110 protein-coding genes, 1 tRNA gene, 1 other RNA gene and 3 pseudogenes (2 of these 115 cut by a window edge) are annotated in these 115,343 nt (G+C 45.0%); 75 read left to right on the top strand and 40 right to left on the bottom strand.

The genetic code is table 11. The features are described from left to right. The 9 genes from ABIE27_RS12540 to ABIE27_RS12500 all read left to right on the top strand — a co-directional run. Positions 1–1,274, top strand: the 3' end of a protein-coding gene (locus ABIE27_RS12540) for an immunoglobulin-like domain-containing protein (RefSeq protein WP_429350625.1). 6,988 nt of this gene lie to the left of the window's left edge; the window shows 1,274 of its 8,262 coding nt (coding positions 6,989–8,262); its start codon lies off the left edge, out of view; its stop codon occupies positions 1,272–1,274. Between the two features lie 162 nt (positions 1,275–1,436). Beyond that, positions 1,437–3,848: an excinuclease ABC subunit UvrA gene (locus ABIE27_RS12535; protein ID WP_429350624.1), complete on the top strand. Its 2,412-nt coding sequence runs from the start codon at positions 1,437–1,439 to the stop codon at positions 3,846–3,848. Positions 3,849–3,861: 13 nt separating this feature from the next. Beyond that, positions 3,862–4,893, top strand: a complete 1,032-nt coding sequence (locus ABIE27_RS12530) for a serine hydrolase domain-containing protein (RefSeq protein WP_429350623.1) — start codon at positions 3,862–3,864, stop codon at positions 4,891–4,893. Positions 4,894–4,933: 40 nt separating this feature from the next. After that, positions 4,934–5,602 (top strand): Type 1 glutamine amidotransferase-like domain-containing protein, encoded by a 669-nt coding sequence (locus ABIE27_RS12525; protein ID WP_429350622.1) that lies wholly within the window; start codon positions 4,934–4,936, stop codon positions 5,600–5,602. Positions 5,603–5,993: 391 nt separating this feature from the next. Further along, positions 5,994–6,677: a response regulator transcription factor gene (locus tag ABIE27_RS12520; RefSeq protein ID WP_123064223.1), complete on the top strand. Its 684-nt coding sequence runs from the start codon at positions 5,994–5,996 to the stop codon at positions 6,675–6,677. A gap of 10 nt (positions 6,678–6,687) precedes the next feature. Beyond that, on the top strand, positions 6,688–7,725 hold the full coding sequence (locus tag ABIE27_RS12515) for a sensor histidine kinase (RefSeq protein WP_429350621.1): 1,038 nt from the start codon (positions 6,688–6,690) through the stop codon (positions 7,723–7,725). A 192-nt stretch (positions 7,726–7,917) separates the two neighbouring features. Further along, complete coding sequence (locus tag ABIE27_RS12510) at positions 7,918–8,697, top strand: ABC transporter ATP-binding protein (RefSeq protein ID WP_123064225.1); 780 nt, start codon at positions 7,918–7,920, stop codon at positions 8,695–8,697. Then, positions 8,694–10,619 carry an FtsX-like permease family protein gene (locus ABIE27_RS12505; protein WP_429350620.1) on the top strand — a complete coding sequence of 642 codons (1,926 nt, stop codon included), beginning with the start codon at positions 8,694–8,696 and terminating at the stop codon, positions 10,617–10,619. Before ABIE27_RS12510 ends, ABIE27_RS12505 begins: the two co-directional genes overlap by 4 nt. A 15-nt stretch (positions 10,620–10,634) precedes the next feature. After that, a complete protein-coding gene (locus ABIE27_RS12500) occupies positions 10,635–10,958 on the top strand; it encodes a YxeA family protein (protein ID WP_429350619.1) in 324 nt (107 codons plus the stop codon). Positions 10,959–11,022: 64 nt separating this feature from the next. Here ABIE27_RS12500 and ABIE27_RS12495 read toward each other — a convergent pair whose 3' ends face one another. After that, positions 11,023–11,961 carry an FAD:protein FMN transferase gene (locus ABIE27_RS12495; protein ID WP_429350618.1) on the bottom strand — a complete coding sequence of 313 codons (939 nt, stop codon included), beginning with the start codon at positions 11,959–11,961 and terminating at the stop codon, positions 11,023–11,025. Positions 11,962–11,973: 12 nt separating this feature from the next. After that, positions 11,974–12,903 carry a LysR family transcriptional regulator gene (locus ABIE27_RS12490; protein WP_123064229.1) on the bottom strand — a complete coding sequence of 310 codons (930 nt, stop codon included), beginning with the start codon at positions 12,901–12,903 and terminating at the stop codon, positions 11,974–11,976. Positions 12,904–13,084: 181 nt separating this feature from the next. Here ABIE27_RS12490 and ABIE27_RS12485 point away from each other — a divergent pair, with 181 nt between their 5' ends. The 5 genes from ABIE27_RS12485 (at position 13,085) to ABIE27_RS12465 (ending at position 19,381) form a co-directional block, all read left to right on the top strand. Further along, on the top strand, positions 13,085–13,699 hold the full coding sequence (locus tag ABIE27_RS12485; protein WP_429350617.1) for an NADPH-dependent FMN reductase: 615 nt from the start codon (positions 13,085–13,087) through the stop codon (positions 13,697–13,699). A gap of 13 nt (positions 13,700–13,712) precedes the next feature. Then, on the top strand, positions 13,713–16,136 hold the full coding sequence (locus ABIE27_RS12480; protein ID WP_429350616.1) for a flavocytochrome c: 2,424 nt from the start codon (positions 13,713–13,715) through the stop codon (positions 16,134–16,136). Between the two features lie 321 nt (positions 16,137–16,457). Then, positions 16,458–17,267, top strand: a complete 810-nt coding sequence (locus tag ABIE27_RS12475; RefSeq protein WP_429350615.1) for a lysophospholipase — start codon at positions 16,458–16,460, stop codon at positions 17,265–17,267. 48 nt (positions 17,268–17,315) lie between these two features. After that, positions 17,316–17,837, top strand: a complete 522-nt coding sequence (locus ABIE27_RS12470) for a MarR family winged helix-turn-helix transcriptional regulator (protein ID WP_123064233.1) — start codon at positions 17,316–17,318, stop codon at positions 17,835–17,837. A gap of 188 nt (positions 17,838–18,025) precedes the next feature. Then, positions 18,026–19,381, top strand: coding sequence for an FAD-binding oxidoreductase (locus ABIE27_RS12465; protein WP_123064234.1), 1,356 nt, complete (start codon positions 18,026–18,028; stop codon positions 19,379–19,381). A 109-nt stretch (positions 19,382–19,490) separates the two neighbouring features. Here the strand turns inward: ABIE27_RS12465 and ABIE27_RS12460 are convergent, their stop codons facing one another. The 4 genes from ABIE27_RS12460 to ABIE27_RS12445 form a co-directional block, all read right to left on the bottom strand. Further along, positions 19,491–20,891, bottom strand: coding sequence for a prolyl oligopeptidase family serine peptidase (locus ABIE27_RS12460; RefSeq protein WP_429350614.1), 1,401 nt, complete (start codon positions 20,889–20,891; stop codon positions 19,491–19,493). Positions 20,892–21,050: 159 nt separating this feature from the next. Next, on the bottom strand, positions 21,051–21,347 hold the full coding sequence (locus ABIE27_RS12455) for a putative quinol monooxygenase (RefSeq protein ID WP_123064236.1): 297 nt from the start codon (positions 21,345–21,347) through the stop codon (positions 21,051–21,053). Positions 21,348–21,461: 114 nt separating this feature from the next. After that, complete coding sequence (locus tag ABIE27_RS12450; protein ID WP_123064237.1) at positions 21,462–22,112, bottom strand: nitroreductase family protein; 651 nt, start codon at positions 22,110–22,112, stop codon at positions 21,462–21,464. Positions 22,113–22,136: 24 nt separating this feature from the next. Next, the gene (locus tag ABIE27_RS12445; RefSeq protein ID WP_123064238.1) at positions 22,137–22,556 is read right to left on the bottom strand and encodes a MarR family winged helix-turn-helix transcriptional regulator; all 420 of its coding nucleotides are present in this window, start codon (positions 22,554–22,556) and stop codon (positions 22,137–22,139) included. A gap of 427 nt (positions 22,557–22,983) precedes the next feature. On the opposite strand from ABIE27_RS12445, the gene ABIE27_RS12440 reads away from it, so the two are divergent. From ABIE27_RS12440 to ABIE27_RS12410, 7 genes and pseudogenes are all read left to right on the top strand, one after another. Beyond that, complete coding sequence (locus ABIE27_RS12440; RefSeq protein WP_429350613.1) at positions 22,984–24,585, top strand: helix-turn-helix domain-containing protein; 1,602 nt, start codon at positions 22,984–22,986, stop codon at positions 24,583–24,585. Positions 24,586–24,693: 108 nt separating this feature from the next. Further along, positions 24,694–25,677 carry an ABC transporter substrate-binding protein gene (locus tag ABIE27_RS12435; RefSeq protein WP_429350612.1) on the top strand — a complete coding sequence of 328 codons (984 nt, stop codon included), beginning with the start codon at positions 24,694–24,696 and terminating at the stop codon, positions 25,675–25,677. Further along, positions 25,678–26,520 (top strand): hypothetical protein, encoded by an 843-nt coding sequence (locus tag ABIE27_RS12430; protein WP_429350611.1) that lies wholly within the window; start codon positions 25,678–25,680, stop codon positions 26,518–26,520. 310 nt (positions 26,521–26,830) lie between these two features. Next, positions 26,831–27,150 (top strand): annotated as a pseudogene (locus tag ABIE27_RS12425) (hypothetical protein); the annotation flags it as partial. Positions 27,151–27,408: 258 nt separating this feature from the next. Next, a complete protein-coding gene (locus ABIE27_RS12420; RefSeq protein WP_240036840.1) occupies positions 27,409–27,624 on the top strand; it encodes a hypothetical protein in 216 nt (71 codons plus the stop codon). A gap of 372 nt (positions 27,625–27,996) precedes the next feature. Continuing rightward, complete coding sequence (locus tag ABIE27_RS12415) at positions 27,997–29,424, top strand: NAD(P)-binding domain-containing protein (protein ID WP_429350610.1); 1,428 nt, start codon at positions 27,997–27,999, stop codon at positions 29,422–29,424. Positions 29,425–29,583: 159 nt separating this feature from the next. Beyond that, positions 29,584–30,057 (top strand): hypothetical protein, encoded by a 474-nt coding sequence (locus ABIE27_RS12410; protein ID WP_429350609.1) that lies wholly within the window; start codon positions 29,584–29,586, stop codon positions 30,055–30,057. A 185-nt stretch (positions 30,058–30,242) separates the two neighbouring features. On the opposite strand, the gene ABIE27_RS12405 is transcribed toward ABIE27_RS12410, so the two are convergent. After that, positions 30,243–30,506: a G1 family glutamic endopeptidase gene (locus ABIE27_RS12405; protein ID WP_429350648.1), complete on the bottom strand. Its 264-nt coding sequence runs from the start codon at positions 30,504–30,506 to the stop codon at positions 30,243–30,245. Positions 30,507–30,713: 207 nt separating this feature from the next. On the opposite strand from ABIE27_RS12405, the gene ABIE27_RS12400 reads away from it, so the two are divergent. From ABIE27_RS12400 to ABIE27_RS12390, 3 genes are all read left to right on the top strand, one after another. Then, the gene (locus ABIE27_RS12400; RefSeq protein ID WP_111273017.1) at positions 30,714–31,460 is read left to right on the top strand and encodes a DeoR/GlpR family DNA-binding transcription regulator; all 747 of its coding nucleotides are present in this window, start codon (positions 30,714–30,716) and stop codon (positions 31,458–31,460) included. Positions 31,461–31,462: 2 nt separating this feature from the next. Then, the gene (pfkB, locus tag ABIE27_RS12395; RefSeq protein ID WP_429350608.1) at positions 31,463–32,374 is read left to right on the top strand and encodes a 1-phosphofructokinase; all 912 of its coding nucleotides are present in this window, start codon (positions 31,463–31,465) and stop codon (positions 32,372–32,374) included. A 76-nt stretch (positions 32,375–32,450) separates the two neighbouring features. Beyond that, positions 32,451–34,421, top strand: coding sequence for a PTS fructose transporter subunit IIABC (locus ABIE27_RS12390; RefSeq protein ID WP_123064245.1), 1,971 nt, complete (start codon positions 32,451–32,453; stop codon positions 34,419–34,421). Positions 34,422–34,662: 241 nt separating this feature from the next. On the opposite strand, the pseudogene ABIE27_RS12385 reads toward ABIE27_RS12390, so the two are convergent. From ABIE27_RS12385 to ABIE27_RS12375, 3 genes and pseudogenes are all read right to left on the bottom strand, one after another. Continuing rightward, positions 34,663–35,052 (bottom strand): annotated as a pseudogene (locus ABIE27_RS12385) (alcohol dehydrogenase catalytic domain-containing protein); the annotation flags it as partial. 80 nt (positions 35,053–35,132) lie between these two features. Beyond that, positions 35,133–36,296 carry an oxalate decarboxylase family bicupin gene (locus ABIE27_RS12380; RefSeq protein ID WP_123064246.1) on the bottom strand — a complete coding sequence of 388 codons (1,164 nt, stop codon included), beginning with the start codon at positions 36,294–36,296 and terminating at the stop codon, positions 35,133–35,135. 125 nt (positions 36,297–36,421) lie between these two features. Continuing rightward, positions 36,422–37,264 carry an SDR family NAD(P)-dependent oxidoreductase gene (locus tag ABIE27_RS12375; RefSeq protein WP_429350607.1) on the bottom strand — a complete coding sequence of 281 codons (843 nt, stop codon included), beginning with the start codon at positions 37,262–37,264 and terminating at the stop codon, positions 36,422–36,424. 204 nt (positions 37,265–37,468) lie between these two features. Here ABIE27_RS12375 and ABIE27_RS12370 point away from each other — a divergent pair, with 204 nt between their 5' ends. The 4 genes from ABIE27_RS12370 to ABIE27_RS12355 all read left to right on the top strand — a co-directional run bounded on the left by ABIE27_RS12370 (position 37,469) and on the right by ABIE27_RS12355 (position 41,460). Continuing rightward, entirely contained in the window at positions 37,469–37,903 is a 435-nt protein-coding gene (locus ABIE27_RS12370) for a MerR family transcriptional regulator (RefSeq protein WP_240036812.1), read from the top strand. A gap of 62 nt (positions 37,904–37,965) precedes the next feature. Then, positions 37,966–38,874 carry a LysR family transcriptional regulator gene (locus tag ABIE27_RS12365; protein WP_429350606.1) on the top strand — a complete coding sequence of 303 codons (909 nt, stop codon included), beginning with the start codon at positions 37,966–37,968 and terminating at the stop codon, positions 38,872–38,874. 64 nt (positions 38,875–38,938) lie between these two features. Next, positions 38,939–39,673 (top strand): spermidine synthase, encoded by a 735-nt coding sequence (locus ABIE27_RS12360; RefSeq protein WP_429350605.1) that lies wholly within the window; start codon positions 38,939–38,941, stop codon positions 39,671–39,673. A gap of 164 nt (positions 39,674–39,837) precedes the next feature. Further along, positions 39,838–41,460, top strand: coding sequence for a sensor domain-containing diguanylate cyclase (locus ABIE27_RS12355; RefSeq protein WP_123064251.1), 1,623 nt, complete (start codon positions 39,838–39,840; stop codon positions 41,458–41,460). Between the two features lie 66 nt (positions 41,461–41,526). Here the strand turns inward: ABIE27_RS12355 and ABIE27_RS12350 are convergent, their stop codons facing one another. Beyond that, positions 41,527–42,519, bottom strand: coding sequence for a Gfo/Idh/MocA family protein (locus ABIE27_RS12350; protein WP_123064252.1), 993 nt, complete (start codon positions 42,517–42,519; stop codon positions 41,527–41,529). A gap of 222 nt (positions 42,520–42,741) precedes the next feature. Between ABIE27_RS12350 and ABIE27_RS12345 the strand changes: the two genes are divergently transcribed. Then, positions 42,742–42,826: transfer RNA gene (locus tag ABIE27_RS12345), tRNA-Leu, on the top strand. 145 nt (positions 42,827–42,971) lie between these two features. Here ABIE27_RS12345 and ABIE27_RS12340 read toward each other — a convergent pair. Both ABIE27_RS12340 and ABIE27_RS12335 read right to left on the bottom strand, forming a co-directional pair. Beyond that, positions 42,972–43,163, bottom strand: a complete 192-nt coding sequence (locus ABIE27_RS12340) for a hypothetical protein (RefSeq protein ID WP_123064253.1) — start codon at positions 43,161–43,163, stop codon at positions 42,972–42,974. 231 nt (positions 43,164–43,394) lie between these two features. Further along, a complete protein-coding gene (locus ABIE27_RS12335; protein ID WP_090920440.1) occupies positions 43,395–43,991 on the bottom strand; it encodes a helix-turn-helix domain-containing protein in 597 nt (198 codons plus the stop codon). Positions 43,992–44,439: 448 nt separating this feature from the next. On the opposite strand from ABIE27_RS12335, the pseudogene ABIE27_RS12330 reads away from it, so the two are divergent. The 9 genes and pseudogenes from ABIE27_RS12330 to ABIE27_RS12290 all read left to right on the top strand — a co-directional run. Beyond that, positions 44,440–44,856 (top strand): annotated as a pseudogene (locus ABIE27_RS12330) (phage holin family protein); the annotation flags it as partial. A gap of 298 nt (positions 44,857–45,154) precedes the next feature. Next, positions 45,155–45,442, top strand: a complete 288-nt coding sequence (locus ABIE27_RS12325; protein ID WP_123064255.1) for a Dabb family protein — start codon at positions 45,155–45,157, stop codon at positions 45,440–45,442. A gap of 174 nt (positions 45,443–45,616) precedes the next feature. Then, positions 45,617–46,072: a DUF86 domain-containing protein gene (locus ABIE27_RS12320; RefSeq protein ID WP_123064256.1), complete on the top strand. Its 456-nt coding sequence runs from the start codon at positions 45,617–45,619 to the stop codon at positions 46,070–46,072. A gap of 17 nt (positions 46,073–46,089) precedes the next feature. Continuing rightward, a complete protein-coding gene (locus tag ABIE27_RS12315) occupies positions 46,090–46,992 on the top strand; it encodes a DUF4261 domain-containing protein (RefSeq protein WP_123064257.1) in 903 nt (300 codons plus the stop codon). Positions 46,993–47,176: 184 nt separating this feature from the next. Continuing rightward, complete coding sequence (locus ABIE27_RS12310; RefSeq protein WP_123064258.1) at positions 47,177–47,635, top strand: YtxH domain-containing protein; 459 nt, start codon at positions 47,177–47,179, stop codon at positions 47,633–47,635. A 223-nt stretch (positions 47,636–47,858) separates the two neighbouring features. After that, positions 47,859–48,668, top strand: a complete 810-nt coding sequence (gene racE / locus ABIE27_RS12305) for a glutamate racemase (protein ID WP_123064509.1) — start codon at positions 47,859–47,861, stop codon at positions 48,666–48,668. 287 nt (positions 48,669–48,955) lie between these two features. Next, entirely contained in the window at positions 48,956–50,197 is a 1,242-nt protein-coding gene (locus ABIE27_RS12300; protein ID WP_429350604.1) for a M14 family metallopeptidase, read from the top strand. A gap of 281 nt (positions 50,198–50,478) precedes the next feature. After that, positions 50,479–50,781 carry a heme biosynthesis protein HemY gene (locus tag ABIE27_RS12295; protein WP_090920458.1) on the top strand — a complete coding sequence of 101 codons (303 nt, stop codon included), beginning with the start codon at positions 50,479–50,481 and terminating at the stop codon, positions 50,779–50,781. A gap of 21 nt (positions 50,782–50,802) precedes the next feature. Continuing rightward, positions 50,803–51,024 carry a DUF1450 domain-containing protein gene (locus tag ABIE27_RS12290; protein ID WP_123064259.1) on the top strand — a complete coding sequence of 74 codons (222 nt, stop codon included), beginning with the start codon at positions 50,803–50,805 and terminating at the stop codon, positions 51,022–51,024. Positions 51,025–51,129: 105 nt separating this feature from the next. Here ABIE27_RS12290 and ABIE27_RS12285 read toward each other — a convergent pair whose 3' ends face one another. After that, on the bottom strand, positions 51,130–51,576 hold the full coding sequence (locus ABIE27_RS12285; protein WP_123064260.1) for a hypothetical protein: 447 nt from the start codon (positions 51,574–51,576) through the stop codon (positions 51,130–51,132). Between the two features lie 159 nt (positions 51,577–51,735). Between ABIE27_RS12285 and ABIE27_RS12280 the strand changes: the two genes are divergently transcribed. Together ABIE27_RS12280 and ABIE27_RS12275 are read left to right on the top strand one after the other, a co-directional pair. Further along, the gene (locus tag ABIE27_RS12280; RefSeq protein WP_123064261.1) at positions 51,736–52,017 is read left to right on the top strand and encodes a hypothetical protein; all 282 of its coding nucleotides are present in this window, start codon (positions 51,736–51,738) and stop codon (positions 52,015–52,017) included. Positions 52,018–52,151: 134 nt separating this feature from the next. Continuing rightward, the gene (locus ABIE27_RS12275; RefSeq protein ID WP_123064262.1) at positions 52,152–52,982 is read left to right on the top strand and encodes an aldo/keto reductase; all 831 of its coding nucleotides are present in this window, start codon (positions 52,152–52,154) and stop codon (positions 52,980–52,982) included. A 407-nt stretch (positions 52,983–53,389) separates the two neighbouring features. Here ABIE27_RS12275 and ABIE27_RS12270 read toward each other — a convergent pair whose 3' ends face one another. The 4 genes from ABIE27_RS12270 to ABIE27_RS12255 all read right to left on the bottom strand — a co-directional run bounded on the left by ABIE27_RS12270 (position 53,390) and on the right by ABIE27_RS12255 (position 58,176). Next, entirely contained in the window at positions 53,390–54,124 is a 735-nt protein-coding gene (locus tag ABIE27_RS12270; protein WP_123064263.1) for a DsbA family oxidoreductase, read from the bottom strand. An 88-nt stretch (positions 54,125–54,212) separates the two neighbouring features. After that, positions 54,213–54,638 (bottom strand): cytidine deaminase, encoded by a 426-nt coding sequence (locus tag ABIE27_RS12265; protein WP_123064264.1) that lies wholly within the window; start codon positions 54,636–54,638, stop codon positions 54,213–54,215. Between the two features lie 60 nt (positions 54,639–54,698). Next, on the bottom strand, positions 54,699–56,732 hold the full coding sequence (locus ABIE27_RS12260; protein ID WP_429350603.1) for an LTA synthase family protein: 2,034 nt from the start codon (positions 56,730–56,732) through the stop codon (positions 54,699–54,701). Positions 56,733–57,024: 292 nt separating this feature from the next. Beyond that, complete coding sequence (locus ABIE27_RS12255; RefSeq protein ID WP_123064266.1) at positions 57,025–58,176, bottom strand: THUMP domain-containing class I SAM-dependent RNA methyltransferase; 1,152 nt, start codon at positions 58,174–58,176, stop codon at positions 57,025–57,027. Between the two features lie 298 nt (positions 58,177–58,474). Here ABIE27_RS12255 and ABIE27_RS12250 point away from each other — a divergent pair, with 298 nt between their 5' ends. Beyond that, complete coding sequence (locus tag ABIE27_RS12250) at positions 58,475–59,107, top strand: O-methyltransferase (RefSeq protein ID WP_123064511.1); 633 nt, start codon at positions 58,475–58,477, stop codon at positions 59,105–59,107. Between the two features lie 106 nt (positions 59,108–59,213). Here ABIE27_RS12250 and ABIE27_RS12245 read toward each other — a convergent pair whose 3' ends face one another. Beyond that, positions 59,214–59,435 (bottom strand): hypothetical protein, encoded by a 222-nt coding sequence (locus tag ABIE27_RS12245; RefSeq protein WP_151458069.1) that lies wholly within the window; start codon positions 59,433–59,435, stop codon positions 59,214–59,216. Positions 59,436–59,567: 132 nt separating this feature from the next. Continuing rightward, a complete protein-coding gene (locus ABIE27_RS12240; protein WP_429350602.1) occupies positions 59,568–60,779 on the bottom strand; it encodes an asparaginase in 1,212 nt (403 codons plus the stop codon). A 418-nt stretch (positions 60,780–61,197) separates the two neighbouring features. On the opposite strand from ABIE27_RS12240, the gene ABIE27_RS12235 reads away from it, so the two are divergent. Then, on the top strand, positions 61,198–62,400 hold the full coding sequence (locus ABIE27_RS12235; protein WP_429350601.1) for a cytochrome P450: 1,203 nt from the start codon (positions 61,198–61,200) through the stop codon (positions 62,398–62,400). A 119-nt stretch (positions 62,401–62,519) separates the two neighbouring features. On the opposite strand, the gene ABIE27_RS12230 is transcribed toward ABIE27_RS12235, so the two are convergent. Beyond that, a complete protein-coding gene (locus ABIE27_RS12230) occupies positions 62,520–63,740 on the bottom strand; it encodes an MFS transporter (RefSeq protein WP_123064269.1) in 1,221 nt (406 codons plus the stop codon). Positions 63,741–63,943: 203 nt separating this feature from the next. Between ABIE27_RS12230 and hemE the strand changes: the two genes are divergently transcribed. The 6 genes from hemE (at position 63,944) to ABIE27_RS12200 (ending at position 70,409) form a co-directional block, all read left to right on the top strand. Beyond that, positions 63,944–65,008 carry a uroporphyrinogen decarboxylase gene (hemE, locus tag ABIE27_RS12225; protein WP_123064270.1) on the top strand — a complete coding sequence of 355 codons (1,065 nt, stop codon included), beginning with the start codon at positions 63,944–63,946 and terminating at the stop codon, positions 65,006–65,008. After that, positions 65,001–65,951, top strand: coding sequence for a ferrochelatase (gene hemH, locus ABIE27_RS12220; protein ID WP_429350600.1), 951 nt, complete (start codon positions 65,001–65,003; stop codon positions 65,949–65,951). The genes hemE and hemH overlap by 8 nt, the downstream gene beginning before the upstream one ends. Beyond that, complete coding sequence (hemY, locus tag ABIE27_RS12215) at positions 65,951–67,378, top strand: protoporphyrinogen oxidase (RefSeq protein WP_123064272.1); 1,428 nt, start codon at positions 65,951–65,953, stop codon at positions 67,376–67,378. Before hemH ends, hemY begins: the two co-directional genes overlap by 1 nt. A 138-nt stretch (positions 67,379–67,516) precedes the next feature. Beyond that, positions 67,517–68,923 carry a CapA family protein gene (locus ABIE27_RS12210; protein ID WP_429350599.1) on the top strand — a complete coding sequence of 469 codons (1,407 nt, stop codon included), beginning with the start codon at positions 67,517–67,519 and terminating at the stop codon, positions 68,921–68,923. 27 nt (positions 68,924–68,950) lie between these two features. Then, entirely contained in the window at positions 68,951–69,703 is a 753-nt protein-coding gene (locus tag ABIE27_RS12205; protein WP_429350598.1) for a glycerophosphodiester phosphodiesterase, read from the top strand. 73 nt (positions 69,704–69,776) lie between these two features. Then, positions 69,777–70,409, top strand: a complete 633-nt coding sequence (locus ABIE27_RS12200) for a fumarylacetoacetate hydrolase family protein (RefSeq protein ID WP_429350597.1) — start codon at positions 69,777–69,779, stop codon at positions 70,407–70,409. 148 nt (positions 70,410–70,557) lie between these two features. Here ABIE27_RS12200 and ABIE27_RS12195 read toward each other — a convergent pair whose 3' ends face one another. Continuing rightward, positions 70,558–70,962, bottom strand: a complete 405-nt coding sequence (locus ABIE27_RS12195) for a hypothetical protein (RefSeq protein ID WP_123064276.1) — start codon at positions 70,960–70,962, stop codon at positions 70,558–70,560. Positions 70,963–71,200: 238 nt separating this feature from the next. Between ABIE27_RS12195 and ABIE27_RS12190 the strand changes: the two genes are divergently transcribed. The 4 genes from ABIE27_RS12190 to ABIE27_RS12175 all read left to right on the top strand — a co-directional run bounded on the left by ABIE27_RS12190 (position 71,201) and on the right by ABIE27_RS12175 (position 75,734). Beyond that, positions 71,201–72,010 (top strand): DUF92 domain-containing protein, encoded by an 810-nt coding sequence (locus ABIE27_RS12190; RefSeq protein WP_123064277.1) that lies wholly within the window; start codon positions 71,201–71,203, stop codon positions 72,008–72,010. A 14-nt stretch (positions 72,011–72,024) separates the two neighbouring features. Continuing rightward, a complete protein-coding gene (locus tag ABIE27_RS12185; protein WP_123064278.1) occupies positions 72,025–72,603 on the top strand; it encodes a TetR/AcrR family transcriptional regulator in 579 nt (192 codons plus the stop codon). A 69-nt stretch (positions 72,604–72,672) separates the two neighbouring features. Then, a complete protein-coding gene (locus ABIE27_RS12180; protein WP_123064279.1) occupies positions 72,673–74,610 on the top strand; it encodes an ABC-F family ATP-binding cassette domain-containing protein in 1,938 nt (645 codons plus the stop codon). Positions 74,611–74,789: 179 nt separating this feature from the next. Continuing rightward, entirely contained in the window at positions 74,790–75,734 is a 945-nt protein-coding gene (locus ABIE27_RS12175) for a hypothetical protein (RefSeq protein ID WP_123064280.1), read from the top strand. A 196-nt stretch (positions 75,735–75,930) separates the two neighbouring features. Here the strand turns inward: ABIE27_RS12175 and ABIE27_RS12170 are convergent, their stop codons facing one another. The 5 genes from ABIE27_RS12170 to ABIE27_RS12150 form a co-directional block, all read right to left on the bottom strand. Continuing rightward, positions 75,931–76,971 (bottom strand): M42 family metallopeptidase, encoded by a 1,041-nt coding sequence (locus ABIE27_RS12170; RefSeq protein WP_123064281.1) that lies wholly within the window; start codon positions 76,969–76,971, stop codon positions 75,931–75,933. Between the two features lie 103 nt (positions 76,972–77,074). Beyond that, positions 77,075–77,461 carry a LapA family protein gene (locus ABIE27_RS12165; protein WP_123064282.1) on the bottom strand — a complete coding sequence of 129 codons (387 nt, stop codon included), beginning with the start codon at positions 77,459–77,461 and terminating at the stop codon, positions 77,075–77,077. 134 nt (positions 77,462–77,595) lie between these two features. After that, positions 77,596–79,386, bottom strand: coding sequence for an oligoendopeptidase F (gene pepF, locus ABIE27_RS12160; protein WP_123064283.1), 1,791 nt, complete (start codon positions 79,384–79,386; stop codon positions 77,596–77,598). 257 nt (positions 79,387–79,643) lie between these two features. Then, positions 79,644–79,829, bottom strand: coding sequence for a hypothetical protein (locus ABIE27_RS12155; RefSeq protein WP_123064284.1), 186 nt, complete (start codon positions 79,827–79,829; stop codon positions 79,644–79,646). 3 nt (positions 79,830–79,832) lie between these two features. Then, the gene (locus tag ABIE27_RS12150; protein WP_090924721.1) at positions 79,833–80,066 is read right to left on the bottom strand and encodes a hypothetical protein; all 234 of its coding nucleotides are present in this window, start codon (positions 80,064–80,066) and stop codon (positions 79,833–79,835) included. Between the two features lie 163 nt (positions 80,067–80,229). Between ABIE27_RS12150 and ABIE27_RS12145 the strand changes: the two genes are divergently transcribed. Continuing rightward, the gene (locus ABIE27_RS12145; protein ID WP_056700251.1) at positions 80,230–80,427 is read left to right on the top strand and encodes a cold shock domain-containing protein; all 198 of its coding nucleotides are present in this window, start codon (positions 80,230–80,232) and stop codon (positions 80,425–80,427) included. Between the two features lie 110 nt (positions 80,428–80,537). On the opposite strand, the gene ABIE27_RS12140 is transcribed toward ABIE27_RS12145, so the two are convergent. Beyond that, the gene (locus ABIE27_RS12140; RefSeq protein WP_123064285.1) at positions 80,538–81,710 is read right to left on the bottom strand and encodes an MFS transporter; all 1,173 of its coding nucleotides are present in this window, start codon (positions 81,708–81,710) and stop codon (positions 80,538–80,540) included. A gap of 99 nt (positions 81,711–81,809) precedes the next feature. Beyond that, complete coding sequence (locus tag ABIE27_RS12135; protein WP_123064286.1) at positions 81,810–83,150, bottom strand: multi antimicrobial extrusion protein MatE; 1,341 nt, start codon at positions 83,148–83,150, stop codon at positions 81,810–81,812. Between the two features lie 180 nt (positions 83,151–83,330). Between ABIE27_RS12135 and ABIE27_RS12130 the strand changes: the two genes are divergently transcribed. Then, positions 83,331–84,410, top strand: a complete 1,080-nt coding sequence (locus ABIE27_RS12130) for a tetraprenyl-beta-curcumene synthase family protein (protein WP_123064287.1) — start codon at positions 83,331–83,333, stop codon at positions 84,408–84,410. Between the two features lie 53 nt (positions 84,411–84,463). Continuing rightward, positions 84,464–85,435 (top strand): 6-phosphofructokinase, encoded by a 972-nt coding sequence (gene pfkA / locus ABIE27_RS12125; RefSeq protein WP_123064288.1) that lies wholly within the window; start codon positions 84,464–84,466, stop codon positions 85,433–85,435. A 114-nt stretch (positions 85,436–85,549) separates the two neighbouring features. Here pfkA and ABIE27_RS12120 read toward each other — a convergent pair whose 3' ends face one another. The 4 genes from ABIE27_RS12120 to ABIE27_RS12105 all read right to left on the bottom strand — a co-directional run bounded on the left by ABIE27_RS12120 (position 85,550) and on the right by ABIE27_RS12105 (position 89,709). Further along, entirely contained in the window at positions 85,550–86,899 is a 1,350-nt protein-coding gene (locus tag ABIE27_RS12120; RefSeq protein WP_123064512.1) for an MATE family efflux transporter, read from the bottom strand. 270 nt (positions 86,900–87,169) lie between these two features. Next, complete coding sequence (locus ABIE27_RS12115) at positions 87,170–88,363, bottom strand: putative glycoside hydrolase (protein WP_123064289.1); 1,194 nt, start codon at positions 88,361–88,363, stop codon at positions 87,170–87,172. Positions 88,364–88,525: 162 nt separating this feature from the next. Next, complete coding sequence (locus ABIE27_RS12110) at positions 88,526–88,714, bottom strand: hypothetical protein (protein WP_174812284.1); 189 nt, start codon at positions 88,712–88,714, stop codon at positions 88,526–88,528. Between the two features lie 173 nt (positions 88,715–88,887). Further along, positions 88,888–89,709, bottom strand: a complete 822-nt coding sequence (locus tag ABIE27_RS12105; RefSeq protein WP_123064290.1) for a YitT family protein — start codon at positions 89,707–89,709, stop codon at positions 88,888–88,890. A gap of 304 nt (positions 89,710–90,013) precedes the next feature. Between ABIE27_RS12105 and ABIE27_RS12100 the strand changes: the two genes are divergently transcribed. From ABIE27_RS12100 to ABIE27_RS12085, 4 genes are all read left to right on the top strand, one after another. Then, positions 90,014–91,597 (top strand): DEAD/DEAH box helicase, encoded by a 1,584-nt coding sequence (locus ABIE27_RS12100; RefSeq protein ID WP_123064291.1) that lies wholly within the window; start codon positions 90,014–90,016, stop codon positions 91,595–91,597. A gap of 202 nt (positions 91,598–91,799) precedes the next feature. Next, on the top strand, positions 91,800–92,618 hold the full coding sequence (locus tag ABIE27_RS12095; protein WP_123064292.1) for a YesL family protein: 819 nt from the start codon (positions 91,800–91,802) through the stop codon (positions 92,616–92,618). Between the two features lie 51 nt (positions 92,619–92,669). After that, positions 92,670–92,860: non-coding RNA, 6S RNA (gene ssrS / locus ABIE27_RS12090), on the top strand. A 215-nt stretch (positions 92,861–93,075) separates the two neighbouring features. Continuing rightward, positions 93,076–93,468, top strand: a complete 393-nt coding sequence (locus ABIE27_RS12085; protein WP_123064293.1) for a DUF1499 domain-containing protein — start codon at positions 93,076–93,078, stop codon at positions 93,466–93,468. A 75-nt stretch (positions 93,469–93,543) separates the two neighbouring features. Here the strand turns inward: ABIE27_RS12085 and tpx are convergent, their stop codons facing one another. Continuing rightward, positions 93,544–94,062 (bottom strand): thiol peroxidase, encoded by a 519-nt coding sequence (gene tpx, locus ABIE27_RS12080; RefSeq protein WP_090924731.1) that lies wholly within the window; start codon positions 94,060–94,062, stop codon positions 93,544–93,546. Positions 94,063–94,210: 148 nt separating this feature from the next. On the opposite strand from tpx, the gene ABIE27_RS12075 reads away from it, so the two are divergent. Both ABIE27_RS12075 and ABIE27_RS12070 read left to right on the top strand, forming a co-directional pair. Next, positions 94,211–94,837, top strand: coding sequence for a rhomboid family intramembrane serine protease (locus tag ABIE27_RS12075; protein ID WP_123064294.1), 627 nt, complete (start codon positions 94,211–94,213; stop codon positions 94,835–94,837). 72 nt (positions 94,838–94,909) lie between these two features. Then, positions 94,910–95,824, top strand: a complete 915-nt coding sequence (locus tag ABIE27_RS12070) for a LysR family transcriptional regulator (RefSeq protein ID WP_123064295.1) — start codon at positions 94,910–94,912, stop codon at positions 95,822–95,824. Between the two features lie 52 nt (positions 95,825–95,876). Here ABIE27_RS12070 and ABIE27_RS12065 read toward each other — a convergent pair whose 3' ends face one another. Together ABIE27_RS12065 and ABIE27_RS12060 are read right to left on the bottom strand one after the other, a co-directional pair. Continuing rightward, positions 95,877–96,557 carry a zinc metallopeptidase gene (locus tag ABIE27_RS12065; protein ID WP_123064296.1) on the bottom strand — a complete coding sequence of 227 codons (681 nt, stop codon included), beginning with the start codon at positions 96,555–96,557 and terminating at the stop codon, positions 95,877–95,879. A gap of 26 nt (positions 96,558–96,583) precedes the next feature. After that, a complete protein-coding gene (locus tag ABIE27_RS12060) occupies positions 96,584–97,012 on the bottom strand; it encodes a MerR family transcriptional regulator (RefSeq protein ID WP_123064513.1) in 429 nt (142 codons plus the stop codon). 353 nt (positions 97,013–97,365) lie between these two features. Here ABIE27_RS12060 and ABIE27_RS12055 point away from each other — a divergent pair, with 353 nt between their 5' ends. The 3 genes from ABIE27_RS12055 to ABIE27_RS12045 are packed head-to-tail and all read left to right on the top strand — an operon-like array spanning position 97,366 to position 100,626. Further along, the gene (locus tag ABIE27_RS12055) at positions 97,366–98,766 is read left to right on the top strand and encodes an ammonium transporter (protein ID WP_123064297.1); all 1,401 of its coding nucleotides are present in this window, start codon (positions 97,366–97,368) and stop codon (positions 98,764–98,766) included. A 40-nt stretch (positions 98,767–98,806) separates the two neighbouring features. Further along, positions 98,807–99,892 carry a DUF294 nucleotidyltransferase-like domain-containing protein gene (locus tag ABIE27_RS12050; RefSeq protein WP_429350596.1) on the top strand — a complete coding sequence of 362 codons (1,086 nt, stop codon included), beginning with the start codon at positions 98,807–98,809 and terminating at the stop codon, positions 99,890–99,892. Next, on the top strand, positions 99,889–100,626 hold the full coding sequence (locus ABIE27_RS12045; RefSeq protein ID WP_123064299.1) for an exonuclease domain-containing protein: 738 nt from the start codon (positions 99,889–99,891) through the stop codon (positions 100,624–100,626). Before ABIE27_RS12050 ends, ABIE27_RS12045 begins: the two co-directional genes overlap by 4 nt. Here ABIE27_RS12045 and ABIE27_RS12040 read toward each other — a convergent pair. Then, complete coding sequence (locus ABIE27_RS12040) at positions 100,612–101,118, bottom strand: Mov34/MPN/PAD-1 family protein (RefSeq protein WP_123064300.1); 507 nt, start codon at positions 101,116–101,118, stop codon at positions 100,612–100,614. The two genes, ABIE27_RS12045 and ABIE27_RS12040, sit on opposite strands and share 15 nt — an antisense overlap. Before the next feature lie 167 nt (positions 101,119–101,285). Here ABIE27_RS12040 and ABIE27_RS12035 point away from each other — a divergent pair, with 167 nt between their 5' ends. Continuing rightward, entirely contained in the window at positions 101,286–101,837 is a 552-nt protein-coding gene (locus ABIE27_RS12035) for a TlpA disulfide reductase family protein (protein WP_123064301.1), read from the top strand. Between the two features lie 286 nt (positions 101,838–102,123). Here ABIE27_RS12035 and cimA read toward each other — a convergent pair whose 3' ends face one another. Next, positions 102,124–103,743 carry a citramalate synthase gene (gene cimA / locus ABIE27_RS12030; RefSeq protein WP_123064302.1) on the bottom strand — a complete coding sequence of 540 codons (1,620 nt, stop codon included), beginning with the start codon at positions 103,741–103,743 and terminating at the stop codon, positions 102,124–102,126. 322 nt (positions 103,744–104,065) lie between these two features. On the opposite strand from cimA, the gene ABIE27_RS12025 reads away from it, so the two are divergent. The 3 genes from ABIE27_RS12025 to ABIE27_RS12015 all read left to right on the top strand — a co-directional run bounded on the left by ABIE27_RS12025 (position 104,066) and on the right by ABIE27_RS12015 (position 107,357). Then, positions 104,066–105,379: a DNA polymerase IV gene (locus ABIE27_RS12025; protein WP_240036816.1), complete on the top strand. Its 1,314-nt coding sequence runs from the start codon at positions 104,066–104,068 to the stop codon at positions 105,377–105,379. Between the two features lie 120 nt (positions 105,380–105,499). Then, complete coding sequence (locus ABIE27_RS12020; protein ID WP_123064303.1) at positions 105,500–105,742, top strand: ferredoxin; 243 nt, start codon at positions 105,500–105,502, stop codon at positions 105,740–105,742. Between the two features lie 175 nt (positions 105,743–105,917). Beyond that, positions 105,918–107,357 carry a L,D-transpeptidase gene (locus tag ABIE27_RS12015; protein ID WP_123064304.1) on the top strand — a complete coding sequence of 480 codons (1,440 nt, stop codon included), beginning with the start codon at positions 105,918–105,920 and terminating at the stop codon, positions 107,355–107,357. Positions 107,358–107,443: 86 nt separating this feature from the next. Here ABIE27_RS12015 and ABIE27_RS12010 read toward each other — a convergent pair whose 3' ends face one another. Beyond that, complete coding sequence (locus ABIE27_RS12010; protein WP_192895092.1) at positions 107,444–107,581, bottom strand: hypothetical protein; 138 nt, start codon at positions 107,579–107,581, stop codon at positions 107,444–107,446. A gap of 252 nt (positions 107,582–107,833) precedes the next feature. On the opposite strand from ABIE27_RS12010, the gene ABIE27_RS12005 reads away from it, so the two are divergent. From ABIE27_RS12005 to ABIE27_RS11995, 3 genes are all read left to right on the top strand, one after another. Next, complete coding sequence (locus tag ABIE27_RS12005) at positions 107,834–108,931, top strand: quinone-dependent dihydroorotate dehydrogenase (protein ID WP_429350647.1); 1,098 nt, start codon at positions 107,834–107,836, stop codon at positions 108,929–108,931. A gap of 134 nt (positions 108,932–109,065) precedes the next feature. Further along, a complete protein-coding gene (locus ABIE27_RS12000; RefSeq protein ID WP_090924744.1) occupies positions 109,066–109,881 on the top strand; it encodes a GTP pyrophosphokinase in 816 nt (271 codons plus the stop codon). After that, a complete protein-coding gene (locus ABIE27_RS11995; RefSeq protein WP_123064306.1) occupies positions 109,868–110,389 on the top strand; it encodes a DUF309 domain-containing protein in 522 nt (173 codons plus the stop codon). The genes ABIE27_RS12000 and ABIE27_RS11995 overlap by 14 nt, the downstream gene beginning before the upstream one ends. Before the next feature lie 136 nt (positions 110,390–110,525). On the opposite strand, the gene ABIE27_RS11990 is transcribed toward ABIE27_RS11995, so the two are convergent. Continuing rightward, positions 110,526–111,074, bottom strand: coding sequence for a thioredoxin family protein (locus ABIE27_RS11990; RefSeq protein ID WP_123064307.1), 549 nt, complete (start codon positions 111,072–111,074; stop codon positions 110,526–110,528). A gap of 219 nt (positions 111,075–111,293) precedes the next feature. Here ABIE27_RS11990 and ABIE27_RS11985 point away from each other — a divergent pair, with 219 nt between their 5' ends. The 4 genes from ABIE27_RS11985 to ABIE27_RS11970 all read left to right on the top strand — a co-directional run. After that, positions 111,294–112,988, top strand: a complete 1,695-nt coding sequence (locus ABIE27_RS11985; protein WP_123064308.1) for an RsmB/NOP family class I SAM-dependent RNA methyltransferase — start codon at positions 111,294–111,296, stop codon at positions 112,986–112,988. After that, positions 112,985–113,746 carry a pseudouridine synthase gene (locus ABIE27_RS11980; RefSeq protein ID WP_123064309.1) on the top strand — a complete coding sequence of 254 codons (762 nt, stop codon included), beginning with the start codon at positions 112,985–112,987 and terminating at the stop codon, positions 113,744–113,746. Before ABIE27_RS11985 ends, ABIE27_RS11980 begins: the two co-directional genes overlap by 4 nt. A gap of 22 nt (positions 113,747–113,768) precedes the next feature. Beyond that, on the top strand, positions 113,769–114,572 hold the full coding sequence (locus ABIE27_RS11975) for a Cof-type HAD-IIB family hydrolase (RefSeq protein ID WP_429350595.1): 804 nt from the start codon (positions 113,769–113,771) through the stop codon (positions 114,570–114,572). Between the two features lie 130 nt (positions 114,573–114,702). Then, on the top strand, positions 114,703–115,343 hold the 5' portion of the coding sequence (locus ABIE27_RS11970; protein ID WP_429350594.1) for a hypothetical protein. The gene runs 442 nt beyond the window's last position; only the first 641 of its 1,083 coding nucleotides appear in the window; it begins with the start codon at positions 114,703–114,705; its stop codon lies beyond the right edge, outside the window.

Genomic DNA, 115,343 nt, shown 5'->3' with positions numbered 1-115,343 from the left:
TTGTGGTGTCAGGAACACCACAAGCACCAAGCAGTGGTAATGGAGATGGTGGCAATGCCAGTGGCAGTAACATCCCTGCACCTACAGCACCACCAGCTTCTACAGGTGGAAGTGAGCCAGTGGTAATGGACAACGGTCAAATAAACATTAAGCCAGTTGTTAATGAGAACGGTGTTTCTAAAGTGAAGTTAAGTCCAGATACGGTGAAGCGTGCGCTTGATCAAACGACAGGCGGTAAGCTGCAGGTGCGAGTTGAAGGTGATCAAAGCTTGAACGAGCTAACCGTTGAGCTAGCCGTAGATCCGCGCTTAACTAGTGCAACTTCTAAAGTAGGTAGCATCGAGATCAACATGGGTTCTGCAGTCGTAACGTTGGCTACCGAAAGGCTTGGATCAGGAATAAGCACAGGGAAAACGTTAGGATTGTCGGTTATGAGAATGGCAGCGAATCAACTGCCAGCTGGCACACAAGCTAGGTTAGATGGTAAGGTCGTATACGATATCAAGCTAACGATGGATGGTACGAAGCTAACGGAGTTTGATGGTAGAGATGATCTTGTGATTGCATTGCCATATACGCTGAAGGCTTCCGAGAATCCAAACAACATCATCGTATACGATGTGAAGGACAACGGAGAGCGAAGAGTTGTGATGAATGGTAAATACAATGCAGGGACAGGTCAAGTAGAGTTCAAACCAACGGATCTAAGTAAGTATACGGTAGCGTATGTTGCAACGAGCTTTCAGGATGTGACCCAAGGCTGGGCGAAAGATGCGATCTCGGCATTGGGAGCAAGAGGCATTGTAAAGGGTGTAGGTGACGGCGAGTTTAATCCGAAAGCTCAGGTGACAAGAGCAGAATTTATCACGATGCTGATGAATGTGTTGGAGTTATCGGATGAGAGCGCGGCGGCAAGTTTTAGTGATGTGGAACAAGGAGATTGGTACCATGGAAATATCGCAACCGCGCAGAAGCTGGGAATTGTGAACGGGAAACCAGATGGAAGTTTCGGAGTTCATGAGAATATTACGCGAGAAGATATGGCCGTTATGGTATACAAGGCGATCCGATTGAAGCAACTAAAATTACCAGATCGCGAAGCTAGAGCTTTCAAGGATAAAGCAAACATCGCAAACTATGCGAAGCAAGCTGTAGAGGCAATGCGGGGAGCAAGCATCATAAACGGTGTAGGTAACGATGAGTTTGCACCGAAGAAAACGGCTAACCGTGACGAAGCAGTAGTGATGATCTATAATTTATGGAATTTAATGTAGGCTTGTTAAATATAGGTCAGTTGCTATGAATTGAATTTGATTAAAGGCTCCATGCTAAACAACCCGCTAAACACAAGGATTTTAGAGTGTTTGGCGGGTTGTATTATTCATCAAAAGAGCAGTACAATGAATGAAAAATACTCTATACTAGGGTGGATTAAAATGAAATATATAGAGGTTAGGAATGCTCGAAAACATAATTTGAAAAATATAAACGTAACCATTCCAAAGGGGCAACTCACTGTAGTGACAGGAGTCAGTGGATCAGGGAAATCAACACTTGCTTTTGATATCCTTTATGAGGAAGGACGTAATCGTTACCTTCAATCGATCGGCTTTTTTGGACAAACCAATCAAGAAGACCATTTTGACGAGATTACGGGTCTGTCACCAACGATTTCAGTTGAGCAAAGAATTATTCGGCAATCGAACCCCCGTAGTGTAGTAGGAACACGTACATATATCAGTCAATTATTGGGACAACTTTTCTCACTTGAAGGGCAAATGACATGCTCAAGATGTAATACTACACTTGATTGCAATTTGTATTGTGAGAAGTGTGGGATTCAGGAAAGCAGACTCACTCCTCCCTATTTTTCTTTTAATACAGGACTCGGGATGTGTTTAGATTGTCGAGGTCGAGGATATAGCCTCGAATTAATAAAGGATAAGATTATACCAAATAAAAATAGAAATGTACTAGAAATATGCGAAGGATTAGGTTTTTTCGGGAAGTCACTAGTGTCTCAACTTAGTAACTTTGCAAATATCACTAAAATTGACCTTACACAACCTTTTTGTCGTCTTTCTGATGAAGCACAACAATTCATGTATTATGGAATGCATGATGTATTTGAAGGTCTATTGCCATGTATACAAAGAAGAATGAGTTCTACAGATCGAGCACGAAGCGTTGGAGAAACTCAATTTTGTTCAAGGGTAACTTGTGCAACTTGTATGGGTTTTCGAATTGGAGAAGAAGCTCGCAGCGTGACTATAAATGATAAGCATGTCGGTCATTTAGGGAATATGAGTATCCGTGAGCTTAAAGCTTTTTTTGGCGATACTATACAATCAGTACAGATTCCTGCGAACGGTAAAGTGATTATAAACCTAATTGTTAGACGACTTGATCTTCTTATTGAATTGGGCTTGTCTCATCTATCGATTAATAGAAGTTTACCATCATTAAGCGGAGGGGAGATTCAGCGGCTTTTTCTCATGTATCACATCGAATCTGCCTTTGATTCGTTAACCTATATTTTCGATGAGCCAACTTCTGGTCTTCATGAAATCGAGAAGGAATTGATTATTCATAAATTAAGGGGAATACAACAAGCAGGTAACACCGTTATTGTAGTAGAACATGACCCTATGGTAATCAAGGCTGCGGATTATGTGTTGGAACTTGGACCACATGCTGGTGAAAAAGGAGGGGAGGTTGTTTTCCAAGGCTCCGTCGAAGATATGTTACAAGCAACACAATCGATTACAGGGAAATATCTATCAAAGCAATATGATTTGCCAAGAAAAGAAGTGAACCACTATCGGAGAGTTACTGATATTACTCCAAAACTTACGCTTAAGAATGTAAATGTTCATAATCTTAAAAATCTTACGGTTAGTATCCCTTTAGGTTTGTTAATAGGTGTTACGGGAGTATCTGGAAGTGGAAAGAGTTCCTTGATATCAGATACAATGGTTCCCCTTTTAAAACAGCGATTTAAAAAGTCGACTGATATTAATGAGGATGAGAACGACTCTGAAATTCGCGATGAATTAATAAGCTGTGAATTAGAGGGATATCAGGAGTTGAAAGGCTGTATTGCCGTATCCCAGTCCCCAATTGGAAGGCATAAAACATCTATACCTGCAAGTTATATTGGAATATGGGATAAAATACGTCTGGTATTTTCTTCGCAGCCTCTGGCTGAGGAGAGAGGGTACAGTCCCGGACACTTTTCATTTAATTCTCCTGATGGACAATGTGAAAGATGTAAGGGTGAGGGAATCATACAATTAATAGGCGGGGTTACTCGCGAATGTTCGGGATGCAACGGTAAAAGATACAAAACTGAAATACTAGAAGTGAAATATGAAGATAACAATATATTCGATATTCTTAATTCTTCAATCGCGGATGCTACAAAAATATTTAAAAATGATCGGTCGATTGTGCATATGTTGCATACTCTTGAGCATGTAGGAATGGGCTATTTGAAGTTAGGACAGCCAACTCCTTCTCTAAGTGGTGGTGAAGCTCAGAGAGTAAAACTGGCGAAAGAACTAGGTCATATTCGGAAATCAAACATGCTCTATGTTCTTGATGAACCAACTACTGGCCTGGGTTCTTCTGATATTTCTAAATTAATGTTATTAGTAGAAGATTTAACCCAAAAAGGGAACACGGTCATCGTTATAGAACATGATCCAGAGTTTCTGTCATTCTGTGATTGGATTATCGAACTTGGACCTGGTGGTGGAGATAAGGGGGGATGTGTAATTGCTCAAGGCTCGCCCCAAGATATAGTGAATAATAAGGAATCAGTAATCTCGAAATATCTAAAATTATGAATCGGGAGAGATCATGAAAGATTCTGAAGAAAACAAATCAATCAAATCAATACAACGTAGCTACTGGCCAACCGATGATTGGCAGACTTCCGCGCCAGGTGCGAAAGAAATGAATGAAGATATCCTTGCAAAAGCTAACAATTACATTATCCGGAACTTTAGTAATGTGAACAGTGTGCTTGTAATTAGAGATGGTTTTATTGTTTATGAACAGTACTTTAATGGATTTAATGAGAAAAACTTAATGGATATGAGGTCTGTGACCAAAAGCTTCACTTCTACATTAGTTGGAATTGCAATTCATGAAAATTATCTATCTGGAGTTGATGAGAAGTTAGGGGATATATTCACCGAATACATTTCTAATCGAACTTCTTTAGTGGGACAAACGTCTATTGAACAATTGTTGACAATGTGTTCAGGTTTTTATTGGCAAACCGATCGTTGGTTAGTTGAAAGAATGTCAGATCGGTTGATTCGCAGTAATGACTGGGTTGATTTTATCCTAAGACTACCCGTTAATCCTGCCTTAAAAGGGAGCTTTCAGTATAAAAGTCCGGATTCACATTTATTATCTGCCATAGTAGCCCAAGTAACGAATCAAGAAGTTGAACAGTTTGCTGACAAACATCTTTTCTCTCCTCTCGGTATTCGAAAGAGAACTTGGCTCACTGACCCTAAGGGTATTCCATATGGAGCTTGTGATTTAAAGTTATTATCACGGGATATGGCGAAGCTCGGGTACTTATATCTGAATAACGGAGTTTGGGACAATAAACAGATCATTTCTTCTTCTTGGGTTGAAGATTCAACCAGTGAAAAAAGTGCTGGGTCGGAGTCAATTGGAACGTACGGCTATCATTGGTGGATAAGCGAAGAAAGAGGTCACAAGGTGTTTTTTGCAGCAGGTGCGGGAGGGCAATACATTTTTGGTATTCCTGAATTGGATGTAGTCGTTGTTATTACGGCAAAGGTTGCTGCACGAAATTGGAAGAATCCAAGATCAATCATTCGTGACTTCATTATTCCATCCGTGACAAGATAGTCGTCTGAAACTTCAATTATACATATGGAGGTAATACAGTTTGAGTACTCACTATTATTTCAGTTGGTTTAATGATGTTTTTCCAGAGAAACTGGTTGAACGATTGCAAGAGGATATCACAGATAGAAAATCGCTTGTGATGATTAGCGCTGAGCCGTCTGATTATGAAGGAGAGCAAGTGAACTTTGATGATTTAACGGAATGGACATGGTTAACTCAGGCTAATCTTAGTTTTGATGAACATCACTTTATTGATTATCGTATGCAGAAAGAAGAGGCTCAGCAGCTCATTCAGAACGCTTCTGTCATCTTTCTATGTGGTGGAGATCCTGTTCAGCAGCACAAGTTTTTGGCGGAATATGAACTATCCGATATGATTAAGAACAGTAACGCCGTTATCATCGGTGCAAGTGCCGGTGCATTAAATATGGCTGCAAAATGGATATCTTCGGCTGATGCTAACCCTAAGGATGAAACAACTACGTTTTATGAGGGTCTGAGCTTTGATCATTTTGCTTATGAATCTCATGCTAGACGCGACTACAGCACGTTTGTTAAAGGATACCTGTTTCCACTATCTGAAGAGATGAATGTTTATGCGGCAGAGCAGGAGAGTGCTATTCGTGTAAAGAAAGGCAAAATAGATATCTTAGGCCCAGTATATTTTATTTCCGAATCTAAGATTCAGAAATTAATTGAAACACTCTGATATACATACTGTCATTTATTAATGCAGAAATAAACATTTCTTTATAGACTGCCTTCAATGGCGGTTTTTTTGAACTCTATAGGTTTTGAATGCTTTATATGTTGAACTATTCATTTACACTTTAACGGAGAGGACAGAAAAAACCTGAAAAAGCGAAGCGGTCGCCTTTATCACCGGATTTTCCCTTTGGAAAAGGGAATCAAAAAATCTGGGGATAACAGCGATAGGAAGGTTATTCTGTCATCGGAGTGGCTTGTGTAAAATCCTTAATTCAGTTTAGATACGAGTTGTATCCTCAGGAAGCGTCAATGAAGGACGCCTAGTTCTTCTCGGTGTTTTTTTGCTCGTTTTTACTTTAGAATGGATATGTATATAGATAAGGAGTGTTACGATGAATATGAACATCTTTATTATTGAGGACGATGCTCTTCTTCTTGGAGCACTTCGAGAAGGATTGAGTCAGTGGTCATATGAAGTTAGCAGTCCAACGGATTTCGGACGTGTAATGGATGACTTTGTTGAACAGCGGCCCCATCTGGTGATTATTGATATACAGCTTCCGAAGTTTGACGGATTTCATTGGTGCAGAGAGATCCGTGCCGTGTCGAAAGTGCCGATTATTTTTCTTTCCTCCAGAGATCATCCGATGGATATGGTGATGGCGATGAATTTGGGGGCAGACGATTATGTTCCGAAACCATTTCACATGGATGTACTGATTGCCAAGGTGCAAGCTATTCTTCGTCGAACCTACACGTATGAGGAGGCTTCCTCCGATGTGATGGAATGGAATCAAGCGATACTTGATTTGAAAAGTGGTGAAATTCATAAAGATGGTAAGACGATTGACTTGACCAAAAATGAATTTTTTATCCTATCGGCTTTAGTGAAATCCAATAACAAAATCATCTCACGCCATGAACTGATGCAGATGCTCTGGGATGATGATCAGTTTATTAATGACAATACCTTGACAGCAAACATCACAAGATTACGTCAAAAGCTGTCCTACCTTAACTTGGCTGATGGAATTGTAACGAAAAAAGGTTTGGGGTATATGGCCGTTACTCTTTAGGAGGTTCCCATTGTTCATTGCTTATCTCAAGTATAAAAAAAGCTGGATCGCCTTAATTGGCTTATTGCTTCTGCTGACCAATGTCTTAATACAACTGGATGCTGGCATCCCTGTGGAGGCACAGTCTCTCATCTATTTGAATTCATTATTTCTCATTATCTTTTTGGCTTTCTTGGTTTGGAGATATAAAAAGGAAACATCTTATTATAAATCATTGCTCACCGTTTCTAATCGCATCGAGGAAGACTGGTTTGAAGACATCCCCAAACCTAAAAGTTCTTTTCCTGACGCTATGGTATATGCTTTATTGGAAAATATTCATCAACATGATCAAATCAAGCGCCGCGAGAATCGATCCGCCCAACGCATGGAACATACGGATCTTGCCTCATGGGTACATGAAATGAAAACACCCCTTACGGCGATGAAAATCACGATGGATGCCCATCGTTCGAATGAGCTGGCTGGCCGGTTAAATGCGTCTTGGCTCAGGATGCACTTATTAGTGGATCAACAGCTTTATATTTCACGATTAGCCAATTTGGACGCTGACTTACTACCAGAGAAGCTGGGAGTACAAGAACTGTTACGAGCAGAAATTCGTGAGTTATCGATATGGTGTATGGAAAAAAATATATCCATTGAGCTGACGGGAGACACTGCCTCTACCGTGTATACCGATAAAAAGTGGTGTAGATTTGTGATCAGACAAATCTTAACGAATGCAATCAAGTACAGTCCAACCAACGGAAATCTAATTATTCATACAGGTCTCCATGATAATGCATCTGTAATTGTTACCATCCAAGATAAAGGACCTGGCATGCAGGTACATGATCTACCTCGCATATTTGATAAAGGTTTTACAGGTGAAAATGGGAGAATACAGAACTCGGCTACTGGAATGGGCCTTTACCTAGCGAAAGACATAAGCAAGAAGTTACATTTGCAACTTGAAGTTGCTTCAGCTGTGGGGGAAGGAACATCGTTCTCGATGATATTCAAGAGTGACAACCCGTTTGAACAGCTTAGACGAACCTTACTATAAGTGAGGCAATCATAGAGCAGTCAGGATGTTTTCTACAGCCTGGCTGTTTTTTTAATTGGGCACAAGTATTCCAGTGAATCGGCAAGGTGACGAAAATATCACATTTGAGACTGTTTTATCATCTAAAGCTTACGACCCAGACGCCGAAAAGAACTACACTGTATATAGAACAACTCGATTGGAGTGCATGGGATGACACAACAAAAGATACCGAAAACCGTTTTGAATGCAGAAGGTGTGCGTAAATCATATGGTTCAAAAGGAAATGTACAACAGGTATTACAAGGCATTGACCTTCGTGTGACTGAGGGAGAGTTTGTCGGCATTATGGGACCTTCCGGTTCGGGTAAGACCACACTTCTCAATACATTAGCGACGATTGACCGGGCTACCGATGGCAAGATCTTTATACAAGAGCATGAGATTTCTAAAATGAAGGATAACCAACTTTCCGATATCCGTCGTCAACATCTAGGTTTTATCTTTCAGGATTACAATCTGCTCGATACGTTAACGGTCAAAGAGAATATCTTACTTCCTGTATCGTTAACAAAAATAAGTAAAACCCAAGCTGAACATGAGTTTATTGAGATTGCAGCCATTTTAGGCATTGAAGAGTTAGCGGATAAGTATCCTACTGAAATTTCAGGCGGCCAAAAGCAACGTACCTCCGCGGCACGAGCGTTAATTCACTCTCCATCACTTGTTTTTGCAGATGAGCCTACGGGTGCTCTGGACTCGAAAGCCGCTTCCAATTTACTCGAAAATTTACATGGGATCAACCAGTCACGGCACGTTACCATTATCATGGTTACTCATGACCCGCTGGCTTCCAGCTATTGTAGCCGAGTAGTTTTTCTGAAGGATGGTAAGATTTTTGCTGAATTGTATCGGGGAGAGAAAACGAGAGAATCTTTCTTCAAAGACATTCTGGATATGCAGGCCGTGCTTGGAGGGGGCGGTCCTCAATGAACATACGAAAACTCGTCATGCGTAGCATGCGGAAAAATATCAAAATGTATTATCTTTATTTTTTCGCGATGATCTTCAGCATCAGTTTGTATTTTATCTTATCTACTCTGCAAAATGATCAAACCGTAATGGAGACGGTTCAATCCAGCATGAATTTCTCAACAGCTTTTCAAATTGCAGGCATCCTGCTTATTCTTATAACGATTGTGTTTACGATGTATGCGACAAATATCTTTATCAGAAGGCGTAGTCAAGAGATTGGATTATACCAGTTGATTGGTTTGTCCAGGGCTTGGGTCGCACGGGTATTGATCTTGGAACATAGTATTCTTGGTCTAGGCGCTTTACTGATCGGAACGGTGGTTGGAACTTTGCTCTCGCGACTGTTCCTCTTACTGTTAATGAGCATCTTAGGGCTTGATGCCAAGATCGGTTTAACCTTTTCCGGTCAAGCATTACTTCAAACGATTGCTGTGTTTACTTGCTTGCTTGTGATCACTTCTTTCCAAATTGTATGGACGATCTACCGCAGTACGTTGTTGCAATTGTTTCAGGCCAATCATAGGCATGATCCATTGGTTAAACGTCCCAGCATCGTGTCAGGTATTTTAGGGCTGGCAGGGGTGTGTCTGATCGGGCTTGGTTATTATGTATCTACCTTTATTGGATACGATGCAGATGCTCTGATTTTTCTGATGTTAGTCGTGCTCGTCAGCACCATACTTGGAACTTACTTGACCTTTCATACAACGGTTAGCTGGATATTATTTGTTTATCGAAAAAGACAAAATGGAAACCTTGGCTTGGTTAACAGCCTTTCGATAGCACCATTAATGCACAGAATGAAAGGTCACGCCAACTCGCTAACGTTAATCACGATATTATCTGCGATGACAATCACGATGATTTCGCTCTCATATTCATTATATTATTCCATTGAAAAGGATGTCAGATTGGCGATGCCATTTGATTTTGCAGTGGATATGCCAGAAGATGCCGCTGTGATATCCAGTAAGTTAGAAACGGCACAGATTGCATTCGATCAACACCAGGTCGATGCCATTCAATTTAATGGCTCATGGGTGGATTATGAACAGCAGTCCAAACCAAGTCATAGCAACAGACCCTTTTTGCTTTTCTCCGCAGAGCAGATGGTGCAGGTTGGATTAAAGGTGGAACTTCCCTTGAAAAATGAAGCCATTTATCATAATTCGCGAGCAGTAATCGAGGGAATGGAAGTTCCGCCTCTAGAAGAGGTGCAGTATGCATCCAACGATGAAGTTAATCTATTAACCGTCTCCAAGAACAAGCTTCAGAATGTCATGAATTACGTTTTCCGTGGAGATCAATTACTGGTTTCTGAAGAAACGTTCAAGCGAATGAGGGACAGCATTCAGGAGGATGAGAACAAAAAATCGGTGACGTTTGAGGTTTTTAACATATTGGATAAGGAAAGATCAGCTGATGCTTCTAGCATCTTTAACGAGAATGTTGACAAAGATCGTTATCTCACCGACTTTTATTCCGCTTATGAGGGATCACGTCAAAACTTTGGAATGCTCATTTTCATTGCCGGATTTTTAGGTTTGGTCTTTATCCTTTCCACCGGAAGTATTTTGTACTTTAAACAGATGACCGAGGCCGAACAAGAGAGATCTCATTATCGGACACTGCGACAGCTCGGATTCCAGGTAGGGGATATGATGAAAGGCATCATCCGTAAACAAATCTTTATATTTTTAATCCCGCTGGGAATGGGGTTAACTCATGCTGCTTTTGCCTTGAAGGTAAGTACAATTCTCATCGCGGCGAGCATGCTGACTCCAATCCTCATCAGTATGGCAGCTTATATCATCATTTATTTAGTGTTTATGGTTGTAACCATCCGGTACTACAAAAGGATCGTCACTAATGCACTATAGAAAGGAAAACAACAAATGAACAAAAGGATTCTAAGTTCTTGTCTTGTTGGTATGGTTATGATCGCTGGCCTCTATATCTTTATGCGTGAACCATTGGATCGTTTTAACCCATTGATTAAAGAGGAATATGTATATGTTCAGGTTCAAGCTGAACCTGAAGATGATGATGGGAGATATAAGTATAGAGAGCAGGGTGTCACCGAAACTGGAGAGACCAAAAAAGTAGTATACAGCACCAGTACCCGACTCGATCAAGGTACATTCGTGAAAGTGCTCACCAAAGGTACCTATTCAGCAGACTACAAATTGATAAAAGAAGATGAAATGCCAACGAAATAAACGTTAGAAAAGATGATCATGATGCGCAGGACATCAAAAGAATAACATGAACGATCTCTTAACGTTAGCTTGATATCGGATGGATTCTTCCATTCAGATTGTCAGTGTACGCCATGTCTCCATCTGTCGTGATCACGGCGGCTTCGATATGTTTCATTTGATTCACTTTATGAATAACGGAGGCGGCATCTAACCCGAATAATTCTGTCGTATAGATGTCACAGTCCAGCGATCTATCCGCAATAATGGTCAAAGAAGCGACATTATTTTCGATGGGATAGCCTGTTTTGCTACTAAAGATATGATGGTACTGCTGTCCTTTCTTTTCTAAAACGCGCTCGTATATGCCCGAGGTAACGATGGATTGCTCTCTGATTCTGACGAGTGCTGCTGCATGACCTCGGGGTAAAAAGGGATTTTGTATCCCCACATTCCAGTGACTTGAGCCAGAAGGGGAATCGCCATGAACAAGCACATTTCCGCCCATATCGACCATAGCTGAGGTTACTCCGTTTTTCTTGAAAAAGGCCATCACCTGATCGGAAAAATAACCTTTAGCGATGGCTCCAAGGTCGACTTCCATGCCTTTTTTTAATAAATGCACGGTGTGCTGCTCATCATCGAGCTGTATATGTTCAGGGTTTAAGAGCGCCAGCACCTTCTTAATCTCTATATCCTCTGGCACATGTGCCTCGCGGAAACCGATTCTCCACAATTTGATTAATGGTCCAATCGCAATATTTAAAAAAGAATCTTCCTTCAGGCTGTGTTCTTTGCCTATCTTGATGAGATCATACAGTTCCCTGTCGACTTGGAGCGGACGGGAGGCGGCTTCTTGCTTCAACATCGCAAGCTGTGAGTGATCACTATTGGCGCTAAAGACTTTCTCGTAATAGAACAGCATGTTCTCCGCTTCCTGAGCAAGCTCTTCTGCATTCTCCCCCTCGATATATAGAGAGATTTTTGTTCCCATGAGAGGGATCATTTTCGTAAAAGATTTCATGCAAACCTCCTCCTACACTGCGCATTGTTGTCCATGATTGAGAAAAGTATGGATAAGGTCATGATCCACACTAGTCAGCTTTCTTTCGCTATGATGTGCTATAAAATAGTCCAGACTCATCTTATCAATCGGGATAGGGTAGATGTTGTATTCGGAAGGAGACTCGTCAATCCGGACACTCTCGGGAATGATCGTCAGGCCCATATTCTGTTTGGCAAGCTTCAACACCGTATGAATTTCGTTGCTTTCCATCACGATGCTCGGTTGTATTTTGTGCACACTAAGTAATTGATCGATTTGTTTACGGACGGCAGAGCCTTTGGACGTTAAAACGAGCTGTTGGCTCAGAATGGTAGGGATATCAAACGTTCCCTCCGGGATGACGGCAACATTCTTCTGATATAGTTCACAGCCGCGGGGAATAACCGCCCGGTAACTGTGTTTGCCCCAACTAAACGCATTTAGATTTGGAGAAATACTGCTCGAATTTTGCCCAATCCAGAAGTCCAATTCAACATTTTGAATCCGTTTTTCATTTTTTTCAGGCAGATCCTCTATCAGACTAATCTTATAAGTAGGATGAAGCTTTAAAAATGCAGGTAAGAAAAGGGGTGTCAAATAGGAACCCAGGCTGGGCAGAATTCCGATTCGTAACACTTTATTGCCGATATCCGATGCATAGGAGATTTCTTTCATGAGCTTGGCGTAGCTATGTTCAAGCGATGTTAAATACTGATAATAGATTTTTCCCTGTTCGGTTAATCGATACGGAAGCTTGTTGCGAGTGATCAGCTCACAATCCAACTGACTTTCGACTTTTTTGATTACCTTGGTCAGATAGGGCTGAGAAATATAAAGGGATTGGGCCGCTTTGCTAAAATTGCTGTATTTTAAAAGGCTGTCGATGTAACACAAAATATCCTGCGATTCTAATTTAGACATGTCATTCACCCTTTGTGAAAAAAATAACAAACTTTGAATTTGAGGTGATTATAACAAATTGGTTATCAAACTGCAATGAATAACTATTAGATCATTCGAGCCTTCGTATGTTAGAGTTATGCCGAAAGATCGAGTCTGACATTGACGAACATTATTTTCGAATGACAGAGAGGGGATTACGATGAATTATTTAGCTATTGTCGGCACGAATTCAGATGAATCAACGAACCGCACGCTGCTTCAATTTATGCAAAAACATTTTGCAGATGAGGCTCAGATTGACTTGTTTGAAATTAAGGATCTGCCTGCTTTTATTGAAAAGGATGAAATAGAAGATGCTGAAGTTGACATTCCAGAGAAAGTGCAGGACTTACTGGAGAAGATTTCTAACGCAAAGGGCATTATTATTGCTACTCCGGAGTATGATCATGCGATCCCTGCTGTGCTCAAAAGTGCGCTGGAATGGATCAGTTATACCACTCAAACGTTGAAAGACAAGCCGGTTCTGATTGTGGGTGCATCACATGGCTCACTTGGTTCTTCCAGAGCGCAAGCACATCTTAGACAAATTCTGGATTCTCCTGAGCTTGGAGCGAGATTAATGCCTAGCAGTGAGTTTCTTTTGGGAAAATCGCAGAGTGCATTTGATCACAGTGGCAGTCTGATCAGTGCAGAGAAAGTAGCAGAGCTTGAAGAGATTTTCAGGGAGTTTGTTTTGTTTACGGAGATCACCGCGGAACTGCTGTCCAAACGGAAGTTGAAGCAAAAAACGAAAAAATTTTCCTGGCAAGAGTAGGAGGCTGACTACAATGAAAATCATAGCAATCGTGGGCACCAATGCAAAGAAATCGTATAATCGCAAGCTGCTTCAGTTCATGCAAAAACATTTCGAGTCCAGAGCAGCCATTGAAGTTCTCGATATTACCGATGTTCCGATGTTTAATCAATCCGATAACCAAACGAACAGTGCCATTATACAATCGTTTAATGAAAAAATTATCGCAAGTGATGGCGTTATCATTGCAACTCCAGAATATAATCATTCCATCCCTTCATCCCTTAAAAGTCTGCTCGAATGGCTCAGCTTTGAAATCCATCCGCTGGCAGGGAAGCCCGTTATGATTATTGGTGCGTCACAGGGAACGCAAGGTTCCTCTCGCGCACAGCTTCATCTTCGTCAAATTCTAGATGCACCGGGTGTTGAAGCGAACGTGATGCCAGGATACGAATTTTTGCTGGGCAGTGCACATAAAGCGTTTGATGAAGCAGGCAACCTGAACAATGAAGGCACGATTGATTTCCTGGAGGTTTGTTTCTTGCGGTTCCTCCGTTTTGCGAAAATATCCAATCAGCTCAACGAGGAAGAAGAGTTCACCTATAAACCAGGTGTGTATGAAGTCAATGCCATCGGTCACAGTGGGAATCTTCCAATGAAGGTATCCTTTAGTGAGAATCGGATTGAAAGCATCGACATCGATTCGAAAGGAGAAACCGAAGGCATCGCCGATGTTGTTTTTGTAAGAATCCCGAATAAAATTATCGAAGGACAGACACTCAATGTGGATGCGCTCTCCGGTGCTTCTGAAACGAGTAACGCGGTCATTAACGGTGTTGCCAAAGCGGTTAAGCTTGCCGGCGTGAATCCGGATATCCTGAAAAGACGTGCAAAACCTGCCAGCAGCCAGATGAAGGATGATGAGGAATATACTTGTGACGTGGTCGTTGTAGGGGGAGGCGGCGCGGGTTTAAGTGCTGCTGCAACAGCTTTACAACATGGAGCCAGTGCGATTGTGCTTGAGAAATATCCAGCTGTGGGGGGCAATACGATTCGTTCAGGTGGCCCTGTGAATGCCGCAGATCCGGTATGGCAACAGCAGTTTAACGAAAATCCAGGAGAAAGACAGACCATTGAAAATTTATTAAGTACGGATGAGAGCCTGATCCATCCCGAATATATAGATGATTTCCAAGCTCTAAAAGAAGAGTTTAGAGCATATCAGGAAAAGTTCGGTACACAAAAGGCTTATTTATTCGACTCTCCGTTGCTTCACAGAATGCAAACCTATTTCGGGGGCAAACGAACGGACTTGAATGGCAATACGATCTACGGACAATATGATCTGGTCAAAGTACTTACGGACCGTGCCTTGGAAAGTGTGCAGTGGCTTGAAGATATCGGGGTCGAATATGATAAGAGCATCGTATTTGCTCCAGTGGGTGCCCTGTGGCGACGTGGTCATAAACCTGTCAAAAGTTATGGCTCAGCCTTTATCATCGCACTTAGCAAGTATGTAGAAGAAAATGGCGGACAAATTATTACAGATACTCCGGTTAAACAGTTAATCATCGAAGATGGAAAAATAGCAGGTGTTATTGCAACTGGAGTTAACGGACAGAAAATCACCGTTCATGCGAAAGCCGTTGTGCTTGCTAGTGGTGGGTTTGGTGCGAATACGCAGATGCTCAAGGAATATAACACGTACTGGAGCCACATCGATGATGATATCAAAACGACGAATTCCTATGCGATGACAGGGGATGGGATATCACTTGGCAAAAGCGCAGGAGCGGCATTAACAGGAATGGGTTTCACACAAATGATGCCTGTAGCCGATCCAGAGACTGGTGAACTGTTCAGTGGACTGCAAGTACCACCTGAGAACTTTGTCATTGTTAACAAAAAAGGTGAGCGTTTTGTTAATGAATTTTCTGGACGGGATGTCTTGACTAAAGCGGCCATTGAACAGGGAAGTTTATTTTATCTAATCGCTGACGATGAGATCAAGAAAACCGCAGCGAATACCAGCCAAGAAAAGATAGATCGGCAGGTTGAAGCGGGTACTCTTTTTAAAGCCGATACGATTGAAGAACTGGCAGTGAAAGTGGGTATGGACCCTCAGGTTCTCAGAACAACGATTGATAAGTATAACTCCTATGTGGATGCAGGGTTTGATCCCGAGTTCCACAAGGATACGTTTAGCTTAAAAGTGGAAAAAGCCCCATTTTACGCTACGCCTAGAAAACCTGCCGTACACCATACGATGGGCGGGATCAAGATTGATACTCAAACCCGTGTATTGGATGAGAACGGTCAGCCGATTGCTCATCTGTACGCCGCCGGGGAAGTAGCAGGAGGGATACATGCAGGTAATCGTTTGGGCGGTAATGCCTTGACCGATATCTTCACATTTGGACGGATTGCCGGTAAAACGGCTGTTGAAGAAATAGAATGATGTTGAGAAACGGCAAAAAGAATTAAAGTCCTCATGCATATTGGATACAAATTTCATAATTTGAATAACCCGCTATACATGAGGATTTCAGCGTGTATATCGGGTCTTTTTACGTTGAGAATAACTTCGTTACGACGGGAACATATAGCGTTGCAAGACAATATAAAATTGACGCGTGTAAAAGGGGAACTTCCACAAATTCAAAATGTAAGCGCTATAAAAATTTGTAGACACGTGCTGGGAAAGAGTGATATATTGTTTCTGTAAGAAACAATATTATTTATAACGAACATAAAAATAAGAAAAAGGATGGGATACACGATGAACAGCATCGAAACAACACTAAAATCCTTTGACGGAACACAGCTTTATTTCAGCAAAAATTCAGTTGAGGATGCGAAGGCAGCCGTAGTCATTGTACATGGATTGGCGGAGCATGCCAGCCGATATGATTATTTGACTGAGAAACTGAACGAGCGTGGATTCAACGTATATCGTTTCGACCATCGGGGTCATGCGAGATCGGAAGGACAGCGCACATTTTACAGTGATTTTCATCATTTGATCGATGATGTCAACGCTGTAGTAGAGGTGGCCTTGCAAGAAAGTGGAGATACCCCACTGTATATCATTGGACATAGTATGGGTGGCTTTGCTTCATCATCATTTGCAACGAAATATCCGGGAAAAGTAAAAGGCATCGTTTTGTCGGGAGCGCTTACTCGTTATAATACCAAGGTGGCTGGGGACCTGCCGATGGATCTGCCTGCAGGCACCTATTTCCCGAATGAACTTGGCAGCGGCGTATGCAGCGTTCCTGAAGTTGTATCCGCTTACGCGAGTGATCCACTGGTAGAAAAGCAGATTTCCGTAGATTTGTTTAACAGTCTGGGATATGGAGTAGAATGGCTGAAAGAACATGCAAAGCAATTCGTTGATCCGGTGCTTGTGTTACACGGAGCGAATGATGGACTGGTTAGCGAAAAGGATTCCCGAGACTTTTACGGAGATATCGCTTCGACAGATAAAACACTGAAAATCTATGCACATCTCATGCATGAAATTTTTAACGAAACGGCGCGGGATGAAGTGATTGAAGAAGCGATCTCATGGATTGAAAAACGAATCTGATTTCAGTAGAGTAATAGAGAGAGAATTCGAAGACGAAAGGGATTACGCATGAAATTAGATTGGATGGGTGACCATCGGGAGCTTGTCGAGAAGATCATCAAGTACGGCAATGCTTACTCGAACACCTACAAGCTGCAACGAAGTTACGGAACAGATATGACGTTCTCTGCAGCCCAGATTCAGACGCTTGAATATATTCTGGAAGCAGAGGATCAGGAAGAGAAGATGTCCGAGATGGCCGCACGTTTGGGCGTTAGCCGTAGCACCTTTTCCAAAAATGTGAAAAATCTGACCGAAAAAGGACTGCTTGAAAAATATCATCTGAGTGGTAACCGCAAAGATATTTATGTCAAACCGTCTGCCAAAGGGCGGGAGGTATATACGAAGTACACCGCATTTGTTCGTGAGCTTTGTTTTGATGACATATTTAAGCTCGCAGATCAGATTACGGAAGCCGACAAAAAAAGCTTTATTCGTATCATGGATCTGTTCGCTGATGTACTCGTCTGGTACGGTGAAAAAGAACAAGAACCGCGCAAACTCATTAAAATCGAGCCATATAGCGACTAATTCACCATTACCTGAACGACAATTATGAAATGAAAGTAATCCCCTTACAGCGCTCTATCCGCTTTAAGGGGATTTTTTACTTACAGGACAGTCCGTAGCCCATTCCCTCCGCGTGTGTCGGTCATACAGTATAAAATGCCTAATGCAGCAATGCTGTATAACGATGCTAAACGCAGGGAGTGGGATGTGTGAAAACAAATATTAAAACAAAACTGACCGGACGTGTCATATTCAAAGGTGACCCAGGGTATGAAGCGGCACGTAAAAACTGGGACCCGCATACCGACAGGTACCCTAAAGTCTTCGTTTTTGCTCAAAAAACGAAAGATGTCTCCAACGCCATCAAATGGGCTCGCCAAAATAATGTACCCATCCGGCCGCGGAGTGGAAGACATGCGCTTGAGGTTAATCTGTCACAGGTGAATGGCGGGATTGTCATTGATGTTAGTGATCTGAACACCATCAAGCTGAACAAAAAGACAGGAACCGTGGTTGTGGGAGCAGGCAACCGTGTTGGGCGAATTGCACATACACTTGCACGTCAGGGGTTTATCGCTCCATTCGGGGATAGCCCAACCGTTGGTATAGGTGGTATTACACTTGGGGGAGGGATTGGGCCTCTTCAACGAACGATTGGTCTGATCAGTGATAATCTGCTGGAATTTGAGATGGTGGATGCAAACGGGAAAATCATTCGTGCGAACAAAAAATGCAATGCAGATCTGTTCTGGGCATCGCAAGGTGGCGGCGGAGGAAACTTCGGGGTCTACACCCGTTACAAATTCAAAGTACGCCGGGCGCCAGCCAGAGCGACAGTATATCGAATTACCTGGCCCTGGGCTCAGTTCGAGAAAGTGCTCAAAGTGTGGCAAAAGTGGGCGCCTTCCGTTGATACCAGGCTGGGGAGTGAACTGTCCATCGGGCCCAAAAAGGGTGGCAATGTCAGTATGGAAGGTTTGTTTCTGGGTTCTAAATCCGAGGCACTGCGTTTGTTAAAGCCAATGACCAGCACGGGCACACCTTCCCAGACGATCATACGTTCAGTGCCTTACACAGAGGCTGTTACTTTTCTTCTACCTCCAGATCCTGTACTTACTCAGAGATACAGTAATCAATTTTCCTCTGGATTTGGACGAAAGCCGTTTCCTGATCGGGCCATCAAATCGATGCGAGCGTTTCTGGAAAATGTGGAAGGAGAGTTCGCCGGATTCTTTTTCCTCAACTGGGGCGGAGCTGTCAGTCGTAAATCACCTACCTCCACAGCATTCTACTGGCGTAAAGCCAAGTTCTATGTGGAATGGAACAGTTCCTGGACGAAACCGTCTCAGGCGGCTAAAAATATTGCCATTGTGCGTAACACACGCCAAAAATTACAGCCTTACATCGTCGGTTCCTACATTAATGTACCGGATCAAGGCATCAAACGTTCAGGTCCGGTGTATTACGGGGCGAACTATGCGAGATTACGCAGAGTCAAAGCCAAGTACGATCCCCAAAATGTGTTCAACAACCCGCAAAGCATTCCTCCGGCACGTGGCCTGTAGTTATATAAAAGGAAGCGAGATCAATCAGAATGGTGTTATTGAAAAAATGAATATAATGGAAAAGGAGCCGCATGTTGCGGCTCCAGCGAAGTGCACATGCTCTGGCCTGTTACTTTTTCTGGTTAGCCAGCCACTCCATAAGCGTTACGGTTTTACCTTTGATTTTCACAGGTTTACCATTGAAGTCTTTGGCAATGTCATTGTTTAAAACAGGAATCCAGGACCAGTGCCCGTTGTACTCATATGGCGTGTTATCGCCGTTTCCTTTGGTGTATACTCCACTCATATCCAGCACCTTATCAAAATAGGAGTAATGAGCATTTTTGGCGCCCGCAGCAACCAGGCGCTTGTAGGTAGCTGTTGATGTTTTGGACGTATCCACCGTCTGATCCGCTCCTGCAGCCGTGAACCAGATCGGAATATTTTTCAGTTTAACGATATCCTGTTTGGTCAACAAACGATCCTCGTAAGCTTCTGCGGAAGGATAAGCAGCTGCGAAGTAATCCGGGTTCGCAAGCAGCATATTCAGAGTCATAAATCCGCCATTGGAGCAACCGCCAATGTAGATTCGGTCTGTATCAATATCCGTTGCATGCTGTTTCACGTATTGCTTGATCAACGCGGTTAGCGGTTTCGTATACATACTCTTTCCGTCTTTGGTATATTGCCCGGTTCCATCATTCATCCAGAAGGTTGGAGTCTGGGGCACCAATACAGCGGCATCACCAAAATACTTCTGGATAGATTCATCGGCTAAAGCTGTCACTTTATTACCCAGCAGGGCAATTCTCGGATCAGTACCTCCTTCACCGGCACCATGAAGCCAAATGATCAACGGTTTTTTCTTGCTGGTTTCCGGCATATAGGAAGCGTACGTTAGATTAATCTGACCGAACTTGGAGTCGTTGTAACTGAATTTGCCGGATGTATCAAACACATCAACACCTTGTTCGATCATGGTATGCGGGGTGTCTGGTCTTGTGGTCATATGCTCAATGGCATTGCCCATGTTATCTTGAAGGGATTTTTGCTGAACAATCGTATATTGAAGGTCAACATACTTATTGGTAAATGACTGTAGATCAAACATAAACGGGCTTGTTGTCATTAGATCGGGATGGACTTTCATCTCTATCGTAATATATTGTCCTGTGGACAGGGAAGTTTTGTTGCCATCTTTGTCCGAAAGGTAAACTTTCTCAATCGTTCGGCTACTGCTGTCGGAGCCATCATACTTTTGCTGTGTTTGAAAATTTATCATTGGATAACTGCGTTCTGCAAAAACCTTGAATGTGTCTTTGGTCAGTGTATTTCCTTGAACGGTTATGCCTGTATCCAGAATGATCTTGTAAACACCAGGACCCCAGTCATAACCTTTGGTTACGAGGGAATAAGAGAGAGGAGAGCGTGAGTCGACAGAATTGTTTGCGCTTACATTTGTAGATACGAGAAGAGTGGAAGTTAAAGCCAGAACCAGGAAACCTGAAAGCAGTCCTTTTTTCATCTTCATCAGCATATACCTCCGAATATATTATGTATGTCGCTTTTCTTATTGTACCATTTCAGGAGGAGCATAGGAAATATTGCACCATTTCCAGCTGTTTAACACGCAAAAGAACCGCTTGAAAATCACCTCTAGGTGAGATCCAAACGGTTCTTTTTATGTGTATTAGTGTTTAACTGCTTCGCCGGCAAACACTTCTACGTTCATTGGTGCAGCCATGAATGCCGCAGCTTGTTGAACAAACGCTTGGAAGTGAGCACTAGCGTTGTGGGCAGCGGTTGCTGGCTCATCTTTCCACAGCTCGATCATCGTGTAGCTTTGCTCACGTTCTGTGCTTTTCACTAGATCGTAGCTGATGTTGCCTTCTTCTTGACGTGTCGCAGCGATCAGTTCTTTGGCAGCAGCCAGGAAAGCTTCTTCTTGAGCGGCTTGTACTTGCAAATGTGCGTGAATGATAATCATAGTTGTGACCTCCAGAAAGTAGTTTGTATATATGAGTAAAAAATCAAGTGCTCCACTAATCCTTATTATTGAAGTCGTTTGAGCAACTTAAAAGCAAATGTTGTTTGAGCCTAATTATGCCCAAGTTGTGATTGTATCTACAGGCAGACGGTAAGATGGGTGACCTTCTTTGGCAGATTTACCGATCGAGATCAGCATAACCGGTTGATAACGGTCTTTATCCATGCCGAATGTTTCAGCGATTTGTGCTTTTTCGTATCCGCCAATTGGGTTTGTATCATAACCGTGAGCACGTGCAGCCAGCATCAATTGCATGGAAGCCAGACCAGCATCGATCAGGTTAACGTCACGCAGATCGGAAGCAGGCATATGGTCGTAGTAAGGTTTAACCACTTTCACTTGTTGTTCAGCGATTTCTTTAGGCATATATCCATGCTCTACCGCTTTACCGAAGATCTCTTCCAAGTACTCTCCATTCTTCATATCGATAAACACACCGATTACAGCGGCAGAAGTCAGCACTTGATTTTGGTTGAATTTAGCAAGTGGTGCGAGCTTTTCTTTGCCTTCAGGTGTATCAACAACAAGGAAGCGCCAAGGCTGCATGTTTACGGAAGATGGAGCACGGGAAGCTTCTGCTAAAATTTCAGTCATTTCTTCACGGCTGATTTTTACTTCTGGATCATACAATTTGACGGAACGACGACCGTACGTAATTTCGTTAAAATCATTTGTTTTTTGGAATTTGCTTTGTGTTGTAGACATGGGAATCTCTCCTCTATATATGGTTTAAAAATTGTTTTGCATACGTTCCAAGAAATCGGCCAGTGCCTGAATCTCATCTTCACTGAAACCATCCAGAATCTGATGAATATAATTGGTTTTCTCTGCTTTATATCCTTCAATCTGTTTGCGCCCATGATCCGTTAGACGAACAAAAGTTACCCGATTATCCTCAGGATTTTTGCGTCTTGTAACCATCTGATCCGCTTCAAGTTGTTTCAGGTGGCGTGTAATTGCTGCACTGTCGATGTTAATGATCTTCTGGAGCATGGATTGGTTGATCTCATCTACCTGATCCAGCTCGTGCAGAATTTCAAAGCGAGAGGAACTGATCCCGGTACAGCGTTCAAACTTGGGACTGATTTTGTTCCCCAGCACATTCAGCAGATTAATGATCTGCTCTTCTTTGGAAACCATACGTGTCATGACTAGACCTCCCGGGTGAATCCAATCAACAACGGCGTATGTTAACAAATAATTAAAGTTGCCAGTATACAATGCCATTGCTTCATGATTCTGTAGCTCTCTCAATCGTTGATGGATCAATAGTTGATACGTCAATCATTGATGGCTCAATTAATATAACATGTCATAGATAAGAATGCAACAGGTTGAAAAAAAGAAAAAATGGATTTTTTTAAACTATCTTATCGTAGATATTCATAAAAAGGAGAGGTTAATAATATAGGTTGTCCCTAAAAGAATAATTTAACTCGGCATGAGTTTTATTGAGAATTATTATCATTCAAACTATAATGAAAATAAAAAAGTGTCGGCTTTTGCTAGTGAAACGGAAAAAACAAATTATTAATCTGGTGAGAAGCAGGACTTATCATAAGGAAAGGGAGTTATCATGGAAAGTAATGACTGGATTAAACGACTGGAGCAACTATATCTTTCGTCTGTTCACATCTGCCAATATGCTGGCATTCCAGGACAAGCCGAGCACAGGGTATGGAGAAGATTTGCCGTATGCAGAGTAATGGATGGCAGAGGGACTTTGACAATCGATAATGTAATGCATACGGTGTCCCGCGACGATTGGTTTATGCTTAGCCCAGGTATGCACGTGGAATTACAGACGGATATAGAAGCCCCGGTCCGATATCAGCTCATCTTATTTTCCGGTGTTGGACTTGTTCGAACGCATAATGTATGGCGAACCGAGGCCTTTGATTTTCCCATTACGGGGAAGCTCAAACTTTCTTCCATTAGGCGAGATATTCAAGAAAAGATGGATCGATTATTTTATAAAAATTTCACTGGAGCAGAATCGGAAAACATAGGCAAGAAATATCTTGTGCACCAGCTACTAATACAGTTGATGACTTATGTGCAACCCTTTAGTCAACCTCAGGCAGGAATGGATCTGGCCATAGATTATATGACACATCACTATACGAAGGAAATTCGAATACATGACATGGCCCGCCTGGCAGGACTTAGTGTGAATCATTTTATAAGATCATTCAAACGTCAATTTGGGATGACACCGATCGATTATATCCTGAAACTACGGATGAATAGGGCTAAACAGCTATTGTTTTCTACAGACAAAATCAAGATGATCGCGGAGCAGGTCGGATACAAGGACGAGCACTATTTCAGCCGGGTGTTTAAGAAAAATGAAGGTGTTGCTCCAGCTTTTTATATGAAAAATAAAGTTAGCCGTATTGCAACATTGTACTATGGGTTGGATGATGTTGTTCTAACACTCGGATTGAAACCTGTGTCTGCTTTATCTTATGTTCAGAGAGTAGCTCATCCTACCCTAATGCCTGCACATCAAGCCAATTCTTTTCAAGGACTTATTCTGGACAGTTCCGGTCAGAACTATGATAAGTTGAAGAGATTGCAGCCAGATTTAATCATTACGAGTGACCGTATGAAACCGAATGAATCCCTGCATCACATTGCTCCTACAGCTATCCTTAAACACACGAATCAAGTTGGCGAAAGTCTGCTGTATATGGCGGATATTATGGGACGTAAAGAACATGCTATTCGCTGGATTGAACAGCATGCGGATTTAAGCCATGTTCTTCAAAAGCGTATTCACTCCGAATGGGGAAGGCAGTCCGCTATGTTTATCCGCGTTTCCTCCCAATTTTATCGAATGTATGGATTGCATAATCAGACGGGTTCCTTGCTGTATGACGATATGGGATTACATATGCCAGAGGATTACCCAAGCGAACAGTGGGCTGTGGAGATGAACATCAATGATGTGCAGTTATACAACGCGGATCATCTATTTATTATGGTGGATCCGACAGAAGAAGCCCGTATTCAATTGCAACGTTTGCTGAAGTCTGATGAGTGGATGACATGCAAGGCTGTACTGGAAGGCCGTGTTTATGATGCAGGGGATATTTTCTTCCAAACGCTGGGTCCAACCGGACGTATAAGGGCTATGAAGTATGTAGCCAAGAAGCTTGGTGTTGCCTTAGGGTGATATTTTACACGTAAAGAGAGTGGAATAATCCATGGAAAGCTTGTTTGCTTTTCCCTACCATAATGATAATGATTATTATTATTAAGTAGAGAAGGGGAATTATAACGAATGCTAAGACAGAGAACAGCCTATATGATCTTGTTGTCCTTGCTCATGCTCGTTCTAGCAGCATGTGGCAAGACAACAACGGAAGGAACAGATGCAACATCTTCAAAACAGAATACGACGGCGGAAGAGAAGGGCACACAAACAGTCAACCACCTGAAGGGTACTTCGGTTGTACCCCAAAAAATAGAGCGCATGGTTGTGTTATCTGCCGCCTATATTGATCACATGCTTAGCATTGGAGAGAAACCTGCGGGTGTTAATGTAGAAGTACGTTACGGTGGAGATTACTTGCCCTATCTGGCAGATCAGCTTCAGGGTGTTCCAACGGTAGGTTCGGCAGATAGTCCCAACCTTGAAGCCATTGTTCAGATTGATCCCGATGTGATTGTAATTGAAAGTCGAACAGCTGAAAATTCATATGATCAGTTGGAGAAAATTGCTCCTACGATTGTATTGGGTGACGATTGGATGGACTACAAAGACGATACAACGTATTGGACTCAGGATTTGCTGACTATTGCTGGAATGTACAATAAGGTTGATCTGGCTAAAGAAAAGATTGCGGAAGTAGAGCAACAAGCCGATCAGCTTAAAGGTAAAATCGAACAATTGGATACGAAAAAATTGGCATATCTGAGAGTGAGGGAGAAGAACCTGCAAATTTATGCGGCCAAAGGTCACCCTACGAATACACTTTTGTATCATGATCTTGGGTTTGAACCTTCTGCTGTGACACCTGCTGACCAACGTGAGGATTTATCTATGGAGAAGATAGCAGATATCGATGCCAATTATGTTGTGCTTGAAGCTGACCCCAATGCCCAGGATTATTTAAGCAAGATGAAAGAAAGCGCACTTTGGAAAAACGTCCCGGCTGTTGGAGCTGATCAGGTCTATCAAACCGACTCCTTCTGGCTATTTAAAGGGTGGGGAGTTATAGGACGAAGCGAAATATTAAATGAAATTAAAGATATGATTCAATAGATGGTACTTTATTCAGGGAATGATCGTTCAGAGATGGTAGCTGTTTTGGAAACGTCTTTTGTGACGAGTATCCGTGGGGCCGATGAATCTTCCACCTATGCTTTTGCTGTCGGTGACTTGCTGCATGATGAGAAGAGAGACTTGATATTACAACAACAAGCCATACAACAGGGACTGGATCAAGACGGCACAGGAAGTGTGGCGGTAGGTACCCTTTTTGCCAAGCGATATTCGGTATGGGTTATGGCTGTAATCTCAGCTTGCAGTCTATATGATACTCTTCTGAATATCGAGGATGATGTTGTCCGATTTGAATTGAATGGCACGGGCGGCATGCGCTATGAGACTCGGTTGGAAAGAAGTCTAGATAATGGTTCAGGACTGGGGATTGGGGCAAATGTAGCTCCAACTAGTGAGGTTTTGGCTCAGCGCAGGACAGAAATTAGTATGCTACGGGATAGTTTACAGCTGCACTTGGGACGTATATTCCAATCAGTTGCAGCGGCAACGGGAGCTAACCTGAGGGTTATGAATGCACTGGTTGCTCATAATGTGCAACAATTGCTTACGCGACTGATCGAAGATCAAGCGATATGGAAGACGGATAAGCGACTTCAGCTTATTAAGGATGATGTACAAGTATGGCTAGAGGAATCAACGAATAATTCATTTTTCACTCGGTTTCAACGCTTTGAACATCCGGAGTGGCAGGGGCCGCCGCTTCTGATCCGCAGGTATTGCTGTCTGGCGTATCAAGTGGGTAGCGGCAGTTCTGCCCACGGCTATTGTAACACCTGTCCAAAACTAGATTCAGAATCGCGACAGCGGATGCTTTTGAGGTAGTAGTCATTTCATACGAATACTAAAATCAGTTACAGTCGGTGTATTTCCCGAAGGTAGCTGTTTTTTGCTATGAGCTTAAGACTCGACGAATCCCTGTGAATTAGGCGGCTCACATAGCTAGTCTTAGACATAAAGTAAATGAATACAACATCGGTAGAAGGACTCTTCTGTAAGGAAGGAGGATTGTCTTGTGAGTAGCATACCTAAAAAGAAGAGAAAATTAAAATTATCTTTAACTGGAAAAACACGGCGAAAAGTTAAAAAGAAGTCAAAAACAAGGTTGATTTTAGTTAAAAAAAATAAATCTCATATAAAGAATAAACATAAAGCTAAAAGAAAAAGGAGATGTGATCCTCTTTATTTACGGGGACCAAGAGGGTATCCAGGGATAAAGGGGGCAACAGGTGGAACCGGAGCTACTGGAGTGGCTGGAGTAACGAGTGTGAGGGGAACAACTGGAGTCAAGGGAGAAATTGGGGCAACAGGTGCGACCGGAGTTATTGGAGATGCCGGAGCCACAGGTGTGACGGGATCGACTGGAGCTACCGGTGCGACGGGCACAGTAGGAGCCCCACCGGAGCAACGGGACCCACCGGAGCCACCGGAGCGACTGGTCCTAATTTTGCAACCGAAGGCTTTTCGGCTTTTCTCGCCAATCTGACTACGTCTACAAGTACACAATTAACAAACTGGTCGACAGCCAGTCCGTTCTACACTAGTCCTAACTTTAATGCAACAACAGGCAATTATACGATTCCAGCGACAGGAAGGTATTCAATTGAAGCCACAATTAACTATGCAACAACCGCGGCCATTGCTCTTTCTCTGGGTGCAGGAGTAAATCCGGCTTTTCTGGTTCAGAGAACATCGCCAACCGTAACAACATTAGTGAGTGGATTGTTGCCCGTTCTGAATGTAGCTGTTACGTTGCTTACCCTTAGAGCTGTGCTCGGTAGCAGTTCTGTTACATTAGCGGTGGAAGTGGCTTTAAATGCAGGCGACGTCATTGGGCTGTTCTATGCTGCGAATGGCCTTACCATTTCACTCAACTTAGGTAGTGGTTCGACGAATGGGATTTTCTGGTCTGTTCATCAGATGACTTAGGCACGCCTATATAAAAGGTCATGTAAGAGGGAACAAAATAATTTGGCAGAATTACAACAAAGGGGAGTCACAGAAAAACAGACTTGGAGCAGATCTGAGTCTGTTTTTTGGATGCTCTCCAGTTATCTTCATTGAATCAAGGGCATCTCAGCTCTACTTTTCAACATAGTGATCTTCTTTAGTATCAAGAAACAAGTATACCCATCATTTTTAGGTCGAATGACAATTACGTTTCAGTTAGCTTCCGCTGCCGGATTTCAACTCATATAATAACGCTAATTACATTCGGGTATTGCAATGCAACCTTGGGATAAGTATGTATGAATGCAACGGAGCCTGTTCTAGATAGATTTATGAAAGGGTTGATGAAGTATGGGCCTCGAAGCTTTGAATGAACGTGTGAAGCATGATTTAGCGTCATTATGTTTTGGAGGTACCAGTTGGGTTCGTACAAGAGAGCATGCAGAAGGGCATGTCTATGATGTTGTTATTGTAGGCGGTGGACAGAGTGGTCTTGGGGCCGCATTTGGACTTTTGCGTGAACGAATCTCGAATATTCTGGTCATCGACGAAAATGTGGCTGGACAAGAAGGACCATGGGAAACTTATGCACGTATGGTAACCTTACGGACACCAAAACACCTAATTTCTATCGATTTAGGGATTCCATCGCTGACGTTTCGTGCATGGTGGGAGGCTCAGGCAGGTGTTGAAGGATGGGAGAAGATCGATAAAATTCCTCGCGGAGACTGGATGAATTATTTGCGTTGGTATCGTGAAATCCTGGGTCTCCCAGTGCAGAACGAAGTTAAGTTGAATCTCATTGAGCCTGGACGGGAGGGAATCCATCGGCTACATGTAATCGAAAAAGGAAGTCGTGAAAAGCACATTTTGGCTCGGAAAGTTGTGCTTGCGACCGGTATTCAAGGAGGCGGCGAGTGGCATGTACCCTCACTAATCTCAGATCATCTGCCGCGAGAGTTGTATGCCCATACTTCAGAAGGGATTGACTTTGAGCGGTTAAATGGAAAAAAGGTGGCAGTACTCGGCGGTGGGGCCTCGGCTTTTGATAATGCAAATCACGTGCTGGCCTCAGGTGTGGCTGAAGCTCATGTTTTTGTCAGACGTGCACAATTACCACGTGTCAATCCCATTCGCCAAATGGAACAATCCGGCATGATCGAGCGGTTTCACGCTTTGCCTATTGCGGATAAGTATCAGGTGATATCTCACTTTTTCAAATATAATCAGCCACCTACCAATGATACGTTCAACCGCGCTGCATCTTGGCCTGGATTCGAGCTGCATCTGGACTCGCCTTGGTTAAGCGTGCAAGCTACGGATCAAGGGGCAAAGGTTGAAACTCCCCATGGAAGTTATACATTTGATTTTCTTATTATAAGTACAGGTCTGCTCAGCGATCCCGCTCTTCGTCCTGAACTGCAACTCGTGGATCAGCATATTGCTCGCTGGCAAGATTGTTATGAAGCCCCGTTGGAAGTTCGGAATGCCCTACTTGATGCACACCCTTTTTTAACGCCCGGATTTGCAATGACCAGTAAAAGTGAACAGGGAAAAGCGCTACTGCATGGCTTGTTTATATTCAATTATTCGGCACTGGCCAGTTGTGGGTTGTCTGCTTCAGCGATATCGGGCACCAGAAGCGCTATTCCCAAACTGGTTTCAGGTATAGCCGATCAATTGTTCCTCGATGACCGGGAGGAGACACTTCGTGAGTTTTATGATTACAATGAAGCGGAGTTTACGGAGACATGGGCGAAACGCCCGGTTCTTGGCTGATGCAACCCTATGATCGTTTTCGTGCAGCAGGTGAAGCTGCACGTTTTTTTTGTTTTTTTACAATGTGACTTACACTCGGTGTTGATTTGTTGTAAAATGTCGTTTGGATCATGTTAAAGGCAGGGATAAGAAATGGAACAAAAGAAACAAATAAAACAAATGAATTATGAGCAATTCAGGGCTCATGTGAAAAAGGCATCACGTATACGCAATGTACCTCTAATCAAAATTGTAGCTTTTCAAGAGAAATTTATGAAAATTGAGGAAGTGCAGTTCTATGATGTAGAGCAAAATTTTATGAGTGTACAAGCTTGTAATACGTTGTGGATGAACCTTGAGAACAAATCATTCCGTAATATGGTGTCCCAACCATTACAGGTTTATCGGCAGATGCCTAATCTTGGGCGGCTTTCTTTCGAGAATCTGATCCGAGAATTATATGACACCGCTGTACCGATCCTGATTGATTATGATCCTGATGAATATTATACGCTGGAACAGTTAATGGAGATATTGGCAACGGATGAGGAGAAGCTGATCGAGCAACTGGAGATGGGAAGATTCAAGGATGCTTTTATTAATGAAGAAGGTAAATGGTTGAAACCAAAGCCGGAAGTGGGAACCACGGAGTGAATGTAGAAATACACCCGTATTATACAAAAACGTCAAAATCCTGCAGCACTGCCACCAGAAGCGGCGGTTGTTGCAGGATTTTTAACGACAAGTCTTACTGAGCACGACGAACTACAAATCCATCTCTGCAACCATTGGGAGATCCGGGTATCGATAAGACACGCTTGCCCTGAATCAGAATTCCTTTATCTCTGGCACAGAAGGCGGGTGATCTTAGTAATGCTACCGCGCATACAGTCACCGGGGCAAGCCGGATGGGGGATGATCGTTTCGGTTTCCGGCAGAATCCCCCACCAGGCATAATAGACGGGTTTGCCTTTTAGCCAATTATGGCTTGTTCCTGTCTGAATCAGATTTTTGTTTGCAAAACCGTCGATACCAATCCATGCAGATGAATACGAGCGGCGTGAAGAAGGAAGAACATATGGAACAGTCGACTCCGCAGAGATTCGTCTGTAGGATTGCCTTAATTTTCTTTTTACATAACCACTGGGACTAGATTATCAGATGCGTGCTATGGACTATTGGATAGGGACACTTGGACAATCAAATCAGTCGAATGGTGAAAGAATTTGAAGGTTTTTAAATTATTTTGAATGAAAATGATTGTTTTTTGCGGGATTTATGATACTATAGAAGCAGTTGGAGGAATGCATATGCTGACTGAAGAACGATATGCCGCAATTGTAGAACGCTTACATTTGCAGGGCATTGTGAAGTTGCAAGAGCTTGTTGATGTGTTGGGTGTTTCTGAATCCACGATTAGAAGAGATTTGATTGATCTGGAAAGCCGTCAGATGCTCAAACGGATTCATGGTGGTGCTTCACTGGTGAACGAAAAATCATTAGAACCAGGCATGGAGGAAAAAACGTTCAAAAACATTCAACAAAAGACAGTGATTGCCCGGCTGGCAGCGCAGGAAATCCAGAATGGAGAGTGCATCTATCTAGATGCCGGCACAACAACACTCGCTATGATCCCTTTTATAGAAGCCAGGGATGTAACAGTGGTGACCAATGGATTGTCCCATGTGGAGGCGCTGGTAAGCAAACGAATTCGCAGTTACTTGCTGGGTGGCATGATGAAAATTCATACCAAAGCGGTGATCGGCAGCATTGCGCTGCAGAACATGGACAATTTCCGATTTGACAAGTGTTTTCTAGGAAGTAACGGAGTAGACCCGGAAATGGGGTATACAACTCCTGATCCAGAGGAAGCCTTGATTAAGAGGCGTGCACATCAATTGTCAGGGAAATCTTATGTGCTGGCTGATTCCAGCAAAATTGGGGATATTACTTTTGCCAAATTGTTTGATTTGGAGGAGGCCGATCTGATTACGGAGCGAATGCCAGAACATTGGCGGACGGTAATCACCCAGAAAACTAAAATAATTGAGGGATAGCGATGATATATACGATAACACTCAACCCGTCCATTGATTACATCGTCGAAGTGCACGATTTGAAGCTTGGCGGGCTTAACCGCATGAATCGGGATTTGAAACTACCTGGCGGTAAAGGCATTAACGTTTCCAGAATTCTGAATCAACTCGGTGCTGCGAACACAGCTATCGGATTTTTGGGTGGATTCACGGGACGTTTCATTAATGACAAGTTGCAGGAAGATGCGATTCAAACAGATTTTGTCACCATTGCAGATGACACTCGCATTAACATCAAGCTGAAGCATGGAGATGAGACAGAAATTAACGGTCTTGGACCAGCGATTCGAACAGAAGAGGCCGAGCAATTATTGAATAAACTGTCTTCTTTGCAAAAAGGAGATATCGTCATTCTCTCTGGCAGCGTTCCGCCATCACTTGGTTCAGACTTCTATGATCGTCTTATTCATGTATGCAAGCAGACGCAAGCCGAGTTTGTTATTGATACTACAGGACCTGCACTGATGGAAGGACTTGTTCATCAGCCGCTGCTGGTGAAGCCGAACCATCATGAACTAGCTGAATTGTTTGGCGTAACCATTGAAACCCGTGAGGAATTGGTCGCCTACGGACGTAAATTGCTCGAAGCAGGTGCCAAACATGTGTTGATCTCCATGGCTGGAGAAGGAGCATTGTTTATCACCGAGACAAATGTCTATCACGCAACTGTACCTAAGGGGACTGTGAAAAATTCCGTTGGTGCAGGTGATTCGATGATTGGCGGATTTGTGGGTACCTACGTGCTGCAGGGAGACTTGCTTGAAGCATTCCGTGCAGGGGTAGCTTCCGGCAGTGCGACAGCCTTCTCGGATGACCTCGCTACACGTGAGTTTATTGACGAATTGCGTAATCAGGTGACGATTACAACGCTTTAATAACCATGAATAACTTGAACAACGGATATAAGGCCTGCTATGTGCAGGCCGACCGAACTTAAGGGAGTGTTCCAAGATGAAAATCACTGACTTAATGATTCAGGAAACGATGATTATGGATCTGCAAGCAACCACGAAAGATGAGGCAATCGACGAACTGATCGCCAGTCTTAACCAAAGTGGACGTATTAATGATCCAGCTTTGTTTAAAGAAATGATTTACAAAAGAGAAGCGGAGTCCAGCACAGGCATCGGCGGCGGTATTGCTATGCCACACGCCAAAACCAAAGCGGTTAATGAACCAACGGTCGTTTTTGCAAAAAGTAAACAGGGTTTGGACTTTGAAGCATTGGATGACGAGCCTGCTCATATCTTCTTCATGATTGCAGCACCAGAAGGCGCAGGCAATACACATCTTCGCACACTAGCGGCTCTTTCAAGGCTGTTGGTTGATAGCGATTTCATCGCTGAACTGATGAACACGAATACGCCTCAAGAAGTTAGCGCTTTGTTTGATGCGAAACAAGCGGAAGCTGCGGAGAAGGAAGCTGCGAAAGAGAAAGCTAAAGCAGAGAGAGAAGCACAAGCATCTTCGACTGAAAGTGGTGCTAACAACGTGAAAAACAACTCCGGTGTCATTGTTGGAAACGCAAATACAGAAGATTTTGTTGTTGCTGTTACAGCTTGTCCAACAGGGATCGCCCACACCTTTATGGCTGAGGATGCTTTGAAGAAAAAAGCCCAAGAGATGGGCATCAACATTCGTGTGGAGACCAACGGTTCCGAGGGCGCACAAAACGTATTGACAGCTGATGAGATCGCTCGTGCCAAAGGTGTCATCATCGCTGCTGATAAAAATGTAGAGATGGCTCGTTTTGACGGTAAACCGGTTTTGCAAAGACCCGTAAGTGACGGTATTCGTAAATCCGAAGAACTGATCCGCAAGGCGGTTAATGGTGATGCGCCAATCTATCGCAGCCAAGGTGGCAACGCCAAGGATGAGGGTACAGGCGATAGCAAGATAAGCGTGGGAAGCAAAATTTACAAAGATTTGATGAACGGCATTTCACACATGCTGCCATTCGTTGTCGGCGGTGGCATCCTGCTTGCGATCTCCTTCTTGTTTGAACAACTTGCAAGTCCTGAAAATCCAATTGTACAATTGCTGCAAACCATTGGTGGAGGAACAGGCGCGTTCCATTTCCTCATTCCTATACTTGCCGGATTTATTGCGATGAGTATCGGTGATCGTCCGGCCCTGATGCCTGGTATGGTTGGTGGTTTGATGGCTGTAAACTCGAATGCAGGTTTCCTTGGTGGTCTAGCGGCCGGTTTCCTTGCGGGTTATGTTGTCATTGGATTGCGTAAAGCGCTGAAAGGTCTGCCCAAAGCCATTGACGGCTTGAAACCGATTCTGCTCTATCCGGTTCTTGGTTTGCTGATCGTTGGTACGATTGCTTATTACATTTTTGATCCGGTTTTCGGAGCTTTGAACACATGGCTTGTAGATGCACTTGGTAATTTGGGTACAGGTAACAAAGTATTGCTTGGTTTGTTGCTTGGCGGTATGATGGCGATTGATATGGGTGGTCCGTTTAACAAAGCGGCTTATACTTTTGCGATTGGTGTATTTACATCCAGCGGAAATACAGACGGTGCTTGGATGGCAGCGGTTATGGCAGGCGGTATGGCTCCTCCACTCGCGATTGCACTTGCAACAACGTTCTTCAAATCCAAATTCACGGAACAAGAACGCAAATCCGGCTTGACAAACTATGTGCTTGGTCTTTCGTTTATTACAGAAGGTGCAATTCCATTTGCAGCGGCTGACCCGCTTCGTGTACTGACTTCCTGTATTATTGGTTCTGCGGTAGCAGGTGGACTTACACAGCTGTGGAATATCAACGTACCAGCTCCACACGGTGGTGTCTTTGTAGCACTCTTGGCTAACCACACCATATTGTTCCTGCTCGCAGTTGTTATTGGTTCTGTCATCTCAGGTCTCATTCTGGGATTGTGGAAGAAGTCACCTGCGCTTGTTAAATAATAAAATAGGTTAATGTAAGTTCAGGTGAACTTGCTATACCAATGGTGAAACGATGATCAACTCTAGGCATCTCCCCAGTGAAATTTTCATTGGAGGGATGCTTTTTTATGTTTGTTGTTTTGTTTGGAGAGGGGTATGGTAGAATACCTACGAGTTGGAGAAAATTCAAGAGCCAAAAAGCAGACCTCCTTTTTAAGAGATGTCTGCTTTTATTGTTTATTCCTGATCTTGATTCCTTCATTTTGGCTCCTTTCATCCAGGCAAACTTTTGCGTCATTATCCCGATGGGGCCACTGCCAAGTACAGTGACGGTATCCCCAGGCTTGACGCCGGCATTTTCAACACTCCAGTATGCCGTCGGCAACACATCGGAAAGGAACAACAAGACGACTCGATCCCCTTTTTTCACTCGTGTAACTCCAGGTCCGACTTCTTCTACAATGCCCATCGGTTCGTGACCGATTACATAGTCTTTTGCAGCAGGAAGCGCGCCTTGATAGATATGCAAATCCGATCCACAGATCGCCGTTGAAGTAATACGAATGATAATGTCATCCTGCTGTTGCAGTGTCGGATCTTCGACCTGTTTCAACTGAATGTCCTTGATACCCTGAAACGTAACGGCTTTCATCTTCATGTTCCTCCTTGGTCTTTGTGGTTTTCTCCCCCTTTTCCCCCATTTTCACGAAAATGATATAGGTTCATACTAGTTTATACGACAGGCCATTTCACTTTTCGTAACGCATCGAGCAGTTCTGGAGGAGCGTTCAGATTGTCTCGTACCAGATCACGCGGTGTTAGAGCCATCCATTGATTGAGAGAGACATCCTCAAAACGGTCACTTCGGAATATTTCCAAAAACCATAATGTGTCTTTACCGGTATTTTGTATATAGTGCCCCATGGCAACGGGAACATATCCTACATCTCCGGCCCGGTAATCAAAGGTGCGTGCGATACCATTGCCACCAAAGACGGTCATTCTGCCTTCACCCGTCAAATAGTACTGCCATTCATCGGCATTGGGGTGCCAGTGCAGCTCACGCATCGCTCCAGGTTGGATCTCGACTAGCGCTGCAGCGACTGTAGTGGAGATCGGAAAGTTGGTGGAATCAACGATGCGCACACTTCCTCCAGGTGTGATCAAAGGTTCCTGTGCTAGCAAACGATAGGTAAACGGAAGAGGAACGGTTCCGTAGGGGGATTGAACGCGCTGGCTTTCAAGTGAACCGGGTACATTATCTTGAAAAATATAAACCTGTTCCTTGGGCATCGACTGGAAGGCCGACTCAGGAACGCCAAAATTCAATGATAGTACCTCTGGTGGCGTATGGGCAAACCAGTCCGAGATAGATAATGTATTCAGGTCAGAGAAGTTTCCATCATCGAATACCAATAAAAATTCACACCCGTTCTCTAATCCTTGAATCGAATGAGGAAGTCCTTTTGGGAAAAACCAAAGATCACCCGGACCGACATCAGCGATAAAGTTTCGCCCGTTCTGATCCACAGAAGTGATCCGGGCTGTACCCCAGATCATATAGGCCCATTCCGATTGCTGATGCCAGTGCAGTTCGCGGACGCCGCCTGGAGTCAGGCTCATATTCACACCAGCAAGCGTAGTGGCAACAGGCAGATCACGCACCGTAATTTCACGTGACCAGCCGCCGTGATTAAGCTGCATATGAGTGTCAGAGAAGGACATCCTGAGGTTAGGTAACAAGCCATTGTCTGTCTTAGGTGGCACAAGCATATCGGGATTTTGCTTGTCTCTTAACACGTCTCTTGGTCCATAATCCGGGCCGCCTGCCCCGTCGCTTCGAATAGGCTGGGGGATAATAAACGGCTGAGCACTGGGTTGTTTTTCTTTACTCATCCTGATGTCTCCTTCCGATATCTGCCGCAATCCGCGTCATGTGGATTTATCACTATGCTTACACCTATGAAGGCAGGCTTGGAAAATATGAAGGACAAAGATAAAAAAGACCTGACCCTATTCGGTCAAGTCCAGTTCTCCTCATAGATTTCATGCACCCGTTGAAGTACAGCAGAGCTTTGCTCGTGAAAACGAAGGCGTGCTGCCTTATTGTTAACCAGAAACGCACCGGAATCATGCTTCACGCTTCCGAGCACCGCGTCATGAAGCAGTGATGCACCTCGACTCGGGTGAGAGAAGAATAGCTTCATAAGAGGTTTGATATAGAAGGGCAAACCGGATGTTTTGTTGCTTCTTAGCGTGTTGTTTCCACCGGGATCAACACTAAGAAGCCGAATGCCATCCACCATAGCACTGGATGCTGCCTCAGCTGTCCATAATGAGAGAGCAAGCTTGGACGCAGCGTAAGGGCCAAACAGCTTTTTGAACGAAGTTGGCCGTTCCAGTGTATCAAGGTCGAATGTCTTCATCATGCGAAAAGCAGTTGAGGAGGTGTTCACTACGGTTTTCATCCTCCCTTGGCGGAGCAACTCATACAGTTCCCGATAAATGATATAAGGAACCACCGTCTGAAGCTCAAAATGCAGCTCCCGCCCCTGATCGGAGTATTGAAGGGTTGATGTGCTCCCGCCTGCATTGTTGAACAGGACGTCAATGGTATCGGTCTGTGATCGAATCTGATCCAGTGCTGAGCGAAGGCTGGCATAATTCGTGAAATTGGCTTGAACGGCTCGCAACTGACCTGAGCTTAATGCGGACTGAATTACACGATCGTCTGCTGGAAACGCGGAGCGGTTAAGACCGATAATCTGCCATTGATTCGGTAGAAGCTGCTTTGTAAGCTCCAGGCCGATGCCTGAAGATGAGCCTGTGATTACGGCAGTGCGAAGCGGATTTACTTGGTTCATTTAGATGACCTCCTCATGTATTCGAGTTATATCAGAATCAATCGGTGTGCAATACAAAGAGCAAGTGAGTTTACCGATTAATCTGCACGAGAGGTCATTCTACAATTTGGAGCAGGCTCCAAGTCAAGAGTAGATTTCAGGCTTGACTTGGAGCCAGCTCCAAGTTATATGATAGAGAGAAGTATGGGTATGGGAGGGCTAATGATGAGTGAGCAAAGTATGTTCTCCATTCATGAGACATCGGAGCGGTCGGGGTTATCCAAAGATACCATCCGTTATTACGAGAAAATTGGTCTGCTTCCCCGTGCGGAACGTAAAGCAAGTAGCCACAGGGTCTATTCGGAACAGGACATCCAGACGATGAGTCTGATTACTTGTCTGAAGAAAACGGGCATGTCTCTTGAGGAGATGAAGCCATTTCTTCGGATGTCGCTGGAGTCGGATTTGAACGATTTCCCGGAGGAACGGGAGATGCTCGTCAATTATCAGAAAAAAGTAGAAGAGCAGATCACCTCTCTGCAGCAGGTCGTTGATTTTATTCAGAATAAGCTTGAGCAGCGCAGCATGTTTCCTGAGCAGTGTTCGCTGGAAGCAGAGAATCTAGTGACAGGGATCGCCAAAAAGAAAACTTTCTCTTGATGGAATATGACATGTAATGGAATATAAGATGTACGAAGGATATGGGGAAAAGGAGTCAAGTGATGACATTACAACAACTTAAATATGTAATCGAGGTCGCCACACACGGATCGATGAACGAAGCCGCCAAACGTTTGTTTATCTCCCAACCGAGCTTATCGAATGCGATTCGCGATCTTGAACAGGAGCTTCGTATTACCATTTTTGAACGGACCAATAAAGGCATTACTCTTTCCAAAGAAGGAGTGGAGTTTCTAAGTTATGCACGTCAGGTCGTCGAACAGGCCGAATTGCTGGAGAATCGTTATCTGAATGCGAAGCCTTCTCCGCAGCATTTTTCGGTATCCACCCAGCACTACGCTTTTGCCGTGAATGCATTTGTAAGGCTTGTTCAGCAGTATGGTCATGATGAATATGAACTTGCACTGCGCGAGACTAAGACGTATGAGATCATTCAGGATGTAAAAAGCCTTCGGAGTGAGATTGGCATCCTCTATCTGAACGAATTCAACAGCAAAGTCATCAACAAATTGTTGAAGGATGCCGGACTTGTGTTTACAAGCCTGTTTACAGCGAAACCACATATTTTCATCAGTGTGAACAATCCGCTTGCAAAGCAGGAGTCCGTGGCTATTGAGCAGCTTCAGGATTATCCTTACTTGTCCTTTGACCAGGGGGAGTATAATTCTTTTCATTTTTCCGAAGAAATTCTGAGTACGTTATCTCATCCGAAAAGCATTCAGGTGAACGACCGGGCAACTTTATTTAATCTGCTTATCGGTCTGAACGGGTATACGATCTCGACTGGAGTGCTTAGCGCCGATCTGAACGGCAACGAGATCATTCCGGTTCCGCTCGAATGTGAAGAGTCCATCAATGTCGGGTGGATTTGCCATAAAAGCACGTCACTTTCCAATCTCGGCGTGGCTTATGTGCAGGCATTACACGAAGCGATTGGTTTGCAAGATTGATTACACAGGTTCTTTGTAATATTGATTTCATAGGTTCAACGTATCATCCGAAGGGAGCAGGAAGTTGAGAGTACTATACCGGAATAAAAGTGAGCAGCATGAATTGACTGTGTACGAGACGAAAAGGCTTTACGGGGAAAAAGGACATTTTCGCGTATTGCAGTTCTCCAATGATGCCGTGCAGGGGGCGATTGATTTAGAGCAACCTTCCAGAATTGTTCTAGAGTACCCGAGGGCCATGCTGCACCTGATGGAGCGAAATAATCCGCATTACAATCGTGTATTCGTCGTGGGGCAGGGTATTGGCACAATTCCTTCATATCTGTCTGATCGACAAGTTAAAGTGGCGGAGCTGGATACAGAGGTTGTGGAAATCAGTCAGCACTTTTTTGGATACAAAGGGTCACCCGTCCTGGTGGGTGATGGACGAGAACTGCTGGAACGAGAGCAGGCTGCGACGTACGATTATATCGTTATAGATGCATTTACGGCAACGGGCACACCAGAACAGTTTACAAACCGTTCTTTTTTTAACATGGCAAAAGACAAACTGTATGCGGGTGGTGCTGTGCTGCTTAATGTGTTTGGACGTTCTGGAAACGATCAGCTTGTCAATGCAATCTACACAACGCTTGCAATAGAATTTCCCTATGTCCGTGCCTTTGCACTTCCGGCCGAGACCAATGACGTCCAGAATCGCATATTGATGGGCAGTCTTCGTCCAATTGATGTTCGGATGAGGTATATGGCGGGCTTTGTGGAGCAAAACCTGGAAGAGGGTTATATCATTGAAGGATAACTAGATGAAGAGAATTCGCTGATTTCCCGGAGGTAGTATTTTGTCATGAATTCGTCAATCCTATAAATAAATGTTAAGATATCTCGTTCTCTTCATTGTTTCTTAACAACTTTATTATATGATGATATAGGTATGCTTTTTTATGAAAATCCGGGGGAAGCAAAATGATTGCAAATAAAAAAAAATCCAGATTACGCAGAAAAGTAAAGAAGTTCAAAAAAGTCAGTCTTGCCGCATTGTTTGGTGGTTTCGTTACCATTTCCGTATTAATGACGCTAACGATCATGGTAATTACCTCGTATACCACACAGAAACAATCTCTTATCAACAATACTCTCTCGGTTAACTATGCGAGTGCTGTACAGATGAGTCAAACGTTAAACTCCTTATTTGAATCCATGAAAAAAAGCTTAAAGTATGGAGCCGCACATTTCAAAGACGTCGATTTCAATGATATGGAGAAGCTGAACACTGCGCTGGATCTCATCCATAATAGCAGTGATTATTTTAACGCTGTGGTTTTGACAGACAAGATGGGGCTTGTACTGTCGAGATCACCGTATTCTCAGGCCAGCATTGGTAGACATGTGAGCTCCGAGGCGGCCAAAGCGGCGATCAAATCAAAAGCCGCATACGTATCGGATGCCTACCTCACACCGCGAACGAATCGTAGAATTGTTTTTCTCAGTGAACCGATTGTTGATCCGGTGGGGAAGTTCAAAGGCATGATTAGTGGCAGCATCTATTTGCAGGAAAATAATATACTCGATTTGTCGTTTGGAAGTCAACTTAAAACCGATAACGGAACATACTTTTTTATAGTTGACCATAAAGGAACGTTGCTTTTTCATCCCAACGTCAGCCGAATTGGCAGAGATATTAGGGATAATACCGTGGTGCAGAAACTGATAAAAAATCAGACAGGTCAAGAGCAATATACGAATTTGGATGGGATTAATACGCTTGCAGGATATTACAAAGTTCCAGCAACCGACTGGGGAGTGGTTGTCGTATCTCCAACCCAAATCGTATATGATCAGTTAAACCGTCAGATTGGACTGTTGCTGCTTTACATAGCTGTGCCGTTTATATTGTTGACTCTAATTGTGTTAAGAGTTGCGCGGAAGCTGGTACATCCGTTTGTATTCTTGGCTGATCTTGTGCAGCAAGTGGACAAAGGGCGGGTGGAGTTACCTGTCGTGAAGCCGCATTGGAACAGGGAAGCTGATTTGCTTACCCGAACAGTTCTTGGAGCCCTGGCAAGTTTCAGAAACAAGACGGATCAGTTGGTGTATGATGCGAGAACGGACGCATTAACAGGTTTGAATAATCGCAGAACCTTTGAGGAAGTGATTCAGGCATGGACTCATGATGAGAATCCATTTGCAATCATTGTTCTCGATATCGACCGCTTTAAGTTAATTAATGATACCTATGGTCATTCGACCGGAGATGAGGTTTTAAAACAGATCGCGAAGTTGATTCAGATGTCTGTAAGGCCTGAGGATGTTTGTTTTCGGTTTGGCGGTGAAGAGTTTGTTGTACTGTTGAGGGATTATGATTCGAAGAAGGCGTATGAGATAGCCGAACGCATTCGGATTTCGGTTGAAGAAAGCGTGCTCGCTGTTGATCGTACGGTTACGATATCCGCAGGCATTGCTGAATTTCCAATGCATTCCCGCTTGGAAACGGAATTGTTTCATCTTGCAGATAATGCGCTCTATCTGGCCAAAGAAGAGGGGCGCAATCGGACCGTTATCATTCAGACGGTGGAACAAGCAGAATAGTGGCACTGAAAACAAAGGAAGAGAAGAACCCGAACAGACCCTTATGGACAGGGTCTGTTTCTGTTTCTATATGAAAGATGACAGGATTCGGTCACATAAAGCCATCGTGCGAACATTATCACGGGCGCTTGAGAGTGGAACGGCCCCCGTCTGACAGCAGGTCATAAAGTGTCTCATTTCGCCTACAAAACCACGCAGATAAAGATCCCTATGGGCACCAGACATTGGCGTGCCGGAAGGTGTGTATACCGAGTCGTGTTCTCCAAGGGACTTCCATGGAAGCTGATTTCCTCTATAAGTTTCATGGATTGTAAGTTTGGTGATCTCATCGGCTAGTGCAAATCCGTGCTCAAAAGTAACTAGAACACTTTCGCTTTCACGTGACCATGCACTCATTCCTGTAAAATAGGCACTGCCCGTAACACCTTGATCGAAAATCAAGGAAATGCTCTGGTTAATATGATTTCCGTCTCTTACAGTAGTTCCGGTTACTTGCGTGACTTCGCCAAATAAATAGCGCATGAGATCCACCATATGTATGGCAGCAAGTTTTATGAACTGTTCTTCATTTTCGCAAAAGGGCGTGCTATCTACGGCAAATTTCATCTGGAACGAGCGCACTTTACCGAGTGTTCTCTCATCAATGAGTGCCTTGAGTTTCTGATAAATCGGAGCATAACGTTTCATAAAACCGACCATGACCACAACATCAGCCTGATCTGCTGCTTCGGCCACCTTTTCGGCTTCTTCTGCAGTCCAGCCGAGAGGTTTGTCCACATAGACATGTTTACCGGCCCCAATGCATTCCAGAGCAAGTTTGGTTTGATCCGCAGGCTGAGCAACGACGACGACCCCGTCACAGGTTTCCTGCTCCAGCATTTGGCGAATATGATTATAGGCTTGACCGGAACTGCCAAAGCGCACCAGGGCCGCCTGAGAACGTTCGAGATTCCTTGTAGCCACAGCCTGAATGGTTGCGCCTGCTTCGATCGCTGCAGGGTAAATATTCGTGGAGGCATGAAATCCAGCCCCAATAAAACATAGTTTTGAATTTTGCAAATCAAAGACTCCTTCGTTGGTTTATATGCTTTATTTCAGTATGAAATTTCTATTGATAAACATAGCCGGTTTGGATTAGTGAAAAAAGGACATATGTCTCTCTATAGGGTTGAAAAAAGTTGTTGCATTATAAATTTGAAGCATGTATACTCTGAATTACGGTAAAACAAGGAATTGCTTCACCGGAATGCTTTTCATCGATGATGAAGAGATACATAATATGCGGTCGTGGCGGAATTGGCAGACGCGCACGGTTCAGGTCCGTGTGGGCTAACCCCCCGTGGAGGTTCGAGTCCTCTCGACCGCATAACAAAAAAGGTTTGTACGTTGCCCGGTTGGGAAGTGTACAAGCCTTTTTTTGTTTGCTTTTCTTTGTTAAGGGAGAGGGCTGATCAGAAGTTAGGGATTCGTTACCTGCTGTGTAGTACAGTGTAGGACCGCGTTAGATGAAATTAACGTTCCTGAATCCGGTTATACCAAATTTTACTGGTCAGCAAACCTGAAAGAATACCAGCTAAACCGCATAGAGCAACACTAAGCATTAACTGAACAGGGGAGAAACGAAACAGAAACGCGATTCCGCTGCCAAAGGTGGTTCCTGCGAGAAAGCCCAAGGCGATCCCCAGATGTTTGGAAGTTTTCATTTTATTCACCTGCTTCTAAAATAAAAGTATGGAGTGGTTCATTTTTGGATCAGGATAGTTGGTTGTTTGCGTACGTATCCAACATTTATGTAATGTAATGATCGTTCGCTGTACAGTTTCATTTTGTAGTTTTTTTAGGTGAATTATGCATCGTTCATCATTCTGGCGTATCCAATTTAAATAGGCTCTGGCCCCCGAGAGGGGCGCAGAGCCTATTGGCTGTTCACTGTTTTATTGATTTCGACGATCCTTAAGAATGACATCTGCGAACAGAATAGTTTTCGGGATGCGGAAAAATTGTTCCGCTTGTTCCTGAAACGCGGCAGAAGGCAGCGTCCCCTGATGCAGCCATTTGCGGAAAGTGCCGGGATGAACCCCGATCCAGTGGCTGACATCTGTCACCGACAAATCATGGACCATACACAGGCCGGTCAAAATACGGTTACTCACTGGAGAGCGGGTTACCGTCCGCTTCATAAAGCGGGAAGGCTCAGGTTGACAGATGACAGGACTATTGCGCACAACCTCTTCATTAAAAAGAATATGGCGCGGGTAGCCTAGCAACTGACAGGTCTTGTCCAGATTGGTACTGCCGGGTATTCGCCCTTCATACACCCACGCGCTTACACTGCGTGAGGAGATCGAGAGGTCTTCAGCGAGCTGAGACAATTTAATATCGTTGGCCATCAGCACGGCAAGAAGAACACGATTGCGGATTTGACAGCGTGTCGGTTTGCGGAACCGTTTAACACGGACACCTTTTCCCAAATATTTACGGTTGATCAGAGACCACGCCTGGATGGAATGTTGTTCTGGTTGATTAGGCATATTTCCTCCGATTTTTTTAACCAAATACTACAATAAATAAAGGGGTACTTTCAAGTGCCGCAATTACTGGTTTGAAAACCGCTTGTGCGTCATTCTACATGAAAGAGGGAACTATGAACTAGACCTCTTGCGAAACACATCCTAGTATATTCCTAGATTACAATGATTCACTAAAAAAGATGGAATGAATTGTACGAGATCACAAATTAATTAGTTCTATATACCTATTACTGGGTCTTTAGAACTTTTGTGTTGTTTTTGTTGATTTCATGCTGTTTTCCACCTGAACTCTCACTCTATTTGTGAATCTGCTTTTGGTGTTCAACCCAAAAAGGTGCACAAATCTGAAATGATAAATCCGCATGTTCAGCAAGACAGATGAACGGTCACAATCTCTCATTCTCACATATATTGTAGGGTGCTCAAACCAAGAAAGAACAAGGGAGAGGTGAGGAACGTGAGCCCAGCGGTGAGTTCGGTTACTGCTATTTCGGGAGCGGTTGTGACGTTCGCTTTTGGCGGGTGGGATCAGCTGCTTAGTCTGCTTGCGATCGCAATGGCCATTGATTATGTTACAGGTCTGGCGGCGGCGGTGAGAACGGGAACGGGATTGAACAGTAACATCGGCTTCTGGGGACTTGCGCGAAAAGGGCTAATGCTGACCGTTGTTCTGCTTGCTCACCGTATTGATCTGATTATGGGAACCGATATTATTAAGGGAGGAGCTATTTATTTTTACTTGGTCAATGAACTAATCTCAATAACAGAGAATTATGCTAGGATTGGACTGCCTTTACCTACCAAGCTCAGACAGGCTATCGCAGTACTTAAGAAACAAGAGGAACAGAATAGTCTGCCTGACCGGGAATGGAACATGCCTCAGCCAACTTCTGCTAGCCCTTCCTCCGTGAAAGAAGACGTTCAAACAAAAGAAGATGTTCAAACCGTGCAAGGTGAGGAGAAGGAGCCTGAGGATGGGGGAGTGTCCTCTGATACGTCGAATAAGTCGAAATTAACCAAGGATTAGCATTAGATTTATTATCACAGTTCGGGAAACGCATACAATGCATCCTTTCGTATTAGACGGTGATATGATATATTTTGGATACACGAAACATAGCTAATAGGTTCTAGTTATTAATTCAAACGAGGTGTTTGCCCAGATGATTAAGCATATTGTCCTGTTCAAAATGAAAGATCGTTCCGCAGAAAGTATTGAGGCCGCCGCCCAGGTTCTGCGTAATCTGGAAGGTAAGATTGATGTTCTCATGTCGCTTGAGGTAGGTATCGATGTTCTGCGCTCGGACAGATCGTTTGACATTTCACTGACGGCGGAATTTGCTTCGCTGGAAGATCTTCAAGCGTATCAGGTTCACCCGCTCCATCAGGATGTCATCAAGTATATGAATGAAGTCAGAGAACAATCCATTGCTGTTGACTATGTGATCTAAGGTTTTACACATTATATTCTGGATTTGAAGGGGAATCTTCATGAGCGATTTAAGAGACGTTATGGAATTTTTATATATTTTTGTTGTGTTTCTGATCGCTTGCCCTGTCATGATCTTCTGGCTTAAGCGCAGAGGAAAACGAAACCGATAACTCACTGAACGGGAAGTGAATGAATGTATTATGTGAACAGGGAGCAGATCGCTCGCCGGCTTGATGCGATACCGGAAGTTGCTGAAGGGCTTCGGCAGGTTGTACAGGCCTGGGATGGTGGTCTGGTATTGGGGATGGTGCAGGAACGTTGTCTGCATCTTGCCATTGAGATTGTGACTGATGTGGGCAGTTATCTCATTGATGGTTTCATTATGAGAGATGCAAGCAGTTACGATGATATTATTCAGATTAATTATGAAGAGAACGTATTTGATGAATCAACGTACGGTGTTTTGCGTCAACTTGTTACGTTGCGTAAACCGCTTGTGCAAGATTATTACAGCTGGCAACGAACCGTGTTGAATTCACTTAGTGCAGCCTTGCCGGATGTGCTTGAACAGTTCTCCGGCCAGGTAAGCACTTATGTGGAAAAAGAACTTGGACCGTTCCAGGGAAATGAAGGCCAAGTGACAGAGTAAGGAATGAGGGAAGTTGTATGGAGAAAGATTCGAAAGGGACAGATCAAGGAAAGCTGGAAAGCGACGAGATGTCTTCGGGTTTTCATCCCGTTTATATGGTGGAGTTCCTGTTTAATGAAAAGCCGGACGTGAATCGGCAGGTTTTACAGGAGGCGCTCATTCATCGGACGGGGCAAGGGAGACTCGATGTAAAGCAGGAGGAAAAGGAACAGGGAACACAGGAGATGCTGGTGTTTTACCATATGGCACATAAAGTGGCTTTCCAGGAAGGCAGTATTCCTGCTCAGACTTGTTTCCTGCCCGTACATGAGATTGTGGAGCGTGCACGTTTTGGAGGGGCTTTGCAGCAAGCTTGGCATTGGCCTGAAGCGGGACAAGCTTTAGCTTCTGCTCGATATTCGCTTCGGATTCATGATATGTTTACTGCTGCCATGCCGCGTAAACAGCGTCTGGACTTGTTCCAGAAAACGGTGCTGGCTGTATTGGACACACTGAATTGTGATGCGCTTTACTGGTACGGCAGTGACAAACTGGTTGAACCTGAAGCTTATAAGCAATCCCAGGAACGCGAGGAGCATCTCTATGCCGCAATGAATGTGCGGATGTATCAAGCGGGGGGGACGGAGCAACAGCGAGAGCTGGTTATGGATACCGTAGGTTTATCTGCGCTTGGCGTGCCTGATGTGCAATGTCACTTTACTGGACTTGACCCCGATACAGTGGCTCAGACACTGCTGGGTGCTGCGTATTACATATTTGATCAGGGGGATGTATTACAGGATGGTCAAACCTTGGGCTCGTCCGGTGGACAGCGCTGGCGCTGTGAGCATCAGTTTGCTTTAATTGCACCAGGGCGATATGTGGTAGATCTGAATCCGGGAGAAGAGCATGCTGTACCTGCGCCTCAGGCAGTCCGGTAAAATAAGAAGACGATGGGCATGTTAACCCGGAGCGGCTTTTGTTCCGTTTTTTTTCAATCTGGAGTGTCAGGCCAAGCCCATCTTGCTTATAATGCATGAACAGAGTAGGCATTGGCCCAGATGAACAAATCCTATCGTTGATTCATAAACCGATGTCTAATCCAATGAAAAGGAGAGATGCATCATGAAAGATTCGAACAAAAGCTTGTTGTGGGGGGCTTTAATCGGCTCCGTCGTTGGTTCGGTCACTGCACTGCTGCTTGCACCAAAATCAGGACGTGAATTGCGTCAGGATATCACCGAGGGTGCACGTCAAGTCACAGACAAAGGTCAGGAATTGGCTGTAAAAGTGGGAGAGCAAAGCTCGCAGATCGTATCGAAAGTGAAGGAAACGGCGGATGTAGTCATTAAGGATATCCAGTCCTGGCGTTGTTCTTCGGACGGTAAAGAAATTCGGATTTCTGCTGCAATTGCAGATGCGGATAAAGTTGAAGGTGTACAGGGGCGTGTGCAGCCTGAGATCCAGGTTCAAGAGCAAGCAGAGGATGCAGTACAAACTCAAGGTTTGAAATTGGTGCCAGTAGAGCAGGGGAACGAAAATATTGTGAAGCTTACAACCGATGAGTCCAAAGACGAAAACTAAGCAATGCGGGTTTAGCAGGCTTTCCCCAATCGGGTGGAAAGCCTGCTTTGTTGTGTGCTCATGCTCTGCATGACAACAGGATTTATAACCTTAAATTTGAACCCGGCGATGAAATCGGGTAAGATGTAGGTACCTTTTTGCCGGAAATTTCATAGGGTAGGTAGAAAGCCTTTTTGGTATGCATGATCAGAATGAATTTAATGAAGAAGGAAGCGGTGTGTTCGTGCAGCAAGCTATTGCTATATTAGACTCCGGTGTAGGGGGATTGACCGTTGCGAAGGAAGTGATGCGTCAGCTCCCGCGGGAAAAGATCATTTATTTTGGGGACACTGCCCGGACACCGTACGGACCCCGTTCGTCCGAACAAGTGAAACAATTTACGGAGCAAATCGTTGATTTTTTGATCCAGTTTAATCCGAAAGTGATCGTGATCGCCTGTAATACGGCCACAGCCGCCGCACTGGAATATATCCGTGCGAAGGTGAACGTTCCTGTTATTGGGGTAATCCATCCTGGTGCAAGGGCAGCCATTATGGCGACACGCACGGGGCGGATTGGTGTCATTGGTACTGTGGGAACGATCGGAAGTGGGGCGTATACGTCCGCACTCAAGCAGCTGTCTCCTTATGTGGATGTGGTCAGTCAGGCTTGTCCCGCACTGGTGCCGCTGGTGGAGAAAGGTGAATTTCGTTCCGAACATACAACGCATACGGTGGACCAAGCGCTTGGAGATATTAAAGGACAGCCTATTGACTGCCTGATTCTTGGCTGTACTCATTATCCGTTTCTGATGGATACCATCCAGGATGTTATGGGCCAGGATGTAAAGCTCATCAGTTCAGCCGATGAAACAGCGAGAGAAATCAGTACCATCTTATATGATAAACGCAAGTTGGCAAGCGGAGACGAAACGCCTGTGCATCAGTTTTTCTGTACAGGTGATCCACGCATGTTCCAGAATATTACGAAGCAGTGGCTGGGAGAGCAAATTTCCAAGACACCTGTCGTCTGGCAGGTCACGCAGTTGTCGTAATTGCTGTCACGAAATGACTTTGAAATCATCATTTGTAGGAATGGAAAAAGGATTAAGCCGCATTCATATTTGTAATTTTGCTTCGGTGCCCGGACCTGTAGAGGTTCGGGCTTTTATATTTTTCCTGAGCACGGTGTAACCTTGGTCTGCTCTGGCGGCTAGAACATCTAACATCGAAGTCTGCGAACGATGTCACATGACGGACAACCGTGCTCGCATACGATAATACAGAGCCGAGTAGGCGAGAACCCAAGTGGGAGAATAAGACCTGTGGAAGGGAGAACAACATGGAACTGCAATGGATTATCGTGAAAACAGGTGACACGTTACCGCGAATTGCTTCGGCATATCGTATGACTAAAGCATTGTTGTGTGCGTTGAATCCCGAAGCTGCAGCGCAGCCTTACTTGCTTGCGGGTCAGATGCTGCGTGTGGTGCCTGGAACTGGGCGCAGATATGCAGTGCCACCGGGAGAAACGGTGCAGGAAACGGCAGAACGTTTTGGATTATCGGAAGACCAGCTTCGTGAGAGGAATCCCGAAATCTCCAAGGTGAAGGATTGGGGTGGCTGCTGTATATATATTCCTCAGGCTGGTGGGAAAACCATCGTGAACATTGAGGGTGAATATGGATATCGTGAATTGATCAGAGATATACAGCGATTGGAAGTGCAATATTCCTGTGTAGAATCGGGAGAGATCGGTACAAGTGTGATGGGAAAAAAACTGCCCTATGTGCGAATCGGGCAAGGCCCCCGCCATATCCATGTTAATGCATCGGTTCACGCCAATGAATGGTTAACCACGCCTGTTCTCATGAGGTTTATTGAAGAATATGCTGAGGCGTATTCCTCGGACTCGCATTGGCACACTTATGATCCGCAGCGCTGGATGCAAGAAACGACCTTGTGGGCAGTTCCCATGGTGAATCCAGACGGTGTGGAGTTGGTTCAGGAAGGCGTAGTGAATCATCATAAGTATGCTTCTGAATTACTTGCGTGGAATGGTGGGCGGCCACACTTTACACATTGGAAAGCGAACATCAGAGGTGTGGATCTTAATGATCAGTTTCCGGCTCACTGGGACGAGGAGGTTGCGCGCAGGGGTGTTTTTTCGCCTGGTCCAAGGGATTATGCGGGCAAGGCTCCGTTAACAGAACCTGAGGCTCAGGCGCTTGCACGGTGGACGCAGGAACATTCATTTGCTACAGTTGTATCCCTGCACAGCCAAGGCCAAGAAATTTATTGGAATTATCGGGATCTGGAGCCGAGAGAGAGTGCACCGCTGTCGCGTAAGCTAGCAAAGGCATCCGGATATAAAGCGGTAAAACTTGGTGGTAGTGATGCTGGGTATAAAGATTGGTTTATTCAAGCGTTTGGCATGCCGGGCTTCACTGTAGAGGTAGGTCTGGGAGTGAATCCGCTACCTGTGGAGCAATTTGATGACATTTGCGTGGAAGTGGGCATGCTGCTGGCAGAATTGTTATCCCATGGAGAGCGTGAGGCGGGCGCTTCGAGTCAGCAGGCATGAAACGAAACGATCGTTCAGACGTATAACTGGAACGGGCGCTGAAGCGGCGCTCGTTTTTTATCTTTGTAAATCGAAGTTTAATAACCCTGATTCTGATGAATTGGTTTGTCAGCCGAGCTGAACGTAAATATCCTGTGCTGGTGTCCGAAAATATAACTTCATGTTGTTTTCGCATCAATGTTATTGCGATTAGTTGTAACTTTCTTTACAATAGATGCTGGAGTTTAAAATGAATGCTGAAATTGTTGAAACCAGCAATGACAATATAGGAGATGAATTGAATGAACTGCAAAATCACTCGTAACGCAGCGAAAGTGTTGAAGCTTGAACTGGACAAGCCGGAGAACGAAGGTAAACTATTGCGTGTTGTGATTACACATGCACACGGAGACCATGCGCATTACGGACTTGACCTGGATACGCCGGGAGATAATGACACTGTAGTATCTACAGATAAGGGCATTGACGTTATTTTGGAAAATGGACAACCTATGCTCGATGGCGTAAAAATTGATTACCTCTACTTGCCACAAGAAGGATTTGTGATCACGAATCCATCCAAAGGCAACCACGGCGACCACTAAGGGAGCGAAGAAGGGGAACTCATGGCTAACGATATCCGCGTATGCGAAAAATGTAATCATATCCGATTGAAGTCGATTGTGCCTAAGCTGGAGAAGATGGCTCCAGGCACAGAAGTCAAGATCGGTTGTAAATCTTATTGCGGCCCGTGTGCGAAGCGTGCTTTTGTTTTCATCAATGGCCGATACATCAGTGCTCCAACAGAAGAGGAAGTGCTGACGAAGGTTTCCAAGTTCATCAAGTAAGCGTATAGCAAGATGTTTTGACAACTTGCAATGAACTTGCAGTAACGATGCGATATACCTGAAAAGGAGGGGCAGAAGCCTCTCCTTTTTGCGTTTCATTTTGTTTTAGCCCAAGTTTTGATGACGATTCTCATGCGAATGGAGCAAAAATATTTGGAAGGTATCCTCCCGGATTTCAATGGCGATCCTAACCTCTTCTTTATTTAGAACATGAATATGGCCCATCCGTTCCTCCTTTAGTTCCGTCCAACCCGCCTCATGTAACTTTTGAAAATAATCTTCAGGCGGATATAGTCCTTGTTCACCACCGATGTGTTTCAGTTCATACGTTTCGCTTCGAGATTGTGTGGGATGATCGGAATATGCTGCGGATTCAATGAGTATAGCATTGGCAGGCACGGGGATATCCCTATGCAGCGCTGAAGAGACGTATCCTTTGATCTCATAAGTGGAGTTCGTGAGGCGCTGCGTCCAAACAATAAAAAATAGGAGTAACAGAACGGATAGCAATGAAACGGTTAGGAGGCCTAAACGAATCCCCTTTGTACTCAAGTGGCATTCCTCCTGTTTTTTTGATCTTAGATGCTTCTGTTCTTTTAACGTATCTTGGAAGCATAAAGTTTGAACAAAATTTGAAAAAAAGAATAAGCTTGGCTTGTGCAATCCATGCTAACAAGGTGACAGGAATATGATTCCGAGGAGGAATAACTCATGCCCAAGCGTTATGATTCCAGTTTGCAAGCGAGTACAACCGTATCTCAGGCGCAAAATGCGGTGAACAAGCTTCATTATGCTGTTTCCCAGGCCATGTCCCATCCGAATGCACAGACCATCGTGCAGGCAGAGCAACGGCTGGCTCACACCGAGCAGGCGATGAAGCAGGCGGAGCTGTCTCTGGGTGGACAGGGCTTCGAGTTAGCACAGGAAATGTTCATTGAGGAGAAGAAAAGGTTACATTCACTCCAGAATCAGCACAGGCAAGGGAAGAAGTAAACCGTTCCTGTTACACCGCAAACCTGCAGGCCGTTATGGTCTGCAGGTCTTTTTTTGTTTTTTTTCAGCGCTTAAAATTCTGTCAGAAGGTTAATAGACCGTGAGCAGGCAAAAATCAATACGGGAGGTACAGGATGACCAAACATATTACAGATTGTACAATTCTGAACAACGGAGTGACAATGCCATGGCTTGGAATCGGGACTTATAAGGCGAAGGGAAAAGAAGTGCAACAGGCGGTAGAGACGGCTCTGGAAGTAGGGTATCGGAGCATTGATACCGCGTCTGTTTATGGCAATGAGGAAGAAGTGGGACAAGCCATTGCGAGTAGTGGTGTGGCCCGTAATGAACTATTCGTAACAACAAAGCTCTGGAATGATGATCAAGGTTATGATTCGACGCTTAGGGCGTTTGAAGCCAGCCAGAAGAAGCTTGGTTTAAATGTCATTGATCTATATTTGATTCACTGGCCAGGCCGGGATCAATATAAAGAGACGTGGAGAGCTTTTGAACGTCTGTATAGCGAAGGAAGTGTGCGTGCGATCGGTGTGAGTAACTTTCAGGTACATCATCTGCGCGATCTAATAGATGAAGGTGGTACGGTGCCTGCGGTGAATCAGGTGGAACTACATCCGGGACTGATCCAGCAGGAACTTCAGGATTTCTGCGGAGCTCAGGGTATTCAACTTGAGGCATGGAGCCCAATTATGAAGGGTAAGCTGAATCAGGATTCAACTCTCAAGGGACTGGCTCAGAAGTACGGCAAAACGCCGGCTCAGATCATTCTGCGCTGGGACATCCAGAATCAGATTGTGACGATTCCAAAATCAGTGACACCTGAACGAATTCGTGAGAATGCAGATATCTTTGATTTTGAATTGACACCAGATGAACTGAGACAGATTGACGCATTGGATGCGGACAAACGCACAGGGCCGCATCCGGATCAGTTATTCTGGGATTAGGGCGAAGCTAATTTTCCAATTGAATAAGTATGGACGTTGGAGGAAGCGTCGGTGACGAATCGAACATGATATCGACGTTTGGTGAGAGCTCTGGTGACGAATCGTTCTTTCGATCGCTGTTGTTTTCGAATTTCCTTGATTGAAGATTCTAAAGGTTTGAAATTCGAAATCAAAGGCGAACGCTCCGCTTCTACAGAATCGATTTCGTCCCCTCCGCAGCAACGTTTGATAGGGGGAGTCACTTGGAAAAGTAGCTTCGGAGGTCGAGGGCAGTGACAAAACGGAGGGCTTCGCTTCTCCGTTTTGTTCTGTTTAGGTTGTTTGTTAGTGTGTAGAGGGGGACAGCGGCAGTAAACTTAAAAAGCAGCAAGGTCATGAGCATAGCCATGATCCTGCTGCTTTTTAAGTTAGTTAGAAGGTTTGTTTTGAGGAACCTCGCAACCTTCTTCTGTGCATACACCGTTGCTATCTGATGCGGTATCGTTCGATTCAACAATGGTGAACGGGGAGCGTTCATCCCATGCTTTTTGGAGAGCATCCAGGAAGACATCGTCAGGCTGCGCTCCGGAAACGGCAAATTTGCGATCGAGAACGAAGAATGGAACACCCCGGATGCCGAGCTGTGCGCCTTCTGCCTGGTCAGCACGTACGTTATCGGTATATTGATCGCTGGACAGAACGGCAATCGCAGCTTCGCGATCCAAACCTACCTCCTGAGCAAGATCAGCGAGTACTTGAGCATCACCAGCGTGTTTGCCTTCAATAAAGATGGCGTGGAACAAACGCTCACTCAGATCAAGTGCTTTACCTTGAGTATCTGCCCAGTGGGTCAGACGGTGAGCGGCAAAGGAGTTTGTTGGAATCATGGCATCAATATTATATTCGAGCCCTGCTGTACGAGCATTGGCATTCATCTGTGCATTCATCCCGCGAGCTTGTTCCTCACTAATGTTGTACTTGGAAGTCAGATAGTCTATATTTGTTTTTCCGCTGTTCTCTTCTGCGTTAGGATCAAGCTCAAAGCTTTTAAATTGTAACTTCACTTCATCCCGATGAGGGAATTTTTCCAGTACATTTTCTAGACGGCGTTTGCCGATATAACAGAAAGGGCACATGAAATCAGACCATACTTCAATATTCATTGGTTTAAAACCTCCATTATGTTCCTAATTGAAACTATTACAGTTACAATTATAAAGCGACTTTCGAATTTTCGCAAGTTATTCGGGTTTATTTGTTCGAGTAAGCCTTTGTCCAATGGTTTGGTTGAAGCTCATTTAATGTTTTGAAAACAAGCTGTCCGGAAGGATCGTATACAGCTGCTTTGACGTCCCCTCCCCAGTAAAAGAGACGTTCCTGGCAGATTCCGCAAGGTGTAAGCACTTTGAATCCGGTACTTTCGCCATCGCGCGCTACGCAGAGAGAGTGGGTTACCCGCTCATTTAATTTATGAGCTTCCAGATAAGCGCCTGTTTCCATGCAAAGATGCACTGCATCGTTGATGACCTCTGGGGCTACGCTGATGAGCAGAGATCCAGCATCGGTGTATACAGCACCTGCCCCGCCCCAACCTTGGGGGTACCGCTCTTTAACGAACTCGGTAGCAGCATCATAAAGTTTTTGTTCGATATCGTGTGCATGAATGTTAGATGACATAAGATGAGGCTCCTTTATAAAAGAGTGTGTCTGACATGTATTTCGTTTTTCTGTATCTGATTATTTTTTCGAAGAGTTCTCGGTTGCGTCTGCTGGATGTTCCTTTTCCTCACGGAATTGACGAATCAGATCGTAGGTAATGAGCGTATCAGACACATGCAGACGTTTTGAAGCTGTTTCAAAACCGACCTTGCAGGCGTTGATATCCGTCTTTTCGTGAGTGGATTGGTCGTAACAGGCTCCGTTTGCATAAAGGTAATCATCTGATGGAATATAGAACACTTTACTGTCTGTGAACGAACCGTTACGCAGCACTACCGTACGTTCCGTGTCGTTGTACACATTGTTTCCCATGTGATAATAGGATTCATCCGATATCCCTAGCAAATGCAGCACCGATGGTGTAATATCCAGCTGCCCTGACGGTTTATCAAAGGTACCGGCTTCAGCTCCGTCTGGTAAATGTACCAGCAGTGGAACCTCATTCATGATCTGTGCCATATCAAGGTCGTTCAGCTTACGGCCTAGAAATTTCTCATATAGAGCTTTGTCGGTAATCGAGCTGTCATGGTCACCGTAGAACATAAAGATGGTTTTTTCCCATAACCCCCGATTCTTCAGATCTTCCACCATACCACCGATTGCGGCATCCACGTAGTGAACAGACTGCAGATAATTTCCGAACATTGTACCTTGGAATTCACCCACATCCAGCTGCTGTTTCTCTTTAGGCAGAGAGGCGTAAGGGTGATGACTGCTAAGCGTGATGAGGAATGAATAAAAAGGTTCTTTCGCCTCATTGCTCATTTTCTCCACGGACTGCCGGAAAAAAGATACATCTGACAATGACCAGCCAAGCGGGTCATCTTCGACGAAATCATTTTTGCTGTAGAACTTGTCGTATTTCATATTCTGATACATCGTATATCGGTTCCAGAACCCGCTCTCGTAGGCGTGAAATACGTTGGTGTTATAGCCATGATCCTTCAAAATGGAAGGCAACGAATCGTACATATGGTCTGCATATCGTACAAATGCTGAACCTACAGGAAGAGGGTGCAGAGAGATGTTGGCGCCGAAGTCGGCATCTGACGTTCTTCCCTGTCCAGTCTGGTGATAAAAGTGGCTGTAATACTGGCTTTCTTTCATCAGTTCATTGAAGTGGGGGGTGATTTCCTGCCCGCCAATGCTTTGTCCAATCATAAAATTCATAAAGGCTTCGCCTTGCACGATAATAACGTTGCTATCTTTATATTTTCCGTATAACGGCTGGTTGTTCTGTCCTGCACTCGACTTTTGTCGATCTGCAAAATAAGCTTTGACCTCCTGGATATCGGCGGGATCAGCTTCGGGGCCGGAACCCATATTATTTTTGACATAAGAGTACGTATCATAGCCGTGAAAAGCGAGTAATCCGGTTACGTTGTACATGGATACATTCCACCAATTGTTATCAAACAGCCCTTTGGCCCAGGTTTTGCTGTAATAATAGATAGGTCCGGCACCAAGGCCCAATCCCAGAATGAGCGCTGTGACACCTGCCAACAGACGGCGGCGGAGACGCTTTTTAGGAGATGTGGAGGAAGTGAAAGAGTAACCGCCGTAACTACCGATAGAACTGCTTGTGTACATCCCTGACGCTTGACCCGAGCGATAACGTCTACTGAACAGCATTAAGGCTGCAAACGGAATAACAATGAACAAATCGGCAAAAAACCATATATCACGGGCATAGATTAAAGTGGCAATGCTGTCTCCGAGTGCGTCCACCTGTCGTGCCTGTAGGAGCACAGGAATGGTAAGGAAATCCTGAAAGTAGCGATAATAGACCATATCCGCATAGATGAGTGCAGTAAGAAATAAGTGAAGGATCGTAAGTGCAGCAACCATGCCCCTACGAGGCAGCCACCAGACCCAGAAGGACAGAAGTAGCAAGGAGCCGATCGCAATCACTTTGTCGAGCAGTCCCATGGTGATGTTATACGCGTGCAGATTGTGATGCAGCAGCATCAGTTTAAGCAGGATAAGTACTGTGAAAATAACATATAGCGTCAATGGGTGACGCAGAAGCCCGAGCGTTCTGGAACTCCGCATAGGCTGACTGAAAACCATCTTGTTTCCCCCTTTTTGTGTAGTTGTTCATGATTCGAGAGGATGAGGCTGTAGATTAAAGATTGTTATTTATTTTGTTAACGGAATGTAAAACAGGACTTCATATATTATAGCGTGACCGCTTCGCATTTCAACTATGCTCATCTTCATACTCGCCTGTCATACAGGCCTTCTTATAAGGTAGGAAGTCTGCTTTTGTTGGGTGTTCGGTGATCAAACAAAAGAAAAACGCTCCAACCGTAAAGGTCAGAGCGTTGCTTAACCATAATTATCTTTAAGCTTGCGGTGTTTTGTTGCGCGGTGGCAGTGGCCCCAAATATTGATAGTACTGGGTTTCAATCCGTCCATTGAACAGTTTGCGACGCTTGTCCGCTTTATGTCCGAAATACTCTTCAAATGCTTTCGTGGAGGTGATGGCAAAAAACGACCACGTTGGCATATCTAGATAAGAGCGACCAAGGGAACGGAGCAACTTCTGCACTTCTTTTTCTTCACTCAGACGTTCGCCATAAGGTGGGTTGGTAATGATAACCCCATATTCCCCTTGAGGTCTGGCCCGGTGTGCTGGCAGTACACTGACTTCAATATCTTTGGCAAAGCCAGCACTTTTGATCGCCGCTTGCGCAACCTCAATCGCTTCAGGATCGATGTCGCTACCTGAAATTTGCAGAGGTACATCGTCACGCACGGCATCAAATGCTTCCTCGCGTGCTTGTTCCCAAAGCTCAGCAGGAATCACGTCCCAGTTCTCGGAGTTAAATGTACGACGAAGCCCTGGCGCGATATTCCATCCAATCATGGCGGCTTCAATCAGCATGGTGCCTGAACCGCAGCATGGATCGTAGAACGGGCGGGAAACATTCCAACGACTAAGCTGAATCAGAGCAGCTGCCAGTGTTTCTTTCAGTGGCGCTTCTGTAACAAGTTTGCGGTATCCGCGTTTATGAAGTCCTGGGCCTGTTGTATCCAGTGTAATCAGAGCGCGGTCATTCAACAGAATCACTTCGACCACATAACGGGCTCCATTTTCAGGGAACCATTCAGTGTGATGCGTCAGCTTCAGTTTTTCAACAATCGCCTTTTTGACAATACCTTGGGAAGCAGGCACACTGCTCAGTTGTGATTTCTGTGATCGTCCTTCAACCGGAAATTCACCGTTTGCGGGAATCCACTCTTCCCACGGTAGTGCTTTGGTGCCCTCAAACAATTCATCAAATGTGGTTGCAGGGAATTCACCCATATTAACCAGCACACGATCCGAACTTCTCAGCCACAGGTTACAGCGACAAATATCAATATAATCTCCTGTGAAAAATACCCGGCCATTATCGACCCTAGCGTCCTCATACCCCAACTGTTTCAGTTCCCGGGCAACAACGGCCTCAAGTCCCATCGCGGAGGTTGCAATCAATTGCAATCGAGCCATGTGAATTCATTCAACTCCATTTCAAGCCGCAGCTGGCGTAAGCTTCCCGCGGCGAATATAGTAACGGTGCGGCCTTGCCGCTTTCCGTGAAAAAACTTACAATGAGTAATGCGGCTTAACCGCATAGACATCAATGCAGATTATTCGTTTTTGTGCGTAGAGTACACTGTGTTGATACCAAACATTTATTATAAAACATTGGCATCCATATGAAAAGCTATCCAAGGCATTTATAAAGAAAGCTGTCTAGGGGCATTGATATGGAAAGTAGTCCAGATGTGCAAGGAGGAACTTCGTGGTGAATCTGACCCCGGACGAATATGTAAATCAATTATTTCAAGAGGATGAGCTCTTGTTAAAAGTAAAAGAGGCCATTCGAGCGAATGGCATGCCGGAGGTTTCGGTGGCTGCGGCGTATGGACGCTTGCTCACCTTTCTGGCCAAAACCTCTAAAGCTGAGGCTGTGCTCGAAATTGGTGTGCTCGGCGGTTACAGCGGCATCTGCCTTGCTCGTGGGCTGAGCGAAGGGGGACGCTTGACTTCCCTAGAACTGAAAGAAGAATACGCGGCTATGGCTCGTGGACATTTGGAGGAAGGTGGGTTCGGCAGTCAAGTCGAGTACCGAATTGGGCCTGCGGCAGACAGTCTGGAGCAACTGGCACAGGAAGGACGTACCTTTGATTTCTTCTTTATTGACGCAGATAAGGAAAATTATCCGGTTTATCTGGATTATGCAATTCGCCTTGCGCGTCCAGGTGCAGTCATCGTAGGGGACAACTGTTTCCTGCGCGGTCGCACGCTTAATCCGGACAAGCAAGGCCCGGCCGTGCTTGCTGTGCGTCGTTTCAACGAGCAGATGGCAAGTGACCCGCGTTTGGTTACAACCATGCTTCCGGACTATGACGGTTTGGCACTGGCTTGGGTGAAATAGATCATTTGAACTCCGTTGAAAGCCTGCTTGAAAGCCAAGTTAAATGTGAAATTAGATCGTGGTGACATGTAGTTTTAATTTATGCCTTTTGCATGTGTCATACAATTCACTTGAAAGCGTCCGATACAATACGGGTACCTGTAATGGTTTCGAAATAGTCTACCTTCAAGCTTCGTAACGATGACAAAAGTTCGACCTCGGCCTTTGTATGATCAGGCAACGGATAATGTATAGCCGAATAGTTGGTATGCAATTCGGGAGTGAAGGTTGTGCCGCCGCTGATGAATCCGGTGCGGGGATACTGAGATTCGAGGAAAAAGTAATCCATATGTGTTAATGTTCCTTTCCGAATGTTGTCTATTATTCATTATAAAGGATAATAGGATGGGGAAAAGGCCAAAGCAGGATGAACCTTTGCTTTGGCCTTTTTACGTACATCTGGCAATTATTTTTCGATGACTTATACTTCTGGGATGCCATATGTTTCGAACCATTTTTTGATCGTATCAAAATCATCACTGAAAGACAGTCCGAGCATTAAAAGAATCCTTGCTTGCTGTGGACTGAGGTTATCCCCGGCAATGATGCCTTTTCCTCCGCCATACACGCTGCCTGAACCAGTTCGGGTTGTCGTGACGAAAATAACCCCTTCTTCAATAGCCTTCGTACGGGCTTGCCCCATTGCCCTGGAAATTCCGCCTGCCCCTGTGCCTGAGGTGACAATGCCTTTCACTCCATTTTTCACAAAACCTTCGATCGCTCCGCCGCCGGCTTCTTGATAAGAGATGGCGATCTCCACTTTGGCAAGATCGGCTTTGGTAATTTTGCTAAGGTCAAATGCAGGTTTCGCTGTGCCCTCCGGTTTCATAGCACGAGCCGGAGCGCGATAAATCCGAATGTTCTCTTCATCAATATAACCCACTGCACCGAGCATTGGCGTTTCAAAAGTGTCTGTCCGGTAGTCGTTGGTTTTGGTTACCCCACGTGCAAGCTGAATCGTATCATTCAGCATCAAGACGGTGCCAAAAGATTTCGTGCGGCCGCTGCCAGCCAGCTTAATTGCATTGTAGAGATTCGCTTGGGCATCAGAGCCAATGACCGTCCAAGGTCGCATTGAACCTGTGATGATTACAGGTTTGTCGCTTTGTACGGTCATATCAAGGAAGTAAGCAATTTCCTCCATCGTATCTGTACCTGTGGTTACTACCACGCTGTCATATTGAGCGAGAGCTTTATCCACAGTTTGAGACAAGTCGTACAGGTCAGCCATCGTATAGGAGCCTGAACCGGAATTGCCGAATTGAAGTGTGCTCACATCCGCAATTTTCTGTTTGTCCGGCAAGTCTTTGACCATATCAGCAATAAGAAGTGTGCCGGCCTTATAGTTTTGGAAGCTGGTTGCGTCTTCCGATTGTCCTGCAATCGTTCCACCTGTACCGATTACAAGCACATTAGGAAGTGAAGATTGTTTGGAGGATTCAGGCAGAGCGGGGATCGTAGTGTTACGTGTAGGACTTGCTGGGGTGGTCTGAACATTGCCTACTGTACCCTTAACCTCAACTGTAGCGGCTTGAGCGGCATAAGTTCCTATTGGAGACAGAGAAAGGGTTAGTGCGGTTAGTGCAGCGGTACTCCATACGGCCCAAGGGCGAAGGTTAGATGATTTTTTCATGCTGATACACTCCTTCAAGTAATTTTTGTGTGAGGTATTCTCTTTTTTTATGTAAGTAGATTGAGATAATGATATTTGGTGTTAGATAATATAACAAACATAGATTCATACAGAAATAACGCTTACAATCAATGTTTTTAATAGATAAACAGATATTTAATAGGGAAAATGGCTGAATTTAAATTTTTATATATTCTTAGTTAAAAGGTAAGAGAAGAGAAAATCGTAGAAAAACCATTACTATATGTTATCTAAATTGACATAATTATCTTTCGACATTTACAAGGGTAGTTGGTAGCATACGCTGGGACGAGAGACTTATTTACGCTGAAATAGTTGGAATCCCTATCCAGTTGTGGTTATAATGAATAGGAACATATATGTAAATAAATATATATTATTGATTGGAGGAAACACGATGAAACAAGCACCCCGAAAATATGCCAATTACATTCCTATTCGGGAATTGCACAACAAGGAGCGCCAATTATCTCCCTTCCAGGTGTATGCAGAACTTCGTGAGAACACTCCAGTCCGATATGATGAGCATCGTGAATGCTGGGATGTTTTTCGGTACGAAGATGTGCAGTATGTGTTAAAAAATCCTAAGCTGTTCTCTTCTGAACGTAACCGTGCCGGTACCAGCATGTTAACGACAGATCCACCGAAGCACAAACAGCTTCGTGACTTGGTCAATCAGGCGTTTACGCCCAAGGCGATAGAGGCTCTTGCACCACGTATTCAGGAAATCACGGATGAGCTGCTGGCTCCGCACTTGTCGGGTGGAAGGATGAACCTGATTGATGATCTTGCAACGCCACTACCCGTCATCGTTATTGCTGAACTGATTGGTGTTCCGGCTACAGATCGGCGTGAATTCAAAGAGTGGTCGGATGTGCTTGTGAAAGGTGCACGTGATGACAGTGAAGAGGCTTTTCAAGAGTTGGAGAAGGATAAGCTGAAGAACATACAGGAGTTATATGCCTATTTCACAGACATTATGGAACAGCGTCGTTTAAAGCCTCAAGACGATCTTATCTCTTTGCTATTAGATGCGGAGATTGAGGGCGAGAAGTTAACGGAGGAAGAAGTGGTCAATTTTTGCATTCTCCTGCTGGCTGCAGGGAACGAGACAACTACCAATTTGATTGCAAATGCAGTGCGTATTCTATCTGAACAACCCGAACTGCAAGAGGAGTTGCGTGAGCATCCGGACAAGGTGGCAAGTGCCGTAGAAGAGACACTGCGTTATTATCCGCCGATTGTAGCCATTGGACGTGTTGCGAGGGAAGATATAGAACTAGGAGGCAAGGCGATCAAGGCAGGTGAGCAGGTTATATCCTGGGTTGGGGCTGCCAATCGCGACAGTGTACAGTTTGAACGTGCAGATGAGTTTGTGTCGAATCGTAAACCCAACAGGCATATGGGATTTGGATTCGGAATTCATTTCTGCCTTGGTGCACCGCTGGCACGTCTGGAAGCAAGAGTGGCGTTGCATACCTTGCTCCAGCGTATGGAACGGATACACTTAGCTCCTGAAACGACCCTGGAGCCGATTCAAAGCGCTTTTGTATTTGGAGTAAAGGAATATCCGATTCAATTCAATAAACGACGAGTATAGTAGAAAAGCCGCTCTCAGGCCAGGAATGGCGCTGAAGCGGCTTTTGATGCTTATTATGGTTTGCGATGAGTGTGTGGAACGGTATGCTCTTCTACAATATTTCTGTTCCTATAGAACATTTAAGTCGTTTTTGATTCCTCCATACGGACAGGTGTTTTGTACAATTTGAATCGAACCCATACCATATTGAGCAATAGTAGGCCGCCGGATACGATAAAGAGTCCCTCAATACCTATGAAGCCGGCGAGGAATCCGCCAATGACTGCGCCCAGCATATTACCGAGAGCAAGTGTGCTTGTGTTAAAACTGAATGCCCGGCTAATCATGTTATCAGGGGAATACCCCCGAATCAACGCGTTTACGCTTGGAAGCAAGCCGCCCATAAATATCCCCATCACAAAGCGAACAAGGATGAGTTGCCACACCGTTTGCACGAAAGCTTGCGGAATAAGCATGATCCCGGTTCCGATCAGTGAAAAAGTGAGGACTCGGTGTGATCCAATCCGGTCACTGAGTTTTCCGAGTACCGGAGACATCGCCATATTGGATATCCCTGTAACTGCACCGACCATACCTGCCCAGAAGGCTACGTCCACTGCGGTTCCATGCAGTTTTTGTACATATATGGGCAAGAGCGACATCGGACTGATCATTGCAAATTGCAGCAGGAACGTCACAGCGAATAGTGCCGGCAGCTGAGGTAATTTGCTAAGCTCCTTCAAACCGGATAATACCGATTGATCTGGCAACTTGGCAGCTTTTTCACGGTCGAACGTCTCCCTTACGAGGAACATCGCAAGCATAGAAGCTACAAAGATGAGCCCGCCTGTAATGTAGAAAATAGGACGGAACCCCACCGCATCCGCAAGCAGGCCGCCAATAAGTGGACCCAAAATCGTACCTGCCACCTGACCGGACTGGCTGATCCCCATCGCAAACCCCATACGATCCTTTGGCGTTGTGCCTGAGATCAGAGCAACAGCTGCAGGGTTGAAGCCAGAGATGGTTCCGTTCAGCAAGCGCAATAAGAGAAGTTGCCAAGGGTTTTGCACGAGACCCATCAATGCGATAACAACAGCCATACCGAAGCCGGAGCGAAGCAGCATAATTTTTCGTCCGTATTTATCCGACAACTTGCCCCAGAGCGGCTGAAACAAAAAAGAGGTGAGGAAATTGGCTGCAAAAATAAATCCGGCCCAAATTCCAATTTCGTGCTCACCTACAACGCCCAGATCTCTGGCAAGAAACAGCGACAGAAAAGGCGTAATCATGGTCATGCCTGCATTGACCAGGAATTGTCCAAACCAAAGCACAATGAGATTGACTTTCCACGTTTTCAAAGTGCTTTCACTTCCTTTCAAAGATTTTTCTGTAATTCTCAAAAAAAGCGATTCTTTTATTATATCACAAATGGCATATCCATGAGGGGTGTAACGAATGTCATAGTATTGTCACTTGGAACACATCCCCATATGGTTGTTACGGCTGTATAAAAAGGGCATAATGGTAGTTATGAGTCCAAAAACTATTGGAGGCTTCTTACATGAGCTATAATGATCGACTGATTCGGGCTAGTTTCAAACAGCAGGTTGACCGTGTGCCGGTATGGTATATGCGCCAGGCTGGACGTTACGATCCTGAATATCGCAAAATTAAAGAAAAGTACTCCTTGCTCGAAATATGCCAGCAACCTGAACTGGCGGCTGAAGTTACACTCATGCCTGTACGTAAGCTGGGTGTGGATGCGGCTATTTTGTATTCCGATATTATGAATCCGGTTGCTTCGCTTGGCATTGATTTTGACATTGTAAAAAATATAGGTCCGGTGATTGATAACCCCATTCGTTCGGCTGCCGATGTAGATCGTCTACGTCCCATCGATGTGGAAGGGGACTTGTCTCACATTCTGGAAACCATTCGTATTTTGGACAAGGAACTTGACGTTCCGCTAATTACATTTGCAGGGGCTCCGTTTACGATTGCGAGTTATCTGATTGAAGGTCAACCTTCCAAAGGATATATTCGAACCAAAACGATGATGTACAGTGAGCCGGAAGTGTGGCACAAACTGATGCAGAAGCTTGGCGATATGGTCATTACATATATTCGTGCTCATATCGCAAATGGCGGTAAGGCATTTCAGTTATTTGACAGCTGGGTAGGGGCGCTCTCTCCCAAAGATTTCAAAACGTATGTGCTTCCAACGATTACTCGTATCTTTACCGAATTATCTGATTTGAATGTACCGAAAATCTATTTCCCTGGAGTGGCCTCGGGTGAGTTGTTGCCAACCCTGCAGGATTTGCGGGCGAATGTCATCGGACTTGACTGGAGAGTTTCCATATCAGAAGGTCGTAGGCGCTTGGGCGGGAAATTTGCGGTGCAGGGTAATCTGGATCCGTACATCCTGACTGCCCCAATGGAATTAATCAAAGAACAGGCGAAAGCAATCATAGATGAAGGGATCAAGGACCCGGGTTATATTTTCAATCTGGGACATGGCTTGTTCCCGGAAGCTTCTCTTGATAAATTAAAAGAACTCACAGCTTATATTCATGAATATTCAACAGAAGCTTTGAAGACGGGAGTGACGGTTAGCAATGACTAATACTGTAGGCGTACTGGTGATGTCATATGGCACACCTGAAAATATGGAAAGTGTTGAGGCGTATTACACACATATCCGCAGAGGGCGTCCGCCTGAGCCGGAACAGCTGAAAGAACTGAAAGATCGCTATGAAGCGATTGTTGGCGGCGTGTTCCCTTTGCGCGAGAACACGGATAACCAGGTGAGAAACCTTCAGGAGACGTTGCAAAAGGATGAGCGTCGCGGCGAGGTTGAATTCCGCTGTTATCAAGGACTGAAACATGCTTATCCTTTTATTGAGGATGGTGTGGAACAGATGGCGAAAGATGGCATTAAGAACGCTATTGGCATTGTGCTTGCGCCCCATTTCTCCACCATGAGTGTAGGCAGTTATATTAAACGTGCACGAGAAAAAGCCGAAGAACTTGGTATCCAGATGTCCTTTATTGAAAGTTATCATTTGCATCCGAAGCTCATTCAGGCTCTTTCTACGCGAGTAAGTGCTAAGCTTGATGCATTCGAGGAAGCGGGAGCGAAACGCGGAGATGTTAAGGTACTGTTTAGTGCTCATAGTCTGCCCGCACGCATTGTTGACATGGGTGATCCTTATCCGAATCAATTGCTGGAAACTTCCGAGGCCATTGCTTCCCGAGTGGGGATTGCCAACTGGCAGTTTACTTGGCAAAGTGCTGGGCGGACTGCTGAACCTTGGCTCGGCCCGGATATTCTGGATACACTCCAAGAGCTTTCGCGCGAACAAGTGGAAGATGTGCTCGTAGCTCCAATCGGTTTCGTCTCGGATCATCTGGAAGTATTGTATGATCTCGACATTGAAGCCAAAGCGATTGCTAAAGAAATGGACATGCGGTTGATGCGCATTGATTCGCTTAATAGTGATCCGTTGTACATGGAGACATTGAGCGATTCTATTATTTGCCAATGGCAGCAAGGGTCTGATAACTAATGGAAGACAAGAAAAGACGTATTGTTATTGTCGGCGGGGGCCTGACAGGCCTCAGCGCGGCATTTTATATCCGCAAGCATTACAGGGAAGCTGGTTTTGAACCCGCGATTACCTTGCTTGAGAAGAGTTCGTCTATGGGCGGCATGATCGAAACGCTGCATCGGGACGGATTTGTAATCGAGAAAGGTCCTGACTCTTTCCTGGCTCGTAAAACAGCGATGATTGATCTGGCAAAGGAACTGGAGATGGATCATGAACTCGTCAGCCAAAACCCGGAGTCGAAAAAAACATATATTATGCAGCGCGGTAAGCTTCATCCCATGCCAGCGGGTCTGGTGTTAGGCATCCCGACAGAACTGAAGCCTTTTCTGAAAAGCGGGCTGGTCTCTCCGGCGGGCAAGCTGCGAGCGCTGATGGATTTTATTATTCCACCCAAGCGTACAACAGAGGATGAATCTCTCGGTTATATGATTGAGCGCAGGCTTGGCTCAGAAGTGCTGGAAAACCTGACTGAACCGCTTCTGGCGGGCATTTATGCAGGAGATATGCGAAAGCTCAGCCTACAAGCGACGTTCCCGCAGTTTGGAGAGGTGGAGCGGGATTATGGCAGTTTAATCCGAGGCATGATGACAGGACGTAAACCGACTGAGACACATACAGGCACCAAACGGAGTGCGTTCCTGAACTTCCGTCAGGGGTTGCAAAGTCTTGTGCATGCGCTTGTCCATGAGCTTCATGATGTGGACCAGCGTTTGAATACGGGCGCCCAATCCTTGGAGCGTGTGGATGAACGTAACGCCAGATATCGGGTTGCACTCGATAACGGACAATTTTTGGAGGCAGATGACGTTGTAATCACCGTGCCGACTTATGTGGCTTCTGGGCTTCTAAAACCGCATGTGGATACATCGGCGCTGGATGCAATCAATTATGTATCTGTTGCTAATGTCGTTCTGGCCTTTGAGAAAAAAGAAGTGGAACATGTCTTCGACGGTTCTGGGTTTCTGGTGCCACGTAAAGAGGGACGTAATATTACGGCCTGCACGTGGACATCTACCAAATGGCTGCATACCAGCCCGGACGACAAAGTCTTGCTTCGTTGTTATGTGGGCCGCTCTGGAGATGAACAGAATGTGGAGCTTCCGGATGAGGCGCTTACGGAGCTAGTCATGAAAGATCTAAGAGAAACGATGGGTATTCAAGCAACGCCGATTTTCTCCGAGATTACTAGATTGCGTAAATCAATGCCGCAGTATCCTGTCGGCCATCTTCAGCATCTTGCTAACCTTCGTAAAGAGCTTGGAGAAAAAATTCCGGGTGTTTACATTGCAGGGGCTGGTTATGAGGGTGTGGGATTACCGGACTGTATCAGACAAGCGAAAGAAATGTCCATACAGGCCTCCGCACAGCTGACCTCGACGAACTAAGAGTATGAATTATAGATCCGCCGTCTCCAATGTAGCAGCATCTACAAAAGGGGCGGCTTTTTTTATAGGATGTACATCCAGAATATGCTTGATATAATGGTAAGCATATGGATCTATTGTTAAGAAGAGGAGTTGCTTATGTATCCCCCAAGGTCACAGCGAAGCTCAGAAAAGAAAAAAGTAAGACGAACCCGTAATACAAAAATCAGGATTGTGAATGTAATATTAATTCTAGCAATTGGTCTTATCGGCTTATATTACCTCTTGAACACACGTGAACAGCAACCTTCCCAGCCTGCCAATTCAGAGGTTGTACAGCAGGATCCGCCCTCAGGGGTGAACGATAAGGGTGGGGATGCATTGAACCAGCCCGAACCTGACGCTGATTCAGCTGAATCACCGGATAAAGATGCTGCTTCGGTAGATGGGAAACCAAATGCAGAGCCGGACGATGCTGTAAACAACCCTGAATCGGGTACGGGCGAAACATCGGGGGCAGGTAGCGAGAAGCCGGCAACCGGAACAAAGCCTGCAAATACTGGCAAGGGAAACTCGGGTAAGACAGATGGTGATAAGGGAACCCCTTCAACGTCTGATTCATCCAAGGATGTCACCATTCATTTTGTTGGCGACATTCAATTTTCCGGAAAAATTGCAGAATTGCTGGAGAAGAACGGATACGATTATCCATTTGCCAAGCTTGGCTCTATGTTTCAGAGTGACGATTTAACGATCGGTAATCTGGAGACTCCGGTGACCCATGGTGGTACGGGGGCTGCGGATAAAACCTATGTTTACAAATCCTCGCCCAAAGCGTTGCAAGCTATGTCTGCGGCAGGGTTTGATGCCGTTAACCTGGCAAACAATCACATTCTGGATCAAGGTGTGGAAGGGCTCGTCGATACGTTAACGTATCTTAATGATTACGGTATCGCACATGCTGGTGCGGGTATGAATGGTACGGAGGCTTATGAACCTGCCTATTTTGAGCGCAAAGGCATGAAAATTGCTTTGCTTGGTTTCAGTCGGGTCGTTCCTGTAGCTAGCTGGAAGGCAGACGGGAATCGGGCTGGTGTAGCGGAAGCGTATGACTCTACAAGAGCGATCGCAGCGATTCAGTCTGCGCGTAAGAAGGCCGATCTGGTTATCGTCGTCGCGCATTGGGGGGAAGAGCGTGTGAGCACCCCTAATGCCGATCAAACGAGGCTGGCGCATGAGTTTGTGGATGCGGGTGCTGATCTGATTATTGGCGGTCACCCTCATGTTTTGCAAGGGCTTGAGTACTACAAAGGCAAATGGATTGCATATAGTACGGGGAATTTTATTTTTACGAGATCGACGAATGAAGAAACGTGGAAAACAGCTGTCTTTCAGGCGCGTTGCAGTCGCGAAGCGGTGTGCAGTATGAAGGTGATTCCGTATGAAGCGGCTCTTGGGCAGGCTGTGCCAATGCTTGATGAGGCGAACCGACTTCTGCTGGAGCAGATGTCTAAGATGTCATCAGGCGTTCGAGTGAACGCAGATGGAACTGTAGTGCCTAACTAAGTAGCGTTTTGCTGAGGAGAGATGATGATGAACAATCTATGTGTAGCCCATCGTGGATTTTCTTCCATTGCACCAGAGAATACGATGGCCGCATTTAATATGGCGATGGAAAGACCGGAAGTCCAATGGATGGAACTGGATGTGCAGTTATCACGGGACGGCGTTCCTGTAGTGATCCATGATTTCACACTGGAGCGTACGACGAATGGTAAAGGGCGAGTTAAGGATACCGATTGGTCTGTCTTGAAACAACTGGATGCAGGATCATGGAAAGGCAAGAACTACACAGGCGAGCGTATACCTTCCCTGAGCGAACTCTTGGATCGTTCCTGCGGCAAAGTTCGATTAAATATTGAATTGAAAACACAAGGAGACATGTATCCCGGTCTGCCTGCAGCGGTGATTCACGAAATCAGAAAAAGACATATGCAACATGATGTTGTCATCACATCGTTTGAGCCAGCTGCATTGGTTGAAGTGAAAAAGCTTGCTCCTGAGTTAGAAACGGGTCTTATCATTGATGCCAAACCAGGGGATTTGCTTGCGGTACTCCAACAAATGCATTGTACGTTCCTCTCCATCGGATACACCAATGTAGACAAAGCGTTAATGAACGAAATGAATGCTGCAGGCATTCGAGTGATGGCGTGGACAGTAGATGACAAGGCAAGTATGAAAAAGCTGGCTGCGATCGACCCAGATGTAATGATATGTACGAATCGTCCTGATGTCTGGGAAGACGCGTTTCAGGAGACGAGTAGCCGCTTTTTCAGACCTTAAGGTAAACTGAAGTTGAACGAACAAACGAAGCAATGAACGAAGTAATGAATCCAGTAAAGGTGGTTACAACTCTATGTTGACGAATATTCGCAATGTATATTGTGTAGGACGAAACTATAAGCTTCATGCGGAGGAACTGGGTAATGCCGTTCCGGATGAACCGATGATTTTTATGAAGCCTTCTCATGCAGTTGTGCCATTGAACGGAGAGTACTTAGAATTGCCAGCTTCTAAAGGCGAAGTTCATTATGAGGCTGAATTGGTGATTCGCATTGGTCAGAATTACAAGCCAGGAGTGGGTGTCGATGAGCTGGTCGATGCCTATGCATTTGGTATTGATTTTACGTTGCGTGATGTACAGACAGTGATTAAGAAAAAAGGACACCCGTGGACGGCTGCCAAAGGATTTAAAAATGCTGCACCCATCACACCCTTTCAGACATTTCCTGGAGCAGCGGCGCTTCTCGAAAAAGATTTCACCTTGACAAAGAATGGTGTTCAGGTTCAGCGAGGCAATATCGTCAACATGATCTTCAGTTTGCAGGATATTGTGGATTATGTAGGTCATCATTATGGCCTCGGGCCGGGGGATATCATTTTCACAGGTACACCTGAGGGAGTGGGAGCTGCGCAGCCGGGAGATGTGCTTGAGCTGGCATGGGCCGGTGAATCATTAGGAGCATGTACGATCAAGGCAGCGGAGTAATTGAATCAACGCTGTAAGCCGCAAGGTGAATTGCTATAGAGCACAAACACGAATCAAAACAGTTTCGTGTTGACAGGAGGGGCGTAATTGCGCTCCTTTTTGCGTTGCGCTGCCTTGAAGTTTTTAATACATCGAAGCGAAATTTGAATTAGATATATGCTCTGTTCGCACTCTCTGCGATCAACTCCGCAATTTCCATGGACTGAAGAGCGTGTTGCTCAGAACTGATACTGCCGCTAGCAAGGCGCTCATCCAGTTGTGTCTGGAGCTGTTTGATCTGAATGGCAACGACCTTTGCTAAATCACCCCCGCTACTCTCTGCAATCGTTCGTAACGAATGCCCTTGATACAGCTTCTCCGCCAGTTCCTCTTCGGAAGCCTGATTCAGTGCACCCAGCAGATCATCATCTTCATTCTCATTGCTGTTATCCAGGTCGACAATAGACCATTTGGGTTCGGGAATGGGGGAGATGGTTGATTTACTCCATGCGGAGCCTGCGAAAGACATCGTTACAATCATTGTACCTAGTATAAAAACCCTTTTCATATTCATCGTTATTATGCTCCTTGTTTTGTGTTGTGTATGAACCGAATTGTAGTTGTTCAATTGATCTTGTTGGTTGAGCTAGCCTTATTGTAACTCCGAAACCTGAAGTAAAACTTAAAAATGAATTAGGATTTGTCTAGCTGCATGTTCAGTTTCTGCTTTGGTGTCAAACCGTGGTATAATTAACATTCAAAAATATATAAACGTCATGTGAACGGTATTGATGTCACATGCAGGAGAACCTATGGATTGGATTATTGGTGCTGTGTGCGCTTCTCTGGTAGCGGGGGCCGCTTATGCAAAGAGATCGCTAACCCTGTCTGGATGCCTTGCCGCAATCCTGATGGGTACGATATATTACGGGGCAGGCAATCTGTTCTGGTTTGGCACACTGTTATTATTTTTCATCACGTCAACGCTGCTTTCCAGGTTTCGCAAAGACCGCAAGCAGGAGATGGAGAAGTCTTATGCCAAGACAGGTAATCGGGATGCCGGGCAAGTGATGGCTAATGGCGGTATAGGTATGCTGTTATGTCTGGCAAACTGGATCATGCCGCATCCAGCGTGGTTGTATGCTTTTATCGGGGTTATGGCAACAGTCACCTCAGACACATGGGCAACCGAAATCGGAAGCCTCAGTCGCAAGCCTCCTCGCTCTGTACTCACATGGAAGATACTAACCCCCGGAGCCTCGGGAGGTGTTTCTTTATTAGGGAGTTCAGCTGCTGCACTTGGCGGTATTGTCATTGGTGTGGGGGCATTTGTTTTTGCGTCGATTAGCGGATTGGAACAAACAGGCTGGTTCGGCTGGACCTTGGTTGGACTGATCGGTGGGCTAGCAGGAGCGTTCGCGGATTCCTATCTTGGTGCAACCGTGCAAAAGATGTATCGTTGCACAGTATGTGGCCGAGAAGTTGAAGTTCATGAACATTGTGGTCAGCCAACATTACAGGCTCGGGGCTGGACCTGGATGAGTAATGATCTGGTCAATGTGCTTAGTTCTGTGATTGGTGCATGTATAGCTATAGGTTTAGGTAGTATTTTGGCGTTGTAAGGAGGGGATACAGGTTGAATACGGTACAGGGAGACAAATCGGAGGTCATTCTGGATGCGGCCTACGGCATATTTGGATCGAAAGGGTTCTATGAGACTAAAATGTCCGATATTGCCGATGAGGCTGGCATTGCCAAAGGCACGATTTATCTTTATTTTAAAAGCAAGGAACAACTGTTTATCGCTGTAACCAAGCGGGATTGTAACAGTTTTATCAGTCGTTTGGAATATGCATTGCAAGCGCACGAGAACACGGGTGACAAGCTTGGCGCGATCGCCAAAACACATCTGACCTATTATTATGAACGACGCAATCATACAAAGTTATTTTTTATGGCACCCAATAATGACCCGGATTTGATGAAGTTTATGAAAGCTTTTATGAACGAGTATATGAGCATGGTATGCAAAGTTCTGGAAAGTGCAGGTGTACCAGAGCCGGCGCTGCTTGCTGAAGCGTATATCGGTATTCTGGATCGGCTGAAGATGAATATCATGCTGAATCCAGAGTTCAATGAACAAGATCTGAACAAACGAATCGCTTTTGCGGCGGCGCTATTTTTGGACGGATGCCGTTCCTTTTTGCGAGTATAAGTAGGTTTGCTAGAGCGTGTATTAGAGGATAGAGCATTTCAAATTATAGAGAAGTGTGGGTAACGGGCAATGAATATAATGACGGTAGAACAGATTGCAAAAAGTTATGGCGAGAAAATCCTGTTTAAGGATGCTTCCTTTGGTATGGCGGATCAGGATAAAATCGGTGTTGTTGGTGTAAACGGCACCGGTAAATCGACGTTTTTGCGCGTTATTGCAGGTATGGAGCCTGCGGACGAGGGGCAGATCTCCATCGGCAATGATGTACGCGTGCAATTTCTGGCACAGAATCCGGATTTTAATCCGAGCAATACCGTATTGCAACAAGTATTTGAAGGCGACAGTGCCGAGATGAAAACTGTGCGTGAGTACACGGAAACGATGGAATTGCTGGAATTAAACCCATCCGATACGGCCTTGAACGAACGTCTGATGCGCCTGAACCAACAAATGGAGCAACTTCAGCTTTGGCAGATGGAGAGTGAAGCGAAGAGCATTTTATCCAAGCTGGGTATACAGCAGTTCGATGCAGTAATGGGAACTTTGTCAGGTGGACAACGGAAAAGGGTTGCGCTTGCTTCCGCGTTAATCCATCCTTGTGAATTGCTCATTCTCGATGAGCCCACGAACCATATCGATAACGATTCCGTCGTGTGGCTGGAGCAGTATTTGCAGAAACGCCGTGGCGCATTACTGATGATTACGCATGATCGCTACTTCCTGGATCGTGTGGCCAATGTCATGCTGGAACTTGATCACGGGCGTTTATTCCGATATGAGGCGAATTATACGCGGTTTCTGGAGCTGAAGGCTGAACGGGAAGAACGGGAGTCGGCTTCAGACCAAAAGCGGAAAAATCTGCTACGAACCGAACTTGCGTGGATTCGCCGCGGAGCTAAAGCGCGGACAACGAAACAAAAAGCGAGAATTGATCGTTTTGAACAGCTCAAGGAGCAACAGGGTGTTCAACGTTCGGGTTCCCTAGAAGTGTCTGTTGGTTCTACACGTCTGGGGAAAAAGATAATGGAGATTGAACATCTCTCCAAATCTGTCGATAGCCGCAAGTTGATCGACGATCTCAGCTATATTGCTGTACCTGGCGATCGCGTAGGTATTGTAGGCCCGAATGGTAGTGGTAAGTCTACTTTATTACAGATGATTTCAGGCCGATTGCAACCGGATGCTGGAGAAGTTGTTCTAGGGCCAACCGTGAATCTGGGTTATTTCACTCAAGAGCATCAGGAGATGGATGAAACGCTGCGAGTTATCGAATACATCAAGGAAGTGGCTGAGAATATAAAAACAGCAGATGGTTCATTGATCACTGCTTCCCAGATGCTCGAGCGCTTTTTATTCAACCCCACCGCTCAATGGACACCGATTGCTAGGTTGTCTGGCGGAGAGAAACGTCGTTTGTATCTGCTTCGCATTTTGATGGCTGCTCCGAATGTACTGCTACTGGATGAGCCGACCAATGACTTGGATATTCAGACACTTGCTGTGCTTGAAGATTATCTGGATGATTTTCCGGGCGTTGTGTTCGTTGTATCCCATGATCGCTACTTCCTTGATCGTACAGTGGACAAAGTGATGGCATTTGAGGGGAATGGCTCGGTGCGTGTGCATGTGGGGGATTATAGTGAATATGCGGAATGGATGCTGAAAAATGCCTCTGGAAATCAAGAGAGCGGTGCGAGTGCAGCCAAGAAACAGGTCACTGAGAAAAGCTTTGAAGTTTCGACTCCCGCTACAACGCAGGCAAAACCTAAATTAAAATTCAGCTTCAAGGAACAGCGTGAATACGATCAAATTGACGAAAATATCGAAAAGGCTGAAGCAAACCTTGCCCGGATTAACAAGGAGATGGAAGAAGCCTTTAGCGATTCAGCGCGTCTGCAAGAGTTGATGGCAGAGCAGGCTGAGGCTGAGCGTCACTTGGATGAATTAATGGAACGCTGGACTGTGCTTAACGAGCTAGCGGAGCAGATTGAGCAAAACAAATCTTAACGGTTTTTGTAAGCAAACCATACCAATGCCTTTCTTCATAAGGCGGCGTAATGCCGCTTTGAAGGAGGGTATTTTTTGTTTAAATAATATTTATGCATTAGACGTCCAAGATAAAAGATGAAACGTTACCCTTGTTTATTGCGTTTTATTAGTAATGAATTCCATAGAAGGGAGAGAGCGTGAAATTGATCAATAATGTAATTAATGAACAACTCGCCATGCTTAAGGAAAAAGGAAGAATCTATGAAAAATGGACGAAACGACTTCATAAGCTTCAAGAGGAGGAGAAGCAGTGGGAAGCGAAGGTGGAACGTTGTACCTTAGCTCTTCAGAAGGAACAGAAGGACGTGGATCGGCTGAACGGCATGAGCTTGGCCTCATTTTTCTATGATCTGATCGGCAAGAAGACGGAACGTTTGGAGAAAGAAGAGCTTGAACTGCTGGAAAGCAAGTCAGCTTATGATACGGCATACCGAATGTTACAGGATGTACAAGAGCAACGGATTCAAGTTGAGCAAGAACTTCAAAGACAATCGCAATATAAGTTCTGGGAGAGTGACTATCAGGTTTTATGGGGGAAAAAAGAGCAAGGCTTGCTTAAGCAGGATGAAGAACTGCAACAATTGGCCGAAGATCAGGAACATCTGGCGAGCGAACTTCAGGAGCTTAACGAAGCTCTCAGAGAAGGAGATTATCTGGTATATGCACTTGAACGTGCAGAGAAAGCTTTAGAATCAGCAGGAAATTGGGGGATCTATGACATGATGGGGGGAGGTACTATCTCTACGCATATCAAGCGCAGCCGTATGGATGATGCACAAGTGGCTATAATGGATGCAGGCAAACGTCTGCGTCGTTTTCAGAAGGAATTAGAAGATGTGGAGATGGCAGTAAACGCCGATTTGAATTTGGGTGGTCTACTGTCCTTTGCGGACTATTTCTTTGATAACTTCTTTGTGGATTGGATGATTCAGGATAAAATTCGCAGCGCCGAAAAACAGGTGAAACATGGACTAAGCATGGTCCGACAGACAATACAGGTTTTACAGAGGGAAATTAAGGATCACGAAGCCCGGCTTCAAGTTCAGGAACGTCGATATCGCGAGTATGTGGAACAGGCCTAATCATGATCTTATCTATGTGGCTATATGGTTCCAATAATAAAGGACACAACTTTCACACGCTGTTGATGCGTTGAGAGAATGTGTCCTTTTTAATATTGAGCATGACTTCATTAATAAACTGATTGAACTGAATCAAAGCAATAAACAAAGCGAATGTGAATGAAGAAGTAAGAAGTAAGTTACCTTCATTCCATCCTTACTTCGTAGTAATATATGCAGCAAGTAGCTTGGCTGTATTGATAACCGCGCTTTTGTGCGTGCGTTCCATAGAGTGAGAAGCGTGAACGCCAGGGCCAATCAGGGCAGCGCGAATATTGTTTCCTCCGCGCAAGGCAGCACTGCCATCAGAGCCATAGTGGGGATAAATGTCTACCGCGTAGTCCATACCATTTTGTTTGGCCAGCTCAATAAGGCGGCTTGTCATATCGTAGTCATAAGGACCGGAAGAGTCTTTTGCACATATGGACACATCCGTTTCTTTACAGCTAAGATCATCACCCATGGCACCCATATCCACAGCGATCATTTCGCTGATATCTGCTGGGATATATGCAGCTCCGTGTCCAACCTCTTCATAGTTTGATATCAACAGGGAAACGTTATGTACGGGCTTCCAGCCTTCACGATGAGCGGATTCAAGGATGCCGAACAGGGCAGCTACACTGGCTTTATCATCCAGATGGCGAGATTTGATGTAACCGCTTGGTGTAATGACAGCCCGGGCATCAAAGGAGATAAAGTCCCCTACACTAATACCTAGCTTTAATACATCTTCCTTGGAGGTTACGACCTCATCAATTCGAACTTCCATGTGATTTTCCGAGCGTTCAAACGTACGGGCATCAGGGTATACGTGCACGGATGGATGCAGAGAAAGAATCGTTCCCGTATAGACCTTGCCGTCTCTTGTGTGAATGGAGCAATATTCGTTCTCGATGCTATGCATCGTAAAACCGCCAACAGAGGTCAGTTTTAACGTGCCATAAGAGGTGATGGACCGCACCATGGCACCAAGCGTGTCTACATGCGCACTTAAAGCAATGGTTCTGGAAGGCTCTTCACCGGGCAAGGTGAGCATAGCCCCGCCTTTGTTGTTCAGTTCACAGGAAATGTTCAGGGAACCCGCTTCCTTGCGAATCATCTCGATAATGTGGTGGGTGTATCCGCTAGGGCTGGGTGTATCCAGTAATTTTTTCAAAAATGACAGAACGTAAGATTCATCAATAGTAAAACTCATCGTTGTTTTCCTCCTTTGTCTTACAGGTACAGGACAAATAGAATACAGCCTGTCTGGGAGAATGTATGTCCATTCCAATCTACCAGCAGGCTGTTTCTGATTTCTACAACGTACCTGTATTGTTACCTTTTGGCTGAGTCTGGATTGAATCGTTGTGCAGCTGGTGATCGTGTTCAGGTTCAGCTGAGCGGGTGGAATCCATGTTATCGTACGAAACGGATGTAGTAGCGCTGGCAGCAGAAGCTTCCAATTCAGCTACGCGCAGATGCAGGCGTTTATTCTCCCGTTGCAGTCGATACTGACGGTAAATCCCGTAAGAACCTACAATAATACCTCCAATTAAAGTACAGCCTAAAATAAGCAAAATCAATGGAACCCGAACCGTATTGAATAGCAGGTTAACCTGAACAGAATCTACATTGATGACTGCGAAAATCCCTGTCAGCAGTGCAAAAACAAGACCTGCGATAAGTGCCCATTGCATTTTCATGATGTTGCCTCCTTGTTGTGAACCGATTGCGAACTAGAATGCATTACCCTTTTTCAAGCGTACTGCATCTCGCTTGATTATAAAATCCCTTGCCCTTCCGGGGCAAGGGATATGAATTACAGGGGATAGCAACCTTATTTGGTTAACTGTTCCATCTGCTCGATCAATTCTTTGAATACACTCATCGCTTCGCGAATAGGCTGCGGTGTTGACATATCCACACCCGCTTTTTTCAAGATGTTGATGGAGAAGTCGCTACCGCCACTCTTGAGGAACCCGAGATAACGATCGACTGCAGGCTGGCCTTCTTCCAGAATTTGCTTCGAGAAGCTGGTTGCAGCCGAGAAACCTGTAGCGTATTTATATACATAGAAGCTGTTATAGAAGTGGGGAATACGTGCCCATTCCATCTCGATATCTTTGTCAACGACCATATTTTTGCCATGGTACTGTACATTGAGATCATAATAAATTTCTGACAGTAGCTGTGGTGTAAGAGCTTCGCCTTGTTCTGCGCGTTCATGAATAATTTTCTCAAACTCAGCAAACATGGTCTGACGGAATACCGTAGTCCGGAACTGATCTGCATAATACGTAAGTAAATACAGTTTTTCCTTCGGATCTGTGGATTTATTCAACATGTAATCCATCAGCAGTGCCTCGTTAGTCGTTGATGCTACTTCTGCAAGGAAAATCGTATACTGTGCATCACGATAAGGAAGGGTTGTATCCGAATAATGGGAATGAAGCGCATGACCCATCTCATGTGCCAATGTGAACATGCTGTTCAGATTGTCCTTATGGTTGAGCAGTACATATGGGTGAGTGCCGTAAGCACCCCACGCGTATGCTCCTGAGCGTTTGTTCTCATTTTCGTACACATCAATCCAACGATTATCATACCCAGCCTGAAGAGCCTCTGCATACTCCTTGCCAAGCGGCGCCAGACCTTCCTTGACTGTCTTTTTAGCTTCGTCGTATGTGATGTCCATCTTGTATTCATCCACGAGTGGAGCGAATAGATCATACATATGCAGTTGATCCACACCAAGCAATTTTTTGCGGAGATCCATATAACGGTGCAAGAGTGGAAGACTTTCATGGATCGTATCTACCAGATTGTTATAAACATCCGTCGGGATGTTGTCACCATACAGGTTCATTTCCATTACTGAAGGATACTTACGCACGTTGGCATAAAACATATTTTTGGTTACGTTGGCATTCAGAGCTGCGGCAATCGTATTTTTCTGTTTGGCATAGGTTTCATATACTGCTTTGAAAGCACGTTCCCGAACTTCGCGGTTTGGATTCTCCAGAAACTGAATGTAGCTGCCATGTGTTAGTTCAACTTCTTTTCCATTCTCATCCTGAATACGTGGAAACTTGAGATCCGCATTGTTCAGCATGCTGAAAATGGTCTGCGGTGCTTGAGACAGATTGCCAACCTGAGCAAGCAGTGCTTCTTCCGCCTGGCTTAACACATGAGCCTTTTCCCGTTTCATCTCTTTCAAGGTAAAGGTATATGCGGAGAGCTTCTCATTCTTAATAAGGGCGTCAAGCTCTGAATCCGGTAAAGAAAGAATCTCAGGTGTGACAAAGGAAAGAGCTTCGCCTACCCGTACTCCGAGTTTCTGAGCTTTTTGCGACAGGCTTTGATATGTAGGGTTTGCTGTGTCTTCATCCTGATGCATGCGGGCGTATACGAAAAGTCGTTCAAGCTTGAGTCCGATTTCGTCTTCAAATTCAAAGCTGGCTTTTAGCACGTCAGGCTGATTCAATTTACCTTGAAATTCGGAGGCTTTTTTCATCATAGAAGATACTTCTTCATACTCCTGATCCCAAGCCTTCTGATCGGCATATAAATCTTCAAGTTTCCATGTATGCTCTGCTGGCACCTCGGAACGTTTCAATAGTTTACTCATGGGAATCCTCCTTTGATTATGTGCTGAAAATACGGGCATAGCCGCCTTCGTCTCCTGTGCTAGCGCAACAGGAGACGAAGGGATAAGACTAAGAGCCAGAAGAACAGATAACGATTTCTGATATTTCAACGGCCTTCCTCCTTACCATACGAATAATTCAGAAAAATGAATTCCCAATTACTTCGTATAGTATGACCTGAGCACAGCCGAAATATTTGAGAGCCTTGATCTGTTTACAGACACGTTGAGTGTTTGTATCAGGCTCCCATGTTATAGAGGTAATATACGATTAGAAAAAAGGCGAAGCAGACGAGCAACGTAGCGATTAGAGCCATTCCCCTTCTTAGACGATCCGGAACGGAATTACGTCCCAGGATCAGCGCAAGCCCGAGTGCGAAGGCAAGAATAATAAAGATAACAACATTGCCTGAATCAAGCTGCATCGATTAAACTCCCTTGAAGGCAGCCATTAACGCACGCCATTCCTCTTCGCGATTTTCAAAATCCTCTTTCGGGAAACGACGCTCAGCCCAATGCATTAATGCAGGACGGCTGAGGAATGTGTGGCATTCTTCGCCCCATTCTTCAGAAATTTCCCGGAGAACGAGATATTTGCCTTGTACTTCTACAGTCATCATATTCCACTTATCTGTTTTGTATATTTCGTGTTTTTTTATCATAGGTAGTCTCCAAACTAACGGTTTTGGTAAAATGATACCGTACCCTACGATGCAAAGCAAATTTTTTCATCAAATATGGAAAAGATAAATTGCAAAATGGAAGCCCATACAGTATAATGAGGTTATTCGCCATAGATGGCGATATTTTTAGGAGGTTGTTCATTTGAAAGGTACAGTTAAATGGTTTAACGCAGAAAAAGGCTATGGCTTTATTTCAGTTGAAGGCGGCGAGGACGTATTCGTACATTTCTCCGCAATCCAAGGCGACGGCTTTAAAACATTGGAAGAAGGTCAAGCGGTAGAATTCGAAATCACTGATGGAAACCGTGGTCCTCAAGCAGCTAACGTAACTAAATTGTAAGATTTTTCCGTCATACACGGACTTCTTATAAATGATCGATTATAGCTGAACATCACAAACACAAGCACAGTCCCCATTTGGAGACTGTGCTTTTTTTGGTTTTGCAACGATCATGTGGAACGATGTGTTGTTGTGCGTAACAATTGAAAGCCGAAACCAATCAAGGCGGCCAAAGCAAAACTCATCGCAGTAAGATAGAACGTCTGACGTCCTGTAAGCTCTAATAACAAGCCACCCAAGGTGCCGCTTAGAAGTCCAGAAGCGCTAGACCACACAATCGTAAATAAAGCCATGCCCGTTGCTCGAAAATCATCGGGAACAAGTCGGGTTATATAACGAACCGCGGTGACATAAAAAATACCGAAAGTAACGCTGTGCATCGTTTGAATAAGAACAACGGCTGCCGGTGTATGCGAGACAGACATGAATAGTAAGCGAATGGTATACATCAAGGCCGCTAAGGTGAGAAGTGGGAGTTCCTTATATTTGTTACCATATTTGCTCAGTAGCAAAAATATCGGGATTTCACTCACGGAAGAGATGAGCAGGGACCAGCCGATCAATCCTTCGCTGGCACCCAAATCTTTGAGAGTGATCGTCAGAAAGGCTTCGTTCATCCGATGGCCCATAGCCAGCAGAAACACACAGCCGAAAAATGCAAGAACATCTCGTCGTTTCAGGATGGCCCACAACCCGGATAAATCCATTCTGCTACTGCCACCAGAAGGCTGGTCCCGTAATTGAAAGCTGATCAGTAATGTTACAGCTGCAAGGCTGATGCAGATCCACATCGTCCATTCGGAACCAAAAGAGCCAAGGACATAACCGATGCTAAGGGCGAAAAAGGCATATCCTATGGAACCGAACACTCGAATAGACGTGAAATTTCGACCATATTTATTGGCCGTTGTAATAGCCATCGTATCCGACAGTGGGTAGACCGGATAATAGAAAAAGTAAAATAGAGTTACAAGCACAAACACTTCGCCAAAACTTGATGCATTGGCAAGCAGGATTCCAGTAATTAACTGGCCACCAAGCAATAGGATCATAACTTTCCGTACGGTCTTGTATTTGTCACTCGCCATGCTCCAGAACATATTGGAGAAAACAGAGATGAGCGGTCCGATGCCATACAGGTAACCGATCTCGGCAGGACTGAAGCCAAGGTGGCTGAAGTAAAGCTGGAAGTACGATACTACCAGTGCGGTAGAACCAAAGATGGTGAACATCAGAGCCCGAAGCCAGTTCTGATCTGGCCGGGCCGTATGACTTAATTTCATGATGAGAGACTCCATTCTTAAATCTGATTCAGGTTATTCGTTAATTTCAATAACTCGATAATTTGTTTCATAAAACGCATAATAGTGTTTCGAAGTGGATCAGCCTTTCAAGGATGAAGAGCCGCGAGATGGCGGTATGGACATCGTTGGTTCTTTTTGCGTGCGCCGGATAACAAGCCATACAATAACAAGTTCTGCAAGCAAACCAAGGGATTGGGCGGCTGCTCCGATCATGCCATTCCATGCGGGGAACAAGCTGACCAAAATAAGCAATACTATTATCGTGCAAATGGCATTGGCGCTTTGTGAGCGAAACATCGTTTTGGTCTGTCCACGAAGTAGAATCAAACCATTGCTGAAATCCAAAAAAGGAGAGATCAGCGGGAAGAGCACAAACGCGCGAAGTGTCCAGAGACTTTGTTCCAGCAGCTGACCCTGAACACTCATAATGTTTTCAAATACCCATGGTCCCAGAGGCGTATACGCAATGGACACAGTCATCGCGAACGGAATAAAACCTGTAACAAGCGCGAACTTCTTAACGAGTTTAGCATCAATCAGATAGAAGTTAAGCACGATCTGATGGATATAGGTAAAAAAGCTTAACATGAGCTGCATCAGACTGCTTGCTACGGCAAACGAAGAGATAGCCAGCGCGATTCCGGTTGTTTTACCGAGCACAATGTTAATGACAGGACCTATAAACAGGGCTACAAAACTGGATAAAAGCAGTGGTTTGTAAAAACGATACACATCTCCCTTGCTCTCAACGGGATGATCCTCAAGCTTGGCAGGCATTTTTCGCATAATGTTTCTGCCTTCCAAGAAGCTAACCAGGGCTTCAATCATCATTCCCGCAGCAAAGATGATAGCGCCTACACGACCACTGTTGATGGAGTCTGTATAGATGAAGTACAGGGATAACCCATACATACCTGCTAACCTGAATACCATGCCGATCGTGAGCCATTTGGTTCGATTGTTTGTGATGATGATGCCTTGATAGATATTACGGATGACAGAAAAGATACTGACATACATCAGGATCTCGTACACATCGATCACTTTGCCTAGCAGATCGGGGCTGACGCCAAACAGATACTTGAATACACCGGTACCAATGGGTGAGTACACAATAAGAAATCCGATTAGTAGCACACAGGCCAGAAATATTTTGGTCACAAACGTAAGAGCCTGAAAAGAGAGGCGGTCACGCACCAGCGCGGAACAGGTTTGGCGCAGCAAAGTGGAGGGACGCTCCGTAAGGGTCAGCAAACTTCCCGCAATGGCATAACTTGCAATAACGGTCTCTGGATGAGCAGAGCGTGCAAGCGTGCTGTTAATGATGACGTGTGATATCGTGACTAAAGAGGCGGAGATGCCAAGAGGCACAAAAAAAGAAAATAACCGTCTCCACGAAAGTGGTTCACCTGACGACATGTCAACGACTCCTTTGATGGATAGAAATATGGATAGTATATCATAAAGCTTTGGAAGGGGATGCGATTTTTTACGCGGTTTATGCGGTAGATCATTTGTACAATTAAGGGGATCATATTATAATAGGAATGGTTAAAATCGCTCTAATACGTATTCAACCAAAGTGGAGGCACATTTATTTTGAGCCAATCAAATCGAAAACGTCATCAGTACCCGCGAGGACCGCTGGCATTGATGAGAGGGGTGTACAAATACACCATTCCGGAAACGCGTAAGGCATTGAATGGATGGCGTGCTCAGGCAGAGACAATTCCCAATGAGGAATTACGTACACAAGCACTTGCCAGTCTAAGGGATAAGCAATTTCACTGTGAAGGTGGAACGGTCTATGCTTTAGCGGATATGTCCAATAGACATATTCTCATTCCGCTAATCGTTTCGTATCAAACCATAAGTGATTATTTGGACAATCTGTGTGACCGCAGCACCTCGATGGACCCGGATGATTTTCGTTTGCTCCATCAATCTATGCTTGATGCGGTAGATCCCGAGGCAACACCTGTCAATTATTATGCGCTCCGTGAGGATCAGGATGACGGTGGATACCTACGGAATCTGGTGACGACATGCCAGGAGCTCACTCGTCAGCTACCGGGATATGCGTCAGCCAAGCCCCAAATACAGGATCTGGCAGGCCTATACACGGACCTGCAGGTATATAAGCACATCAAACCGGAACTGAGAGAAACGGCTTTGCTCGAATGGTGGTCGGAGCATCGCCACCGCACACCTCAGTTTCGCTGGAACGAATTTGCCGCTGCTACGGGCTCTACTCTGGGTGTATTTATGCTGTTTCTCGCTGCAAGTGACGATCAGCTGACCGAAGAGCAGGCGGTATCGATCCACACTGCCTATTTCCCGCACGTATGTGCATTACACATCATGCTCGATTATTTAATCGATCAGGATGAGGATCGTGCTGGAGGGGATCTCAACTTCTGCAATTATTATGAGAATGTAGAGATGATGCTGGATCGAATTGCTTTTATTGTGGAGATGGCTCGCAGCGATGTGCAGAAGATTCCGGGAACTTCTTTTCACCGGATGATTATTGAAGGACTGATAGCCATTTACCTGTCTGATCCCAAAGTCAGCGAACAGCATGAAGTTCGCGTCGTGTCCAAACGCTTGATGAAGAACAGTCCAATTACACGTGTGTTTTTCTTCATTTTCAGTCGGTGGATACGAAAGCATATGTAAGTCAGGTGTATTGTTGCGGAGCCTGAAGTGAAACTAGAGGAGGAAGAAACATCATGACAGCAGTAAAGAAAATCGCAGTGCTAACGAGCGGTGGCGATTCACAGGGGATGAACGCGGCTGTTCGTGCGGTTGTTCGCAGCGGACTATTTCACGGATTGGAAGTGTTCGGTATTCAGCGCGGATACCAAGGGCTTTTGAACAATGACATTTTCCCGATGGATTTGCGTAGCGTGGGGGATATTATCCAGCGTGGGGGAACGGTTCTGCAATCAGCGCGTTGTAAAGAGTTTTATACCGCTGAAGGCCAGCAAAAAGGAGCAGATATTTTGCGTGCACGCGGTATTGATGGTCTCATTGTAATCGGCGGGGACGGTTCATATCATGGCGCGAACAAACTGAGCAAGCTAGGTATTAACACGATGGGCTTGCCAGGGACGATTGATAATGACATCTCATTTACAGATTACACGATCGGATTTGATACATCCGTAAGCGTCGTAGTGGATGCGGTAAACAAATTGCGTGACACGATGTCTTCCCATGAACGTTCTTCAATCGTTGAGGTTATGGGCCGTCACTGCGGTGATATTGCGCTTCATGCAGGTCTTGCTTCCGGAGCGGAGACGATCCTGGTACCGGAAGTACCTTTTGATATGGACGAAGTAGCGGAGCGTATGAAAGCTAACTTTGCACATGGCAAGCGTCACAGTATCATTATTGTGGCTGAGGGTGTAGGTAAAGGCGAAGACGTAGCTAAGGAACTAATGGAACGCTGCCCGACGTATGAGCCGCGTGTTACCGTTCTTGGACACATCCAGCGCGGTGGTACGCCAACGCCGTTTGACCGCAACCTCGCTAGCCGTCTTGGTGATTTCGCCGTTCGTAGCTTGATTGCGGGCGAGACGGATAAAGGCTGCGGACTTGTCAAAGGTGAGCTGGTTCTGACCGATATTGATAAAGTGGTAAACACTAAAAAAGCATTTGATATGGAAACGTATGAGCTTGCACAACGCTTGTCTCAATAATTCCTTTCAACAAAAAAGAGCACACTCCGTATGATTCGGAGCTGTGCTCTTTTTTATTTGATATGCTCTCCTTCTTCTACATAAAGAAATTATGCGAGGAGGAACACTGTTTGCTTATGGGCGAAGGGAAGCTTGCTTTTGGACCCGGAACAGTCTCCACAACAGCGCAGTGGCTCCCACTGCGAGCCCGGCAATGAGACCAATCCAATATCCAAATGCGCCAAGTGAAGTATAAGTTGCTGTGAAATAACCAACGGGCAGACCGATAATCCAATACGCGACAAAGGTAATGATCAACGCAGGATTGACATCCTTGTATCCTCGCAATGCCCCTTGTGTAGGGGTAGCAATGGCATCTGAAATTTGGAAGAAAATCGCATAGATCAGAAAATGCTGCGTTAATGTAATTACTTCCTGTTCATTCGAGTAAATTCTCGCAATCGGCTCTCCGAACACCAGCAAAATAATCGCTGTAATCAAGGAAAGGCCAATAGCTCCCCCGATCCCGAGCAGACTGTACTGTTTGGCGTCTTTCAGCCGGCCTGCACCATTCTCAAAGCCAACCAGAATAGTGAGTGCCATACAGATGCTCACAGGTAACATATAGAGCGTGGAAGCAAAGTTCAGTGCTGCCTGATGGGCGGCTATAGTAACCGTATCGAATCGGCTCATCAGCAAGGTAACTGCAGCGAAGATAGACGTTTCAAAAAAAGTTGCAAACCCGATCGGGACCCCAATGACGAGGAGTTCCTTCCATTTGCTAAGCGAGATCGGTGACCATTGACGGAAAATAGAATACTGGGCGAATGGCTCCATACGATGCGCGAAAAACAGGCTGATCAGAAAAATAAGCCAATATGTACATGCTGTGGCCACACCAGCACCAACACCGCCTAATTGAGGAAAACCCCATCGCCCAAAAATGAGCAGATAGTTCAGCAAAATATTAACGGGCAGCGAAACGAGTGTGATGAGCATGGTAATACGTGTCTGTCCAAGCGCATCCATAAAACTGCGTAACACCGTATATCCGAACAGGGGCATAATGCCAAAAGCAAGCGCACACAGAAAATAAAATGCTACATTTGCAACATGCGGCTCCAAAGGCATCGCGTTTAATATGGAACTTAGAAGCAACACGCCTGCCCCTAACACGATAAGGCCTACAGCAATGCCCAAGTAAAGAGCCTGAATGACGCTCCGTCCTATCTGATCATGCTGCCTAGAGCCGAGCAGGTGAGAAACAACAGGGGTTATTCCCATCAATATCCCGCTAAGTCCGGTTTGGACGGGCATCCATAAGCTTGTACCTATAGCGACACCTGCGAGGTCAGCTGGTGAAAACTTACCGGACATGTTGGTATCAAAAAACGACATGGCCGAAAGCGCGATCTGAGTGGTAAAGATGGGCAAAAATATGATCAGGAACTGTTTGATTTTTTGTGGAAAACTCGATGTGTTCATATTCACTGAAGAGGCCTCACGATCTATATAGTTATCATGCTGATGTCACATCAGACAGCTATTAATTGTAGAGGATTTTTACGAATTTGAATAGTGCAACAGGAGAAAGAGTCTTGAGCATGAACATAGTGCCTTATCAAGACCAGGATATTAAAATATAAAAAAACCTCGCTCCCGTTATAAACGGGATGAGGCTTGGAATTATGGAGTTTGTGATCTGATCTGCGGTTAGATGAACTCAAACGAAGAAGATTTTATAAGTGCACGATATTATTTGTATTGCACGCCAGGCGTGTAACGGTTAGATGCATTCCATAACAGATATTCATCCACATTCATTTCTTTCATCGCTTTAATCTGATCTTCGACCTGTTTCTTGCCGTATTTGATATAATGTCCCCTACCCAGCCAGCTTGCCGTAAAGTCTTGAATCCATGGACGAATGATTGGTTTAAGTTCTTTGGTAGGGTCCAGCTTCTTATGCGTATCCTTCATGGAACCTTTAATTGTCGTGTAGGGGTCTTTGTCAGGGTCTTTCACGCCATACCAGCCGGTAGAATAATGACTTGGATAGACCATAGGCGAGATGACATCCACATTTTCTGATATTTTTACAAAATCCTGACCAATGCCTTCGGCTGCCGGTACAGAGGCTGCATATCCAAAAATATCTACCGAAACTCGAACACCAAGAGGAGCGAGCTCTTTACGTGCATATTGCACAAATTCAGCGACAACGTCAACGCGTGATTGTTTGGTTTGTGTGTACTTCAATTTATCTGCACGTGTTTCAAATCCCTCGGGAAAGCGAACGTAGTCAAACTGAATTTCTTTGAAACCGAGCTTTGCCGCTTCTTTGGCGATTTCAATATTATATTCCCATACCTCTTTGCTGTAAGGGTTCACGAAACTGTCTCCTTTACCGTTGGCCCACACCGAGCCGTCCTTATTCCGAAAGGATAGTTCGGGATTCTTCTTCGCTAGAATGGTGTCTTTGAAAACAACGACCCGTGCGATAGGATACACCTTATGTTTCTCTAATCGTTTCATCAAGGCATTGATATCTTGAATAAAAGCCTTTGCTTCACCCATGTTGTTCACTGCTTTGTTTTTCGTGGGATACGTGATATATCCGAGATCATCCTTGATATCAATGACCATAGCATTAAGCTCTGTCTGATCGGTCAGTTCGAGCAATTGTGCCATTCTTGCACCACCAGCGCTGTACGCGGTGACATATATTCCTTTAACAACAGGAGCATCAGGTTGCGGGTCGACTTTGGCAGGGGGATTGTCGGCATCAACGACGACTTGTTCTTTTTGTGATTGGATAATGGCAGAGTTAAAACTGTTGCTTAACGAGGATAGTTGACTATTGTTGCTATGACCCAGATCCGGAGCTACCGACGACGTTCCTCCGAAACTTCCCAAGGCCATTGCGAACAAGGCCCATAGTATGTTCATCCTTTTCCACTCCCTTTATGTACATTCCATACTTGAATTATACAGCAAAGCCTCCGTGCTTTTAACCATATTAATCCTTTTATGAAACATGTGGGGAAAATGAAAACCGCTCCCTGACTGAGGAATACCTCGTCAAGAAGCGGCGTAAACGATCTGAAAAAATTATTGAATATACACATCATTCTGATGCTCACAAATACTGTACTGAATGATTTCCATTGCATCTCCCTGTTCCAGGATGCCCAGCCCATCCCGGAGAACAATCAGTGAGTCGAGTTCATTCGGTTTTAAGAAAGGGAGCATTTCCGGGCACCATTTGTTGACAATTTCAAACAGTTTTACCGTTTCCATATCCACAATAATCACCCTTTCCTACTCGAAATCCAAAATGGTAAGTCATTCGGCGCGAATCGGGAAAGCATATGGCTTTGTGAAAAGTAAAGGTCGGAACCTGCTTACAACATATTTAAGAGCGGTGCACCATTATTATACCACAAACTTGCAACTTGTTAACGGGCAGATAACTAACTGCGGCGGAATGAACCCATCACGCCTACGGTTTCCACGATGTTAACAAATGCTTTTGGATCGGTTTCTTTGATAATGCGTTTGATCTCAACCAGTTCGTAACGGGTAGTCACAGTCATTAACATATCCTTTTCAATGTCAGTATATGCCCCTTGCGTTTTAATTTTTGTAACACCACGTGGACGGGTCAATAGTTTTTTCAGCATCGCTTCGGTTTCATTGGTGATGATATAGAGCGTAACCTTGACGTGACTTATATGGATTAGATCCAGCACTTTACCTGTAACATAAATCGAAACCATGGAGGCAAGAGCGATATTCCAGTTGTTGTTCAGGTAACCCGCAAGCAAAATGATCGCTCCGTTCATACCCGCCATAACAGTACCAATCGGGAAATCACGATTTCTAGTGAAAATGGAACCGACAATATCCAGACCTCCAGTAGAGCCACCGACTCTAAAGGAGACCCCTGTACCGATTCCTACCAGCACACCGCCAAATACACAGCTGAGAAGTGGATCGGTCGCTACAGCAGAAACAGGCAGCAGTCCAATAAACCAGGAAGTGGCCGCTACCGATACAATGCTCAATATAATGAAACGTCGTCCAAGAATAAACCAACCTGCAACGAGCAGAGGGATGTTAAGAACAAAATACATTATACTAAGATTCAAATTGGTAAAATAACCTAAAAGCATTGAAATACCGGATACTCCACCGCTCAGAAGCTGATGGGGAACCAAAAACCAGTTGAAGCCGCAAGCAATTGCTGCAGCACCCAAAATGATCACCAAAGAGTGCCAAATTATTTTGGGCAATTTAATCACCTCATTTTTATTTAAAACCAGATTGCTGGTAATCTTGAATAGTTTTATGATATAATGATTTGTGGATATTCTTGAGTAGGAAACTTTTCCCAAATCGAAAGCTAAAATTTGAAATGTTTCAAACACATGATTGTAGTTTTAGTCTTATCTTGGGGACCCATTCATGGAATTATGTTCGTTCATGAAAATAATTCGTCCCGTTGGGATACCCTATAAATATTAACGCTACTTAAGAATACAGACAACAAAGTGGATTGTCCACCATGTCCACCATATAAAAGGAGTATGAATAATTTTGACAAATTTAAATTTCACAGATTTCAATCTTGAACCACTGGTGCTGCAAGCCATCACTGAGCTCGGGTTTGAAGAAGCAACACCGATTCAATCCAAATCAATTCCTTTTGCGCTTGAAGGCAGAGATTTGATCGGTCAAGCTCAAACAGGTACGGGTAAAACCGCAGCATTCGGTATTCCGTTGATTAGCAAAATCTCCAAAACGGATGATAAAATCCGCGCCCTCATTATGGCACCTACACGTGAACTTGCGATCCAAGTCGCTGAAGAGATCGAAAAACTTACTCGCTTCAAAGGTCTACGCTCCCTGCCAATCTACGGCGGACAAGATATCGTACGCCAGATTCGTGCATTGAAAAGAAAACCACAGATTATCATCGGTACACCAGGACGTCTCCTTGACCACATCAACCGCAAAACAATCAAACTTGATGATGTACAAACTGTTGTATTGGACGAAGCAGATGAAATGCTCGACATGGGTTTCATGGAGGATATTCAATCTATCCTGAAACAAGTTCCAGACGACCGTCAAACGATGCTGTTCTCTGCAACAATGCCTCCTAACATTCAAAAATTGGCTCAACAATTCTTGACTAATCCAGAACACGTTTCTGTTATTCCTAAACAAGTCAGCGCTCCGTTGATTGATCAAGCTTATATTGAAGTGCCTGAGCGTCAAAAATTCGAAGCGCTTAGCCGTTTGCTGGACATGGAATCCCCAGAACTGGCAATCGTGTTCGGACGTACAAAGCGTCGTGTTGACGAATTGGCTGAAGCTTTGCAAAAACGTGGATATTCCGCGGACGGTTTGCATGGTGACTTGTCTCAAAACCAACGTGATACGGTAATGCGTAAGTTCCGTGATGGCAGCATCGATGTACTCGTTGCAACAGACGTAGCAGCGCGTGGTCTCGATGTATCTGGCGTAACACACGTTGTGAACTTCGACCTTCCGCAAGATCCAGAAAGTTATGTTCACCGTATTGGCCGTACAGGTCGTGCGGGTAAAGAGGGTGCGGCATGGTCCTTTGTAACTCCGCGTGAGATTGATCACTTGCACTTCATCGAGCGTGTGACACGTCACCGTATTCCGCGTAAACCGTTGCCTACGATGGCAGAAGCGGTTGAAGGAAAACAACGTGTAACGGCTGAACGTCTCCTGGAGATTGTACAATCCGGTGAATTGAACGAATACAAGGGTATTGCCATTCAAATGCTGGAGCAATATGATTCCGTACAATTGTTGTCCGCAGCTTTGAAACTTCTGACAGGCGACAAAAAAGATGCTCAGGTTGATCTGACTCCTGAAGATCCAATTCGTGCTAAACGTCGTAGACCAGATGTTCGTTCTGGCGGACGCAAGCCATCAGGTTACAGCGGTAACCGTAGCAGTGGTGGCGGTGGCGGTGGTTACAACCGTGATCGCAACAGCAGTGGTGGTGGGCGTGGCGGTTATAATCGTGATCGCAACAGCAGTGGTGGAAGCGGAAGCAGAGAAGGCGGCTACAACCGTGATCGCAAACCGCGTCCAAGTAACAATGAAGGACGCCGTCCGGCTAGAGACAACTCTTTCGAATAAATGTAACATTTAATGAGGATGGAGCAGGAAGCTGCTCCATCTTTTTTTACTTTGTAAAAGTTAATTAACTTTCCATTTATTAGAACGATCAGGCTTGCCTGAGGTGATCTTCTTTCGGGAAGTGCTGGCTTTTCCTATATATAATAAGGTATATTAATATTAGAATTTAGGTTAGACGCAAGGTGTGGAGGAGGAGAAATGTTTGGAATTTAAAGGAGCTATGGGCGGGCTTTACCGACTGACAGAATGGATTACAAGACTGGCTGCAAGCAATCTCTTGTGGGCGATCTGTTCATCACCGTTCTTGTTTTTCATGATCATGAAACTGCTCGTCATGCAGCAAAATCTCGCGAACGAATCATTACAAATGAACTGGGCTATTGCCATTGTGGCACCGCTTACACTGTTTCCGGCGACCTCAGCTTTGTTCACGGTTGTTCGTAAATGGAATATGGGAGATACGGATGTGCCGATCTTCCGTACATTTTTTACAGGTTACAAGGAAAACTACAAACAAAGCTTAATCGGGGGTATTTTCTACACATTGCTGTTTGCGATCATGTATCTGGACTATACCGTTTATATGACGCAGTTCCGTAACATGCAACTGGTTGGCATTATTATGCTTGTGCTGTTGCTACTATTGTTTGTGTCTCTGTTTAACTTCTTCTCAATGGTTGTACATTACCATATGTCGATTGGTCTCATTATCAAAAATGCAGTTCTCTTAACGCTGATTCGACCTTTCCGTGTGTTCTCCACATTATTGGGGAGTGGGTTGCTGTTCTATATCGGATTGCGTTATCCGGTGCTGTTTATCTTTTTCATTATGAGCATCGTGGCCTGGTTTGCGTTCTTTAACTTCTATGCAACCTACAACAAAATGCAGGAGCAGATGCAAAAGATTCAATTGCAGAAAGAGGAAGAAGAGGCTGCAGCTTTGGCTGAAAAATCGGGAGAACAGGACGAAGCACAGAGTTCTGAATCTGCTGACAATAAAGACTTTACACAGCAAAAATAAAACATGTCTGTCTGGCATTTACTTTTTACACAGTTAGGGATATAATAAGTGTACATCCTGCGATGTACGTTTCGGTTATTCGTTGTTTTGAACCAATGATGATGTCTTCGGGAGATTAATACAAAATGTTGCTGAAAAGCCCTGTCTATACGACATGGGGACTTCAAATGCATTTTTGCAGTCACCCACCTGCCAAGCAGGTTCATAAGACAATGTAGCCGGACGGCATAGGCGGGTTTCTAATTTTACTATGTACAGCACCCTGACTTTTCCTTTTCATAGAGGAAGCCAGGGTGTTTTTATGTTGATTTTTGGGTGGAACTGATGAATGCTTTAATTCGGGTTATTGTTGATCCTAGTATTTTTGTTAAATATGAGGCTTACCCTTTTGTTACTACTTGAACAATGTTACACTAGAATACATAATGGAACGGTTACACTCAAAGGAGGAAGGGTCTTGACCTTAAAGAGAACGCTCGTCGGTATCATCCGAAGTATGGAGGGGACCAGCGATCGAGCCAAGGATCCCAAATTAAAAACGCGCTATTACAATTTATCCAAAGAAAAAGCCTGGGAAGAGGTGTCTTCTACACTTAAAAAAATTCCGGGGTATAAAGTACTTCATGAAGTGCACTCGGTAGGCGAGATTATACTGGAGAAACGCACAACGTTTGGGCGTACGATGGATATTACAGTTTCCATTATTTCGGTAAGCCCTGTGCGAAGCGCAGTGGATATGTATTCTGCTTCCCGCGGTTCACTGGGAGATCTCGGTTCCAACTATCGTACGATTATGCACTTGTTCTCCGTACTTGATAAAAAACTTAGCAAGTATAAGGTGAATGAGTGAAATAAATGATGAAATAATAAAAAGCGAGAGAAGGATGACCTTCCTCGCTTTTATTCTGCAATTATGAAACTTGTTTTACAGCAAAGCTTTAACTGCAGCAATGGCTTGCTCGAAGTTAGGGGAGTCTGTCATTTCAGGCAGGTACTCCACATATGTAATTTTGTCTTCGGCATCCAGAACAAAGATAGAGCGCATATCAAGTTGGAATTCTTTGATCAGAACACCATAGTTTTCGCCGAAAGAGCGTGTTTTGTAGTCAGAAAGGGTAACCACGCGGTCTACACCAGCCGCACCGCACCAACGTTCCTGAGCGAATGGGAGGTCTACGCTGACGGTCAGAACTACAACGTTCTCACCCAGTTCAGCTGCCTCAACATTGAAGCGGCGAGTCTGCGCATCACATACGCCAGTGTCCAGAGAAGGAACAACGCTGATTAATTTAATCTTGCCTGCGAAGTCTTTCAGAGATGCATCTTCAATCAAGTTTTTGCTCACAGTGAAGTCAGGTGCTTGATCGCCCACTTTCAATTCAGGTCCGATCAATGTGATAGGGTTGCCTTTAAATGTGGCTGCGCCTTTACGTTCTTGTGTCATAAATAATGTTCCTCCTTATAAATTGGTGATCCGTGCCAAAATCCATTATAATCTTTTATGAAAGACATTGTCCAATCTGGGCATGTATCATTGTGATGGATTCAAGAGAAGGTCTGATATTAACAGGGTGGAGTGAAAGTGAAAATCTATGATATTTATCCGTTATGAAAATTGGAAAGATTATTTGAAATACTTCCCTTTGACGTCAATTCTTTTAATTGCGAATGTCGCTATGTTTATTGTGTTAACGCTTAATGGAGGGTCAACGAACAGTATGGTGCTGCTTAAATTTGGGGCACTGACGAATTATGAATTGTTTGCCCAGGATTGGTGGCGTTATGTGACTTCCATGTTTTTGCATGCAGGGTTCGGGCACCTTTTGTTTAACAGTTTTGCATTAATCGTATTTGCTCCGCCGATGGAACGTTTGCTTGGATCGTTGAGATACGGTGTCTTGTATCTTGGAGGAGGAATAGTAGGTAATATTCTTGCTGTTGCCTGGTACAATTCAGTTGGCGATATTACGATTTCGGTAGGGGCGTCTGGTGCAATTTATGCTGTTTATGGGGCATTTCTCTACGTGGCACTGTTCCAGCGAACCATAATGGATGAGACATCCCGCAAGACTTTGTATACGTTGTTACTGTTCGGGATTATTTTCTCCTTTGCAGTTTCAAACGTGAACTGGATGGCGCATTTAGGTGGTTTGCTCGGAGGATTCTTTATTTATGGTTTGATTATTCGTTTATGGAAACCTCGGATTTTCAGGAAATAGTTAGAACGTTCTCAAGATGGACTGTACGGTGAACGATATAGTAGGGTATAACAGATTGGAGCGATCAGGCAAGTGGAATTAAGACAGTTGCATTATTTTCTAAAAGTGGCTCAAAAGGAACATGTTACACAAGCGGCGGAAGAGTTGCACGTGGCACAGTCTGCGGTCAGCAGGCAGATTCATCAGCTTGAAGAGGAGCTTGGTGTAGATCTTTTTATGCAAAAAGGGCGGAATCTGCAGTTGACCGCGGTAGGACAGCTTTTTTGCAAACGGGTCGAAGGTATCTTGAAGGATCTCGACAAAGCTGTTGGTGAAGTGCATGAGTTTCTTGACCCAGAGCATGGGGAGATTCGGATCGGCTTCCCCCATAGTCTGGGGATTCATCTCATTCCTTCTGTAGTGGCGGCTTTTCGTCAGAAGTATCCGAATGTGAAATTCAGATTCAAGCAGGGGATGTACCCGACATTGATTCGGGATGTGTTGTCGGCGGAAGTCGATCTTGCTTTTATTTCACCATTTCCAGAAAAGCATGATCAGGTTGCTGGTGATATTGTGCTGACTGAGGAATTACATGCCATTTTACCGCCAAATCATCCGCTTGCGGGAGAAGAGACTATTGCACTGGAACAACTGAAAGATGAAAAGTTTGTCTTGTTTAGCAAAGGATACTCTTTGCGGCCAATCGTATGGCACGCCTGTCTGGAAGCCGGATTCACGCCGAAAATTGCCTTTGAAGGTGAGGAAACGGATACGATCCGTGGTTTGGTAGCGGCGGGTATGGGAGTCAGTCTGTTGCCGGAAATGGCATTATTCCAGACCAACCCCCTGCAGCCTGCGCATGTAGCGATCTCCCAGCCGAAAGTAACCAGAACGATTGGATTGATTCACCGTGCAGATGATAAGCTGCCGCTCGTTGCTCAGTCGTTTCGCTCGTTCTTGCTTCATTATTTTGGTTTACAACAACAAAACAATACCCCATCCGAATAACGGTGGGGTATTGTTTTTGTTTATTCAACTTTTCATGTAGGAGCTGAAACAATTAGTCCCGGCTGTTAAAGATCCCGATGTAACGAATCAGTTCAAGCAGAGAGATCAATGCAGCGGCAACATAAGTCAAAGCTGCGGCGTTTAACACTTTGGCTACGCCTTTTTCTTCTTCGTTACGGATATAACCTTCAGATACCATAATTTCACGTGCTCGATTGCTGGCATTGAATTCGACCGGCAATGTGATCAACTGAAATGCAACAGTAACAGAGAAGAAGATAATACCGATTCCGACCAGATTCATCGCGTTAAAGATAAAACCTGCAATCAACAGGAACGGTGCGAGTCCGGAAGCGAAGTTTACAATCGGAAAAATCCGGTGACGCAATGCGAGCATAGGGTAACTTTCCTTGTGTTGAATGGCATGACCTACTTCGTGACAGGCAACGGATAGTGCCGAGATGGACTTTTCGTAGTACACAGGTTCTGACAAACGTACAACCCGATTGATCGGATCGTAGTGGTCAGAGAGTGAGCCGCGAACCGGTTCAATCGGTACATCGTGCAGGCCGTTGGCGTCGAGCATATGACGGGCTGCGTCGTAACCGGTCATTCCGTTCTGGTTGGGTACTTCTGACCAACGTCTAAAGGTGCCTTTAACGCGAAATTGCGCCCATAACGAGAGCAAAAAGGCGATGATAATCAATACGAACATACCGTTATTAAAACTCATATCCATTCCTCCGCTTTCATAATAAGCTACATCATGGTGTTTTCAAGCAAGATTTTTAATGCCTCCATTGTACCGGCGCTTTTGGTGAGGAGTCCTGCCATCATCTTGCGTGCTTGTACAGGTTTCATCTCTCCAAGCAATGGTTTGAGTTCATTGACCTCTCGCTCAAGTTGCTGCACATGAAGTTCAAGTGTTGTCAGTTTGCTGGCTACTTGTTCTTCTGTACTGACCAGACGCCACTTTTCAAGAGATTGTTTAATCTCTTCGAGACTATACTTCTCTTGTTTCATCTGTACAATACGTTCAAGTCTGGTTAAGGTTTCATGACTATAAAGACGATAATTTTTTTGGGTGCGTTCTTCGGGAGAGATCAACCCGAGCTTTGTGTAATAGTCAATTGTCCGTTCGCTTACACCAGCCGTTTTGGCGAGTTCGCCAATCCGAAAAAGTTTCATATCCCCAATGATATTCACCTCGCTTGCAAGTTCAAATGTAGGGAAATGTGGTTTCCTCAAGCGCTTCAGATAGAACGCGCCTAATTTTTCTTACTAATAAGTATGATACATGATCATGAACCATACAGTCAAACGTTATGCTTTGATTGATAGCTTGCTTCATTTCTATATCTATGTACTCAAAGCGTATGAATATGTACTTAAGTGCAAGAAAAAGACGTAAGACTTTATTCCCATAAAATATTTTTGAAAATGATGAAAATACTCTTGTCAACTTTCCTTACTTCTGCTTATAATGACATTAAGAGTTTCACGATATGTTAATAAACATAACATAAGAGGGAGTGGGGTACATGAGAAAGAAATGGTTGGTTTCAATGTTAGCAATGCTTACTTTACTGGCTTTTCCAATGAGTGCATTTGCAGCAGCAGCGGAGGGCCCAAGTAATATTGAACTTCAAAGTGGTCTGAACTCGGCCTTTACGTTTCTGGCTGTAGTGCTGGTGTTCTTTATGCAAGGGGGATTTGCACTCCTTGAAGCGGGTTCGACACGAATGAAAAATGCAGGACACATTGCGGGTAAGACAATCCTGACATTGGGCATTTCAGTTATTGCATTCTGGGGACTTGGTTTTGGTCTCGGGTTTGGTAACGGTAACGGATTCTTTGGAACAACCGGTTTCTTCATGAGTGGAGACAACATGGCAGCTTCCTTTGAATCACTTGCTTTCTCCGATGTTCCACTAACGATTAAATTTGTATTCCACCTTGCATTTGCTGCTGTATCTCTGGCTATTGCCTGCGGTGGTATGGCAGAACGTGCAAAGATGAGTGTATATATCGTGTTTGGTACACTGTATACCATTATTATGTATCCAGTTGTTGCTCACTGGGTATGGGGCGGAGGCTGGCTCGCAGAGCTGGGCATGCAAGACTTCGCGGGTTCAACAGTAGTTCACCTGACGGGTGCAACAGCAGCATTGGTGGCTACCATCTTGCTGAAACCTCGTATCGGTAAATACAACAAAGACGGTAAACCTAACATCATTCCAGGTCACAACCAAGTATATTCCGTACTCGGGGTCATTATCCTCTGGATCGGTTGGTTCGGTTTCAACCCAGGTAGTACGTTGTCTGCAATGGGTGAAGGATTCTTCGGGTATGTGGCATTGACTACAAACGTAGCTGCTGCTGCTGGTGGAGTTGCCGCACTGTTGATCTCATGGGCAGTTCTTGGTAAATCAGATATCCCTAGTATGTTGAACGGTGTACTAGCAGCACTCGTAGCAATTACTGGAGCTTGTGCTTTCGTTGAACCTTGGGCAGCTCTGGTCATTGGTGCAATCGCAGGTATCATTACATTCTTCACGGCTCAATATTTTGATCGCAAAGGTATTGATGATCCAATCTATGCGTTCTCAGTACACGGTATTGCTGGTATGTGGGGAGCTATCTCCACGGGTTTGTTCGCAACACCAGAACTTGCTGAAAAGGTAGGCGTTGGCCAAGCGGGTCTGTTCTATGGAGGTGGATTCCACCAACTGGGTGTGCAGTTGCTAGGTCTTGCCGGTGCATTTGCCTTTGTACTTGTTATGTCCTTCATCATTCTCGGCGGTATGAAAGCTGTAATGGGTATCCGTGTTACGGAAGAAGAAGAGACAATGGGGCTTGATCTTAGTGAACACGGGACGTATGGATATCCTGAACAAATGAAACATGCAGAATCCAAATCAGGTGGTACGTTCAGCTCCTGAGGTAAATCCAGATTGAAATTGCTTCAAGGAGGCCGGAATGATGGAACCTATCTCAATAACAAACCCTTCCTGGTCTTATCAAGGGATCGATGGTGCAACTTCTGCATATGAACTGCGCCAGGCACGTGTTATTTTACAGAGAGAACTCCAGAAATCAATGTCCGCTTCCTTGTCGCTGGTTGAATGGTACGAGACGGTAAATGAACTGCATGACCGCATTGCACGGAAAGCAGTAGAGTTATGCATTCAGGGGATGGTAGAGGAGGGCTTCGGCCAACCTCCCGTCCCCTATGCCTTTATCGTATTTGGAAGCTCCGGCAGGGAAGAAGCGACATTATGGAGTGATCAGGATAATGGCATGATTATCAGCGATGCTCCGCATGCAACAAAAGAAGAATATTTCAAGGAACTGGGAAAACGTATTGCGGATCTATTGGAAGGTCTGGGTTATGCCAAATGCGAGGGTAAGGTGATGTGCTCGGAATCGCTCTGGCGAAAAACACTGGCGGATTGGAATAAGCAATTGTTCGAATGGAGTTCCGACTTAAACTGGGAGCCGGTGCGTAACCTGATCATCGCTTCCGATATGCGTTTTATTGCAGGGGAAGCTAGTCTGGCAGACGCTTGGCTCGCGAGCTTTTATGAACAGTTTCGCCGAGTTCCAGAGCTCTCTGATGCGGTGCTGCGTAATACGGTGAAACATAAGGCGACATTAAATATACTGGGTCGCGTCGTTACAGAGCGATTTGGTGAACATGCAGGCGGCTTTGATGTCAAATATGGCGTATATATTCCGCTGGTTAACAGTGCCAGATTTCTGGCTTTGCAGCATGGAATTCAGGAATCATCCACGTTAAAACGAATGGAGAGATTGAATTCGCTTGAGGCCATTCCTTTTCAGTTAACGGACACATGCCAGCGTGCGTTTAGGTCTGCTTTGAAGCTGCGTCGAAATACACCAGTTGTTATACGTGAGGATTTGCAGCAGAGCAGTGGTTTTTTGGATGAGAAACAGATGAAGCAGAAGCAAGTTCATTATGAACTGAGGGAGACACTGGGACTGGTTAAGCGAGTGCATCGTGCTTTGCAAAGACAGTTGCGTTTTGCAGAAAGGAGACGTCCATGAGAGAGCCGGCAAGGGGCAGTACAGGGTTTTGGAATTCGCTGCGTCAGGGAGGGGTTCCTTCCGCGATCGCTTCCATTATGGGAGCCCCTACGGCGCAACATATGGCGTTTATCCGTTCCATAATGAGGGAGCAACGCAGACCAGAAGTGTTGCATACACCTCTGGGGGAATTGGATGCTGTTGTGTTTGATCTGGAAACGACGGGTTTTTCCCCTCAACATGGAGATGAGATTTTATCCTTTGGTGCAGTGCGTCTTCGAGGTGGTGTTGTACTGGAAGAGGAACAGTTCTATACACTGGTTCAGTCAAAAACAGCGGTGCCGAAGCATATTACTGAACTCACCGGGATTACGCAACAGATGACCGAAAAGGCACCTACACTGCTTCAAGGATTGCATGATTTCATGTCCTTTGTGGGTGGGAATGTACTGGTGGCTCATGCGAGCGCGCATGACCGGGCTTTTCTCAATGCAGCGTTGTGGCGAACCTCCAAAGTTAGGCTGACCCATCGTTTAATTGATACGATGATGCTTGCTCGCTGGCTTGAACCGACGAGGACAGGATACGGGCTCGATGAATTGCTTGAAGCCAGGGGCATTCCGATCTATGGGCGGCACCATGCGCTTGAAGATGCTAAAATGACGGCGCAATTATGGTCTTGTTATCTTGAGGATATGCAACGCAAAAATATAGAGACCTTGGGTGACCTGTACACCCAATTAAGTCATGCGTAACGTTAATGGTATTAAGCTGTAGGGATGTAGCGGAAACGATGCCCCACTAGGTTCTTGTTCCTCATTCGATATAATCTGATAAGCGTTCAGGAGCATGGGTGATTCGAAGTCTTCTGGAGCTGAAACCGAAAGATCGGGTGCACCAATCAGATAGGTGTGTATCAATCCCGCAAAGTTCGGGAGGGCTTGAAGGTCCTCTTGCGAAGGAATGGGCAATGAACACGGGTGGGTGTGGAATACGCCAACGATCGTAACGTCGGAGAAAAGACATTGAATCCATTCCGATTGATCCAGCGAGAAGTGATGCAGCGGGTCAGGCGCTACGTTACGAATGGGCTGAAACCGACTGATTCGTATGCCGCCCGCTGCGGATTCACCCAGCACAACCCCGCAGGCTTCTTGCGGCAGTGAAAGATGCATGTGCCTGGACATTTCACGTTCCACCGAGCGAGGAAGGGTTAAGGTATTTTGCTGCCCGTGAAGTGCTGCCATTTGTATTCACCCCTCTCTCTTTTGGCTCCTGCTTGATGCAGGAGTCCTTTTTTATTTTATTTTGTTCAGTGCGGATTGTAAAATTTTAAGGGAAAAGGGTACAATATGAGAAAGGATTGATGTAATTCCATTGGATACACATTGAATGAACAAGAGGGTGACGAGTGATGAAACGTAACATATACATACTGCTTGGAGCTGTCCTGCTTGTTGGTATAGCCCTTGCTCAGAATACGGATAGTGGTATTGCCGCTGTTTTTAAACAGGAACAGCCTATGCCAACGGAGACGGGGCCGAAGGCAGGGTTGCTGGCACCGCCGTTTTCGCTGACTGGACTTGATGGCAAGACGTATAGCGTAGGCGGGGCGAAAGAGAAAGCAACCTTTGTCAGTTTCTGGGCGTCATGGTGTGACCCTTGTAAACAAGAAGCACCTGAACTGAACCATCTGGCTGAAAAATACCAAGATAAGCTGGATCTTTACGGTGTGAATGTTACTTCATACGATAAATTGAAGGATGCCAAAGCATTTGTGGACGAGTACAAGTTAAAATTCCCGATTCCTTTGGACGAAAAAGGAACCGTCTATGCCCAGTATAACGGCGTTGCATTTCCAACGAATGTTCTTATTGACTCCCGGGGAGTAATCCAAGAGATTGTTCTTGGTATTTTGCCGGAAAAAGAACTGGAGAAAAAAATTAAAAAGCTGATTTCAAACTAGGGCGTATCTGAAAACGCTGAAGAAAGCAGATTTTGCCGAATTTTCGTTCCAAGCCAGGAAGTTTCCCGCAGGCGTGCCGGGGCACGTCAAGGGGAAGTGACGTAGCAGGGGGCGGGGGTGAAAGATGCACTTCAGTAGGTTTCAAGACACGCCCTAAAGAAAAGATTTTTTGTTTATCGTATTGCATTGAAAAAGCTTCTGCCACCATCGTTAATGGTTGCAGAAGCTTTGTTTATTTTCCGGGAAATATGAAGTCGGATTGTGTTTTAGTGGTTGATTTAGATTTTTAGTGATTGATTAGACCTGGCGTTGGAATCGAAAGGGATTCCGGTTCATCCAAGATGTTTTCCTGGAGTAGAGCATACCGGAAGCTGTGTACAAGGGCTTCCCAGCTGGCTTCGATGACGTTCTCGGACACACCGACCGTGTTCCACGTGTTCTCTGTATTTTTGGATTCGATCAATACACGAACCTTTGCAGCGGTCGCATCCTTTTCATCCAGTACACGAACTTTGTAGTCCGACAGGTGCATATGAGCAAGAGAAGGGAAGTACTGCACAAGTGCTTTCCGAAGTGCATTATCCAGTGCATTCACTGGGCCGTTTCCTTCTGCTGCGGTATAGACACTTGTTCCGGCAACATTCAGTTTGACAAAAGCTTCAGATACAACGGATTTACCAGCCGTTTTCTCCACTAGCATTTTGAACGATTCAAAGGTGAACAGTTCTTTCATATCTCCGTTCGCTTCACGAATCAACAATTCCAGTGATGCATCCGCGCCTTCGAATTGATAACCTTGATGCTCCAAGTCTTTGATTTTTTCAATGATTTGACGGGAGTTCGCACTGCTTGGATCAAACTCCAACCCCATTTCCTGTGCTTTGGACACGATGTTGCTCTGTCCAGCCAGTTCGGAGACCAGCACACGTTGCTTGTTGCCGACCAGTTCAGGAACGATATGCTCATAAGTCCGGGAATCCCGCAAGATGGCGGATACATGGATTCCGCCTTTATGAGCGAATGCAGCATTACCCACATAAGGTTGGTTAATAGGCATATTCACATTCGCAATCTCGCTGATATAACGGGCAACATTCGTGAGTTGTTTCATGGAATCCTCAGAGACACATTCGTAACCCAGTTTCAGCTGCAAGTTCGGGATAATGGAAGCGAGGTTAGCGTTACCGCAGCGCTCCCCATAACCGTTCATTGTACCTTGCACCTGACGAGCCCCGGCTTGTACAGCACTAAGCGTGTTTGCAACCGCTAGCTCACAGTCATTATGGGTGTGAATGCCAAGATGTGCTTGAGGCAACGTCCGGTGCAGGGTGGATACGATCTCGTGAACTTCGTGCGGCATCGTTCCTCCGTTGGTATCACACATGACGAGCCAGTCCGCCCCAGCTTCGTGGGCTTTGGTCATGACAGCTTGTGCATACTCTGGGTTGTGTTTGAATCCATCAAAGAAATGCTCGGCATCAAAGATTACTTCCAGGCCATTTTGTTTCAAATATGCGATGGAATCATAGATCATGGACAGATTTTCTTCAAGCGTGGTCTGCAAGGCGGTATGTACATGGAAGTCCCATGATTTTCCGACCAGCGTTGCTGCCTGTGCCCCGGATTCAATCATACGTTTCAAATTGGCGTCTTCGCTGGCGATGCTGCCTTTGCGGCGAGTGCTTCCGAATGCAACAACCTTAGCGTTCAGCTTCAATTCCTTGACTCTTTTGAAAAACTCAATGTCTTTGGTATTGCTACCGGGAATTCCGCCTTCAATATAGTGAGCACCCAGGTCATCCAGCTTTTTGGCAATCTTGAGTTTGTCATCTGCCGATAAGCTGACACCCTCTCCTTGTGTGCCGTCGCGTAAAGTCGTATCGAAGATGGAAATGGCCTTTGACATGAAGATCCTCCTTTAAGGTAAAGCGCTTTTTTATAAGTTTTGATGGTGTGGTTGAAAAACAGGCAAGAACGTTATTGGATAATTCCTTCGATGTAGCAACGCTACACTGTGTTAAACTAGTTTGATGGATTTGTCCCAAACTCGTGAATTTGTATAATTAATTATTATAGCATCATTATAGCCAAATGCTACATAGAATTCGCAGGTTAACGTAAACAATTGCGATTTAATGTGAAAAAGGGTCCGGGATATCGAAAGGCTACCTATGTTATAATTTTAACAACGAAAATAAAGCGAACTCCCGGCTGGGAGGAGAGAAAGGATGGGGGGCGTGAAGTCTTCAGACAACAATCCTCCAATGAATGTAAGCGAGTATTATCCAGCGGCTGGCAGAGTGATTCTGCATGTCGATATGAATGCTTTCTATTGCTCAGTACATGAAGCAGAGGAGCCGGGGTTATATAGAGGAAAAGCGACTGCTGTTGCTGGCAGCAGTGAGTTGCGTAAGGGTGTTATTGTCACTTGTTCTTATACAGCTCGAAGTAGAGGAATTTCAACCGGCATGGTTGTGCATCAGGCGATGAAAAAATGTCCTGATCTGATTGTCATTCGTCCAGATTTCCATCTGTATCGTCAATACTCCAGGGCGTTTATGCAGATTGCGTATAGTTATACACCTTTACTGGAAGCGACCTCAATTGATGAGTGTTATCTCGATATTACGGGTTCCAAACAATTCGGTACACCTATTGAAATCGCTGAACAGATTCAGCAGAGAATCATGGAGGAACTCGGCCTGCCCTGTTCCATTGGGATTGCGCCGAACAAGCTGCTTGCCAAAATGGCTTCGGATCTGAAAAAACCGAACGGCATATCGATTTTGCGGATGAGGGACGTGCCGCGCATTTTATGGCATAGACCGTGTAACGAGATGTTTGGTATTGGGAAAAAGACGGCCGAGAAACTGAAAAAGCTGGGCATCGATACGATCGGTCAGCTGGCTAAATCGGACGAAAAAATGCTGATAGACCTGTTTGGTGTGAATGGTACATGGCTCAAAAATTCGGCTAATGGCATTCACCACTCTCCTGTCGTTGCTGAGCGGGAAGCGAATAAATCGATTGGGCATACAACGACACTGCCAGCCGATGTTTCTGAGATAGGGGATATCCACCGGGTGTTTCTCAACATCAGCGATCAGGTAGCTCGAAGATTACGCAAACACGAAATGCTGAGTCAAGGTATTCAGATTACAATACGTACTCCTGACATGAAAACGATCACCAGATCACGTATGATGGATATACCTACAGAGGATGCGGCGGTCATCTATCGTGAGGCCTGCCAGCTTTTTGCAAAACACTGGGGAAATGGGAAGCCTGTACGAATGCTTGGTATCACGTTGCAGACATTGATTCCGCGAGAAGAGTCGGCTGTGCAGATGGATTTGTTCGAATATGAAGAAAAGCCAAAAAAGGAAAGTTTAATTCGGATTATGGATCAGCTTCGGGACAAATTTGGTGAGAATGCGGTGGTGACTGCAGGTATGCTGGGGGATGACCCTTCCGTATTGCTTCGTAACCATAAAGTAAGGGGAACGTCACTGCAAAAAGATAACTTGCAAAGTTTTGACTAAACAGGGATAATATAAAGTTGTGGTTGTTGCAAATTGATTTGTAATTATTCAAACTTTGGTTTAATATGTTTTTAGATAAAAACACGGTTCGTGGTGAATCTTAGGAGGAGAGATTGTATAATGAGTAAATATACTTGGGTTGAAAAAGACACATGTATCGCATGTGGCGCTTGTGGAGCAACGGCTCCAGATATCTATGATTATGATGATGAAGGTTTGGCTGAAGTTATTTTTGATGGTGATGCCAACCAAGGAGTTAAGGCGATCCCTGAAGATTTGTTCGACGATATGCAGGATGCATGCGATGGCTGCCCTACAGATTCCATTAAAGTAGCGGACGAGCCTTTTAATAAAGAAGGTTAAGTTTTTTATTTCATGTACATCAAAGCACATTTTTTGTCTTAGAGACAGAAGGTGTGCTTTTTTGTATGTGTTAAATTAAAATGGCTAGTACCAAGTACTGAAGTCCTATGCATATTTGGAGGCTGGATACCGATATATAACTCTATAAGCTAACCGCGGAATAGTGGAGGATTAGATGCAAAACACGGATCTAAGGTCATATGTCAAGAAACATCCAGATAATAAAATGGCTTGGTATTTGCTAGGCAAAGAGTACCTTGGCGAAGGGCAAGAAGGGAAGGCCAATTATTGTTTTCAACAAGCGGGCGAAGTGTATGAAGCTTTTGAACGGAGTAAAGCCCCTGCTGACATATGGATGGACTACCAGGAAAAGCTGGTAGAGATGTCTGAGCTCAAGGAGAAAAAGAAGCGCAGACGCAAAATGTGGCTGACACTGTTAATGCTGCTACTGTTAGCGGGTCTACCGCCTGCCGATGCTCCTGGTGCCCATGAAGGGGCGGCGGATGCCCTGTCTGCAGCCTTAGAATCAGAGGAAGATATACCTTCTGCAGAGCCTGCCAAAGATCAGCAAGGGGCGAGGTCAGCGGCCATAGCGCAGAGCAATGTGTTCACTGCGGCCGGATTTGGTAACGGAAATGATGGAGGAGAACCCCTTGCTGCTGTCTGGTCTGAATCAGGTGCCGGGGTTAAAACGACGGCTGTTCTTGGCATGCAGAGATCGGAGAAGTGGTCTGTCTGGAAGCGGGATATGCCCGTCAAATACATTATACAGACCAATCATAAAGGCAAACTCACGGCCCAGAGTTATGATGCAAAACAATGTAACTGTAAACCTCCTGAAGTATCCTCCAAAATCAAACGGATGGCTCTCGCATGGACAGCCAAACAGGAGACAGCCGCGGTCTTGTCAAGTGCAATCGTTGCATATCATAAACAACACAAAGCATGGCCAAAGAACGTTACAGCAATGGCTCAGCCGTTTCCTAACAATATATTGGGAGAAACTTCAGCTGAAATGAGTGAGATGTTTCCGCAGCTGTTAGCCATTCATCAAGCCAAGGCTCAAGAGGGGAGTTCTAACGGTGATGGTAAACCGCAGGCTTCTGAGTCGTCCAAGAAGGCAAAGGCTACGTTTGCTGATACGTTAGGGGGACAATCTTTTTTTGAGAAGCCGCTTGAGATTGTTATTGACAAGAGTAACCACAGGCTGGCACTCATCAGCGGGGATAAGATCGTGCGGATGTATGAAGTGGGTCTGGGTGGAGAACGGACGCCTGAGGGGTCGTATGTCATTACGGATAAGGTTGTTAATCCGAATGGTCGCTCCAATGGAGAGTTTGGAAGTCGAGGCATGCAGCTCTCGAATACGAATTATGCCATCCATGGGACTAATGAGCCTGAAAGTATCGGCCTTGACGAGTCCCTTGGATGTGTGAGAATGAGTAAAGCAGATGTAGAGGAGTTGTTCGCTCTTGCTCCGCAAGGAACTCCGGTACGTATTGGTCAGGATATCCTGCCAGAGCTTACGTCTGTGCCAAAAGCCGAACAACGTTATACGTACAACCTTGTTCCCCAGCAGAACAATCCAAATAAAACATATCACTGGCTAAATTGATCCTGCAGTTCTCTGATACAATCGTAAAGTTGCCGTTGATCTCAGAGATCTCTATATGTAAGTCCGGTTAGAGCATGCTGAATCAACTACATATTGGCAATAATAATCAGAGCACCAATGATAACGATCAAACCGCCAACACTGGCTGCTGTCCATATGATGGCTTTGCGATTAACCTCTTCTTTTTTTTGCTGCAATGCAGGTGGTTTACGTTTCTGAGCCATGGCTTTTTCCTCCTTATTAGGTATCCAACTGGTCTAGAGTAACCATGCTCTCATTGTAAAGAATTTGGCTCGCTATTTCCAGTAGGTGGGTTGATTTCTTCTGCATGGATCATCTGATTTGAAATTTGTTTGTCTATGCGTAAATGACTTTCTTTTTGAGGAAGAAACGGCTAGACTTGTGTGTAGAGTTTTTTACATATAAGAGACGGAGATTGGCCATTTGGCGTACCGAATCAGAACGGAGTGAGTGATTTGTTATACAAAAGTCTTGCTAAACCTTTATTGTTCAAAATGGACCCTGAACAGGCCCATCATCTGATTATTGGTGGCCTAAGTGGTGTAGGCAGTGTTCGTCCGGTTCCGTCCGGACTCCGTGTCATGTACGGCGTGCGTGAAACCCCGGATCTGGCAGTGGATATGTTCGGTTGTCATTTTCCTACACCGGTTGGTTTAGCCGCAGGTCTGGATAAAAATGGACAGGCTGTAACCGGCTTCTCTTCCATTGGATTCGGATTTATGGAAGTGGGAACAGTGACGCCGCTTGCACAGTCCGGCAATGATCAGCCCCGTCTATTCCGTTTACCCCCGGATGAAGCGCTGGTGAACCGGATGGGCTTTAACAATCTGGGTGCAGAAGCGATGGCAGGCGAGCTTGCGCGTCTTCAAGAACGCCGTATCCCTGTAGCGGTCAATATCGGTAAAAATAAAGCAACTCCAAACGAGGAAGCTCATCTGGATTATGCGAAATGTATACAGGCGTTATATACTTATGCAGATTTGTTTGTGGTTAATATCAGTTCACCAAATACACCGGATTTGCGTAATCTGCAACATGGGAATGAATTGAAAGAATTGCTCGCTGCGGTCATGGAAGAGATGAACCGCCAACAGGTTAAGGTTGGTGGAGCAGCCAAATCCGTGCTTGTCAAAATAGCGCCTGACGTGAATGAACAGGAACTAGAGTATATGGTCAGTACAATTGCGGCGAGTGGGGTGTCGGGTATTATTGCGACGAATACAACGATTAGCCGTGAAGGACTCTCACATCAGCATGCGAAGGAAACGGGAGGGCTTAGTGGTAAGCCGCTGCGTGAACGTTCAACAGAAATCATTCGTCAGGTATACAGACAGACGGCAGGCAAGCTTCCCATCATCGGTTCGGGTGGCATTTTTACCAGTGAGGATGCGTATGAGAAAATTAAAGCCGGGGCAAGTCTGGTGGAAATTTATACTGCATTAATCTATGAAGGGCCTGAAGTAAACCGCCAAATCCACGCTGGATTGCGCGAATTACTTCGTAAGGACGGATATCATCATATTTCAGAGGCGGTTGGTGCAGACCACCGTTAAGAAGCGATATACCCCCAGAATACGAATAATAGAAGCGTGGGAGAGTGTATATTGGATCGGGACTCTTCCCCCCGGCAAACATCATGTATAATGGATAAGAACAGGGGATGCTATAGAGACAGGAGGCTTTAACCATGGACGGTAGAGACTGGGGTACATTTTTACTTCCTTATGAACAAGCGGTAGAGGAATTGAAGGTCAAATTCAAAACGATGCGGGCCGAATTGAAGAAACGGGAAGAATATGCCCCGATTGAATTCGTTACGGGCCGTGTTAAAAAAATCTCCAGCATTCTGGAAAAATCAAGACGTCTGAATGTGGCACTGGACGATGTGGAGACTGGCATAGAGGATATTGCAGGTATTCGGATTATGTGTCAGTTCGTAGACGATATTCGGCGGGTGGCCGAATACATCAGAGCACGGAAAGACTTAACGGTATTGATTGAAAAAGACTATATAACCAACTTCAAAGAAAGCGGTTATCGCAGTTTTCATATGATTATTGAGTATCCTGTTCAAACAGCCTTGGGGCAGAAAAAAGTTCTCGCTGAAATTCAGATTCGGACGCTTGCCATGAATTTCTGGGCAACAATAGAACATTCTCTGAGCTATAAATACCGGGAAAGTCTGCCGGAAGATATGCGAGCTAGACTCAAGAAAACAGCAGAAGCAGCCTTCGTTCTCGATAATGAGATGTCAGCGATCCGTCTGCAGATTCTAGAGGCACAAAAGGCGTTCGAGGATGACTCCAATATCGTGTCAAGAACGCTCAGCATCATTCAACAGCTGTACTTCTATCATCTTGTTCATGAGGCGATTGAAGCCCAAAGGCGATTTAATGATTGTTGGGAACGGAATGATATGGAGGGACTCAAAGTACTTCTGGACGATGTGAAGGAACTTTTGAACAACGCCAGAAAGGGCGAAAACCCAGATGAGCAGCTATGAACCGCTCTACATTGATTATCTGATTTATTTTAATCGGGATCAGGATTATTTCGAATGTCATGAAGTGCTTGAGGAACTGTGGCTGGAACGGAACCGTGATCCGCTGTACAAAGGTTTGCTGCAAATCGCGGTGGGGCTGTATCATTACAGAAACCGTAATCTTCGCGGCGGACGAATGATGCTACAAAGTTCACTCGAATTGCTGGAATCGTATCCTGACATTATTCTCGGTATCCATCTGGGAGAATTGAAAGCGGACGTTCGCAGCATTGTAAACGAGTTACAAGATCATGATCCTGAAACACTTGAGTATCGTGATTTGTCTATCCTTATTGAGGATCAGGAACTTATTGAGCAGATGCAGAACAGGTCGCTGGAGTTGAAACCTAATGTTCCGCAACGGCGAAGTCCAACACGAGGACGAATTTACGAAGAGAAAATGAAGGCACTACAGCAGACGGAGTTACATGAGCACGACGAGAACGCTAATCATCATGCAAATAATTAGGACCATACATCCTATGTCTTGTATAACAAGACACCCCGACGATTCCGGTACAGGAATGATCGGGGTGTTTTTGGGTTATTGAAGTTAGTTTTACTTCGTGCTTATTAAATTTAGTTTTCCTTAGAGTTCATTGAAGTTAGCTTTTACTTGGAGTTGCGTTGCCTTTATACTTATCAAAAAATTGCTTGTAGTCGTCCAGTGTGTAACCGTTGTCGCTTCCATTTTCTTTCAAACCGCCAACCATGCGGTCTTTCTCAACGCCATCTTGGTAATAGACAAGTGTAGGTGTGAATTCAATGTTGTAATCTGTCCAGCCAGATTCGAACTCACGCAGGTTAAACTGTGGAAGCTTAATTCCTTCACTGTCTACCAGCGGCATCAATTGTGGTGTCGTTGCACGGCAGTGTGAGCAGTCGGAAGCAAAGAAATAAACAAAGAAGCTATCCTTGTTATCCATTCTGGCCTTCAGATCAGCCGGCAGAATGATCTGTTGATAGTTGGGATCATTGAGCAACTCCCGTGTAGCCGGATTAAGCTTGGAGGCTGCAATGCCATAAGCATTTTCTACAGCATCCATCTGTTTCTTGGATTGTTGGTTCACGAGAACTAGCGCAGCAATCATGACGACTAGTATGCCGAGGAAGATCAGGATTGTGGCGCTTTTCTTTTTCTTCTTGGAATTCATTGTTCATCCCCCATTATTCATATCGAGATAAAATTGCAACAAAAATATAGGCTGGGATAATATGCATAAACAACCGAATTTTTGCTGATAAAACAATCTATTAGCATTATACTACATTACACGTTGTAGTGGAATACACATGATAGGATAGGCAAGCAAAATCAGGATATGATAACATAGAGCAATATGTCATTTTAACAGGATAGGATGAGTGGAACTATGGCCGTACAGCTACCTTTGGACTTTGCCGAGCGAATGCAACGTTTGCTTGGCGATGAATTTGAATCTTTTATGAAATCGTATGAACAATCTCCGCATGCCGGACTTCGCGTAAATACGCTTAAAATATCGATGGAACAATTTAAAGAGATTGCCCCCTTTGACTTAAGACCTATTCCATGGTGCAAAACGGGTTTTTACGTGCCTCATGGGGTGAAGCCAGGCTTACATCCTTATTATCACGCGGGTCTCTATTATATTCAGGAACCGAGTGCAATGGCTCCCGTGGAGCAACTGAACGTACAACCTGGAGATCGCGTGCTCGATTTGTGTGCTGCTCCTGGGGGGAAATCAACCCAGATTGCTGCCAAGCTGCAAGGTAAGGGGGTGCTTGTCACGAATGACATTCATGCAGAGCGCACCAAAGCACTTGCCAAAAACGTGGAGCTGTACGGCGTAAGAAATGCCGTTGTGCTAAATGAGTCACCTGAGCGCATTGCAGATGCGTTTCCCCATTATTTTGATAAAGTGTTGATCGATGCACCGTGCTCAGGCGAAGGCATGTTCCGTAAGGATGAAGACATGGTGAAATCCTGGGAACATCATTCTGTGGAGAAGTGCGTGCTGATGCAGCGCGATATTCTCGAAACGGCGGCTCGGTTACTGGCTCCGGGAGGTACCATTGTATATTCGACCTGTACCTTTGCTCCAGAGGAAAACGAAGCGATGATCGCAGAGTTTTTGAACATGAATTGTGATTTTTCAGTAGTTCATATTGCTGATACCGCTGGATTTGCCCCTGGACGTCCGGATTGGGTGCGTGAGATGTTGCCAGAGCAGGCAACTAAGACCGAAGAAGTGCTGGACCAAACACGCGGTACAGCCCGATTGTGGCCTCACTTGTTAGAAGGAGAGGGACATTATGTTGCTGTGTTAAAACACTCTGATGAATCTAATCTAGAGTTAGATCAAGAATTACATGAAGAAAAACGTGGTGCTGGACAACGTGTTACTGAGTCCGGATTGTTGCATGAACCGAGTGAGGATCGTTCCTTTTTACGATCGGCTTCGCTTCCTATGACCAAAGCCGATCGTAAAAAGGAACGTTTGTTACGGGTTGAATCCAGAGAAAGCAACGACAAAAGCACACGAGGTGGTAAACACACTGCGAAACCCGGCAAGAAAGAGAAAGAGGCTGGTGGTCGCAAATCTGAGCGAGGGCAAGGACGAGGTGCTGATTCCAGCTCCGTTGATCCAGTAGCGGTCTACACTCAGTTTGTACATGAAAATTTGGAACTGTCGCTTGAAGGTGAAACAGTATGTTACGGGGATCGTGTATATCAGTCGGCGGTAGGTGCTGCCCGGTTGGAAGGGTTGAAAGTGATTCGCCCCGGATGGTTTATGGGCACGGTTAAAAATGGGAGATTCGTGCCGTCCCATCCCCTAGCGTGCGCTTTGCGTGCATCGGAGGCACATCGAAGTGTTCATCTGTCTTCTGAAGATGGAGAAGCAGTAAGGTACCTGAAAGGGGAAACGCTGAATGTAGAGCAAAGACGTCTTAACCTTCTGGAAGGAACAGCGGCTAAGGGTTATGTGCTCGTGTGCGTGGATGGATATGCGGCCGGTTGGGGCAAATGGTTAGATGGTGTGCTGAAGAATGAATACCCTGCAGGTTGGAGGTGGACATCGGTATGAGTGGGAAAGGCAAACAAACGCAGCGATTGGATAAAATTTTAAGCCATATGGGTGTAGGTACACGCAGCGAGCTTAAAAAAATGGTGAAACAGGGACGTATTCATGTGGATGGTAAAACAGTAAAGGACAGTGGTGTTCAGGTCGATCCGGCAATCAACATCATTGAAGCAGATGGTGAGCGGGTTGTCTACCGTGAAATGATCTATTTAATGCTTCATAAACCGCCGGGTGTTGTATCTGCGACGGAAGATGCTCGGGATAAAACGGTGCTCGATTTGCTGCGCAAGGAAGATCGTGTCTTTCAACCGTTCCCGGTAGGAAGGCTGGACAAAGATACGGAGGGACTTCTTATTTTGACAAATGATGGCCCTCTTGCCCATGATCTGTTATCCCCTCGAAAACATGTACCCAAAACATACGAAGCACGGGTGCTTGGGAAAGTGGATGAAGAGGATGTGCAGCGTTTCGCAGCTGGCGTTCAACTCGATGACGGGTATGAGACCATGCCGGCTGAGCTGACTGTACTGGGATATGAAGAAACAGAGGAAGGCATCGTATCGCTTATTTCGCTAATTATCCATGAAGGCAAGTTTCATCAGGTCAAACGCATGTTCCAGGCTGTGGATAAACGTGTCATCTACCTGAAACGTGTAGCCATGGGCGAACTGAAGCTGGCTTCCGATCTGGCGATCGGGAGTTACCGCGAGTTAACCGCCGAAGAGCTGATCTGTTTACGAAATAATAATGCAGCCAACTAAACACAGATGGGATGAGGAGCATATGACGTACAAGTTGATTGCACTGGATGTTGACGGAACTTTATTGAATGATGATCATGAATTGACTGAATGGACACAAGAAACACTCATTCAGGCCTCGCGTCAAGGGGCAGAGATTGTGCTTTGTTCAGGCCGGGGCCCGGCCAACACGATTCCTTTTATGAAACAGATGGGGCTGGATGGTTATGTTATCACGCATAACGGTGCCGTTACTGCGCAAGTGGAAACGCGTGAAGTCATTCATCAGTTTGCTCTGGATACCCAGGGGTTGGAGCCTATTATGACATATTGCCGTGAAAATGGTGTACATTTCGACATCAATACCGCCTTTGGACTATATGTAGATCAACCCGAAGGTTTGGAATTGCAGGTAAGGCAGATGTATTATAATTTCCTGGCTGAGCCGCTTAAGCTTCCTCGGTGGGCGGATATGACTGAACCTCTGGCGAAGTTTACAGCTTTTGGCCCTATCGAGCAGATGGATGCGGTCCAGCGCGAGTGGACGTCTTGGAATCTGCCATATTACATGACACGCAGCGGTGACTTTTTCATTGATCTGATGCATCCCGAAGCTTCCAAAGGAGCGGCGCTTAAAAGGCTGGCTGATTCCAAAGGCATTGTGCCATCCGAGATCATGGCGATTGGCAACTATTTTAATGATATTACAATGCTCACGTTCGCTGGCAAAGGGATTGCGATGGATAACTCTCCTGAAGAGGTGAAAGCTGCATCCGATGAAGTGACCTTGTCCAACAATGATGAAGGGGTTGCACACGCGATTCACAAGTATATTTTGTCGGTATAAATCTTTCGTTGCCTGTTTACTTGACCTGTGAAAATGGCTCCAATCGTCGTTCGAAAATGTACAGTGCCTCATAAACTACTGTCTCTAGGGGCATCCTAAGAGAATACGTTAGGAATGAGGAGGACTGGCAATGGTACAGATTGATTTAACGATGGATCTGCGAACAGCAAGTGGTGAAGTGCAGGATATTATGGTGGCTGGCAGATATACAGGCTCGCTTTTACTGATCTACAGAGAAGGAGAGCGACTGTCAGGCAGCCTTCAACTGGAACAGGAGTCTATAGAAGAGGCAGTAGAGCAGCTCATTATTGATAAGGTACATGCTTATGTTCGTGTGCTTGCAGATGCGGTGGCGGCATCCTACTATGAAGTTTTGGTGAGCTGTGGCACGTTGCATTCTGTACTGCAACCAGCGGAACGAAGTGAGGAGGCGTTATGGCCTTCTGGCGGAACAGCGGCTGTGGAAGACGGACTGAATGATGAAGAGAGTCGTTATGGCGATGATTTGCCGGGCGAGGTGAATATCATTCCCGCATCTCGGGACGAGTCGTTTACATATGAAGACCACGAACATCTGCTGGAAATGGAGATGATCAGTGCTGGTCGTAACTTATCTAGCTATGTATTCAATGATGTTGAAGGGGAAGAGGTAGCAGAGGCTACGTTGAAACAGTATGGAGCCGATGCACAGGGGGAGATTCACTGGTACGAAGAACCTGATGAAACGGTACAGGAAGCTGCGGCAGAATTGCTTGTACGGGAATTGGATGA

The sequence above is a fragment of the Paenibacillus sp. 4624 genome, assembly GCF_050435065.1.
Classification (GTDB): Bacteria; Bacillota; Bacilli; order Paenibacillales; family Paenibacillaceae; genus Paenibacillus; species Paenibacillus amylolyticus_D.
The sequence above is the reverse complement of the archived record's forward strand: the minus strand, read 5'-3'. Positions and strand labels throughout refer to the sequence as shown.

Bases quoted from the DNA above. Each gene is read 5' to 3' on its own strand.
- ABIE27_RS12535 (WP_429350624.1), top strand. From the start codon at position 1,437: ATGAAATATATAGAGGTTAGGAATGCTCGAAAACATAATTTGAAAAAT.
- ABIE27_RS12530 (WP_429350623.1), top strand. From the start codon at position 3,862: ATGAAAGATTCTGAAGAAAACAAATCAATCAAATCAATACAACGTAGC.
- ABIE27_RS12520 (WP_123064223.1), top strand. From the start codon at position 5,994: ATGAATATGAACATCTTTATTATTGAGGACGATGCTCTTCTTCTTGGA.
- ABIE27_RS12510 (WP_123064225.1), top strand. From the start codon at position 7,918: ATGACACAACAAAAGATACCGAAAACCGTTTTGAATGCAGAAGGTGTG.
- ABIE27_RS12505 (WP_429350620.1), top strand. From the start codon at position 8,694: ATGAACATACGAAAACTCGTCATGCGTAGCATGCGGAAAAATATCAAA.
- ABIE27_RS12500 (WP_429350619.1), top strand. From the start codon at position 10,635: ATGAACAAAAGGATTCTAAGTTCTTGTCTTGTTGGTATGGTTATGATC.
- ABIE27_RS12495 (WP_429350618.1), bottom strand. From the start codon at position 11,961: ATGAAATCTTTTACGAAAATGATCCCTCTCATGGGAACAAAAATCTCT.
- ABIE27_RS12490 (WP_123064229.1), bottom strand. From the start codon at position 12,903: ATGTCTAAATTAGAATCGCAGGATATTTTGTGTTACATCGACAGCCTT.
- ABIE27_RS12485 (WP_429350617.1), top strand. From the start codon at position 13,085: ATGAATTATTTAGCTATTGTCGGCACGAATTCAGATGAATCAACGAAC.
- ABIE27_RS12480 (WP_429350616.1), top strand. From the start codon at position 13,713: ATGAAAATCATAGCAATCGTGGGCACCAATGCAAAGAAATCGTATAAT.
- ABIE27_RS12475 (WP_429350615.1), top strand. From the start codon at position 16,458: ATGAACAGCATCGAAACAACACTAAAATCCTTTGACGGAACACAGCTT.
- ABIE27_RS12470 (WP_123064233.1), top strand. From the start codon at position 17,316: ATGAAATTAGATTGGATGGGTGACCATCGGGAGCTTGTCGAGAAGATC.
- ABIE27_RS12460 (WP_429350614.1), bottom strand. From the start codon at position 20,891: ATGAAGATGAAAAAAGGACTGCTTTCAGGTTTCCTGGTTCTGGCTTTA.
- ABIE27_RS12455 (WP_123064236.1), bottom strand. From the start codon at position 21,347: ATGATTATCATTCACGCACATTTGCAAGTACAAGCCGCTCAAGAAGAA.
- ABIE27_RS12450 (WP_123064237.1), bottom strand. From the start codon at position 22,112: ATGTCTACAACACAAAGCAAATTCCAAAAAACAAATGATTTTAACGAA.
- ABIE27_RS12445 (WP_123064238.1), bottom strand. From the start codon at position 22,556: ATGACACGTATGGTTTCCAAAGAAGAGCAGATCATTAATCTGCTGAAT.
- ABIE27_RS12440 (WP_429350613.1), top strand. From the start codon at position 22,984: ATGGAAAGTAATGACTGGATTAAACGACTGGAGCAACTATATCTTTCG.
- ABIE27_RS12435 (WP_429350612.1), top strand. From the start codon at position 24,694: ATGCTAAGACAGAGAACAGCCTATATGATCTTGTTGTCCTTGCTCATG.
- ABIE27_RS12430 (WP_429350611.1), top strand. From the start codon at position 25,678: ATGGTACTTTATTCAGGGAATGATCGTTCAGAGATGGTAGCTGTTTTG.
- ABIE27_RS12415 (WP_429350610.1), top strand. From the start codon at position 27,997: ATGGGCCTCGAAGCTTTGAATGAACGTGTGAAGCATGATTTAGCGTCA.
- ABIE27_RS12410 (WP_429350609.1), top strand. From the start codon at position 29,584: ATGAATTATGAGCAATTCAGGGCTCATGTGAAAAAGGCATCACGTATA.
- ABIE27_RS12400 (WP_111273017.1), top strand. From the start codon at position 30,714: ATGCTGACTGAAGAACGATATGCCGCAATTGTAGAACGCTTACATTTG.
- pfkB (WP_429350608.1), top strand. From the start codon at position 31,463: ATGATATATACGATAACACTCAACCCGTCCATTGATTACATCGTCGAA.
- ABIE27_RS12390 (WP_123064245.1), top strand. From the start codon at position 32,451: ATGAAAATCACTGACTTAATGATTCAGGAAACGATGATTATGGATCTG.
- ABIE27_RS12380 (WP_123064246.1), bottom strand. From the start codon at position 36,296: ATGAGTAAAGAAAAACAACCCAGTGCTCAGCCGTTTATTATCCCCCAG.
- ABIE27_RS12375 (WP_429350607.1), bottom strand. From the start codon at position 37,264: ATGAACCAAGTAAATCCGCTTCGCACTGCCGTAATCACAGGCTCATCT.
- ABIE27_RS12370 (WP_240036812.1), top strand. From the start codon at position 37,469: ATGAGTGAGCAAAGTATGTTCTCCATTCATGAGACATCGGAGCGGTCG.
- ABIE27_RS12365 (WP_429350606.1), top strand. From the start codon at position 37,966: ATGACATTACAACAACTTAAATATGTAATCGAGGTCGCCACACACGGA.
- ABIE27_RS12355 (WP_123064251.1), top strand. From the start codon at position 39,838: ATGATTGCAAATAAAAAAAAATCCAGATTACGCAGAAAAGTAAAGAAG.
- ABIE27_RS12340 (WP_123064253.1), bottom strand. From the start codon at position 43,163: ATGAAAACTTCCAAACATCTGGGGATCGCCTTGGGCTTTCTCGCAGGA.
- ABIE27_RS12335 (WP_090920440.1), bottom strand. From the start codon at position 43,991: ATGCCTAATCAACCAGAACAACATTCCATCCAGGCGTGGTCTCTGATC.
- ABIE27_RS12325 (WP_123064255.1), top strand. From the start codon at position 45,155: ATGATTAAGCATATTGTCCTGTTCAAAATGAAAGATCGTTCCGCAGAA.
- ABIE27_RS12320 (WP_123064256.1), top strand. From the start codon at position 45,617: ATGTATTATGTGAACAGGGAGCAGATCGCTCGCCGGCTTGATGCGATA.
- ABIE27_RS12315 (WP_123064257.1), top strand. From the start codon at position 46,090: ATGGAGAAAGATTCGAAAGGGACAGATCAAGGAAAGCTGGAAAGCGAC.
- ABIE27_RS12310 (WP_123064258.1), top strand. From the start codon at position 47,177: ATGAAAGATTCGAACAAAAGCTTGTTGTGGGGGGCTTTAATCGGCTCC.
- ABIE27_RS12300 (WP_429350604.1), top strand. From the start codon at position 48,956: ATGGAACTGCAATGGATTATCGTGAAAACAGGTGACACGTTACCGCGA.
- ABIE27_RS12295 (WP_090920458.1), top strand. From the start codon at position 50,479: ATGAACTGCAAAATCACTCGTAACGCAGCGAAAGTGTTGAAGCTTGAA.
- ABIE27_RS12290 (WP_123064259.1), top strand. From the start codon at position 50,803: ATGGCTAACGATATCCGCGTATGCGAAAAATGTAATCATATCCGATTG.
- ABIE27_RS12280 (WP_123064261.1), top strand. From the start codon at position 51,736: ATGCCCAAGCGTTATGATTCCAGTTTGCAAGCGAGTACAACCGTATCT.
- ABIE27_RS12275 (WP_123064262.1), top strand. From the start codon at position 52,152: ATGACCAAACATATTACAGATTGTACAATTCTGAACAACGGAGTGACA.
- ABIE27_RS12270 (WP_123064263.1), bottom strand. From the start codon at position 54,124: ATGAATATTGAAGTATGGTCTGATTTCATGTGCCCTTTCTGTTATATC.
- ABIE27_RS12265 (WP_123064264.1), bottom strand. From the start codon at position 54,638: ATGTCATCTAACATTCATGCACACGATATCGAACAAAAACTTTATGAT.
- ABIE27_RS12260 (WP_429350603.1), bottom strand. From the start codon at position 56,732: ATGCGGAGTTCCAGAACGCTCGGGCTTCTGCGTCACCCATTGACGCTA.
- ABIE27_RS12255 (WP_123064266.1), bottom strand. From the start codon at position 58,176: ATGGCTCGATTGCAATTGATTGCAACCTCCGCGATGGGACTTGAGGCC.
- ABIE27_RS12245 (WP_151458069.1), bottom strand. From the start codon at position 59,435: ATGGATTACTTTTTCCTCGAATCTCAGTATCCCCGCACCGGATTCATC.
- ABIE27_RS12240 (WP_429350602.1), bottom strand. From the start codon at position 60,779: ATGAAAAAATCATCTAACCTTCGCCCTTGGGCCGTATGGAGTACCGCT.
- ABIE27_RS12235 (WP_429350601.1), top strand. From the start codon at position 61,198: ATGAAACAAGCACCCCGAAAATATGCCAATTACATTCCTATTCGGGAA.
- hemE (WP_123064270.1), top strand. From the start codon at position 63,944: ATGAGCTATAATGATCGACTGATTCGGGCTAGTTTCAAACAGCAGGTT.
- hemH (WP_429350600.1), top strand. From the start codon at position 65,001: ATGACTAATACTGTAGGCGTACTGGTGATGTCATATGGCACACCTGAA.
- hemY (WP_123064272.1), top strand. From the start codon at position 65,951: ATGGAAGACAAGAAAAGACGTATTGTTATTGTCGGCGGGGGCCTGACA.
- ABIE27_RS12210 (WP_429350599.1), top strand. From the start codon at position 67,517: ATGTATCCCCCAAGGTCACAGCGAAGCTCAGAAAAGAAAAAAGTAAGA.
- ABIE27_RS12205 (WP_429350598.1), top strand. From the start codon at position 68,951: ATGAACAATCTATGTGTAGCCCATCGTGGATTTTCTTCCATTGCACCA.
- ABIE27_RS12200 (WP_429350597.1), top strand. From the start codon at position 69,777: ATGTTGACGAATATTCGCAATGTATATTGTGTAGGACGAAACTATAAG.
- ABIE27_RS12195 (WP_123064276.1), bottom strand. From the start codon at position 70,962: ATGAATATGAAAAGGGTTTTTATACTAGGTACAATGATTGTAACGATG.
- ABIE27_RS12190 (WP_123064277.1), top strand. From the start codon at position 71,201: ATGGATTGGATTATTGGTGCTGTGTGCGCTTCTCTGGTAGCGGGGGCC.
- ABIE27_RS12180 (WP_123064279.1), top strand. From the start codon at position 72,673: ATGAATATAATGACGGTAGAACAGATTGCAAAAAGTTATGGCGAGAAA.
- ABIE27_RS12170 (WP_123064281.1), bottom strand. From the start codon at position 76,971: ATGAGTTTTACTATTGATGAATCTTACGTTCTGTCATTTTTGAAAAAA.
- ABIE27_RS12165 (WP_123064282.1), bottom strand. From the start codon at position 77,461: ATGAAAATGCAATGGGCACTTATCGCAGGTCTTGTTTTTGCACTGCTG.
- pepF (WP_123064283.1), bottom strand. From the start codon at position 79,386: ATGAGTAAACTATTGAAACGTTCCGAGGTGCCAGCAGAGCATACATGG.
- ABIE27_RS12155 (WP_123064284.1), bottom strand. From the start codon at position 79,829: ATGCAGCTTGATTCAGGCAATGTTGTTATCTTTATTATTCTTGCCTTC.
- ABIE27_RS12150 (WP_090924721.1), bottom strand. From the start codon at position 80,066: ATGATAAAAAAACACGAAATATACAAAACAGATAAGTGGAATATGATG.
- ABIE27_RS12140 (WP_123064285.1), bottom strand. From the start codon at position 81,710: ATGAAATTAAGTCATACGGCCCGGCCAGATCAGAACTGGCTTCGGGCT.
- ABIE27_RS12135 (WP_123064286.1), bottom strand. From the start codon at position 83,150: ATGTCGTCAGGTGAACCACTTTCGTGGAGACGGTTATTTTCTTTTTTT.
- pfkA (WP_123064288.1), top strand. From the start codon at position 84,464: ATGACAGCAGTAAAGAAAATCGCAGTGCTAACGAGCGGTGGCGATTCA.
- ABIE27_RS12120 (WP_123064512.1), bottom strand. From the start codon at position 86,899: ATGAACACATCGAGTTTTCCACAAAAAATCAAACAGTTCCTGATCATA.
- ABIE27_RS12115 (WP_123064289.1), bottom strand. From the start codon at position 88,363: ATGAACATACTATGGGCCTTGTTCGCAATGGCCTTGGGAAGTTTCGGA.
- ABIE27_RS12110 (WP_174812284.1), bottom strand. From the start codon at position 88,714: ATGGAAACGGTAAAACTGTTTGAAATTGTCAACAAATGGTGCCCGGAA.
- tpx (WP_090924731.1), bottom strand. From the start codon at position 94,062: ATGACACAAGAACGTAAAGGCGCAGCCACATTTAAAGGCAACCCTATC.
- ABIE27_RS12075 (WP_123064294.1), top strand. From the start codon at position 94,211: ATGATATTTATCCGTTATGAAAATTGGAAAGATTATTTGAAATACTTC.
- ABIE27_RS12065 (WP_123064296.1), bottom strand. From the start codon at position 96,557: ATGAGTTTTAATAACGGTATGTTCGTATTGATTATCATCGCCTTTTTG.
- ABIE27_RS12060 (WP_123064513.1), bottom strand. From the start codon at position 97,012: ATGAAACTTTTTCGGATTGGCGAACTCGCCAAAACGGCTGGTGTAAGC.
- ABIE27_RS12055 (WP_123064297.1), top strand. From the start codon at position 97,366: ATGAGAAAGAAATGGTTGGTTTCAATGTTAGCAATGCTTACTTTACTG.
- ABIE27_RS12050 (WP_429350596.1), top strand. From the start codon at position 98,807: ATGGAACCTATCTCAATAACAAACCCTTCCTGGTCTTATCAAGGGATC.
- ABIE27_RS12045 (WP_123064299.1), top strand. From the start codon at position 99,889: ATGAGAGAGCCGGCAAGGGGCAGTACAGGGTTTTGGAATTCGCTGCGT.
- ABIE27_RS12040 (WP_123064300.1), bottom strand. From the start codon at position 101,118: ATGGCAGCACTTCACGGGCAGCAAAATACCTTAACCCTTCCTCGCTCG.
- ABIE27_RS12035 (WP_123064301.1), top strand. From the start codon at position 101,286: ATGAAACGTAACATATACATACTGCTTGGAGCTGTCCTGCTTGTTGGT.
- cimA (WP_123064302.1), bottom strand. From the start codon at position 103,743: ATGTCAAAGGCCATTTCCATCTTCGATACGACTTTACGCGACGGCACA.
- ABIE27_RS12025 (WP_240036816.1), top strand. From the start codon at position 104,066: ATGGGGGGCGTGAAGTCTTCAGACAACAATCCTCCAATGAATGTAAGC.
- ABIE27_RS12020 (WP_123064303.1), top strand. From the start codon at position 105,500: ATGAGTAAATATACTTGGGTTGAAAAAGACACATGTATCGCATGTGGC.
- ABIE27_RS12015 (WP_123064304.1), top strand. From the start codon at position 105,918: ATGCAAAACACGGATCTAAGGTCATATGTCAAGAAACATCCAGATAAT.
- ABIE27_RS12010 (WP_192895092.1), bottom strand. From the start codon at position 107,581: ATGGCTCAGAAACGTAAACCACCTGCATTGCAGCAAAAAAAAGAAGAG.
- ABIE27_RS12000 (WP_090924744.1), top strand. From the start codon at position 109,066: ATGGACGGTAGAGACTGGGGTACATTTTTACTTCCTTATGAACAAGCG.
- ABIE27_RS11995 (WP_123064306.1), top strand. From the start codon at position 109,868: ATGAGCAGCTATGAACCGCTCTACATTGATTATCTGATTTATTTTAAT.
- ABIE27_RS11990 (WP_123064307.1), bottom strand. From the start codon at position 111,074: ATGAATTCCAAGAAGAAAAAGAAAAGCGCCACAATCCTGATCTTCCTC.
- ABIE27_RS11985 (WP_123064308.1), top strand. From the start codon at position 111,294: ATGGCCGTACAGCTACCTTTGGACTTTGCCGAGCGAATGCAACGTTTG.
- ABIE27_RS11980 (WP_123064309.1), top strand. From the start codon at position 112,985: ATGAGTGGGAAAGGCAAACAAACGCAGCGATTGGATAAAATTTTAAGC.
- ABIE27_RS11975 (WP_429350595.1), top strand. From the start codon at position 113,769: ATGACGTACAAGTTGATTGCACTGGATGTTGACGGAACTTTATTGAAT.